The following is a 115343-nucleotide window of genomic DNA, read 5'->3' as shown; positions in this document are numbered from 1 at the left end:
TCGAGGAGTGCGGTCATCGGTCGGTCTCCTTGCGGGGCGCGGCGTCGGCCTGTGCTTCGGCCGCTTCGACCTCCGCGACTTCGGCTTGGCCGGGTGCGTCTTCGTAGGGTTCGCCGAGGTAGGCAGCGACGACGCGTTCGTCTCCCTGGACGGTGGCGCTGTCGCCTTCGACGAGTTTTTCGCCTTGGACGAGGACGGCGACGCGGTCGCAGAGGTTGAAGATGAAGCGCATGTCGTGCTCGATGACGAGTACGGCGATGCCCATGTCGCGGATGGCGAAAACGAGTTCTTCGGTGGCGCGGGTTTCCTGGGGGTTCATTCCGGCGGTGGGCTCGTCGAGGAGCAGGAGGCCGGGTTCGCTGGCGAGTGCGCGGGCGATTTCGAGCTTGCGCTGTTCGCCGTAGGGGAGGTTTCTGGCGAGGTGGTCGCGTTTGGCGGCGAGGCCGATGAACTCCAGGAGTTCCATGGCGCGTTCTTCGGAGGCTTTTTCGGCTTTCTTGAAGCCGGGGCCGCGCAGGAGGGCGGACCAGAGGCCTTCTTTGGTGCGGGTGTGGCGGCCGACGAGGACGTTTTCCAGGACGGTCATATTGGCGAAGAGCCGGATGTTCTGGAAGGTGCGGGCGACGCCGGCGGCGGTGACTTTGAAGGATTGTGAGGGAAGGATTTTGCCTTTGTAGCGGACTTCTCCCTCGGTGGGGAGGTAGAGGCCGGTGAGGCAGTTGAAGAAGGTCGTCTTGCCGGCGCCGTTGGGGCCGATGAGTCCGACGATCTCTCCGCTGTTGACGGTGAGGTCGACGTTTTTCACGGCGGTGAGGCCGCCGAAGCGCATGGTGACGCCGCGTGCGTCGAGGACGGTTTCGCCGGGGGCGTTGGCGCCCGGGGCGGTGTCCTTGGTGGTGGTGTCGGTTGTCATCGTGGTCAGGCCCCTGCCTTGCTGAGGACTGTGGGTGCTTCCGCTTCCTCGTGGAATTCGAGCTGGCGGCGCTTGTTCGGGATGAGGCCTTCCGGTCGGAAGCGCATCAGCAGGACGAGCGCGAGGCCGAAGGCGAGGAGCTGGTAGTCGCCGAGGAACTGGAGCTTGGCGGGGATGATGTAGAGCAGTGCGGCGCCGACGAGGGGGCCGCTGATGGTGCCCATGCCGCCGAGGACGACCGCTGCGAGGAGGAAGGCCGAGTTGGGCGGGACGACGTGGGCGAACTGGTACTGCTCGGGTGTCACGGTGTAGGTGACGTGGGCCTGGACGGATCCGGCGAGGCCTGCGAGGGCGGCGCCGAGTGCGAAGGCGATGAGTTTGACGCGGAAGCCGTTGATGCCCATGGCGAGTGCGGCTGTCTCGTCCTCGCGGATGGCGACCCAGGCGCGGCCGATGCGGGAGTCTCCGCTGCGGCGGAAGACGACCACGACGATCAGCGTGATGAGGAGCATCAGGAAGAAGTAGTTGGCGAATCGCGCGATGGTGAAGCCGGCGATGCTGTGTTCCTGGCCGAAGTCGAATCCGAGGATGTTGAGGTTCGGGATCGACGAGATGCCGTTGGAGCCGTTGGTGATGTCGGGTCCGCTGGTGCCGTCCATGTTGAGGACGCCGATGCGGAAGATCTCGCCGAAGCCGAGGGTCACGATGGCGAGGTAGTCGCCGCGCAGCCGCAGGGTGGGGGCGCCGATGAGGACGCCGAAGACCATGGCGACGGCCGCGCCGAGGAGGGCGGCGGCCCAGAACGGCAGGTGGATGTCGAAGGGTGAGGAGGGGGAGCCGGAGACCATGGCCGCGGTGTAGGCGCCGACGCCGAGGAAGGCGACGTATCCGAGGTCGAGGAGTCCGGCGAGGCCGACGACGATGTTGAGGCCGAGGGCGACGGTGGCGAAGATGAGGATGTAGACGCCGATGGTCGCGTACTGGTCGTCGGACTGGGTGAAGGGGAATGCGGCGGCTGCTACGAACGCGCCGAGCATGGTGACGTTGCGGTGCTTGCCGGTGAGTGCGGAGATCCGGTTGACCAGTCCGGCTTTGGCCGCGGCGGCGAAGCCGAAGCCGGCGGTGATGAGGAAGCCGATGAACTGCTGGTCGTACTCGGTGCCGATGCCGTAGGTGAAGACGATCAGGCCGAGGCTGAGTGCGGCGATGATGATGAGGATCTCGGCGTACGCGGGGAGTGCGCGGGCCGGGGCCTTGGTGGTGCCGGAGGCGAAGGCGGCCTTGACGACGGTGCGGTTGTGCCGCGCGTTGTGGCGGAACTGCTCCCAGGCGGTGTCTTCGGGGTCGAAGGGGTCGGGCGCCGGCCGTTCGAAGGGCAGGGAGAGTGCGCCGAGGAGGGCCGCGAGGGTGGCTGCGGCCGCGACCCAGGCGCCGGGTTCGAGGTTGGCGAGGCCGCCGAGTTCGGCGCTGATCGCGAGGATCGTGTACCAGGCGGTGGTGAACGCGGCGAGTGCGGCGAGTTTGATGGCGCTGTCGGCGCCGGCGGGTGTCAGCCAGCGCAGGCCCTTGATGCCGTAGGAGGCGAGGGCGAAGAGCGTGGTGAGGATGCCGCCGATGAGGACGAGGACCTGCAGGCCGCCGGGGTAGCCGTAGACGGTCAGGTCGCCGGGGAAGGCGTCGGTCCAGGTCCAGGCGAGGAAGGTGGAGATGATGGTGAGGACGCCGCCGCCGGTGGCGAGGGCGCGTCCGATGTGGGGCGGGATGCCGATGAGTCCGGTGTTCGGGCCGGGGGGCGCTGTGGCGGGCGTCTGGGGCGTGTTGGTCTCTGTGGTCATCGGTGTCACGCCCTGTCCGCGACGCGCTCGCCGAGCAGGCCCTGTGGCCTGAAGAGGAGCACGAGGATGAGGAGTACGAAGGCCCAGACGTTGGCCCAGGACTGGCCGCCGAGCTGTTCCATGCCGGGGACGTCGGCGATGTAGGCGGTGGCCATGGTTTCGGCGAGGCCGAGGACGAGGCCGCCGATCATGGCTCCGTAGATGTTGCCGATGCCGCCGAGGACGGCTGCGGTGAAGGCCTTCAGGCCGAGGATGAAGCCCATGCGGAACTGGACCTGGCCGTACTTGAGGCCGTAGGCGACGGCTCCGACGGCGGCGAAGACCGCGCCGAGGGCGAACGCGACCACGATGATGCGGTCGGTGTTGATGCCCATGAGTTTGGCGGTGTCCGGGTCCTGCGCGGTGGCCTGCATGCCGCGGCCGGTGCGGGTCTTCATCACGAAGAAGGCGAGGATCGCCATGCTGATGGGGGCGGCGATGAGGAGGAAGACGTCACCGGTCTGGATGGTGACGTCACCGATCTTGAAGGGGCCGCCCTCGATCTCGGGGAAGTTGATGGACTGCTTCGCGTCCGGGTACCACGCCCACACGGCCTGCTGGAGGGCGAGGGAGAGGCCGATGGCGGTGATGAGGGGGGCGAGGCGTGGTGCGGTGCGCAGCGGCCGGTAGGCGAACCGTTCCGCTCCCACGGCGACGGTGGTCGCGGTGATGACGGCTCCGAGGAGCATCAGGGGCAGTGCGACCCACATGGTGGTGCCGTCGGGCAGTACGTACAGGTAGACCGTGAGTGCGCCGAAGCCTCCGATCATGAAGATCTCGCCGTGGGCGAAGTTGATGAGCTGGACGATGCCATAGACCATCGTGTAGCCGATGGCGACCAGCCCGTACATGGATCCCAGTAGCAGGCCGTTGACCAGCTGCTGCGGCAGTTCGTTCACCGCATGTCCTCCGAGACGTTCGGATAGTCGAGGGATGTGACCGGATGTGAGTCCGCGCGGGGCGCTTGTCCTGCAGCGCCCCGCGCGGCTCAAGTGGTGGTGCGGGTGTGGGTCAGCCGGTGTAGGTGCCGGACTTGATGGCCTTCCAGGCGCCGCCCTCGACCGAGTAGACGGTGAGCTGCTTGTTGGTGGTGTCGCCGTATTCGTCGAAGGAGACCTTGCCGGTCACGCCGTCGAAGGAGACGTTCTGCACGGCTTCCGTGATCTTGGCACGGGCGTCGTCAGGGAGCTTGCCGTCGTTGTCCTCGACGACCTTCTTCACGGCCTCGATGATCGCCCAGCCGGAGTCGTACGAGTAGCCGCCGTAGGCCTCGTAGGCCTCCTTGTAGCCGGCCGCCTTGTAGTTGGCGACGAACTCCTTGGCGGAGGGCAGGTCCTCGACGGGCGCGCCGACGGAGGTGGCGAGGTCGCCCTTGCCGCTGGCGCCGGCCAGCTTGATGAAGTCGGCGCTGTAGATGCCGTCACCGCCGACGAGCGGGACCTTGACGCCTGCGGCCTTGATCTGCTTGCTGAGCGGGCCGGCCTGCGGGTACTCGCCGCCGTAGTAGACGACGTCGGCGCCGGAGCTCTTCACCTGGGTGACGACGGCGGAGAAGTCCTTGGTTTCGGGGTCGATGTGCTGGGTTCCGGCGATCTTGCCGCCGAGCTTCTTGAACTCGTCGGTGAAGGTGGCGGCCAGGCCGGCGCCGTAGGTCTTCTTGTCGTCGATGACGAAGACCTTCTTCTTCTTGGCGTCGTTGTAGACGTACTGCGCGGCGAACGGGCCCTGGATGGCGTCCGTGGTCGCGGTGCGGAAGTACGACTTGTACGTGCGGACCTTCTTGGTCTGCCAGTCCGTGCCCTGGGTGAGGGTCGGGCCCGTGTTGGCGGGGGAGATCTCGACGAGCTTGGCGTCGTCGAAGACCTTCTGCATGGACTCGGCGACCGAGGAGTTCAGCGGTCCGACGACGCCGACGACGTCCTTGTCGGCGACGAACTTGGTGGCGTTCTGCTGGCCCGCGGAGGGCTGCGCCTGGTCGTCGAGGGCTTCGACCTTGAAGGTGATGCCTTCGACGGTGTTTTCCTTGTTGGCCGTCTTGGCGGCGAGGTCCACGGAGTTCTTGATTCCGAGGCCCAGCGCGGAGAGGTCGCCGGTGAGTGGGGCGTCGACGCCGATGACGACAGTGGTGCCGCCGTCGCCGGAGTCCGAGCCGCCGTCTTCGTCGCGCGAGCCACAGGCGGTGAGGGTGAGTGCTCCCGCCGCCAGCGCGGCGGTGATGGCGATGAGCGAACGTTGACGCACGATCAGCAGTCCTTTCCCTGGCACGGCCGTTCCTCGTGGAACGAGCCGAGTCGAGCGCTGGGCCGAAAATTTATCGAATCCGGTGGCGCGGTGACTGGCCGTGACTCTAAGGGGGTGGGGGGAACGGGGAGGAGAGTCTGACGAAGGCTGTGACGCTCTTGTTATGACACGAGGTAATGCAGAGCGGTACTCAGTGGGTGGATGGGGGGAATTACAGCCGATTCGTCCGGTCCACATTGTGAGAACCCGCAGATCGTGCGGCGGTGTTTTCAGCAGCGTTCTGACGTTTCGCTCGTGACGGTGGGTCGTTGCTGCAGGCTACTTGCAGGGCTTCGGACAGGTCGTGCGCATATCGCTCGCCCAGGATGTAACTGTGGTCTTCTATTGCGCGCGTATTACGCAGAGTTACGTCCAGGAAAGGAAGTCCGGCGTTCCTCGGTGTATTAGCGCATTCCGTGACATTCATAGTGACAATGATCTTGTGGCCGAAACCCGTCCTTGTCCGGAATGGTGTCCGGGGGGCCGAGGTCAGATGGAGCCCGGCGTAGGGCTGGGAGATCTCCACGATGGTGATGGTGGGGCCGGACAGCGCGGTGACCCGCACCGCGAAGGTGAAACTGCCCTTCGGCGCGTTCCTGGGCGAGCCCTCCGCGCCCAGGTAGGTGACGTCGACGACCTGGGACGGGAACGGTCCGACGGCGGGCACCGGTGCCTGTGGCCGGGTCGCGTACAGGTAGCCGCCGCCCGCGAGGAGGACGCCGGCCGCCGCGGACGCGAGGACGGCGCGGCGGTGCCGGGCGTAGTAGAGAGCCGCCGGGTGTCCCTGGTGCTGCTCGTGGCCGGTCGGCGGGGGAGGTTCGAGGTCGTCCCACGCGCGTGTTCCCTCGCCGGGTTCGACCGGGCCGACGCCACTCAATTCCAGGGCCCTCCAGTCGCCTTGCCGTTGCGGTACCGCTCCTCGCAGCGCTCGCGCGCGGTGCGGTCGATCAGTTCTCCTGCCGCCTGTCCGCCCTCGCGCCTCTTCTCGGCCCGGGCGGCGTCCACGATGTCCAGCAGGATCTCGTACTGCCTGTTGGACAGGCCCATCGACTGGTAGTCCCCGTAGGTGTCGTCGTCCAGGACCTTGCGCGACCAGTGCGCCACGAGGTGCGCGCACAGGTCCTCGGGCGGGGTCGCCGGGGGTGACGGCCGTGTGCCGTGTGCCGTGCGTGTGACCTCCGGCGCGCCGGTCGTGCCGCTCCGTGTGCCGGACTCGCCGCACCCGGTCGCGCCTGCGGTCAGGGCGCCGGTCAGGAGCGCCAGTGCGAGCATCTGCCCCCGCCGGGGGGCCCCGCCCGTTCTCATGCCTTGACGCTAGGCCGCCGGGTGCCCGGGATCAACGCCCCGGCCGGACAACGGTTTCCGGACGGGCCGGCGGGCGGCTCAGCCGGTGGCGCCGACCCGTTCCGCGTCGCTCGGCCGCACATCGCGCAGCAGGCAGGTCAGCCGGGCGCTGCACACCCGCCTGCCGTCCTCGTCGCTGATCACGATCTCGTACGTGGCTGTCGAGCGACCGCGGTGCAGGGGGGTGGCCACGGCGGTCACGAGGCCGGAGCTGACGCCCCGGTGGTGGGTGCAGTTGAGGTCGACGCCGACGGCGATCTTGGAGCTGCCGCCGTGCAGCATGGCGCCGACCGAGCCGAGGGTCTCGGCGAGTACGGCGGAGGCGCCGCCGTGCAGGAGTCCGTAGGGCTGGGTGTTGCCCTCGACCGGCATGGTGCCCACGACGCGGTCCGCGGAGGCCTCGGTGATCTCGACGCCCATGCGGGTGCCGAGGTGTCCGGCGGAGAACATGGCGGCCAGGTCCACGCCGAGTGCCTCGTACTCGTCGATGACCTCTTGCGGGAACTTCACGTGGTGCTGCTCGCCCATGGGTCCGTTTCCTTACGTCGTCGGTCATGTGTCCGGAGCGGGTGTCCGGAGCGGGTGTCGGGAACACGCTTCTAAGCGAACGCTCAGTTGGTTGTCGATTGTTCCAGACGCACGACGACGGACTTGCTGGCGGGCGTGTTGCTGGTGTCGGCGGTGGCGTCCAGCGGCACCAGGACGTTCGTCTCCGGGTAGTAGGCGGCCGCGCAGCCGCGGGCCGTCGGGTAGTGCACGACGCGGAAACCGGCGGCGCGGCGCTCCACACCGTCCCTCCACTCGCTGACCAGATCGGTGTACGAGCCGTCGGCGAGGCCCAGCTCGCGGGCGTCCTCGGGGTTCACCATGACGACCCGGCGGCCGTTCCTGATGCCCCGGTAGCGGTCGTCGAGGCCGTAGATCGTGGTGTTGTACTGGTCGTGCGAGCGCAGGGTCTGCAGGAGCAGACGGCCCTCGGGGAGCTTCGGGTACTCGACGGGCGCGGCCGTGAAGTTGGCCTTGCCGGTGGCGGTCGGGAAGCGGCGCTCGTCGCGCGGGGCGTGCGGCAGGGCGAAGCCCGCCGGGTCGGCCACGCGCGCGTTGAAGTCGTCGAAGCCGGAGACGACGCGCGCTATTCGGTCGCGGACGGTCGCGTAGTCCTTCTCGAACTCCTCCCAGGGCGTGCGGGAGCCCTCGCCGAGGACCCGGCGCGCGAGGCGGCACACGATGGCCGGCTCGGACAGCAGGTGGCCGCCGGCGGGCTCCAGGCGGCCGCGGGAGGCGTGCACCATGCCCATGGAGTCCTCGACGGTCACGAACTGTTCGCCGCCGCCCTGGAGATCGCGCTCGGTGCGCCCGAGGGTGGGCAGGATCAGGGCCCGCGCGCCGGTGACGGCGTGCGAGCGGTTGAGCTTCGTCGACACGTGCACGGTGAGGCGGGCGCGGCGCATGGCCGCCTCGGTGACCTCGGTGTCGGGGGAGGCCGACACGAAGTTGCCGCCCATCGCGAAGAAGACCTTGGCCTTGTCGTCGCGCATGGCGCGTATCGCCCGGACGACGTCGTAGCCGTGGCCGCGCGGCGGGGCGAAGCCGAACTCCTTCTCCAGGGCGTCCAGGAAGGCGGGCGCGGGGCGCTCGAAGATGCCCATGGTGCGGTCGCCCTGCACGTTCGAATGGCCGCGCACCGGGCACACGCCCGCGCCCGGCCGGCCGATGTTGCCGCGCAGCAGAAGGAAGTTGACGACCTCGCGGATCGTCGGCACGGAGTGCTTGTGCTGGGTCAGGCCCATCGCCCAGCAGACGATGGTGCGCTCGGAGGCGAGGACCATGCCGAGCGCTTCGTCGATCTGCGCGCGCTCAAGGCCCGTCGCGGTGAGCGTCTCGTCCCAGTCGGCGGCGCGGGCGGCCTCGGCGAACTCCTCGTAGCCATGGGTGTGTTCGCCGACGAAGGCCTCGTCGACGGCTCCCTCCGTCTCCAGGACGAGCTTGTTCAGGAGACGGAAGAGTGCCTGGTCGCCGCCGATGCGGATCTGCAGGAAGAGGTCGGTGAGGGCTGCGCCCTTGAACATGCCCCGGGGGGTCTGCGGGTTCTTGAAGCGCTCCATGCCCGCCTCGGGCAGCGGGTTCACCGTGATGATCCGCGCGCCGTTCGACTTCGCCTTCTCCAGGGCGGAGAGCATGCGCGGGTGGTTGGTGCCGGGGTTCTGCCCGGCCACGATGATCAGATCCGCCTGGTAGAGGTCGTCCAGCAGGACGCTGCCCTTGCCGATGCCGATCGTCTCGTTCAGTGCGGAGCCGGACGACTCGTGGCACATGTTCGAGCAGTCGGGGAGGTTGTTCGTGCCGAACTCGCGGGCGAACAGCTGGTAGAGGAACGCGGCCTCGTTGCTGGTGCGGCCCGAGGTGTAGAACAGCGCCTCGTCCGGGGAGGCGAGGCCGGTGAGCTCTTCGGCGATGATGTCGAAGGCGCGCTCCCACGGCACCGCCTCGTAGCGGTCGGCGCCCTCCGCGAGGTACATGGGGTGCGTGAGGCGGCCCTGCTGGCCCAGCCAGTAGCCGCTGCGGGTCGCGAGGTCGGCGACCGGGTGCGCGGCGAAGAAGTCCGGGGTCACGCGGCGCAGGGTGGCCTCCTCCGCGACCGCCTTCGCGCCGTTCTCGCAGAACTCCGCCGTGTGCCGGTGCTCCGGCTCGGGCCAGGCGCAGCCCGGGCAGTCGAAGCCGTCCTTCTGATTGACCCGCAGCAGCGTCAGCGCCGTGCGCTTCATGCCCATCTGCTGCTGGGCCATGCGCAGGGAGTGCCCGACGGCGGGCAGCCCGGCCGCAGCATGCTTCGGCTCCGCGACCTGCGGCGCGTCCTGAACCGGATCGTTCTGGGGCGGCTTGCCGGCCATCTGGGACTCCTCTTCGAGCACATGTGTGAGGTACGTCTCCGATCCTCGCACGTGGTACTGACACGGATCGTGGCCCGGTCCGGGGAACGGGGGAGAACCGGCACGCGGACACCGTCGTGGGCGGCGGGGCGGGGCCGACTGTCAGTGGGGCGTGGCAGGATCGGGGGTGTGGCAGAGACAGGATCGAAGAAGACCGAGAAGACCTCCGGCCAGGCCCGCCCGCGGCTGATGCTCATGGACGGGCACTCGCTGGCGTACCGGGCGTTCTTCGCGCTGCCCGCGGAGAACTTCACGACGGCGACGGGCCAGCCGACGAACGCGATCTACGGCTTCGCGTCGATGCTCGCCAACACGCTGCGCGACGAGTCGCCCACGCATTTCGCGGTGGCGTTCGACGTGTCGCGCAAGACGTGGCGCTCCGAGGAGTTCACGGAGTACAAGGCGAACAGGTCGAAGACGCCCGACGAGTTCAAGGGCCAGGTCGAGCTGATCGGCGAGGTCCTGGACGCGATGAACGCCGAGCGGTTCGCCGTCGACGGCTTCGAGGCGGACGACATCATCGCCACGCTCGCCACGCAGGCCGAGGCCGAGGGCTTCGACGTGCTGATCGTCACCGGCGACCGTGACTCCTTCCAGCTGGTCTCCGAGCACACCACCGTGCTCTATCCGACCAAGGGCGTCTCCGAGCTGACCCGGTTCACTCCGGAGAAGGTCTTCGAGAAGTACGGGCTGACGCCCGCCCAGTACCCCGACTTCGCGGCCCTTCGCGGCGACCCGTCCGACAACCTGCCCGGCATCCCCGGTGTCGGCGAGAAGACCGCCGCGAAGTGGATCAACCAGTTCGGTTCGTTCGCGGAGCTGGTCGAGCGCGCCGAGGAGGTCAAGGGCAAGGCCGGGCAGAACTTCCGCGACCACCTGGAGTCGGTCAAGCTCAACCGCCGCCTCACCGAGATGGTGCGTGACGTCGAGCTGCCGAAGGCGGTGCCCGACCTGGAGCGCGCTCCGTACGACCGCACGGCCCTCGCGATGGTCCTGGACACCCTGGAGATCCGTAACCCGTCGCTGCGTGAGCGGCTGCTGGCCGTCGACCCCGGGGCGGAGCAGGCCGAGGACGCGGCCCCGGTCGCCGCGGGCGTGGCCGTGGACGGCACGGTCATCGACGCGGGCGATCTTGCCCCCTGGCTCACCGAGCACGGCACGGCGGTCCTGGGCGTCGCCACGGTCGACACCTGGGCGCTCGGTACGGGATCGGTCGCCGAGGTCGCGCTCGCCGCGGCCGACGGAGCGGCGGCGTGGTTCGACCCGTCGCAGCTCGACGCGAGCGACGAGAACGCGTTCGCGCGCTGGCTCGCCGACGCCGGCAGCCCCAAGGTGCTGCACAACGCCAAGGCTGTCATGCGGGTCTTCGCCGAGCACGGCTGGAGCGTCGCGGGCATCTCCATGGACACCGCTCTCGCCGCCTACCTCGTCAAGCCGGGTCGGCGCTCCTTCGACCTGGACGCGCTGTCCCTGGAGTACCTCGGCCGGGAGCTGGCGCCCGCCGCGACCGCCGACGGGCAACTCGCCTTCGGCGCCGACGAAGGCGCCGAGGCCGACGCGCTCATGGTGCAGGCCCGCGCCATCCTCGACCTCGGGGAGGCCTTCGGGGAGCGACTGGGGGAGGTCGGCGCGGCCGACCTGCTCCAGGACATGGAGCTGCCCACCTCCGAGCTGCTCGCCCGCCTGGAGCGGCACGGCATCGCGGCGGACAGGGCTCACCTGGAGGCCATGGAGCAGATGTTCGCGGGCGCGGTCCAGCAGGCCGTGAAGGAGGCGCACGCGGCGGTCGGGCACGAGTTCAACCTCGGCTCGCCCAAGCAGCTCCAGGAAGTCCTCTTCGGTGAACTGGGCCTGCCCAAGACGAAGAAGACGAAGACCGGCTACACGACGGACGCCGACGCGCTCGCCTGGCTGGCCGCCCAGACCGACCACGAACTGCCGGTCATCATGCTCCGCCACCGCGAGCAGGCGAAGCTGCGGGTGACGGTCGAGGGCCTGATCAAGACGATCGCCGCGGACGGCCGCATCCACACCACCTTCCACCAGACGGTGGCCGCGACGGGCCGCCTCTCCTCGCAGGACCCGAACCTGCAGAACATCCCGGTCCGCACCGAGGAGGGCCGCGCGATCCGCCGCGGCTTCGTGGTCGGCGAGGGCTTCGAGTCCCTCATGACCGCCGACTACAGCCAGATCGAACTGCGCGTGATGGCCCACCTGTCGGAGGACGAGGGCCTCCTGGCGGCCTTCACCTCCGGCGAGGACCTGCACACCACCGTCGCCTCCCAGGTGTTCTCCGTGGAGCGCGACGCCGTCGACGCGGAGATGCGCCGCAAGATCAAGGCCATGTCGTACGGGCTCGCGTACGGGCTGTCCGCGTTCGGCCTCTCCCAGCAGCTCAACATCGACGCGGGCGAGGCGCGCGGGCTGATGGACACGTACTTCGAGCGCTTCGGAGGGGTGCGGGACTATCTGCGCCGGGCGGTGGACGAGGCGCGGGCGACGGGCTACACGGCGACGCTCTTCGGGCGCCGCCGCTACCTCCCCGACCTCAACAGCGACAACCGTCAGCGGCGGGAGGCGGCCGAGCGGATGGCGCTGAACGCGCCGATCCAGGGCACGGCGGCGGACATCGTCAAGATCGCCATGCTGCATGTGGACCGGGCGCTGCGCGAGGCCGGGCTGTCGTCCCGGATGCTCCTCCAGGTCCACGACGAAATCGTCCTGGAGATCGCTCCCGGGGAGCGTGCGAAGGCGGAGGAGCTGGTCCGCCGGGAGATGGCTGCGGCGGTGCGGCTCCGGGCACCGCTGGACGTCTCGGTGGGCTCGGGCCCCGACTGGGAGTCGGCAGCGCACTAGCTCCGCTGGGGGTGGGTGCTTCGTCTGCGGCCCCGGTGGGGGCTGGTGGCGCAGTTCCCCGCGCCCCTGGGTTGGCTTGGGTGTGGGGCGGGGGTGCGGTGCGGGCCGGCTGCGGCTGGTGAACCGGGCCCGGCACCCACTCACCCAGGGGCGCGGGGAACGGCGCCGTCTTTTGTCTTTCAGGGGCGCGGGGAACTGCGCAGTCCTTTGTTTTCAGCGGCGCGGGGAACCGCGCGGCCGGCCACGACGCGCCCGCAGACGAAACACCGCCCCCGCAGGACCCGTCACCCGCCTGGACCCCGACCAGGCGCCCCACGGTGAGCACACCGCCAGGATGCGGGCATGGGTCCCCATATACGGCACATGCGGCACATACGGAACGCGCGGCACACGCGGCACACGCGGTACGTGCCGTACGTACGACACCGCCGCACCGCACTGGTCGCAGCCCTCACTTCGGCACTCCTCGCCCCGGTCTCCGCCCTCTCGGCCACCGCCGCCAGCCCCAGATTCCCGGCGGGCGCAATCGACGGGCCCGGCTGGGCCGACGCCACCAGCCACCGGTTCCTGCCAGACGACCCCGGCGATTCCGACGGCCTCACCGACCCCGTCACCGACCCCGCCACCTGCCAAGCCCTCCACGCCCCCGGTCTCGCCGCCCGCCTGTCGCACGGCATCCACGCCGCGCTGCCGTCCAGGCGCGGCACGGTCTCCCTGGTCGTGCGCGACGACCTGGGCCTGGTCTGCGAGCCGGCCGGTGAGCGCCAGTACGACTCCGCGCGCGTCGCCAAGGTGCTGATCATGGAAGGGCTGCTGCGGCGGGCCGAGAAACTGGGCCGGTCACTCACCCGCTGGGAGACCGCGAACGTGCGACCCATGATCGTCAGCTCGGACGACGCCTCCGCCCGGCGCCTGTGGACCGCTCAGAGCCGCAGCCACCTGAAGGGTTTCCTCGCCCGGGTCCGTACCCGCGCCACCGTCCTGGGCCGTGACGGCTACTGGGGCCTCACCCGCACCACGGCCACCGACCAGATGCGCCTGGGGCAGGGCCACGGCCCCGGCCGCGCGCTCATCCCGCAGACGCCGCAGACGCCGCAGGCACCGGAGACGCCGCAGGCACCGGAGGCACCGGAGGCACCGGAGACGCCGCAGGCACCGGAGGCACCGGAGACGCCGTCGGTGCCGGTCGGCCATGAACCGGTCAGCGAGGAACCGGTCAGCGAGGAACCGGATGGTTCGGCTCCGTACGAGCCGCTGCCGGGCTGGGAGGAACCGGAGCCGGGCGCCACACCCTGACCGCCACGGCGTACGCGGCGAACCCGACGGCCAGCCCGGCCCCCGCCCCGAAGCACACGGTGGGGATCAGCTCCCAGGGCTTGGCCCGCGACCCCCAGTAGTCCCACCACCGCGTCGCCCGCTGTGCGGCCGCCACCGCCGCGCAGCCGCCGATCAGAGCCCCCGCGAGCCAGCGGTCACGCACCGAGAGCAGGGGCACTCCCACCGGCTCGGCGTCGGGCTGCCGCCGCAGGGCCACCACCAGGAACACCGCGATCACCACGGCCGCGAGCGCCGAACCGCCGTACTGCAGATACCAGTACAGCGGCGAGCCGGCGATCTCCCGCCCCAGGACGGGCAGGACCCGCATGCCCCACCGGTCGAGATGCGTGAACGCGTCCCACACGACATGGGTGAGCGCCCCGGACACCGCGGACACGTACCACCACAGGGCGAGGGAGGGGCGCGGACGGGCGCGCGGCGCACCGCAGCGCAGGACGGCGCCGATCCGCCCCTGCCGGGACCGCGGCAGCAGTGCCACCAGCGGCTCCCGCAGCACCAGCCAGGCGCCCACGAGCGCCCAGGCGACCAGGACGTCGAAGGTGAACACTCCGGTGAAGGAGTGCGTGAATTCGCCGAACTCCATTGCCTCCGGCAGCACACTCGCCGCGTAGTAGGTCATGTCGGGCGCGAACGAACCGGCCACGAGTACGGCCGGGACCAGTCGGCCCCGTCCGGACCCGTCGGCGCGCACCGCCGGCAGGACGGCCGCGGCATGGCTGAGAGTGAACGGCAACTGGGCTCCAAGCGAACGATATTGACCCGACCCGGGGGCGTAGGGGACGTCGAACCGCTACGTCCTGGTCGTCCAGGGATGGACAGTCCCGGCCGTCCTTGATCGGTGACGTCCAGTATGCGGAAACGGTTCCCGCCTTCCCCGGCATGGCGGGGAGCCGCCGGGGAAGGACAAACTGGATATGGCCAACCGGTGAAGACCGGGTCCGAACAGGTGTCTGCGCGGCACAAGTTGTCGTAGGGTCGCCTGGGTTGCCGTATGGGGGGCATACGGCCGCACGACCGGACAGCAGGGGAACGCGCGCACGGACAGAAGTCCACGGGAGGGGTTCACGCAATGGCGGCGCAATTCGGCAGGCGAGTCGTCAAGGGGGCGGCGACCACCGCCGTGGCCGCACTCGCGGTCGCGGCTCTGTCCGCATCCCAGGCCCCGGGTGTCACGGACACCTCCCAGGGCAGGCAGAGTGCCAACTCCCAGCCCTCGCCCGATGCGAACGCCGACGACAGCGCGACCGGCAACTCGCCCTATTACACGGACCTCCCGCCGCTCAACAGCCCGACACCGTCCCCCAGTGCGAGCAGTGACACCCCCGGGGCCGCGGGTGACGCCGAAGCGGGCATACCCGCGACCGTCCTCGACGCCTACAAGAAGGCCGAGACGTCGCTGGCCGGGTCCAAGCCCGGGTGCAACCTCCCCTGGCAACTCCTCGCGGCCATCGGCAAGGTCGAGTCCGGCCAGGCCCGCGGCGGCAAGGTGGACGCCAACGGCACCACGATCACACCGATCCTCGGCCCCGTACTGAACGGCATCGGCTTCGCGAGGATCACCGACACCGACGGCGGCGCGTACGACGGGGACACCACGCACGACCGCGCGGTGGGCCCCATGCAGTTCATCCCCTCCACCTGGGAATGGTCGGGCCGCGACGGCAACGGCGACGGCAAGAAGGACCCCAACAACATCTACGACGCGGCCCTCGCGGCCGGCCACTACCTGTGCCGGTTCGACTGGGACCTGTCCGACCGTGCCGACCTCAGGCGCGCCATCCTCAGCTACAACAACTCGACGGACTATCTGAACACCGTCCTGACGTGGCTGGAGTACTACCGCAAGGGCACCCACGAGGTCCCGGACGGCACGGGTTCGCTGCCCTCCAACCGCAGCGACAACGACACCGGCAGCGGCACCGGCGGTGCGAGCCCCGGCCTGACGCCTCCGGCCTCCACCCCGCCCAGCACCCATGACCCGGACGACGGCACCACGAGCCCGAAGCCGAAGCCGCCCACCACGACCCCGCCCACGACGACCCCGCCTGCCACCACCCCGCCCGCCACGACGCCTCCGCCCCAGACACCCACCGAGACGGTGGACCACCTGGAGGACGCGGGCACCGGAAAGCTCACCGCGACCGCGGGCGACACCTTCGCCGAGAAGATCAGTGCCCGTACGGAGACCAAGGCAGGCAAGGCCGTCGCCAAGGTCCGGGTCCGGTTCACGATCACCGGCGACACCGACACGACCTTCACCGGCGGCGAGAGCGTCGCGACCGTCGTCACCAACGCCTCCGGTGTGGCGACCGCGCCCGCGCTCAAGGCGGGCGAGAAGACCGGCGGCTTCAAGGTGCGCGCCGCCGTCGTCGGCCGCACCGTCTCGGGCCTCGACTACGCGGCGACGGTCACCGCCCGCCAGGCCGACGCCCTCGCCCGCACCGCCGACACCGCGCTGACCTGTGTCCCGGGCGCCGAGTTCGCGGACCTGGTCGAGGTGAAGGCCACGTACAAGGGTGCCGTCGCGGACGGTGTCGCCGCGACCGCCACGCTCATCAAGGCGGCGGACGACGCGGCCGAGAACGACAAGGGCCCGTACTTCAGGGACGCGGACGGCAAGACGGTACGCACCCTCGCGGGCCTCAAGACGAGCAAGGACGGCCTGTTGAAGCTGCCGACGCTGCACGCGGACGACACGGCGGGCACGTACCTGCTGCGGATCACCACGACCGGCGGCGCGACCCTGACCGTCGAGCTGAAGGTGGCGGCGGCCGCCTCGTAGCCCCGAAGACGCGCAAGCGGCGCCCCCTCACCCAGCGGTGAGGGGGCGCCGCTGTTGTGTGCGCGACGTGTTCTCATCTGGCCCGCCCGTTGCTACGGTGCCCGACCTGACGATGTATCAGTTCATGGGGTCGGTTCCGCTCCATGAACTCGGTTCCGCCTGTGCCGGGAGGCCCGCATGCGCGCCCTGCTCGCCGCCGCGACCGGTCTGGCCCTCGCGTTCGCACTGGTGCTCCTCATCACGGCCATGGGTTCGCCCGCGGGCGAGACCTCACCGAAACCGCTGCTCACCACCGTCCCGAGCCACCCGTAGCGCACACCCGTAGCGCACACTCACCACGCACAGGGAGGGCCGCCGAGATGCGCCGCAAGGCCAGTCTGATCCTGCTCGCCCTCGCCGTGTTCTTCGCGGCGCTGTCCCCGCTGCTGCGCTGGTACGCCTTCCCGCGCGTGGCCAAGGTCCCCGCGGACCAGTACCAGGACATGGTTCTGGAGGCGAAGGACGCCACCCTCCTCGACTACGGCTCGATGACCGCCAAGAAGGTCGACAAAGTCACGGTCGTCCAGACCCTCAAGGGCAATGTCGAGGCCTCCGAGAGGATCGAGAGGACCGCCAACCGCGATGTCGTCGTCTGGGACGGCCTCTCCTACGTCCAGGGCCCCGACGGCGAGATGGTCTCCAGGATCCCCGAGCGGTACATCTTCGACGCGCACACCCAGGAACCCGTCCACGCCACCGGCGAGAGCGTCGACGGCGACCCCGTCAGACGCGAGGGCATCGAGTTCAAGTGGCCCTTCCGCACGGAGAAGAGGGACTACGAGTACTTCGACGCGCAGGCCCGGATCACCGAACCCATCCACTACAAGGGCACACAGAACTTCCGGGGCGTCGACGTCTACTACTTCGAGCAGACCATCCCCTGGACCAAGGTGCCCTTCCCCAGGACCATGCCCGTCAAAGGCATCACCGCGGAGTCGGTCGCCAGGACGGGCACGACCCGCTGGTACACCACGGTCCGCAGGTTCTGGGTCGAACCCGTCACCGGGGCACCCGTCTACGGGGAGGAGATCCACCGGGAGGAACTGCGCGGCGGCACCCTCCTGGGCGACCGCGACAAGGTGACCGCCTTCGCCGGACACGTGAAGATGCGTGAGGACTACATCCGCTCGACCGTCGACCTGGTCAAGTCCCAGCGGCTCGTCGTCGCACTGCTGTCCTCGTACCTGCCCTGGGGCTTCCTCGTCCTGGGCGTCGGACTCCTGGCGCTCTCCCTCTACCTGGAGGCCCGAGGCCGCCGCCCGGGCGACCCCTCACAGACGCGGGCCCGGGAGGCCGAGCCGCTGAGCGCCTGAGGTGGGTTCAGCCCCTGCTGAGGCGGGCGTTCGTGTGCCGGGTCGGCCGCGCGCCCGCCGGGTCCTCGGGCCAGGGGTGCTTGGGATACCGCCCGCGCAACTCCGCCCGTACGCTGCGGTAGCCGTCCTTCCAGAAGGACGCGAGGTCCGAGGTGACGGCGGCCGGGCGCCCCGCGGGCGACAGCAGATGCACCTGTACGGGCACCCCCGCGACCGTGGGCGACTCCTGCGCCCCGAACATCTCCTGCAGCTTCACCGCGAGCACCGGCCGCTCGGGATCCGCGTAGTCGATCCGGATCCTGGACCCGCTCGGCACCTCGAACCGCTCCGGCGCCAGCTCGTCGAACCGGGCCGCCGCCCCGGACGCCCACGGCAGCAGCCGGCCCAGCGCCTGCCCCGCCTGGACGCGTTCCAGATCGGCCCGCCGCCGCGCGCGGCCCAGCTCCGGTTCCAGCCACTCGTCCACGCGCGCGTGGAGCGCGTCGTCCGACACGTCCGGCCAAGGAGCGCCGACCTGCCGGTACAGGAACCCGAGCCGCTGCCGCAGCACCTCGGCGTCCCGCGACCACCGCAACAACCCGAACCCCTCCGCCGCCAGCCCTTCGAGCAACGCCTCCCGTACGAGTCCGGGGTCGGCGTCGCGCAACGGCCGTACCGCCAGCTCCACGGCTCCCAGCCGTCGGACCCGCCGTGCCACGACGTCCCCGCCGTCCCAGCGCACCTCGTCACCCTCCGCGTACAGGGCTCCCGCCGCCTCGCGCGCCACCTCCTCGTCGACCACGGCCCCGAGCCGCACGCGCGCGTGCCCCGCGTTCAGCGGCCGGTCGGCGACCGCGACGGCGATCCAGGAGGCATCCCGGAGCCCACTGCCCTCCCCGACCTCGGCCCGAGTCCCGGCCACCATGAGGAAGGACCCCCCTTGCCGTCGGGCAACCCGCTCAGGAAAGGCAAGCGCGGCGACAAGTCCCACCGCCTGGTCGTCAGTTCCACCGGCTCGGGGCGCCCCGGCGGGCGTGCGGGGAACCGCGCGACCGGCCACGACGGACCCGCGGCCGTCGGTCGACCCTCCCGCCGCGCCGGACGCAGTCCGAGACGGGGCCGCGGCGCGCAGCCGCCGGACCTCGGCCCGCCACCGCCCGGCATAGGCGTCCCCGCCACGCCGAGCGGCCCGCAGACAGGCGGCGAGGTCGTCGCCGTACTCCCGCGGCGGCTCCTCGCTGAGCAGAGCGACCACCTCGGCCGCCGGCTCGGCACCGACGGACGCCCCGGCGTCCAGCAGCGCGCGCCCGAGCCGCGGATGCAGCCCGAGCCGGGACATCCGTACCCCCCGCTCCGTGGGCCGCCCGTCGGATTCGACCGCGCGGACGGCCGCCAGAACGCCCCGCGCCGCCGCCATGGCGCCCGCCGGCGGCGGATCCAGGAGAGACAGCCCCGAGGCGTCGGGATCGCCCCAGCAGGCCGCCTGGAGGGAGAACGCCGTCAGGTCGGCCACCTTGATCTCCGGCGCCGGGAAACGTGGCAGACGCCCGTCCTCGGCCTCCGCCCAGCACCGGTACACCGCCCCCGGAGCCTCGCGCCCCGCCCGCCCGGCCCGCTGCCTCCCGGCGGCCTGCGAGGCCCGTACGGTCGTCAGCGCGCTCAGGCCGCGCGCGTGGTCCACCCTCGGCTCGCGCGCCAGTCCGGAGTCCACGACCACGCGCACACCCGGAACGGTCAGCGACGACTCGGCCACCGACGTGGCGAGGACGACCCGGCGCCGGCTACCGCCGGACAGCACCGCGTCCTGCACGGCTGTCGGCGCCCGCCCGTGCACCTGCAGTACCTCGACATCGCCGAGTCCGCCGAGCTGCCCGGCGACCCGCGCGATCTCCCCGACCCCGGGGAGGAAGCACAGGACATCGCCGTCCCGCTCGGTAAGCGCCCGGCGCACCATCGACGCCACATGGGTCAGCAACACCGGATCCACCCGCATCCCGTGGGGTGGCCGCACAGGGCGCACGGACGGCGCCCACACCACCTCGACCGGATGGGAGACGCCCGCCGCCTCGACCACCGGCACACCGCCGAACAACCGGGCCCAGCCCTCGGCGTCGGTCGTCGCCGAAGCGGCCACCAGTCGCAGCTCGGGGCGCAGTGTGGCCCGGACGTCCAGCAGGAACGCCGCCGCCGTGTCCGCGTCCAGATGGCGTTCGTGGCACTCGTCGAGCACGACCACGTCGACGCCCGCCAGTTCCGGGTCCCGCTGCAGCCGTTGCAGCAGCACCCCGGTCGTGACGACCTCCACGCGCGCGCGTGGCCCGACCACTCGCTCCCCGCGGACGGTGAAACCGATACTCTCCCCGACCTTCTCGCCGAGCAGCCACGCCATCCGCCGCGCGGCGGCCCGCGCCGCGATCCGCCGCGGCTCGGCCACCACGACCCGCCGCGCCGGCTCCTCGCCGACGAGGCCGGCGAGCACCAGCGGTACGAGGGTCGTCTTGCCCGTGCCGGGCGGCGCGACGAGCACCGCGGCGCCACGGTCCCGAAGGGCGTCCCTCAGGCCGGGCAGCGCGCCGCGTACGGGCAGCACGTCCAGGGCGTCATGACGGATCACACGATCACATGCTCGGTACGGGTCACCCGCTCAGTCTCTCCCCCCGCCTCCGGCCGGGGGTGCCCCCATCTCGCTTCGCTCGCACACGAAGATCGCCGTGCCCGGGATCAGGTTTCCCCGGAGGGGCGACCAGCCGCCCCACTCCTGGGTGTTCCAGGCGGGCCACTCGGGCTCGACCAGGTCGACCAGCCGGAAACCGCCCGCCACCACGTCCCGGACGCGGTCGCCGACCGTCCTGTGGTGCTCGACGTACACCGCGTTCCCGTCCTCGTCCTGCTCGACGTAGGGCGTGCGGTCGAAGTACGAGGAGGCCACGCTCAGCCCCTCGGGTCCCGGCTCGTCGGGGAAGGCCCAGCGGACCGGATGCGTGACGGAGAAGACGAACCGGCCGCCCGGCCGCAGCACCCGGCGCACCTCCCGGAGAACTCTCACGGGCTCGGCGACGAAGGGCAGCGCCCCGTACGCGGAGCAGGCGAGGTCGAAGGAGCCGTCCGCGAAGGGCAGCGCCGTGGCGTCCGCCTCGACGAGCCGGACGCTGTCGGCGCCGATCCGCAGGGCGTGCTGGAGCTGCCGGTGCGAGAGGTCCAGGGCGACCGGACGGGCGCCCTGGGCGGCCAGCCAGCGCGAGCACTGGGCGGCCCCCGCGCCGATCTCCAGGACGTCCTTCCCCTTCAGGTCCTCCATCGGGCCCAGCAGCTCGGCCTCGATCTCGTCGAGGCCCTCGGGGCACCACACGAAACGGTCGTCACCGAGGAACGTGCCGTGCTCGACCTGGTAGTCGTCCGCGTTCCGGTCCCACCAGCCGCGATTGGCACGGGAGCTCTCGGAGCCCCCCGCCGTGCGTCGGGTCGCCTCGGGTTCGGACGCTTCGAACCCGGACGCCTCGGGTGAGGACGCTTCGGACCGGGACGGTTCGGGCTCTTGGATGATCGGCTCCCTCGTATTAATCTGCGGTCACTTCCGTGCGGTCCGTCATGGCGGCGGTCACGAAAGTGGCACCACAGAATCCGCGTGACCCTGTGGCGTTGCCTGATATGCGGCTGCCGCCGCGTGGGTCTTGTGCCGGGTATGCGGCGATCCGCCCCGGGTGTGCGCCTTCGCGCATTGACCCTGTCCGGCTGCCCCCGTATGCTACAAGTTGCGCTGCGGGCCTGCGCTCCTCAGACGTAGCAGGCTGCGCTCGCATCTGTCGTATGTCCCCTCGGTTTTCGAGGCGCCACCGGCGAGTGTTCTCATCGAACACGGCCCGGATCCGGCGCTTCCTTGGCTGTCCGGCCGTCTTCAGAGCGAAACGGGCTCCCGGCGTAAGCAGTACCTACGACTCACTGTCCGTACCGGAGCCCTTTCCCACATGACGAGCAGCACCGAGACCACCTCTACCACGCCGCAGGTAGCGGTCAACGACATCGGCAACGAGGAAGCTTTCCTCGCCGCGATCGACGAGACGATCAAGTACTTCAACGACGGCGACATCGTCGACGGCGTCATCGTGAAGGTCGACCGGGACGAGGTCCTGCTCGACATCGGTTACAAGACCGAAGGCGTCATCCCGAGCCGCGAGCTCTCGATCAAGCACGACGTCGACCCGAACGAGGTCGTCAAGGTCGGCGACGAGATCGAAGCCCTTGTTCTCCAGAAGGAGGACAAGGAAGGCCGCCTGATCCTCTCGAAGAAGCGCGCCCAGTACGAGCGCGCCTGGGGCACCATCGAGAAGATCAAGGAAGAGGACGGCATCGTCACCGGCACCGTCATCGAGGTCGTCAAGGGTGGACTCATCCTCGACATCGGCCTCCGTGGCTTCCTGCCGGCTTCTCTCGTCGAGATGCGCCGTGTCCGCGACCTCCAGCCCTACGTGGGCAAGGAGCTCGAAGCCAAGATCATCGAGCTGGACAAGAACCGCAACAACGTGGTTCTGTCCCGCCGTGCCTGGCTTGAGCAGACCCAGTCCGAGGTCCGCCAGACGTTCCTCACCACCCTGCAGAAGGGTCAGGTCCGCTCCGGCGTCGTCTCCTCGATCGTCAACTTCGGTGCCTTCGTGGACCTGGGTGGCGTCGACGGCCTGGTGCACGTCTCGGAGCTCTCCTGGAAGCACATCGACCACCCCTCCGAGGTTGTCGAGGTCGGCCAGGAAGTCACCGTCGAGGTGCTCGACGTCGACATGGACCGCGAGCGTGTCTCCCTGTCGCTGAAGGCGACGCAGGAAGACCCGTGGCAGCAGTTCGCCCGCACCCACCAGATCGGCCAGGTCGTGCCCGGAAAGGTCACGAAGCTGGTTCCGTTCGGTGCGTTCGTCCGCGTGGACGAGGGCATCGAGGGTCTGGTGCACATCTCCGAGCTGGCCGAGCGCCACGTGGAGATCCCGGAGCAGGTCGTCCAGGTCAACGACGAGATCTTCGTCAAGGTCATCGACATCGACCTCGAACGCCGTCGCATCAGCCTCTCGCTGAAGCAGGCCAACGAGGCCTTCGGTGCCGACCCGGCCACGGTCGACTTCGACCCGACGCTGTACGGCATGGCCGCGTCGTACGACGACCAGGGCAACTACATCTACCCCGAGGGCTTCGACCCGGAGACCAACGACTGGCTCGAAGGCTTCGAGTCCCAGCGTGAGGTGTGGGAGACGCAGTACGCCGAGGCGCAGACGCGCTTCGAGCAGCACCAGGCCCAGGTCATCAAGTCCCGCGAGGCGGACGCCCAGGCCGAGGCCGAGGGTGTCACCACCCCGGGTGCGGCTCCGGCCGCCTCCAGTGGCAGTGGCAGCGGTGGCGGCGGTGGCGGCGGTTCGTACTCCTCGGAGTCGGACGACAACTCCGGCGCCCTGGCGTCGGACGAGGCCCTGGCGGCTCTGCGCGAGAAGCTCGCCGGCGGCCAGAGCTGAAAGCTCACCGCCAGCGGTAGCTAGCTGGTAACCGCGGGCCCGCACCCACTTGGGTGCGGGCCCGCGGTGCGTGGTCCCACACCCGTACTCGCACCCGCGCATGTACCCGCACTCGCACCCGCGCGCGTGTCCGTCGTGGGCATGAGGAGCCGGTAAGAGGCGGCAGCGAAGCGGTGTGAACCGGGAATGCCCCTGTCCCAACCCGTGTTGTCGCATACGAACACGAGGAGGAGCGGTCACAGTGCTTGATCCGCAGGGTTTGTACGCATGGGAGCCGAAGGGCCTGGCCGTGGTCGACGTGGCACTCGCCCAGGAGTCGGCCGGTCTTGTCATGCTCTACCACTTCGACGGATACATCGACGCGGGCGAGACCGGCGACCAGATCGTCGACCGGGTGCTCGACTCGCTGCCTCACCAGGTCGTCGCGCGTTTCGACCACGACCGGCTCGTGGACTACCGCGCCCGCCGTCCGCTGCTGACGTTCAAGCGCGACCGCTGGGCCGACTACGAGGAGCCCACACTGGACGTGCGGCTCGTCCAGGACGCCACCGGCGCGCCCTTCCTGCTGCTCTCCGGGCCCGAACCGGACGTGGAGTGGGAGCGCTTCGCCGCGGCCGTCCAGCAGATCGTGGAGCGCCTCGGCGTCCGCCTGTCCGTGAACTTCCACGGCATCCCCATGGGCGTCCCGCACACCCGCCCCGTGGGCCTCACCCCGCACGGCAACCGCACGGACCTCGTCCCCGGCCACCGCAGCCCCTTCGACGAGGCCCAGGTGCCGGGCAGTGCCGAGTCCCTGGTCGAGTACCGCCTCATGGAGGCCGGGCACGACGTCCTCGGCATCGCCGCGCACGTGCCCCACTACATCGCCCGCTCCCCGTACCCGGACGCCGCGCTGACGGTCATGGAGTCGATCACGGCCGCGACCGGCCTGGTGCTGCCGGGCATCGCGCACGGGCTGCGCACCGAGGCGCACCGTACGCAGACGGAGATCGACCGGCAGATCCAGGAGGGCGACGAGGAACTCGTCGCCCTGGTCCAGGGGCTTGAGCACCAGTACGACGCCGCCGCCGGCGCCGAGACGCGGGGCAACATGCTTGCCGAGCCGGTGGACATCCCGTCCGCGGACGAGATCGGGATGGAATTCGAGAAGTTCCTGGCGGAGCGGGAGGGCGATGCGTAGCCCGCTCTTTTCGAGCGCGGCCGCGTGTTCCCGCTTCGCGGGGAGGGCCGGGTGCCGGCCGCGGGTGCGTCGTGGCCGGGCGCGCGGTTCCCCGCGCCCCTGACGGGGCCCGGTCCGGCCCCGGGCTTATGCTCCTTGGCATGTTGAAGGTGGGGCTGACCGGTGGGATCGGGGCCGGCAAGAGTGAGGTGTCACGGCTGCTCGTAAAGCACGGGGCCGTGCTGATCGACGCCGACAGGATCGCGCGGGAGGTCGTCGCGCCGGGAACACCCGGGCTGGCGGCCGTGGTCGACGCCTTCGGTGAGGAAGTGCTCGCCGCGGACGGCACGCTCGACCGGCCGAAGCTCGGCTCCATCGTCTTCGCGGACCCGGACAGGCTCGCCGTGCTGAACTCGGTCGTGCACCCCTTGGTGGGCGCCCGCTCCCGCGAGCTGGAAGAGGCCGCTTCGGCGGACTCCGTGGTCGTGCACGACGTGCCCCTGCTCGCGGAGAACGGCCTCGCGAAGCTGTACGACCTCGTGATCGTGGTCGACGCCAGTACGGAGACACAGCTCGACCGGCTCGTCCGGCTGCGCGGCATGACCGAGGAGGACGCCCGCGCCCGTATGGCGGCCCAGGCCACCCGCGAGAGGCGCCGGGAGATCGCGGACGTCGTCATCGACAACGACGTGCCCCTGGAAACGCTGCGGCGGCGTGTGCGGGATGTGTGGGCGGACCTTGGGCGGCGGGCCAGGGCGGTCGGGGAGTAGCCGGCGTCCTCGGAACCGGGGAGTAGCGGGCGTCCTCGGAATAGTGGGTGTCCGCCAGGCGTTGAGTCCCCGCAGCGAGGGAAGGAATGTGCCGTGCCCGAGACCAGCGGATTCGCCGGACGTACTCCGGAGACGCATGTCATCGACTTCCGTGCCGCGGAGCAGTTGCTCGCCGCGCGGGATCCCAGGGGCGCGGTGAAGCTGCTCGACAACGTCATCGCCGCGTACCCGGAGAACACGGCCGCACGGCTGCTGCGCGCGCGGGCCTTCTTCGCCGCGGCGCAGCTTCGGCCCGCCGAGCTGGAGTTCACCATCGTGCTGGAGCGCGAACCGGACAACGCCTTCGCGCACTTCGCACTCGCCCGGACCTATGAGCGCTCCGGGCAGCCGGCGCAGGCCATGCGCCACTTCCGGCTCGCGGCGGCGCTTGACCCGCAGCCGGAGTACCTGGCCGCGGCACGGTTCGACTCCTGAGCCGGGCCCGCCCATGGGCCTGGTTCCGGGTTTCGTTCCGGTCCTGGTCCGAGCCACTTGGTTCAGCGCGGGTGGCGGGCTGGGCCGGGTCTAGACGCGGCGGTCCGGTGGTGGGTACGGCGGGATGCCGGGGCCCGGCTGGTAGTGCGGCACCTGGCGGAGATGTCTGAGGATCATCGCCAGATCGACGGTGACGATCAGCCACAACACACCGCACGCGACCGCCCAGCCCGTCCGCCCGACGAGAGCGAACAGGGCCGTCCCCACGATCGCCCAGACAAACCCCCACACACTCAGCCACAGCCGCGCTCGCAGCGCACTGCGCGCGGTTGCCGGTTCACTGCCCGTACGCATAGGGATCACTACTCCTACCAGGAAAACGTACTCTTCGTAGGGCACATTGCACCTGGGGCGGGCGAGTAGGCGGACGGGGAGCGGCTGTGCTGGTGGAGGAGCTGCGGGCGGACGAGAAGCTCGCCGGATGGCTGAGGGACCTGGAGAGCGAGGGCGCGCCGCGCACGGAGGCGGTCCTTCCTGACGCGGTCGAGCTGCCGGACGTACTGCTCGACCTGGCGGTACCGCACGAGTGCGTCAACGAACTGGTCGCACTGCGCGCCCGGCTGGCGGCGGACCCGGAGGCGGTGAAGCTGCTCGGGCTGTGCGTCGACCGGTTCGTACGTGACATGGGGAAGATCGGCGGGGGATGGGAACCGCCGGCGTTCCCGGAGTCCACCGGGGTGCTGGGCCGCACCTTCCAGGTGTTCGTCTTCATCGCCGCGCTGCCGTATGTGCGTGCCTACCACCGACAGCGGGACATCCCGGCGGACGTGTCCCGGCGCACCCTCGCCGACCTGGGCCGGAACCTGGCCGTGCACCGGAGGCGGACCGGCACGACGGGGCTGCTGGTGCCGTGGTGGATCGGGCTGCACTTCCACGGGGAGCTGTACCAGCTGGGGCGGCTGCAGTTCCAGCGTGCCCGGCTGGGCGGGCGCACCGGGCAGGCGGCGGCGGGCGCGGGGCTCGGCACAGGGCCCGGTGAGCCCTGTCTGAGTCTGCACATCGCCGACTTCCGGGGACCGCTGTCACCGGAGGCCTGCGACCGGTCGATCGACCGGGCCCGGGATTTCTTCGCGCGCCACTACCCGGACGAGCACTACGCGGTGGCGGTCTGCCACTCCTGGCTGCTCGACCGGCAGTTGCCGCGGTACCTGCCCGCCGACTCCAACATCGTGCGCTTCCAGGAGCGGTTCCGGATCGCCCGCGAGGAGACGAAGGCGGACGACAAGGCTCCTGTCGCGTTCGTCTTCGGCGACCCCGAGTTGCCTGTGGCGGACCTTCCCCGGCGGACCGGCGTGGAGCGGGCGGTGGGGGACCATCTGCGGGCGGGCGGTCACTGGTACGGCGGCCACGGGTGGTTCGCGCTCTGACCGGTACGTCGGCGGCTCCAGCTCCGTGGCCTGAACACGTCTCACTCGAAGGGGTGAGACGGGCGGAGATGGGAACGACAGTGCGGGCGTGGGCCGTTGGGCCGGTATGACGATCGAGATGCGTGAGGGGTACGAAGGGACGGGGCCCGGTGCCATCACACCGGACGGCTGCGCGGTGGAGCTGTACGCGCGGCTGTCCGTGGGGGACGAGCCGGACATCATCGCCTCGGCCGTGTCGGCGGGGGCGCACATCCTTGAACTGGGCAGTGGCGTGGGGCGTATGACCCACCCGCTCCTGGAGCGGGGCTTCACGGTGACGGCCGTGGACGAGTCCGCCGAGATGCTGGAGCGGGTGCGCGGAGCGCGCACGATACGCGGTGCCATCGAGACGCTCGACCTGGGCGAGACGTTCGACGTGGTGCTGCTCGCGTCGTTCCTCGTGCACGCCGGAGACGTCGAGGTCCGGCGCGGAATGCTGGACGTGTGCCGGAGCCACGTCGCGGACGGCGGCTGTGTGTTGATCCAGCGCGAGGGCGAGAACTACCACACCGACCTGCCGCGAGAGCGACGCGATCCGAGCGGGTTCACGATCCGGATGCTGTCCGCGGAGCCGGTCGGGGACGGGGTCGACTCGGTGCGGGCGGAGTATGTGTTCCCGGACGCCGTGTGGACGCAGACGTTCCTCGCCCGGCCGCTCAGCAGGGAGGAGTTCGAGGGGGCACTGGGAGAGGCGGGGCTGCGGGTCGACCGGTATCTGACGGAGGACCGGGTGTGGGTGCGGGCGGTGCCGGTGGAGTGACCTTTCCGGCCCCCGGGACGAGCCGGAAGCCGCGGAGTTCTCATGAGCCGAGGAGTTGCCGGGGGCGATGAGTTCTGGCAGGCAGGTCGGTCTACCTCTTTGACCGCAACGGGAGCCGTTGCACCCGGAGAACCCAGGAGAACGCCATGTCCGAGACCACCGCGCCCGCCACCTCCACCTCGGCTGCCCCGACGGGCACCGTCGTCGCCGAGTCGGCGACCGCCCGTGGGCGCCGTGCCCGCCTCGCCCTGAAGGGGCTGCAGATACTGCTCGCGCTCTTTTACGTGATCGCGAGCGCGCTGCCCAAGCTCGTCGCCCACTCCTTGGCGGTCGAGTCGTTCGACGAGATCGGCTGGGGCAGTGCCGGGATGTACACCATCGGACTTCTCGAACTGGCCGGCGGCATCGCGCTGTTGATACCCGTGCTGGCCTCCGTGGCAGCCGTGTCGCTGAGCGCGTTGATGGTGGGCGCGTTCATCACCCAGGTCACCGTGTTCGACGGGGAGTACGCGGCGACCCCGCTCATCCTCATAGTGCCCCTCGCACTGATCGCCTGGGCACGACGGGGGCGGACCGTGGAACTGGTGAGGCTCCTGCGGCGCCGCTCCTGAGGCCTCAGGCCTGGGGCGAGTGGGCGGTGTCGCCCGCCTACTCGGGCGGGCCGAGACCTCGCAGGCGTTCCAGCTCCCGGCGGTCGCGCTTGGTGGGGCGGCCCGTGCCCCGGTCGCGGATGCCCGCGGGGGCGACGGCCTCGCGGGGCGGGGGCGGGGGACTCTTGTCGACGTAGCACTCGGCGGCGACCGGAGGTCCGACCCGCTTGCGGATCACGCGCTTCACGATGACGATCCGCTCCCGGTCCGCGTGGCGGAGACGGACCTCGTCACCGACGCGGACGGCGTACGCGGGCTTGACCCGTTCGCCGTTCACCCGGACGTGGCCGCCACGGCAGGCGGTGGCGCCCATGGAGCGGGTCTTCACCAGGCGTACGGACCAGATCCAGCTGTCGACGCGCACGGTCTCGCCGCTCGCGGGCGCGGCCGCCTTCGCGACGGCCACGGCGTCGGTCGCGTCGCGGGGCGCGTCGCCTGTCGCGGAGGCGGCTGTGGTGCCGGCTGTGGTGGCATCGGCGACACCGGTGCCGTCGGCAGTCGTTGAGGCGCCGGCGCTCGGCCCTGGGTCCCCGCGCCGCCCCGCCTCGTTCCTCTGCGTCCCTGAAGCCATGGTCCGACCTTAGTCCCCGGCGGGCGTGGGGCCGGAATCGTTTTCCGTCGCATGGAGCCGGGTTCTCGCCGGGCATACCGTGGTGGCATGAAGCGGGAGCGCAGCCTGGCGGAACTGGACCAGCGGATCGCCGGGTGCCGGGCCTGCCCGCGGCTTGTCGAGTGGCGGGAGGAAGTGGCCCGGACGAAACGGGCCGCCTTCGCGGACTGGACGTACTGGGGCCGCCCGGTGCCGGGATTCGGCCCGCCGGACGCCTCGCTCCTCGTGGTCGGGCTCGCGCCCGCGGCGCACGGCGGGAACCGGACCGGCCGGATGTTCACGGGAGACCGGTCCGGGGACGTGCTGTACGCGGCGCTGCACGACGTGGGTCTCGCCTCGCAGCCCGCGTCCGAGAGCGCCGGCGACGGGCTGGCCCTGTACGGGGTCCGCGTCACGTCGCCCGTGCACTGCGCGCCGCCCGCCAACAAACCGACGCCCGAGGAACGGAACACCTGCCGCCCCTGGCTGGTGAACGAGCTGAGACTGCTCGCACCCACCCTTCGCGCGGTCGTCGTGCTCGGCGGGTTCGGCTGGCAGGCCGCGCTGCCGGCGTTCACCGAGGCGGGCTGGCAGGTGCCCCGGCCCCGGCCGGCCTTCGCGCACGGAGCACGGGTCGAACTGGAGGGCCCGGAAAGCCGACCGCTGCACCTCTTCGGCTGCTACCACGTCAGCCAGCGCAACACCTTCACCGGCCGGCTGACCCCGGACATGCTCCGGGACACACTGCGCACGGCAGCCTGGTCGGCGGGGCTGCCGACTGCGCCGGCGGGGCTGCCCACGGCTCCGCCTGGCCAGTAACCTCGCACTGTTCCGTAGCCTCGCACGGTCCGTAGCCGCACACTGCCCGTGGCAGCCGGAGCTCCGTACCCGCGCTGTGCTCCGTACCGCACTAGGGTCGCGGGATGGGTCTGTATCCGGAGATCGAACCGTACGACCGGGGCATGCTCGATGTAGGTGACGGCAATCGGGTGTTCTGGGAGGCGTGCGGGAACCCGCGGGGCAAGCCCGCGGTCGTGCTGCACGGTGGGCCGGGCTCCGGCTGCACCCCTGGCTTCCGGCGTTACTTCGACCCGGCCGTGTATCGCGTCGTCCTGCTCGATCAGCGCGGCTGCGGACGGTCGACGCCGCACGCGAGCGCTTACGACACCGACATGAGCGTCAACACGACGGCGCGCCTGATCGGCGATCTGGAACTGCTGCGGCGGGAGCTGGGCATCGGGCGGTGGCTCGTGTGGGGTGTGTCGTGGGGTTCCGTGCTCGGGTTGCGGTACGCGCAGACGCACCCGGAATCCGTGTCGGAACTGGTGCTCGCCGGCGTCGCCACCGCGTCCAGCGCCGAAGTGGAACTCCTGACCAGGGGACTTGGACAGATTTTCCCCGAAGCCTTCGAACGGTTCCTCGCCGAGTTGCCCGCGGACGATCGTGACGGGAACCTCGCGGCCGCGTACAACCGGTTGATCGAGTCCTCCGACCCGGCGGTGCGGGCCAGGGCCGCGCGCGCCTGGACCGACTGGGAGACGGCGATCGTCCCGGCACCGCCGCGGTCGGTGAAGCGTTACGAGGACCCGGTGTTCCGCCTGGCCTTCGCCCGCACGGTCACCCACTACTTCGGCAACGACCATTTCCTCGGACTCCCCGAAGACGGACTCCCGGAGGGCCAGGGCGAGGGCCAGGGCCAGGCCGTAGTGCTGCGTGACGCCCCGCTTCTCAAAGGCGTCCCCGGCACCCTCGTCCAGGGCAGCCTCGACCTCGGGAACCTTCTGGGCGTCGTGTGGCGGCTCCACCATGCCTGGCCGGGCAGCGAGTTGGTCATGGTGGACGACGTGGGGCACAACGCCGGAGCGCCCGGTGTCGTGGACGAACTGGTCGCGGCCACCGACAGGTACGCGCCACGGGAGGAAGCGCCCTTCTGAGGGGCGCGGGGAACCGCGCGCCCAGCCGCGGACGGCCCGCGGCTTGTGCCCGCTTCGCGCGGCGCGCCTACCGGCGCGCCCGGTCCCGTTCGCCCGCCGACTGGACGAACTGCAGTGCGAGGGTGGTCGGGGGAGCGGTGATGCCGGGGCCGCCCGATTCCGCCCAGCGGAGTATCTCGTCGGTGCAGTCGTCGCCCATCGACCAGCCGATCCAGACGGCCCGGCCGCCTCGCCTGCGGCCCTCGCCCGACGGCTGTACGACGATGATGTTGGCCTGGTCGCAGGGGCCGAGGCAGTCCGCCGTACGGATCGCCAGGCGGCCACCGGAGGCGTCGGCGGCGGCGCGCAGGCGGTCCAGTTGCCAGTCGTGGTCGTAGCCGGGGTACTTGCGCGCGTCGCCGCAGCAGCAGCCGCGGCAGACGACGAGTGTGCAGGGCCGGGTCCTCGCGGCACCGATCGACGTACGGGCAGTCACGCTTCTCCTTCGCATCTGGCGAATCCTTCGGGATCAGTACCGGTGGGGATGGGGGAGTCCGGGTCGCCGAAGAGGTGGCGCACCGTCGAGCGGTAGTTGGCCCGGACGTGTGCCAGGGCGTGCGCGCGGGCCCGTTCGCGGTCGCCGGAGGCGATGGCCGCGTACAGCTCCCGGTGTTCGGCCAGGAGTTGCGGCCACTCCTCGTTCTGGCGGGTGAGCCAGCGCAGGCGTCCGTCGACCGGTTCCATCACGGAGATCAGCAGGCTGTTTCCGGCCATCGCCAGGATGCGGTCGTGGAAGCGGGTGTTGATGTCCGTGATCGCCTCCGCGTCGTCGGCGTCGGTCGCGTCCGCCGCGCGGTCGAGGAGTTCGTCGAGCTCGGCCAGGTCGGCCCGGGTGGCACGCTGGGCGGCCAGCCCGGTGGCGTACACCTCAAGGGCCTCGCGGAGTTCGAAGAGTTCCACGACGTCCGTGCGGGTCAGCCGGCGGACGACCGTGCGGCGCGGGGTCTCGAAGAGGACGAAGCCCTCGGTGACCAGTGCCCGGATCGCCTCGCGGACCGGCACCCGGGAGACCCCGAACCGCTCGGCCAGCTCACGCTCGACCAACCGGTCGCCGGGCAGCAGCCGCCCGGCGATGATCTCCTGCCGCAGCGAGCTGAGTACCCGCTCGCGCACCGCCCCCAGCGGTTCCACCGTCGTCATGCGTCCATCCTCGCCGACCCCGGGACTGTTTTACCGAGCTGTTACCGCCCGGACATGGCCAGATGTCGTCGGGAGCGGGACCATGACCTCAGTTTGGTATACCAAAAAAGCCCGCCGCTGCCCCAGTCACCCCACTCCTCCCGTTCCCCACTCCTCCCGTTCCCCAGCCCCCGTTCCCCAGCCGTCCGTTCGCCCAGCCCTCCCGACGTCCCCGACCACGCTCATGGAGGCCCTGTGTCCCTCGCCGATCCCGCCGCAGCCACCGGCACGCCACCGTTCGTCCCCGATCCCAGGCTCACCAACGAAGACCTCGCGCCCGCGGGCAAGCGCAACTGGAAGGTCTTCGACCTCTTCGCCATGTGGATGTCCGACGTCCACAACCTCGGCAACTACACCTTCGCGGCCGGGCTGCTGGTGCTCGGCATGAACGTCTGGCAGATCTTCACGTCCCTGCTCGTCGGCTTCGTGCTCATCTACGTCGGCATGAACTGGATGGGGCGGATCGGGCAGAGCCACGGAGTGCCCTTCCCGGTCATCAGCCGCATCAGCTTCGGGGTCTGGGGCGCCAACATCCCGGCGCTGATCAGGGCCGTCATCGCCATCATGTGGTACGGCATCCAGACCTATCTGGCCTCCGTCGCCGTCAACATCATGCTGCTCGCGGCCTGGCCGGGGCTGGAGTCCTGGACACACAACTCGTTCCTCGGCCTCGACGCGCTCGGCTGGGTGTCCTTCGTCTCGCTGTGGCTGGTCCAGGCGCTGATCATCAGCCAGGGCATGGAATCCGTACGGAAGTTCCAGGACTTCTGCGGCCCGGCGATCTGGCTCGTGATGATCGTCCTCGCCGTCTGGATCCTGGCGAAGGCCGGCTGGACCATCTCGCTCACCTCGACCCCGAACCCGGTCTCCGTGGGTGAGCAGTGGCGGCAGTGGTTCGGCGCGATCGGGCTGATCCTCGCCACGTACGGCACGCTGATGCTCAACTTCTGCGACTTCTCGCGCTTCGCGCCCAGCTACCGGACCGTCAAGCGCGGCAACTTCTGGGGTCTGCCGATCAACTCGACCGCCTTCGTGATCGTGTCGGTCATCGTGACGGCCGGTTCCATCGAGGTGTTCGGCAAGGCCATCACCGACCCCGCCCACCTCGTCGCCGAGATCGGCAACAAGTGGGTGCTGATCCTGGGTGCGCTGACCTTCGCCATCGCCACCATGGGCGTCAACATCGTCGCCAACTTCGTCTCGCCCGCGTACGACCTCGCCAATGTCTGGCCGCAGAAGATCACCTTCAGGATCGGCGGCATGATCAGCACGGTCGCCGCGCTGGTCGTGACCCCGTGGAACCTCTTCTCCAACCCCACCGTCGTCAACTACTTCCTGGGCGGCCTCGGCGCCTTCCTCGGCCCGCTGTTCGGTGTGATCATGCTCGACTACTTCTGGGTCAAGCGCGGCCGCATCGACGTGAACGAGCTGTTCGACGCCCGGCCCGGCTCGCGCTACTACTACCGCAAGGGCGTCAACCCCAAGGCCCTGTGGGCGTTCCTGCCCGCGGCGGCGGTCTCGGCGGTCCTCGCGCTGGTGAAGACCTTCAGCGACGTGGCCCCGTACTCCTGGTTCATCGGTACGGCGCTCGCCGCCGGGCTGTACGCGCTGCTGTGCCGCTCCGAGCGCGCCGCCGCCGTGGAACCGGCTCCCGCTTCGGCTCCGGCCCCGACTCCCGCTTCAACCAGCGCTCCGCAGGAGGGCTGAGCGTGCGGATCGTCGTCACCAACTGCAACACGACGCAGGGGATGACCGAGGAGATCGTGCGAGGTGCCCGGGCCGCCGCAGCCCCGGGCACCACCGTGCTCGGACTCACCCCCGCCTGGGGGCCCGAGTCCGCGGAGGGCTGGCTCGACAGCTACCTGTCGGCCGCCGCCGTCCTCGACACCCTGCGGAGGTACGAGGGCCCGTACGACGCCGTCGTCATGGCCGGTTTCGGAGAACACGGGCGCGAGGGCGTACGGGAACTCGTGGACGTACCCGTCGTCGACATCACCGAGGCCGCGGCCCACCTCGCGTGCCTGCTCGGACGGCGGTACGCAGTCGTCACCACGCTGGAGCGCTCGGCCGGGCAGATCGAGGACAGCCTGTGCACGGCGGGGGTCGCCCGGAACTGCGCGGCGGTCGTGGGTACGGGGCTCGGGGTGCTCGACCTCGGCGACCAGGAACGTACGGAAGCGGCCTTCGTCGCCGCGGCCGAACGGGCCAGGGACGCCGGCGCCGAGGTCCTGGTCCTCGGGTGCGCGGGGATGACCGGCCTGCAGCGGGCCGTGGGGGAGAAGCTGGGGCTGCCGGTCGTCGACGGGGTGGGCGCGGCGGTGAAGCTGGCCGAGTCGCTCGTGTCGCTGGGACTCACGACGAGCCGCGCGGGCGGTTACGCGAAGCCGCTGCCGAAGCGGCGGATCTGGGCGCCGCCGTCGGAGTGACGGCGGAGACGGGCGCGCCGTCATCGCAGTAACGGCGGATTCGTGGGCCGCCATCGCAGTGACGGCGGGTCCGTGGGCCGCCGCCGTCGGAGTGATTCCGGCTGCGGCGGAGGCGGCGGGCACGGTGGTGGATCGCGGGGGACCGCAGACTCCGGGAGAGAGCCGCCGGCACCCGACCGGCCGCTCGCGGACGAGCCGCCGTCGGTGTCGGTGCCGGTGCCGGTGCCGCGAAGGCGGGAACGGAGTCGGTCGTGCCCCCAGCTGTCGGTCCCCGTTTCCGCCTCCGACCTCCTCTTCGGGGCGGGGGCCCGGTCCGGATGTTCGCTGTCGGGCTGGTCGCTCTGGGCATGGCCGCGTCGGCCGGTTCGGGGGACGGCGAGGTTTCGGGCGCCGACGCCGAGGTCGCCCTCTGGGTGAACCCCGAGTCCAGCGCCGCCCGGCAGGCAGCCGAATGGCGCCGTACGGGACGGACCGCGGACGCCCTGCTGATGGAACGCGTCTCCACCCGACCGCAGGCCGAGTGGCTGGTCGGCTCGGCGCCCCGGGCCGTCGTGGAGGCCCGCACCACCGCCGCCGCACGGGAAGGGCGCACGGCGGTACTCGTCGCCTACTACATCCCGTACCGCGACTGCGGCTCCTACTCGGGCGGCGGAGCCCGGAACGCGGCGGAATACCGGAAGTGGGCGGACGAGTTCGCGGCGGGGCTGGGCGACCGGGGCGCGTACGTGATCGTCGAACCGGACGCGGTGGCGCACAGTGTGGACGGCTGCGGCCGGCTGGTACCGGCGGAGCGGTACGCACTGCTGGCGTACGCCGTCGACCGGTTCAAGCGGCAGGCGAACACCCGCGTGTATCTCGACGCGGGCAACCCCGCCTGGCACCCGGACACGTCGAGGCTGATCGCGCCCCTCGAACAGTCGGGCGTCGCCCGCGCCGACGGCTTCGCGCTGAACGTCTCCAACTTCGAGACCGACGCCGACAGTTCGGCGTACGGCGACAAGCTGTCCGCGGCCCTCGACGGCAAGCACTTCGTGATCGACAGCAGCCGCAACGGCAACGGACCCTGGGCCGGCACGGATTCCTGGTGCAACCCGCCGGGCCGGGCCCTGGGCGTGGCACCCACCACCGTCACGGGCGCACCGCTGCTCGACGCCTATCTGTGGGTCAAGCGGCCCGGCGAGTCGGACGGCACCTGCCAAGGCGGCCCGGCAGCCGGCCAGTGGTGGCCGTCGTACGCGCTGGAGCTCGCGCGGAACGCACGGGGTGAGCCGCGCCGGGATCTCAGTAGGCCGAGGGGCCGTCCTCGATGACGAGGTCGTCGAGGTGGGCGCCGAAATGGTCGGTCTGCCGGGCCATGATGTCCCGCATGGAGGTGCCGCGGGGGACGCCGTAGACCGTGCCCGGGAAGTCTAGTTCCCTTTGCACCTGCCACAGTTCGTCGTGCTGGTCGGGTGCGAAGAGCCGCGCCTGCGGGGCCCCGGCCGCGATCCATCCGATGGGGACGACCGTGCCGGGCGGCAGCACCGAGTTCGCGTGCAGCACGCTGTTGATCCGCAGTTCCGAACCGGCGCCCACGACGGATCCGGGGAACGCGGAGGCGCCGGTGGCCACGAAGGCCTCGTCCTCGACGCGGGCGCCGTTGACGTGGGCGTGCGGGCCGATGAGTACGGCGTTCCCGATGATCGCGGGGTGCCGGCGACGGCCCCGTACGAGGGCGTTCTCCATGATGACGACGTCCGCGCCGGTCCGTACCTCTCCGTCCTCCGCCGTGAGGACGGCTCCGTGCAGGACGCGGGCGCGCTCGCCGAGGATGACGGCGCCGCAGAGGACGGCCGACGGGGCGACATAGGCGGAGGCCGGGACGACGGGGCGCTGCCCACGATGCTCGATCAACATGGGACGACTCTAGGCGCGTTCGCCGTCGGCGCCCGGGTTTCGGCCGGGGCCGGGGATCACCGCCGTCGCCGTGATCTCCACGAGCTGGCCCGGGTAGCCGAGGCAGGCGACGCCGAGAAGGGTGGAGGCGTGCGGGCCGACGCTGAGCCGGGAGGCCTCCACGACGTCCCAGACCTCGGAGAGCACGGCGGGGTCGGCGCTCACCACGTAGACGTCGGTGTACGCGACATGCTCGAAGTCGCTGTCGACCGCCCGGAGCTGCTCACCCAGGTTCGCGATCACCTGCTCGGCCTGCCGTACGGGGTCGCCGGGGCCGACGAGTTCGCCGTCCGCGTTGAGAGGCACGGACCCGGCGAGCAGGGCGAGGCGCGTGCCGGCCTCGACCACGGAGGCGTGGGAGTAGGCGGGCGGCGCGAAGAGGCTGGGGACGGTGACGCGCTTCAGCACGGTGGTGGCCTTTCGGGGCGGGGCGGTGTACGACCCGTCGATGATGCGGTCCCGGCTCACGGAGCGGCATCCGAATATTCGCCGAGTCGGAGCCTTACGATCCTTTGCGACTTTGCACCTTCACATATGGCTGCGGTGGGACCCCGTGCCTCACATACGCCTCCGCGGCAGTCAGGAACGACCGGTAACACCTAAGGAACCCCCATGACTCTTCCCCCCACCAGTGCTACTCCCTCCCCCGCTCCGGCTTCCTCCACTCCTCCCGCCTCCCACCGCGCCGGGTCACGCCTCACGCGGCGCGGGCTGATCGGTGCCGCGGGAGCGGTCGCGGCGGGTGCCGTGCTCACACCGGCGCTCGCTCCCGTCGTGATGGCCGACACCGGCTCGGACATCAGCGACGCGGACGACACCGGCCCGGAGCCCGACACGACCTCCAGGAAGTTCCCCGCGACCCGCGCCGTGGCGGCCGTCGGTGAAGCACCCGCCGAGGCCGCGTTCCCCATCGGCTATGTGGGTGTGCGCTGGACCGGCACCCGCGAGGCGACCGGCGGCCGCATCCGGCTGATCGACGCCGACGGTGACAAGGGAGCCTGGAAGCCCCTGAGCGACGACGGCTGCTCGGACAGCGACGGCGGCGCACTGCTCATCCCCGTGGACCGGGCCTCGGGATACGAGTTGAGGGCCCCGGACGGTGCCACGGATCTGCGGTCGCTGGCCGTCGACACCACGAGCGGCCCGATGCGCGAGGTCGCCGTACCGCGGGACACGACACGGGTGCGCGGTGTCGCGTACCTGACGCGCGCGGCCTGGGGCGCGGACGAGAAACTCCGCTTCGGGTCGGACGGCAGAGAGATCTCACCGCAGACGTACCACCCGTTCCAGACCCTCACGGTCCACCACACCGCCACGGCCAACGGCGACGCGGACCCGGCAGCCACGGTGCGCGCGCTCTACCACGTGCACGCGATCACCAACGACTGGGGCGACATCGGCTACCACTTCCTCATCGACGAGGCAGGAAAGATCTACGAGGGCCGGTACTCGGGCGAGACCGCCACCCCGGCCCACGACGAGGACAACAAACTCGTGACCGCGTTCCACGTGCTCAGCCACAATCCGGGCAACCTTGGCATCGCCCTCATCGGCAACCTGGTGAGCCAGGGCCCGACCGCCGCCGCCCGTGACGCCCTCACCACCCTGCTCCGCTCCATGGTCCGTATGCACGGGGTCGACCCGGAGGCCAAGGTCACCTACACCAGCCCGACCACCGGCAGGACGAGGGAGGTCTACGAGATCAGCGGCCACCGCGACTGGATGGCGACGGAGTGCCCGGGCGGGGTGATGCACGGAGAGCTGGCTGCCTTGCGGAAGGCGGTGGCGGCCGGCAACTGAGCCCGGGGAGGGCGCGTCCTCGGCGGGCGCGCCCCCCGGGTACGGGGCTGCCGCCCTCCCGGTACGGAACTGCCGTCCGTCCGGTACGGGGTTGCCGTCCGTGCCGGTCCCACTACCGTAGGTCCCCGGACACGCGACAGATTCCCGGACACGCGACGAAGGGGGCCCGATGGAAGCGGAGTTGGCGGCGCTGGCGGCGGCGGGGGCAACGGCTCTCGTACAGCAGATGGTGACCGACGGATGGGGGAACGTACGGGACCGGGTCGTCGCCTTCTTCTCGCGGGGGAGGGACGAGGAGGTGGTCCAGGGGGAGTTGGAGGCGTCCCGCGCCGATCTGGTCGCGGCGCGGGACGCCGACGACGAGGACGCCGCGGACGATGTCCGGGCTTCCTGGCGCGTCAGGCTGCGGCGGACGCTGCGCGACGATCCGGAAGCGGCGGCCGAACTCCGCGCACTCCTTGACGAGTTGAGTCCGCCGTCCACGGCCCCCACGACACTCACTGTCCACAACAGTGTCAGCGGCGGGGTGTCCCACGGTGTCGTGGTGCAGGGAGGCACGTTCAACGGGGGTCAGACAGTCGGAGAGCCCTGGCGCCGCACATGACGCGGCTCGTCGAATGATTCTTCGATAAGCTCCCGTTGGCACTGCTACCGTCACCGACGTGGCGAAACTCAATCAGATCATCGCAGTGGAGAAGGGCGTCAAGTCCAAGTCGCATCAGGACCTGACGGCCGCGCATCACGGGCTGCAGAAGCCAGCCCTGCTGGCCGGAATCTCGCGTACGTATCAGCCCAAGGACGAAGAGGGCGAGCAGTTGCCGCCCGAGTCGACCCGGGTGCAGGTGCAGGCCGAGACCGTGCTGCGGGACACCGCGGCCACGCTGACCCGGCTGTTCGACGTGACCGCCACCAAGGACTGGGCCAACTGCACGGCCCGCGCGGACGTGAAGGTCGACGGGCGGGTGCTCGTCGGCGACGTTCCGGTGTCGTACCTGCTCTTCCTTGAGAAGCAGCTCACCGATCTCAACACCTTCGTACGGAAGCTGCCGGTGCTCGACGCCTCCGAGTCGTGGGTCCAGGACCCGTCGACCGACGCGTGGAAGACCGAGCCGGTGCGGACGCTCCGTACGAAGAAGGTCCCGCGGAACCACGTCAAGGCCGAGGCAACCGACAAGCACCCCGCCCAGGTCGAGGTGTACTACGAGGACATTCCCGTCGGGTACTGGACGACCGTGAAGTTCTCCGGAGCCCTGCCCGCGCGGCGCGTCAACGAGCTGCTCGACCGGGTCGAGAAGCTGCAGCAGGCCGTCAAGTTCGCCCGGGAAGAGGCGAACGGCGCGGAGGTCACCGACGAGCGTGTCGGAGATGCCGTGTTCGGCTACCTGTTCGGGTAGCCTCATGAACTCCCCGGCCATCACTCATGACGGCCGGGGTGCGCGAGGAGCGCAAGCTGAACCTGAAGCTTGTCGTGACCGCGCGGTTCCAGTGGAGGTTCAAGTCCTCCCCGCGGCACCCTTCGCGCCGCGGTAGCCCAATTGGCAGAGGCAGACCGCGCTCAATCTCAGACTATTGCTCCAGTCTCAGCATTCGCCACCGATCGCCGGATCGACCGGACCCAGGCTCCGGGCGTCGAAATGCCGGTTCAAGTCCGGCCCGCACAGCTCGATGTGCGGTGGTCCAAAGGCAGGACGCGGCGACATGAAACTGACCTGGGTCCTCAAGCGTGCCGGCGTGCCGCATGGGTGGCATCACAGGGCTCGGGGGCCGGCTACGCCCCCGGGCCCGCTCCCATTTCCCATTTCCGTTCCAGCGCGTTCGCGCTCGCGCTTGCGATTGCGTTCATAAAGAACCCGGCTCTCGCCGAAATCGTCACACCGTGGAAACGCTCTTGTCCGGTTTCGCCGCCGCACGCGATCTACCGTGGACAATCACCTACCGTGGACAATCACCCACCGTGGAGAACCATCCACGGTAGAGAACCGATCCACCGTGCAGAACCAATCCACCGTAGAGAAACAAGGACCGCACACACCGCCCGGCCGACGTCGCCCGAAGGCATGCCACCCGCAACCGCCCTCGTCCCGACAGGAGCCCCGTGCCCGTGCCGCGACCGTTCCGCGCAGTCCTCCCCACAGTCCTGCCGAAAGCCCTCCCGCCCTGGCTCACGCACGCGCTGCGGGCGCAGCGGGGGCCCGTGCCGTGGAACGCCGTGGTGCGTGGGGTGCTCGCCGCCGGACCCCTGCTCGTCGTGGCCGTTCTCGCGGGTCAGGAACCCCTCGGTGTCATGGCCGCCCTGGGAGCCATGTTCGCCGGGATCAACGACCGGCCGGGGAGCCGGCGCACCGCCGTGCCCCGGATCGGCGTGCCCGGGCTGGCCGGAGCCGCGGGCATCGCCGTCGGCACGTACGCCGGGGAGGGCCTCGGCGCCGCCCCGCTGACCTTGACGCTCACCGCGCTCGGGCTGCTCGCCGGGGCCGTCAGCGCGGTGGGGCCCGTGGCGTCCGGGGCCGGAACGCAACTGCTCGTCGCCGCGGCCATCGGGGCGGGGATGCCGTTGCCCGAACCCGGCTGGCAGCGGGCCCTGTTCTTCCTCGCCGGTACCGGCTGGCTGATCGTGCTGCGGCTCGCGCTGCCCACCCCCGGGGCCCTGGCCGACGACTTCCGCTTCGACGGGGAGCGTGCCGGGGTCGCCGACGTGTACGACGCGATCGCCGAACTGCTCGCCGCTGTGGGCGGGGAGCAGGCCGGTCGCCGACGCGCCGCGCTGACCGCCGCGCTCGATCACGCACAGGACGCGCTCGCGGGGCCACGGCTGCGGCGGTACGCCAGTTCCGCGGCCGAGCGGCGGCTGCGGGCGCAGTACGCCGCCGCGCTGCCGCTCGCCGAGGCGGCGACCGCGCTGGCCTGGGCCGGTGAGGCACTGCCCGCCCGCACGGCTCAGGGGCCGCGGCGGCTCGCCGTCGCCGTGCGGACCGGGGAGCCATGCGGGCCGCTGCCCGCGCCCGCCCGGACCGTCCCCGGACTGCGGGCCCTCGACGACGCCCTGCTGCACGCCGCCGAGACCTTCGACCGCGGTGGCCCGCGCCCCCGGAAGGCGAGCGGCAGTCATCCCCTCGGGCTCGGCGCCGAGCGGACCGCCCGCAGGGGCCTGCATCTGCGGCCCCTGCGTGCCAAGGCGTTCCTGCGCACTGTCGTGGGTACCGGAGGGCGGGAGTACGGACTCCGCGTGGCCCTCTGCTACGGCGTCGGCGTCGCCGTAGCGCAGGCACTGCACCACGTCCACTGGTACTGGCTTCCCGCGACCGCCGTGTTTCTCGTGAAGCCGGATCTCGGTCCGCTCGTCTCGCGTGTACTGAACCGGGCGGCCGGTACCGTCCTGGGCGCCCTCGTCTTCGCGGGGTTCGCGGCCGTGCTGCCCCGGCCCGAAGGGCTCGTCGCGCTCGTGGCGATCAGCGGGGCCCTCATCCCCGTCGCCACCCGGCACTTCGCCGCGCAGACGGCCGTCGTCACCGTCCTGGTGCTCGCCCTCGTCATGGTCGGCGGTGAGCCGGAGGCGTCCTGGAGCCGGATCGGCGAGACGCTGCTGGCCTGCGCGATCGTGCTGGTCGTCGGGCATCTCCCGGCACCGGGGCAGCGCGGCGGGAACGTACGGGTCCGGCTGGCGTCCGCCACCGACGCAGCGCACGCCTACCTCACGCACGTCCTGAGTGGCACCGGTGGCACCGGTGGCACCGGTGGCACCGGTGGCGGCATCGAAGGGAGCGCCGTCAGTGGCATCGGCGGTGGCATCGGCGGTGGTGTCGACGCCGGCGCCGACGACCGGGCCACCCGCTGGGCGCTGCGCCGCGAGGCCTACCGGACGCTGGCGGAGGCCCGCGCGGCGATCGACCGTTCCGCCGCCGAACTCCCCACCCTGGCTCGTCACACGGCAGGCACCGACGAGGTGGCGGCCACCCTCGAACGCCTGGTGGACACCACCACAGCCTGCGCAGTGCACCTCGACGACACGGGACGGCTCACCCCGCGGCACACCGAGCGCCTCGCCACCCTCCTCGACGAACTCGTGGACCGACGGGAGTGCGCGGGGCTCGCCGCCTCGCCTGCCGGACTGCGCAGCGCCTGAGGCCTGAGGCGTCAGCGTCTGCGGAACGGTGGGGGGAGTGATGTCGCAGAGTCGTGCTGTGCCGTGCTGTGCCGTGCCGTGCCGCCGTGTCGGGCCGGTCGAAGCCGCGAGCCTCGCCCGCCACGGCCGTACACCGATCGAGGTCCTGGCCGGGGCCGGTCTCCTCGACACCGATCTGCTCATCGCGCACGGCACCGGCATCGTGCAGCGCGACCTGCCCGTCCTCGCCCGGGCGACCGGCCGGATCGGTGTGGCCAGTGCGCCCCGCGGTTACCTCAAGTTCGCCTGGCCCACGACCACTCCGGTACGCGCCCTGCGTGAACTCGGCATCCCCGTGGGGCTCGCCACCGACGGCGCCGCCTCCAACAACTCCCTGGACGTATGGGAGTCCATGGCACTCACCGCGCTGGCGCAGAAGTGCACCGAGGCCGACCCGCGTTGGCTCACGTCGCGTCAGGCCCTGCACCACGCGACGCTGCAGAGCGCCCGGGCGGTCGGGCTCGGCGAGCGCATCGGCAGCCTCGCACCGGGGCGCAGGGCCGACATCATCCTGGTGGACCTGAGCGGCCCGCACACCCAGCCGGTGCACGATCTCGCGGCCACCCTCGTGCACAGCGCCCGCTCCGGTGACGTACGCACGACGATCGTCGACGGGCGGGTCCTCATGCGCGACCGCGAACTCCTGACCCTCGATGTCCCGGCGGTCGTGCGGGAGATGAACGAACGCATGCCCACCCTGATCGACCGCGGCCACGGCAAGCGGATCCAGGAGTACGAGACCTGAGACGGGGACTTCGGCCCTCCGCCAGTACATCCAGTACATCCAGTACAGTCAGCGCATCCAGCGCATCCAGCGCATCCAGCGCATCCAGCGCATCCAGCACTCCGGCATACCGGAAATATCCGGTGCACCCGGAAAGAACTTCCCGGCTCACCGATGAGTTCCGGCGCTCCCCTCGGTCCACCCCTGACAAGGCACCGCACCGAAGGAGTAGCGATGACGCTTCCGAGGATCGTGTCGCGCGAGGAATGGCCTGCCGCGCGTGAGGAACTGCTGGTCAGGGAGAAGGCCGCGACCCGGGCCCGGGACGCGCTCAACGCCGACCGGCGACGGCTGCCCATGGTCGAGATCGACAAGGAGTACGTCTTCGAGGGCGGCGACGGCAAGGCGACGCTGCCGGACCTCTTCGAAGGGCGGCCACAACTCGTCGTATACCACTTCATGTTCGCGCCCGAGTGGGACGCGGGCTGCCGCAGCTGCTCTGCGTTCGTCGACCAGATCGGGCATCTGGCGCATCTGCGCGCGCGGGGTACCGAGTTCGCGGTGATCTCCAGGGCGCCGTACACGAGGATCCTGCCCTTCAAGGCGCGGATGGGGTGGACGGTGCCCTGGTACTCGTCGTACGACAACGACTTCAACTACGACTTCCTGGCCTCGTTCGGGACGGGCGCGGGCGACGAGGGCCAGGAGCCCTATGAGCGGCCGGGGGTGAGCTGTTTCCTGCGGGAGCGGGAACGGATCTTCCACACGTACTCGACGTACGAGCGCGGACTCGACGGACTGGGCTCCACCACGAGCCTCCTGGACCTCACGGCGCTCGGCCGGCAGGAGGAGTGGGAGAAACCGGAGGGGCGCGCGTCGGCACTGGGGGCGCCCGCGGGCAGCGAGCGCATCCGCTACCACGACGAGTACGAGGACTGAGCGCGGTGGCCCGGATGTTCCCCCAACCGTTGTGACCGTGTGTCGACTACGTCTCAGTAACGTCACTTCGCGAGACCTTCACCCCATGATGAGCGTTTAACTCTTCAAGGGCTCTCACAAGAGCAGCGCCACATGGAGGTACAGGATGTTGAACGGTCGAACGGTGCTGGAACGCTTTCCGGCCGGTGGGCCGCGTGGTTCCTGGCCCGCGGAGGAGTTCGCTCAGGCACGCCGCCTTGAGGGGCAGCACGTGGACGTCGTGATGGACCTGTCGACGGACACGTTCCTGGTCGTCCTGCGGGAACTCGTCGACTAGGCCGAGCGAGGTCGGGCCATGGAGTCGGCCGCCGGGGATCTCACCCCGCCTTGGGCGCCGGCACCTGCACCGAGAACTGCCCGGCCTGCAGTCCGTACAGCTCGGCGTAGACGCCACCCGTGGACAGGAGCTCGTCCGGAGTGCCGGATTCCACGAGACGGCCCTGGTCGAGGACATGCACCAGATCGGCGTGGCGCACCGACGCCAGCCGGTGCGTGATGAGAATGACCGTCTGACCGGTACCCGCCAGGGCCCGGATCTTCTCGAAGACCTCCAGCTCGGCGCGCGCGTCGAGGGCCGCCGTCGGCTCGTCCACGACCAGGATCGCGCCCCGCCGGTACGCCGCCCGTGCGATCCCGAGCCGCTGCCACTGGCCGCCCGACAGTTCGTGCCCGCCGCTGAACATCCGGGCCAGCAGCGTGTCGAGGCCCCGGGGCAGGTCCGCCACCACGTCCTCGGCGCCGGCCTCTGCGACGGACGCGGCCAGCCGCTCGTCGGTGAGCGGTGCCGAGGTCCGGCCGATCGCGACGTTCACCCGGGCCGTGAACGGCCACCGCTTGAAGTCCTGGGCCACCATCGCGATCCGCTCCGCGAGCTGATGCCGGTCGGCGGTCGCCGCGTCCACGTCGTCCCACAGGATCCGGCCGCGCTGGGGGGCGTACAGGCCGGACAGCAGTTTGACCAGGGTGGTCTTCCCGGAACCGTTCTCGCCGACGAGTGCCACGATCTTGCCGAGCGGCACGCTGAGCGTCAGCTCCGACAGCGCGGGCCGGGCCGCGCTGCCCGGATAGGTGAACGTGACGTTCTCGAAGCGGATCTCGCGCGGCTCTTCGGGCAGTACCGCGCCGCCGACCGGGATCGTGCGCTCGGCCGCTTCCACGTACAGGCGTTGCAGATCCCCGACGAACAGGGACTCCTCGTGGAGGGTGTTGACCTCCAGGACGAGCGTGTCGAGGTTCGAGGAACCGGTACGGATCGCGATGACCGCCGTGCCCGCCACCGACAGTGCCATCGCGCCGGCCAGCAGCAGCCCGCCGAGTGTCGCGTACGTCGCCACAGTGGCGAGCCCCGTCCAGGCGGCCGCGATCAGGCCGGTCCGTGCCTCCAGACGGGCGAGCCGGGCCTGTTCGGTCTCGGCGGCCTCCGACATCGCGCGGAAGTGCCGCAGCAGGAACGGGCCGACGCCGTGGACGCGGATCTCCGGCGCGGCGGCGGGCTCGGTGAGCAGGTTGCCGATCAGCCGGCCTGCCCGGGCGTGCTGCACCCAGGCGTGCCACGACGCGTAGCGGCGCCGGGCGATGGTCAGCGCGCTCCAGGCGCTCGGCAGCGTCATCGTCATCAGCAGGGGCAGCAGCGCCGGGTGCAGCACGGTGAGGACGCCGGCCGCCGCGATCAGCGAGATCATCGCGTTCACCACGCGCGTGGCGATCCCGATCATGCGCCGGGCGGACGAGGCGCCGTACTGCGCGGTGTCCAGCAGCTTGTGGAACGCCTCGTCCTCGATCGCCGACAGCTCGACCGTCGCGGCCCGTTCCAGGTACATCTCCGTCGCGACCCGCTCCACCTTCGGTTCGAGGCGGCCGGTCGCGTACGTGGAGGCGCCCCGCAGCAGTGCGGCGAGCAGTGTCACCACGGCGACCGTGACGAGGGCGGGAGCCGCGTCCCGCAGCCGGTCCGCGACCGGGCCGCTCGCCATCAGCCGGCCAAGGACGCTGTTGACCGCCAGCAGACTCACCGCCTGGGCCAGACCGCGGCCCACCTCCGCGCCCAGGACGGTCCGCGCGGCACGGCGGTCCGCCTGTCGGGCCAGCCGGAAACTGGACGCGAGGAGTGCGGGCAGCCGCGTCACCATGGCACGGAAGTTCAGCTCCATGAACGCGTCGGAGTGCTGCGACCAGCCCATGTCGTAGCGGAGCGGGCCGCCGAACAGAAGCCGCTCGGACTCGGAGGGCTCGGGCCCGTCCGCGCCGGGTTTCTTGCTGTCGCAGGTGATCCTTTTCGACGATCCCGTCGACTCGGCAGATCCCACCGTGACCTCCCCGATCGTGGGCGAACGGCCACTATCGCGGTGCCGGGCGCTCTCGGGCAGGGCGCGCGCCCGCTCCGGTACGGCGTATCCGGAGCACGCCCGGCGCTTGTGGCCGCGCGATGTGCCATGCCCTGGAACGCGTGCTTCCACGCACCGGGGGGCGGGGGGAATGGTCGGGGGCATGACCGCGGCGAACGGTACGGTTCGGGCGCGGGTCGGCCGGCGAAAGTATCGACCGGAGTACATACCGGGACACCGGTTGATATGTCGGCCTGGCTGGATCCGCGCCGATCAGCCCGTACGTATCAGGCGCTGATCGGCCGGGACCAGGCCGGCGGCGTCCCTGTCACCCGGCACAGTGCCAGGTAGAGGGGGATCGGCGGGGTGTACGGCAGTGTGCCGTCCGGCGTGTGGATCAGCCCGGGGAAGGTGGGCGAGGCGGGAACGAGCGCTCCCGTGGCGTAGTGCGCGGGTGAGGGCCACTGCAGGGCAACATCGGAGTCGGAGGGCACGAGCCACCACCAGTGCGTGCTGTCGGCGTACACACAGCCGACGCGTGGCAGCCGGGGCATCAGCAGCGGGCCGAGTCTCGCGGGCATCGCCACCGCGTCACAGCCCAGCGGGGCCTGCATGCCCTCCGGCACGGCCAGCGGCCGTGCCGCGCCCGGGCCCGACGCCGTCCGGCCGCGCTCCATGCGGACCAGCGTGTTCAGGTTCAGCGCCCTTGGCGTACCGGCCGAGGTAGCCCTCACACCCATTCAGCCCCCGCTCGTGTTCCCAATGTCTTCGGTCCCGTTCGGTCGGTCGCGTTCGGTCGGTCCCGTTCGGTTGGTCCTGGCTCTTCCGTGTCGCGACGCCCGCACTACCTGCCGATGCCGATGCCGTCGGCGTTGCTGTTGCCGGTGCTGACGTCGATGTCCGGCCGGCTGGAACGATTCAGGTCAGAACCATTCGTTGCCGGCCGGGGGTATGTGTACCCCCGTCGGCGAGGAGCCGGCTGGGGCCGGCCGGCTCCTCGCACTCCAACCCAGGTCCGACCGCGGCTCGACGCCGTTGTTCGCCGTCCGCGGCAGTTCCGCCCAGACCAGCAGTCCGGGACCGGTTTCCTGGGCGCCCCAGGCAGTGCACATCGCCGCAACGAGAAGCAGTCCCCTCCCATGCTCCTCGTCAGGACGCTGTGGCGACGGGTGGGGCTCACCCGGCGCACATCCTTCGTCACGGACGGCTATCCGGACCAGGTCCTCGCCGTCGTGCAGCTCGCACACCACATGGCGGCTCGCCGTGTGCACGATGGCGTTGGTGACCAGTTCGGAGACGACGAGCTCTGCCGTGTCGCAGGTGTCCTCGCAGACCGCCCAGCCCGAGAGTCGGGCTCGCGTCAGGTGCCGGGCCTGTGCTGCGGAGCCCGGATGTGCGGCCAGCTCGAAGCGGAACCGGCGCTCGGCCGCCGCGTCGGGGCGTACCCCGGCAGTGGCAGTAAGACGGTCTCGGTTCACGGCTGCGGCTGTTCCTAACGGCGCGGACGGAATCACGTTTGCCACTATCTCCCCGTCGTGAACACTTGGCAAGTGTCACTCTGAAAATTGCAGAGTGCAGTGTTCTGAGCGGTATGGCCATGGCACACTGCTCGCAACAGCACGTGGCGCGGCGTCAGTTGGGTACCCGTACAGGGCCCGAACGGGCGCCGCCCCGGCTGTCTGGACAAAAGTGGAGGTGGACGTGAGCGAGCCGCGGTCCGCGCCGACGGTCGGGCAGGTCGTCCTCGGACGGCGCCTGCTGGACCTGCGGGAACGCGCGGGGCTCAAGCGTGAGGAGGCGGCGCGCATTCTGCGTGTCACCGCCGCCACCGTCCGCCGTATGGAGATGGCCGAGGTAACGCTCAAGATTCCGTACCTCCAGCTCCTGCTGAAGTCGTACGGAGTCTCCGACGGTGAGGCCGACGCCTTCGTCATGCTCGCCGAGGAGGCGAACCAGCCGGGCTGGTGGCAGCGGTTCCACGACATCCTGCCGGGTTGGTTCTCGATGTACGTGAGCCTGGAGGGCGCGGCCGCCCTCATCCGCTCGTACGAACCCCACTTCGTGCCCGGAGTGCTCCAGACCGAGGAGTACGCGCGTGCCGTCATGCACTCCGGCGCCGTCGGCCAGACCAGACCCGAGGACATCGAGCGGCATGTGGCACTGCGCATGCAACGCCAGGAACTGCTGACGCGCGAGGGCGCGCCCCGGTTCTGGGCCGTGATGGACGAGACCGCCCTGCGCCGCCCGGTCGGCGGCCCCGAAGTCATGCGCGGCCAGATCGACAGACTGCTGGAAGCCACGACACTGCCCAACGTGACGCTGCAGATCGCCCCCTTCTCCTCGGGGCCGCACGCGGGCACGTACGGGCCGTTCGTGCTGTTCCGCTTTGCCATGCCCGAACTGCCGGACATGGTCTACAGCGAGTACCTGACCGGCGCCGTCTACCTGGACGCGCGTACCGAGGTGGCAACCCACCTTGAGGTCATGGACCGCATGGCGGCTCAGGCCGCCACGGCACATCGCACGAAGGAGATCCTGCTGGATCTCCGCAAGGAGCTGTGAATGGATCGCATCAAGTCCCGGATACGCCTCGCGCGGATCTACAACGGCATGCCCGCCAGGGAACTGGGCAGCGAGGGCTGGCACAAGCCGTGGAGCGGTGGCAACGGCGGCAACTGCCTGGAGGCGATGAAGCTCGCCGACGGCCGGATCGCGGTCCGTCAGTCGGCCGACCCGGACGGTCCCGCTCTCATCTACACCACCGGGGAGATGACCGCGTTCATTCAGGGTGCCAAGGCTGGGGAGGCGGACTTCCTGCTCTCCTGACGTCGCCGACGAATCCGCCGACCGGTTGTTGCAGAACCGATTCTCCTTAGCTTGGTGCGGTGCGGTGCGGTGGGGGCGGGGTGGGGCGATCATCGGTAAAGCCGCAGCCAGCATGTCGCAGCCAGAATGCCGCAGACGTCCAGAACGTCGCCGCAAGAACGCTCCCGCCGCGTAACGCCGCCGCAAGAACGTCGCTGCCGCGGGAACGCCGCCGCAGAGAAACTGAAACCGCTTCAGAACCAGGACCACATGCGGCACGGTGCGTCCATGAGCCGGCTGACCGCCGCCACCGCCACCGCCACCACTGGCACCACTGGCACCACCGGCAACGGCGGCTGTTTAGCCCGGCTTGGCCCGGCTCGGCTCGGCTCGGGACGAGGCTCAACGGGTAACAGGTCTGCTCGATGGACGGCGGTCCGACCGCGAGGTTGCGGCGGACCGCACCCGGCGGGTATTTCTGCCCGGCCCGCACGAGGCAGGCCGCGGCCATCGTCCCCTTACGGCTCACCCCTGCCCCGCAGTGCACGAACGCCGGCCCCGGGCCGCACCCACGACGCCCGGTCAGCGCCGTACCTGGTGCGGCGTCGGGGCCTGTCCGTCCCGCACGGGCAGCCGTACGACGTCCAGGCCCGCCCTGCGGCCCGGTGAGCCGCTCGGTGGACAGGTCCTCGGTGCGCAGGTTGCCGCTCGGTGGACAGTGCCTTGGCGCGCGGGTCGACCACGGTGGTGAGGCCGGGCCTGGCCGGTTCCCGGTGGCCCTCGGGCAGTGCCGCGGTCAGCCGGCCCACCCGCCACGCGGCGGCCGGCCTGCGGACGCCCGGCGCCGGATTGAGCAGCGTCGGCCACCGAGTGCCGTGGCGGAGCGATGATCCCACCGCGTGGTGTAGCGCACGCCGGTACAGGAGGGCACCTTCCGGCCACCTGCCCCAGGCATCCGTACGGAGGCGGTCCCCTCCGAAGGCCGGCTTGGGGAGGGGCGCGGCTTACGCAGGCGGCAGCGCGGCGCACAGCGCGTCCAGCGCGGCTCCGTAGGCGTGCTCCGGGGGCGTGGCATAGCCCACGACCAAGCCGTCGGGTGCGGCCATGGCCGCCTCCGGGTGCCGGAACTCCGCGAGCCCGTCCAGCGAGAGCCCTTGCCACACGGCGGCCTTCACCGCGGATCGCTCACTGCCGGGCGGCAACCGCAGCACCGCGTGGAGCCCGGCCGCGATCCCGGTGACCTCGACATGCGGCGCCTGCGCGGCGAGTGCCTCGACCAGCCGGTCCCGCCGTCTCCGGTACCGCTGCCGCATCCGCCGTACATGACGGTCGTACGAGCCCGACTCGACGAAGTCCGCGAGCGTCAACTGGTCCGGAACGCTCGCCCACGCCTCCCGCTCGCCCTTGACCGCCAGCACGTCGTCGACGTACCGCTCGGGAAGGACCATCCAGCCCAGCCGCAGCGCGGGCGACAGGCTCTTGCTGACGGAACCGATGTGGACGACCCGCTCCGGGTCCAGGCCCTGCAGGGCTCCGACGGGCTTGCGGTCGTAACGGAACGCCCCGTCGTAGTCGTCCTCCAGAATCACCCCTCCACGCGCGCGTGCCCAGTCGATGACGGCGGCACGCCGTGCGGGATGCAACGGCCCGCCGGTCGGGAACTGGTGCGCGGGCGTGAGCAGCACCGCCCTCTCGCTGCCGAGGCCACCGACCCGGGCACCGTCCTCGTCGAGGGCCAGCGGGACGGTTCGTACTCCTGCCGCCGCCAGCAACTCCCGGTGGAAAGGAAGCCCGTACGACTCGACGGCAAGCGAACCCCGCAGAACCGCGGGGAAGAGCAGCCGCAGCGCGTGCGCGAACCCCGAACAGATCACGATCCGTCCCGGCTCGGTACGGACCCCACGCGCGCGTGCCAGGTACTCCGTGAGCGCCTCCCGCAGCTCGGGCCGTCCCGCGGGATCGCCGGGCCCGAACGCCTCCGCGGGGGCCCGCTGCAGAGCCCGCCGGTACGAGGTGAGCCACGCGGTGCGCGGGAACGCCGACGGGTCCGGGGTGCCCTGCCGCAGGTCGTGCCGCGGCCCACGCGCGCGTGGAGGAGCTTTCTTGGGTACGCGCACCCGGGGCGCCAGCGGTTCGGCGCGCTCGGCGACCCGGGTGCCCGAGCCCTGGCGCGCCGTGAGCCAGCCCTCAGCGACCAGTTCGGCGTACGCGTCGGCCACCGTGTTGCGCGCGACTCCGAGGTCGGCGGCGAGCGAACGGTACGGGGGAAGGCGGGTGCCCGGAGCGAGCCGTCCGCTGCGGATCGCCTCGCGCAGCGCACGGATCAGGGCGGCACGACGGCCACCCGGACCGGACAGTTCCAGATGCAGGTCGGCGCCGATGCGCTCCGCGGAATTGACCCATGAATCCGCCATGGAAATGCACCCTACCGGGGGTCACTGACGCCCATAGATTCATCGGCATGACGACGAACACGAACACGAACACGGCAAACGACACGAACACGGCGAACGGCACGCGCACGATGAATGTGAGTACCGCTGAGGTGTCTGAGGTGTCTGAGGTGTCTGAGGCGGCTGGGTCGACTGGGACACTCGCGACCTCTGGGGTGGCCGAAAATATTCGCCTCGACTTCGGGAAGTCCGCTCCCAAGGTCTTCCGCGCCCTCATCGGCTTCGACGCCGCGGCCCGGGAAGAGCTGGACCCGGCCCTCGTCGAACTGATCCAGATACGCGCCTCGCATCTCAACCACTGCGCGTACTGCCTCCACATGCACACCAACGACGCCCGCAAGGCAGGCGAGAGTGAGGACCGGCTGCACATGGTCGCGGTGTGGCGCGAGGCCCCGCACTTCTTCTCCGAACGGGAGCGGGCGGCCCTCGCACTGACCGAGGCGGTCACCCTGGTCGCGGCCGGTGGCGTACCCGACGACGTCTACGCCGAGGCCGCCGCGCAGTTCGACGACCGGGAACTGGCCCGGATACTGGCCCTGATCTTCGCGATCAACATGTGGAACCGCGTCGCCCTGTCGACGGCGAAAAGGGCCGGCACGGACCAGCGCTGAGTGCTGCCGGGGGATCGGCCAGCCGGGTCGGGGGACGGAGGCGGCCCGCGCGAACGTCGGCTAGTCCGCGGCTAGGCCGTCATGGGCCGGTCGTGCGGCCCGATCGGTGCGGGCAGCCGCGAGTCGCCCGTCAGCCGGCGGTCCACCGCTGCCGCCACCGCCCGGCCCTCGGCGATGGCCCACACGATGAGCGACTGGCCACGCGACGCGTCCCCGGCGGCGTACACCCCCGGCACGTTGGTCGCGAAGTCCGCGTCCCGGGTGATCGTGCCGCGCGGGCCGAGGTCGAGACCGAGCTGGTCGACGAGGCCGTCGGAGCGGTCGGGGCCCGAGAACCCGAGGGCCAGCAGCACGAGGTCGGCGGGGAGCGCGCGCTCGCTGCCGGGACGCGGGCGGCGTTCGGCGTCGACCTCGACGAGGTGCAGCGAACACACCCGGCCGGAGGTGTCTCCCATGAAGCGGAGCGTGGACGCCGCGAAGAGCCGCGCGTCCGCGTCGGCCGCGGGCGAGGTCTCCAGGGCTCCGGCCTCCTCGTGCGCGGCCGACAACCGGTAGATCTTCGGGTACACCGGCCACGGCTCGGAGTCCTCGTCGCGCTCCGCACCGGGCTGTGCGTAGATGTCCAGCTGGGTCACGGACTTCGCGCCCTCGCGCACCGCCGTGCCCAGACAGTCGGCCCCGGTGTCGCCACCGCCGACGATCACGACGTCCTTGCCCGCCGCGGACAACGGAGACGCCTCCAGGTCCCCCTCGCACACCCGATTGGCCAGCGGCAGATACTCCATCGCCTGATGGATACCGCTCAACTCCCTCCCCTCCACCAACAGTTCACGCCGTGCCGTGGCGCCCACGGCGAGGACGACCGCGTCGTGGCGCGCTCGCAGCTCGGCCGCCCCGATGTCCCGGCCGACGGCGGTCGACGTACGGAACTTCGTACCCTCCGCCCGCATCTGCGTGATCCGCCGCTCCAGATGCCGCTTCTCCATCTTGAACTCGGGGATGCCGTACCGCATCAGCCCCCCGATCCGGTCGTCGCGCTCGTAGACGACGACGGTGTGCCCGGCCCGGGTCAGCTGCTGCGCCGCCGCCAACCCGGTGGGACCCGAGCCGACCACCGCGACGGTCCTCCCCGACAACCGGTCCGGCGGCTGCGGCGGCGCGAACCCGTCCGCCCAGGCCCGGTCGGCGATGGCGACCTCGACGTTCTTGATGGTGACCGCGGGCTGGTTGATCGCCAGCACACAGCCCGCCTCGCAGGGAGCGGGACACAACCGCCCGGTGAACTCGGGAAAATTGTTCGTCGCGTGCAACCGGTCGCTCGCCCCGCGCCAGTCGTCGCGCGCGACCAGGTCGTTCCACTCGGGGATCAGGTTGCCCAGCGGGCAGGCGTCGTGACAGAAGGGGATGCCGCAGTCCATGCACCGGTCGGCCTGTGTCCGGACGATCGGCAGCAGTGCCCCGGGGACGTACACCTCGTCCCAGTCACGGACCCGGTCCTCGACGGGCCGACGCGGCCATTCCTCGCGGGAGGAGTTCAGAAAACCCTTGGGATCGGCCATGGCCGTCTCCCTCACGTCTCACGTACACGCACGGGGCCCGTACGGCGCTCGCCACCGTCTACGACTCCACCGTGTCCGACGCCGTCGTCGGGGCGGTGGGCCGCGAGGCCTGTTGGCAGACTCTTCCCGCCACGATACGACGCGGCGGCCGTGTCCGCCCCAGGAGGACGCCGCCACCGTGCCCTCAGGTCAGAGCCAGCACGTACAGGACCGCTCCGGCGGCCGAGGCCACCATCCGTATGTGGTTCCACATCGACCACTCGCTCACATACCTGGGCCAGTACGCGATGGCCTCCGGTGTGCCGGGGCCCATCTCGGCCAGCTTGTTGTTGCGCGGGACGTTCGCCGCGATCGTGACCCCGAAGCAGCCGAACAGATACAGCGCGCTGCCCAGCAGCAACTCCACCGTGCCCTCGTCGGGCCACAGTACGAAGGTGACCACCGCGATCACGGCGCACAGCACTGCCGACCCGATGAACACGAGCATGAAAGCCGGCGTCAGCGCGGTCACGTTGATCGCTTGCATCGCCGCGACACCCTGCGCCGGCGGCAGCGAGGCCAGTCCCTTCATCACGAACGTCGAGAACGCGCAGAACACCCCGGCCACCAGCCCGGTGCCGAGCACGCCCACCCCGGTGAGCACGAAGTACGGTCCCTCGATCATGGCAACTCCCGCGTAAGCAGAACCTCTGGTCAACAACCCGCGCACCGTTCCCGAAACCGTGAGGGCCGGACCACCCCGAACCTCAGGATCCTGCCCGGCACCCCCTGTCATCACAAGTGAAATGCCGGACGGCGAGGGTGACCACGGCCGAGGGACTCGACGCCATATCCGGGCGTCTCGGCCCACCGCCGTCAAGCCCACCGCCGTCAGGCTCACCGCCGTCAAGCACGCCAATCTCCAAGCTCGCCGACCTCTAAGCACACCACCTCCGGGACGCCGTCTCGGGCCCGCGCTTCACGGACGGCCTCGCTCCGCATCAGGGTCGTCGTCCTTCCGGCCCCCGGGTCGGCCCGCCCACGCGCCAGTCCGCCAGCGTCGCCTCGACCGCGGAGGCGATCCGACGGCGGGCCTCGTGGCGCGCGACACCGCTCATCAACAACTGGTCGTACGGAGTCTCCGTGTGCCGGACCGCCGCGCGCACGGCCGAGACCACCGCGGCTTCGGACAGCGCCCGCCCGGCGGCGCTGCGTCCCACCCGCCCGCTGCCCCGCACCGAGGCGTGTGCGGCGATCGCGTGCGCCAAGGCGGCCGGGCAGCCGGGAAACAGCCGCCGGATGTTCCGCGCGAACGCGTCCGTGAACCGCACGTCCTCAACGGCCCGCCGCCGCGCGTCCCGCAGCCTGCGCCGCCGTCTCGCCTCCGCGTCCGCCAGGCACCGCTCCTCCGCCCGCGCGAGCGCCGCCTCCTCGACCAGCACTCCCTGCCGTTCGTACCGGCTCCGCCGCCGGTCGAACCGCACCACGACCGCCGACAACCCGCTCTCCTCCCGCGACCTCCGCGTCAACGCCGTGTCACCCCGGGGCAGGAACACCAGATGCCCGAGGTCGGCGCAGTCGAGGCATCTCGGCGCCCCCTCCTCCAGTACCAGCAGCGGGAGCGCCCCACCCCCGCACTCGCCACAGTGCCGCCTCTTCAACGGCTGGACGACAAGAGGCCCGGTGCGGGACGGGGGAGTCGCCATGGTCGCCATGGTCGGTTCCTTCCCGAACGACACCCGCCCGTACGCCGACTCGCCCACCCCTTCTCCTCTCGCCGCCGCACCGCTCGTCACGCCCGCCCGATGCTGTCGAACAGCCCCGCGCGGGCACGCAGTCGCCGTACAGGTGTGCCCGCGCGGCATCATGGGCCCAGTGCGACTCGAAGCGATCACCTGGGACCGGCTCGGCGACCTCATCGCCGAGCGCCTGCTCGAACTGAAGCCGGCCGACGGCAGCCCCTGGCCGCGTATCGCCTTCGACGGGGCCCCGGCGGCCCGCCCCGGTGACCTCGCCGAGCGCGTAGCCGAGGCCCTTCGCCCACGCGGACGCTCCGCCCTGGTCGTCGGCACGGAAGACTATCTGCGGCCGGCCTCGCTCCGGTTCGAGTACGGCCGCCAGGACGTGGAGACCTACTACGACGGCTGGTTCGACACCGGCGCCCTGTGGCGAGAGGTCTTCGGCCCCCTGGAACCCGGTGGTGACGGGCGTGTCCTGCCCGACCTCCTGGACCCGGCCACCGACCGCGCCACCCGCACCCCGTACGTACAACTTCCGCCCGGTGCCCTGCTGTTGCTGCACGGACCGCTGCTCCTGCACCATTGGTTCCCCTTCGACCTCACTGTCCATGTACGCCTCTCACCGGCCGCCCTGCGCCGCCGAACCCCGGAGACCGATCACTGGACGCTCCCCGCGTACGAGCGGTACGAGACCGAGGCGGCTCCGGGCGACACGGCCGATGTCCTGGTGCGGGCGGACGACCCGCGCCATCCGGCGTGGAACGGCTGACGGGACGGCTGTCCCCGGTGCGGGTGCCTCGCCGATCTCTCCGGTCGGGATTCCCGCGTCAGCCTCTCGGTCTTCGACCTCGCCGGCCCCTACACGTCGGTGGAGATCCGCGGCAGCGCCGAGATCCTCCCCGACGAGGCCAGACACCTCCCGTACGAGCTCTCCCACAAGTCCCTGGGCATCGGCCCTCCGGCGGAGAAGGGCGACGAGGTCCGCGTGATCATCCGCGTACTGCCCGAGCGGATCGTCGGCTTCTCGGTGTGAGCGGAGGGGGTGACGCGAGTGGAGGATTGTGGCGTGGGATGAGGGGCGGGACGGGGCCGTCGAGCCGAAGCCTGAGAGGGACGTCAGGCCGAAGCCGCGGTCGTCCGGGTGCGTATCTCCTCGTACCCGACGAGAATGTAGGGCGCCGGGACTAGCGGTGCGTCTCCGCGCCGCGCCGGCCGTCCGGCACCGGGAGGTACTACATGACCACCGCCGGAGACATCATGCACCGCGGCGCCCAGTGGATCCCCGCTCACGAGACCCTGGACCGGGCCGCTCAGCTCATGCGCGAACTCAAGGTGGGCGCCCTGCCCATCAGTGACGAGAACGAACGGCTCTGCGGCATCCTCACGGACCGCGACATCGTGATCGGCTGTGTGGCCATGGGCCACGACCCGGCCCGAGTCACCGCGGGCGAGATGGCCAAGGGCACCCCGCGCTGGATCGACGCGAGCGCCGACGTCAGTGACGTACTCGGCGACATGCAGGAACATCAGATCCGTCGCCTCCCTGTGATCGAGAACAAGCGCCTGGTCGGAATGATCAGCGAGGCCGATCTGGCCGCGCACCTGACGGACGAACAACTCGCGAACTGGGTCGAGAGCGTCTACGCGAAGAGCGACTCGCGCTGAGGTATCGGGCGCTCCGACGACGGACACCGGTGCCTCCGTGGGTGTTCTACGGACACACCGTGAACTCACGGTCGTCCGGCAAGCCGTGTCGGACGAGCGCCGTCACAGCCAGCCGTTCCGCTTGAATCCCCGGTAGAGGGTGAAGCACGCGACGGCGATCACGCCGACCGCCAGGGGATACCCGAACTTCCAGTGCAGCTCCGGCATGTGCTCGAAGTTCATGCCGTAGACGCCGCAGACCATCGTCGGCACGGCGATCAGCGCGGCCCACGCAGTGATCTTCCGCATGTCCTCGTTCTGCGCCACGCTCACCTGCGCGAGGTGCGCCTGCAGAATCGAGTTGAGCAGTTCGTCGAACGCGGCTATCTGCTCGGCGGCCCGCAGCTGGTGGTCGGAGACGTCCCGGAAATAGGCCTGTATCTCCGGGTCGATCACCCGTATCGGCCGCGTGGCGAGATCCATGATGGGCCGGCCCAGCGGGACCACCGCCCGCTTCAGCTCCAGGAGTTCACGCTTGAGCTGGTAGATGTGCCCTGGGTCGGCCCGCGCGCCGTCCGCCGCGAACACGGCCGTCTCGACCTCGTCGATGTCCTCCTGCACGGAGGCCGTGACATGCAGGTAGTCGTCCACCACGTGGTCCGCGATCGCATGCAGTACGGCGGCCGGCCCCTTGGTGAGCTGCTGGGGGTCGGCCTCCAGCTCTTCGCGCAGCGGCCCCAGCGAACCGTGCCGGCCGTGCCGGACCGTCACCACGAAGTCCTGGCCGACGAACACCATGATCTCGCCGGTGTTCACCACCTCGCTGGTCGCGGTCAGTTCGCTGTGTTCGACGTAGCAGACCGTCTTGAACACCGCGAACAGTGTGTCGCCGTACCGCTCCAGCTTCGGGCGCTGGTGGGCGTCCACCGCGTCCTCGACCGCCAGCGGGTGCAGGTCGAAGAGCTCGGCGATGCCCGCGAACTCCACCTCGGTCGGCTCGTGCAGCCCGAGCCAGACGAAACCGCCCTCGGCCTTGCGGACCCGCTCCACCGTCTCCACCAGATCGCGGCCGGCGGGGACCCTGGCCCCTTCCTCGTACGCCACGCAGTTCACCACCGCGGTGCCCAGTGGTGACCGGGCGGGGTGGCTCAGGTCGACACGGGCACGCCGTCGCGTCAGCCGTGCCACCCTGCGGAGGCCGCCGACCTTGCTCAGGCTCGTGACCTTCCGCAGATTGCCTGCCATGGACATCTGGATCTCCTTGCGTGGATCTCCTCGCGCCGCCCTCTGCGCCTTGCCGCGGCCAGTCTGCCAGGATGTTTCGACGGCTGGTTCGGCCTGTGGGAACGGAATACTCCGCTCCGGAAGCTGCTCCCAATTTGCCGTCCGACGGAGCGCCGACGGAGCTCAGGCGGAGCGAGAAGGTGACCTCGGCGTCACGGGTCCTTCGCGTGCGACGCGTTCGCGTCGGGAGCGTCGACCTTCAGGAGAAACGCTTACAAATGGGATGATCGGTGCATGATGCGAACCGACGGACATCTCCTCGAAAACCGCCAGCCCGGGGCAGGGCAGCGATTCGACGCCCTCGCCGCTGTCTTCGACCCCACGACGTTCCGGCACATGGAACGGTTCGGCATCGGATCCGGCTGGCGTTGCTGGGAGGTGGGCGCGGGCGGCATGTCGGTGGTGTCCTGGCTCGCCAAGAGGGTCGGACCCACCGGCCGGGTCTTCGCGACCGACCTCGACACCTCCTGGGCACCCTTGGCCGTGCGGCCGCCGATTCAGCTGCGCGTCCACGACGTGGGCGTCGACGAGCCGCCGGCAGAGGGTTTCGACCTCGTGCACGCCCGGCTCGTCCTCGCTCATGTGCCGGACCGGGAGCGGGCATTGCGCACGATGATCAGGGCGCTGCGACCGGGCGGTCGGCTCCTGGTCGAGGACGCCGATCCCACATTGCAGCCGCTGGCCTGCCCGGACGAGCAGGGCCCCGAGCAGCAGCTGGCCAACCGGCTACGCCATGCGATGCGCGATGTGCTTGCCGAGCGGGGCGCCGAACTCTCGTACGGGCGTCGGCTTCCCCGGCTGCTCCGCGAGGCCGGACTGCGGCAGGTCGAGGCGGACGCGTACTTCCCGCTCACCTCGACCGCCTGCGGGGAGCTGGAGGCCGCGACGGTCGGCCAGGTCCGTGATCAGCTCGTCACGGCGGGCCTCGCCACCGACCAGGACATCGACCGTCACCTGGCCAATATGGCCGCGGGCGGCATGGACCTGACCACGGCACCGCTGATCTCGGCATGGGGGCGCAAGGTGTAGTGCTGTGTGACGGGATGTCGTGTGGCGGGATGTCGTGTGGCGGCGGTCGGGCTACGCCTTCACGTCCGGTGTGCCCGGAGCCGCTGCGACAGGTGTGTGCGGCCTGCCGCCCACCCGCTCCACCGCACGGGCCCCGGCCCGGCATCCCTCGGCGGCCGCCTCCTCCGGCCCTTCGCCCGCGAGCAGGGCGGCCAGGAAGGCTCCGGTGAAGGCGTCGCCGGCGCCCGTGGTGTCGACAGGAGTCGCCGCTTTCGCCGGAACCCGGGCCCGGACCGCCCCCGATCGGGCGACAAGGGCTCCGGCCTCGCCCTGCTTGACCACCACCAGCGGAAAGTGACGGCTCAACGTGGCCGCCGCGTCCGCCGTACCGGGCAGGCCTGTCAGCAGACGGGCCTCGTCCCGGCTCGGCAGCAGGACGTCGACCCCCTCGGCGAGCGAGAGGAAACGGTCCACGCCCAGTTCGGCGAGGAACCCCGTTGACGCGGGATCCACGCTCACCGGTACTCCGCGCGCGCGTGCCGACTCCACCGCCACCGACACCAGAGCCCGGCACGGTTCGGAGAAGAAAAGATAGCCCGACAGGTGCAGCCGTGTGACACCGTCGAGCAGCGCGGGCGACCAGTCGTCGGTGTCCAGCCGCAGGGACGCACCGCTGTCCGTGAGGAAGGTGCGTTCTGCCGAGGCCCCCGCGTCCACCAGGCAGATCACCGTCCCCGTCGGCGCCCGCGGATCGACAACCAGGAGGGGACGCACCCCGGCGGCCATCAGCTGTCGCTCGTGCCACGCGGCCGTGTCGGTGCCCACCCGGCCGAGGAACCGCACCTCCGTACCGGCTCGAAGGGCCGCCCAGCACGCGACGTTGGCGCCCGCACCGCCCGGCACGGTCCGAACGGCCGCGGCCGTGTCGGTGCCCGGAGCGAGCGGCCCGTGATGCCGGGCGACGACGTCGGTGATGACGTCACCGACGACAAGGAGAGCCCCGCCGGCCCCGTCGGCTCCCGTCACCCCTGTGCCCAGGCCGCCGCGATGCGCCCCGCGAGCCGTACGTTGCCGCGTACCGCCGCCAGGTTGGCCTCAAGTGACGCCCCGTCGGTGTGGCGCACCAGGTGGTCGAGCAGGAACGGCGTGACCGCCTGACCGCTCACACCCTCCGCCTCGCACGAGTGCAGCGCGTCGGCGAGCACGCGCGCGTGCAGCGCGGGATCCAGCTGCTGCGCCTCGGGCACGGGATTGGCGACGATCAGTGCCGTTGCGGGCCCGTCCAGCGTGTCCTGCGCACGCATGACGGCCGCGACCTCGCCCGGCGACTCCAGCGTCCAGTCCACCGGGTGTCCCGAGTCCGACAGGTAGAAGCCGGGAAAGCGGTCCGTGCCGTATCCGGCGACCGCGACGCCCAGCGTCTCCAGGCGCTGCAGGGTCGCAGGCACGTCCAGGATCGACTTCACTCCCGCGCACACCACGGTGATCCGGGTACGCGCGAGAAGCCCCAGGTCGGCGGACTCGTCCTGCGTCAGCGTCCACTCCCGGTGTACGCCCCCGAGGCCACCCGTGGCGAACACCCGTACCCCGGCCTGCGCGGCCAGCAGAGCCGTCGCCGACACCGTGGTCGCCCCGCTGGCCCCGGCGGCGATCGACAGTGGCAGATCGCGATGTCCCAGCTTGCGGATGCCGTCCTCGTTGGCGATCCGCTCCACCTGCTCCTTGTCGAGGCCCACATGGGGCTGCCCGTCGAGCACGGCGATCGTCGCCGGGACGGCTCCCTCCTGGCGTACGGCGTCCTCCAGCTCCAGCGCCACCTGGAGATTGCGCGGACGCGGCAGCCCGTGCGCGATGATCGTGGACTCCAGTGCCACCACGGGCCGACCCGTGGCGAGCGCCTCCCGAACCTCTTCGGACACCATCAGCACGCGTGTGCCTCCTGTCTGTCGGTTCTCCTCTCATCCCTGGCGGGCGGCGCGCCCGGCCAAACCCGTGCGGACATCCGAGGTGCGAAAAGGGGTGTCCACGCGCGCGTGGACACCCCTTTTCGCCTTCCGGCAGCGCTCAGACGGGCCGTATCCCGGCCAGCGCGCCATGCGGATCGAGGACGTACTTACGGCCGGCGCCCTGGTCGAACTCGGCGTAGCCGCGCGGCGCGTCCTCCAGGCCGATCACCGTCGCGTTGACGGCTTTGGCGATGTGCACCCGCTCGTGGAGGATCGCCTTCATCAGCCCTCGGTGGTACTGCATCACCGGACACTGCCCTGTGGTGAAGCGGTGGCTCTTCGCCCACCCCAGGCCGAGCCGCACCTTGAGCGTGCCGGTCCGCGCGTCCTGGTCGACCCCACCGGGATCGTCCGTGACGTACAGGCCCGGGATGCCCAGCGAGCCGCCCGCGCGCGTGAGGCCCATCAGCGAGTTGAGAACCGTGGCGGGCGCCTCCGGGGCGTCGGGGCCATGGGCCCGTGCCTCGAAGCCGACCGCGTCGACGGCCACGTCCACCTCCGGCTCGCCCAGGATCTGGTCGATCTGCTCGCCCACGTCGCCCTGGCTGACGTCGACCGTCTCGCAGCCGAAGCTCCTCGCCTGCGCGAGCCGTTCGGCATTGAGGTCGCCGACGATGACGACGGCGGCGCCGAGCAGTTGCGCCGATGCCGCGGCGGCGAGACCGACCGGCCCGGCGCCGGCCACGTACACCGTCGAGCCGACCCCGGCGCCCGCGCTCACCGCGCCGTGGAAGCCCGTCGGGAAGATGTCCGACAGCATGGTCAGGTCGAGCAGCTTCTCGCGTGCCTGGTCCCGGTCCGGGAACCGCAGCAGATTGAAGTCCGCGTACGGGATCATCGCGTACTGCGCCTGGCCGCCGACCCAGCCGCCCATGTCGACGTAGCCGTAGGCCGCCCCGGGACGGGCCGGGTTGACGTTCAGACAGATGCCGGTCTTGCGCTCCTTGCAGTTGCGGCACCGCCCGCAGGCGATGTTGAAGGGCACCGAGACGATGTCTCCGACGTCGAGGAACTCGACGTCCGGGCCCCGCTCGATGACCTCTCCGGTCATCTCGTGCCCGAGGACGAGCCCTTCGGGCGCGGTCGTACGGCCGCGCACCATGTGCTGGTCGCTGCCGCAGATGTTGCTGGCGAGTACTTTCAGGATGACTCCGTGCCGGCACTCGCGGCCGATGTTCGCGGAGGCCACCCCCGGTCCGTCCCGCAGTTCGAGCGTCGGGTAGTCGATGGTCCTGACTTCCACCGCGCCCGGCTTGAGGTACGCGACTGCCCTGTTCCCGCTCATACGTGATCGCCGTCCCTTCGGCCCCCGTGCCTTCGGATGCCAGTGGCTGTGCGCACGGCGGAGTCTGCTACCGGCGAACCGTTCCTGCCAGCCTTCGCGCAAGCCCCGTCGGGCACCTCACGGGCCGTGCCTTCGGGTGCGGGTGAACAGCGCCAGCGCGCCGAGCGGCAGAAGAAGGCAGGCGGCGACGGCGTTCAGCCAGCCGTAGCCCGCCTGGGCGACGACGAGGCCCGCGGCAGCCCCGCCGAGTCCCGCCGAGGCGTTCATGCTCAGGTCGGAGAGCCCCTGAGCGGCGGCGCGCGCGGGCTGGGGCACGGAGTCGGTCAGCAGCGCGGAACCGGAGACGAGACCGGCGGACCAGCCGAGGCCCAGCAGGAACAGGCCGGCGGCGGTCTGCCGGTGGTCGGCGCCCGCGGTGCCCGCGAGAAGGGCCGCGCAGGCCAGCAGGGCCACGGCCAGGCCTATCCCCGAGAGCCGGCCGAACCGGTCGGACAGCCGCCCCATGAGGGGCGAGAAGGCGTACATCCCCGCGATGTGGACGCTGATCACCAGCCCGATCAGATCGATGCCCGCCCCGTGGTGGCCGAGGTCCAGCGGTGTCATCGACATGACCGACACCATCGCCGTGTGCGACACGGCCACCGTCACCAGTGCCAGCCGCGCACGCGGGGACGCCCGGACGGCGGCCGCCCCCGCCCTGATGGACCGCGCCGCGGGGGACTGCTCCTCGATCGGCGCCAGCGCGCGGGCGGTGAGCAGCGGATCGGGTCGCAGCAGCACCGCGACCAGCAGCGCGGACAGGAGGAACACTCCGGCCGCCCATACGAACGGGCCCGCTGCCTCCGGTATGCCGAGCCCGGAGACGCTGCGGCCCGCGGGCGCGGCGATGTTGGGGCCGAGGACCGCGCCGATCGTCGTGGCCCACACGACGTTCGAGATGGCTCGTGCCCGCCGCTTCGGCTCGGCCAGATCGGCGGCCGCGAACCGCGCCTGCAGATTCGCCGACGAGGCCGCGCCGAAGCCCGCCATCCCGGCCAGCAGCAGCGGGAAGCTGCCCATGACCGCACCTGCCACCACGATCCCGGCCCCCAACGCGCCGATGAGGTAGGCCAGCACGAGCCCAGGCCGCCGACCACGCGCGGTCATCAGGGCGGCCAGCGGCACCGAGAGCACCGCCGTCCCCGTGACGGTCGCGGTGGGCGCGAGCCCGGCGAGCGCTTCGGTACCGGCGACTTCCTGGGCCAGGACCACGGCGAGCGCGATGCCCGCGGCCACACCGAGCCCGCCGAGGATCTGACTGGCGATGAGTACGGCGGAGGTCCGGCGTCGCAGCGCGGGCAGTCCGGACGCGTCGAAGGGCACGGAGACCGGCCGCTCGACGGCGGTCACCGCGAACACGCCCGAGCGAGCGGAACGAGGGCGCGCACGCGGACCGGTTCCGCGAATCGCACCGGGTCGGGCGCGTACACACGAGTGAAGTCGGGCGTGGTCACCGGCGCAGTCTCCCCCTTCGTCCTGAGCCCAGGACACCCCCACGACAACAGCGGCGGCTGGAAGCCGAGCTCTTCGAGGTGCCCCGGCCCCTAGAACAACGGCTCCGGCAGCACCCCTTCCAGTGCCAGCAGCTTCCGCTTGGTCTCCACGCCGCCTCCGAACCCGCCGATGCCGCCGTCCCTCTCCACGACCCGGTGGCAGGGCACGACGACCGGCAGCGGATTGGCTCCCATGGCCATTCCCACCGCCTGGGCCGCCCCCGGCTGGCCGACGCGCCGCGCCAGGTCGCCGTAGCCCACCACCGCCCCGTACGGAACACCGGACGCCAGCTCGCGCAGCACCTGGCGATGGAAGCCGGAGATCAGGGACCAGTCCAAGGGCAGCTCGAAGTCGCGGCGCTCACCCGCGAAGTACGCCGCGAACTGACGTATCGCCTCGGCCAGCAACGGGGATCCCGGCGCTTCGACGGGCTCGGTGGCGAACCGCGATCCGAGCCGCTCCAAAGTCTTGTCGCGCACCTCGTCCGTGGCGTGGAAGACAACACTGACCAGGCCTTCCCCGGTCGCCGCCAGCAGCAGCGGGCCGATGCCGCTGGCGACGACGGCCCACACCACCCGCTGCTCGTTCCGCCCATGGCTGTTCATGCGCTCCACGGTACGGCGCACCACTGACAACGCCGGTGGCGCGGACGCGCACGGGCGTCCACGCCACCGGCCAGGGGCTGGTGGCCAGGGGCAGGTGGTCAGGGAGTTCAGCCCTCGCGAAGAGCCTTCCGCACCACGTCGGGCTTGTTCGTGATGATGCCGTTCACACCGAGACCCGCGACACGCCGCGTGTCCGCAGCGGTGTCGACGGTCCAGGTGAAGATTTCCAGCGGCTTGCCGTGGGGCCCTTCGAACGCGTGGATCGCCGCGACGTACCCGCGGGAGATCGTCGTGTGCGACGAGTTGATCTGGTCGGCGAACCGCGCGTACGCGGGCAGCTCCGCGACCGACGGGGTGCCGAGGAACCCCGTCTTGATGTCGGGCCGCAGGGCGTGCACCTTACGCACACTGTCCGCGCTGAAGCTCTGGATCACCAGCTTGGTCCGTACGTGGGCCGGGCCCAGCCAGCCCTCGTTGCTGAGGGTCTTGAGGGTCTCCCGCTCGATGCCCGGATACAGCTGCGGGTTCTTGATCTCCAGGACGAGCTTCTGGTGGTTGCGCGAGACCCGGTTCATGTACTGCTTCAGCGTCGGAACGCGAGCACCCTTGTAGCGGGGGCTGAACCAGCTGCCCGCGTCGAGGCGGGCGATCTCCGCGGCGGTGAAGTCCTGCACCTTCCAGGGGGCCCTCCCGGGGAAGACCTTCTCCACATCGGTCGTGCGGGCCAGGCTCTCGTCGTGGATCACGACGAGCTTGCCGTCCTTGGTGCGCTGGACGTCGTTCTCGACCCAGGTGAACCCGAGACGGGCCGCCCGGTCGATGGCGGCGAGGGTGTTCTCGGGGGCTTGGGCCGAGGCTCCGCGATGTGCGATGACCAGGGGATGGTCGGTGCTCACGGCTGCGTGAGCGGTGGGGGAGGGGAGAACAATGGCGGCTCCCAGGAGCGCGGTGGTCGTGGCGGCGGCAGCGCGCGCGTGCATGCGTACTCCTAGCGTCTGCGATCACGGTCGGTCCCAGGGTGACAGCAGGGGGTCAACTACAGGGGTGTACAGGATGGCCATAAATTGAATGGAGTTGCCCGAGCCCGATCACGCGTGCCGCACAACTGGGGCAAGGTCGTGATTTTTTGCCGGAAAATCGTTCGACCGTTCAGGTGCGAGTCATACTCTCTGCGACAACCCTGGTCGCTGCGGCGCGCCTGGGGCGGGGGCGTTTCACGGAATTCCGGGATGTAACAGGGCGGAAAGGCAACCGCGCATGCAGGGCACGATCGACGGATTCAGCTACGGACTCGTCACGCCGCTCGTGGCGTACCTGATGGCGTGCCTCGGCGGAGCGCTCGGTCTGCGCTGCACCACGAGGTCGATGCTCGTCACCCGTTCCTGGCGGCCGGGCTGGCTCGTCCTCGGGTCCGCGGCGATCGGCTCCGGCATCTGGACCATGCACTTCATCGCGATGATGGGGTTCTCCGTCCGGGAGAGCCCGGTGAAGTACGACATGCTGATGACCTTCGCGAGTCTCGGCGTCGCGATCGTCATGGTCGGCGTCGGGATCTTCATCGTCGGATACCGGGGAGCCTCCGGAACCGCCCTGTTCACCGGGGGCACCATCACCGGACTCGGCGTCGCCTCCATGCACTACCTGGGCATGGCCGGAATGCGCCTCAACGGGAAGCTTGAGTACAACACCCTCACCGTCGCCGCCTCGGTCGTCATAGCCGTCGCCGCCGCGATCGCGGCCCTGTGGGCGGCGGGCCAGGTCCGCGGCTTCCTGTGGAGTGTGGGCGCGAGCCTCGTCATGGGTCTCGCCGTCAGCGGTATGCACTACACGGGGATGGCCGCCCTCAGCGTCCATCTGCACGGCGCCACCAGCGCTCCTGCCGGGGACTCGCCCGCCTCTCTGCTGGCACCCCTGATGATCGGCCCGCTGGCCTTCCTGCTGCTCGCCGGCGTCGTCGTGATGTTCGACCCGCTGATGGTCATGGGCAAGCCCGACTGGAGCGCCGCCGAGCAGAAGCCCGGCATCCCGGCCCACACGGTCCACCCCACCGGTCGCGGGCGCGTACCGGGCCCGCGCTCCCGCCACCACGACGATGCGCGGACCCCGCAGAACTGGTGAGAGGACCCCGTTGTCAGTGCGGGGTCGTACGGTTGATTCCATGCGGCCCGTATCCAAGATCGAACGCACGGTGGCGCCTTTCGAGGTCGTCAGTCCCTACCAGCCCAGCGGCGACCAGCCCGCTGCCATCGCTGACCTTGAGCGGCGTGTCCTCGCAGGTGAGAAGGATGTCGTCCTCCTCGGTGCCACCGGCACCGGAAAGTCCGCGACCACCGCGTGGATGATCGAGAAGCTGCAGCGCCCCACCCTCGTGATGGCGCCGAACAAGACGCTGGCCGCCCAGCTCGCCAACGAGTTCCGCGAGCTCCTGCCGAACAACGCGGTCGAATACTTCGTCTCGTACTACGACTACTACCAGCCCGAGGCCTACGTCCCGCAGTCGGACACCTACATCGAGAAGGACTCCTCGGTCAACGAGGAAGTGGAGCGACTGCGTCACTCCGCCACCAACTCGCTGCTCACCCGACGCGACGTCGTCGTGGTCGCCTCCGTCTCCTGCATCTACGGCCTGGGTACGCCGCAGGAGTACGTGGACCGCATGGTCAACCTCAAGGTCGGCGACGAGATCGACCGCGACGACCTGCTCCGCCGCTTCGTGGACATCCAGTACACGCGCAACGACCTGGCCTTCACCCGCGGCACCTTCCGCGTCCGCGGCGACACCATCGAGATCTTCCCGGTCTACGAGGAGCTGGCCGTCCGCATCGAGATGTTCGGTGACGAGATCGAGGCACTCTCCACGCTGCACCCGCTCACCGGCGAGATCATCAGCGACGACCAGCAGCAGTACGTCTTCCCGGCCACGCACTACGTCGCGGGGCCCGAGCGCCTGGAGCGCGCGGCGAACGACATCGAGAAGGAGCTGGGCGAGCGCCTGACCGAGCTGGAGAAGCAGGGCAAGCTCCTGGAGGCCCAGCGACTGCGCATGCGCACGACGTACGACCTGGAGATGCTCCGCCAGATCGGCTCCTGCTCCGGCGTCGAGAACTACTCGATGCACTTCGACGGCCGCGAGGTCGGCTCCCCGCCGAACACACTGCTCGACTACTTCCCGGACGACTTCCTGCTCGTCATCGACGAGTCGCACGTCACGGTCCCCCAGATCGGCGCGATGTACGAGGGCGACGCCTCCCGCAAGCGCACCCTCGTCGACCACGGCTTCCGGCTGCCCTCCGCCCTGGACAACCGTCCCCTGAAGTGGGAGGAGTTCCAGCAGCGCGTCGGACAGGCCGTCTACCTGTCGGCGACGCCCGGCAAGTACGAGCTCTCGCGCGGGGACGGCTTCGTCGAACAGATCATCCGTCCCACCGGCCTCATCGACCCCGAGGTCGTGGTCAAGCCCACCGAGGGCCAGATCGACGACCTGGTGCACGAGATCCGCAAGCGCACCGAGAAGGACGAGCGCGTCCTCGTCACCACGCTGACCAAGAAGATGGCCGAGGACCTCACCGACTACTTCCTCGAAATGGGCATCCAGGTCCGGTACCTGCACAGTGACGTCGACACCCTGCGCCGGATCGAGCTGCTGCGTGAGCTGCGCGCCGGTGAGTACGACGTTCTCGTCGGCATCAACCTCCTCAGGGAGGGCCTCGACCTGCCCGAGGTCTCCCTGGTGTCGATCCTCGACGCCGACAAGGAGGGCTTCCTGCGCTCCGGCACCTCGCTGATCCAGACCATCGGCCGCGCGGCACGCAACGTGTCCGGCCAGGTCCACATGTACGCCGACAGGATCACCCCGGCGATGGAGAAGGCCATCGACGAGACCAACCGCCGCCGGGAGAAGCAGGTCGCGTACAACACGGAGCGGGGCATCGACCCTCAGCCCCTCCGCAAGAAGATCAGCGACATCGTGGCGCAGATCGCCCGCGAGGACGTCGACACGGAGCAGTTGCTCGGCTCGGGCTACCGCAGGTCGACGGACGGAAAGGGTGCCAAGACCCCTGTGCCCGCCCTGGGGTCGAAGGCGGCCAAGGGAGCCAAGTCCGCCAAGGACAAGGCAACCGTGCCGACCGATCGCCCCGCGGAGGAACTTGCCGAGCAGATCAAGGAGATGACGGAGCGGATGCGCGCGGCCGCAGCCAACCTGCAGTTCGAGATCGCCGCGCGGCTGCGTGACGAGGTCTCGGAGATGAAGAAGGAGTTGCGGCAGATGAAGGAGGCAGGTATCGCCTGACGCCCGGACACCGCGCAGTGTTGCAAGACCGACACAAAGTGTGCACCGGGCTTCGGGGCTGTCAGTGGCTCTGCGTAGGGTTGCTGGTCAACCGCAGGATTCTGCGGCAACAGGGGAGACAGTCCGAGAAGGGAACAGCGCGTGACGGTCAACATGACCAAGGGTCAGGCCATCAGTCTGCAGAAGAACGACGGAGGCACGCTGACCGCGGTGCGCATGGGGCTCGGCTGGCAGGCAGCCCCGCGACGTGGCCTGTTCGGTTCCCGCACCCGCGAGATCGACCTCGACGCGTCCGCCGTGCTGTTCGCGGACAAGCAGCCGGTCGACGTGGTGTTCTTCCGTCACCTCGTCAGCGACGACGGCTCCGTGCGGCACACCGGTGACAACCTCGTCGGCGGTGTGGGCCAGGGCGGCGACGACGAGGCGATCCTCGTCGACCTCGCGCGCATCCCGGTCCACATCGACCAGATCGTCTTCACCGTGAACTCGTTCACGGGCCAGACGTTCCAGGAGGTGCAGGACGCGTTCTGCCGTCTGGTCGACGAGACCAACGGCCAGGAGTTGGCCCGCTACACCCTGGCGGGCGGCGGGCAGTACACCGCGCAGATCATGGCGAAGGTCCACCGCGCGGGCACGGGCTGGCAGATGACGGCCCTCGGTACGCCTGCCAATGGCCGTACCTTCCAGGACCTGATGCCGGCGATCCTGCCGCACCTGTAGTCAAGCCCGGCCAGTCGGCCCGGCGCCGGCACGCGAGTACACAGGGGGAACGAAGGCGATGACGGCTGAGCTGGTCCGGGGGCAGAACCACCCGCTCTCCCAGGCCCGACTTGAAATCCGGGTGTCGGCCGGCAAGCCGATCGTGGCCGGGGCCACGCTCAGCGACGAGCGGGGCAAGGTGCACGGAGTCGAGTGGGTGGCCCATCCGGGCTCACCCACTCTGCCGGGCATAGAGGTGTCCAAGCAGGCGGCGGCCGATCACCGGCTCGCGTGCGACCTGGACGCCCTGCCGGAGACCGTGCACCGGGTCAGTGTGCTCCTGGCCCTGCCGTCCGGAGTGGGCGGTCCGGTCCGGTTCGGAGCCGTCGCCGCCCCCTTCGTCGCGGTCACCGGACTCGACGGCTCCGAGGTCGCCAGCTACACGGTCACCGGTCTCGACGCCGAGTCGGCCGTTGTCGCACTGGAGCTCTACCGCAGGCAGGGAGCCTGGAAGGTGCGCGCCGTGGGTCAGGGATACGCGGGCGGCCTCGCCGAGCTCCTCACCGACCAGGGCCTCCCCCAGGCCCTGCAACTCGCGGGCAGCATCAACGAAGCGGTCGTCCAGGGCCTCGCGCGCTCGGTGGCCGCGCCACCGCCACATGCGGCCCACGGCGACCGCTCCCGGCACGCCGCGACGCCCGCGCTGGGGCAGGACGAGGGCGGATCGGCGTCCCCCGGCACGCCCGGCCAGATGTCGCCGCAGCACGGACACTCCGGCGGCCAGGGATCCACCGCGCCCGGCGCCGGGGCACAGCAGCCCGCTTACCCCACGGCTTCCGCACCGGCGGACCCGTCCGCCGTCACACAGCCCGCCGGGCCCGGAGCCGGCGGCCCCGTCAACTACAGCCACCCCGGCCGGCAGGCCGCCGCACCGCCTCCGCCCCCGCCGACCGCGCCCCCGGCTCAGCCGGGGCAGCCCGCCCGGCCGGTGGCGGGCGACGCGACCGGCTGGTCCATGGAGGAGCGCCTGTACAACCAGGTGTGGGGCATGTTCGAGGACCTGGCTCGTTCCACCGCCGCGTACCGCAGCGCGGTCGACTTCGCCGAGTCCCGCATGGAGCAGGAGCTCGACAAGGTCCTGTCCGACCCGCGTGCCCGGATCGGCGGGCAGGGCGATGCCGCCCGCGAGGCGGCCCGCGCCAAGCAGGCCGAGCTGGTCGACCGGGCCAGGGAGGCGCTCGACCGCGACCTCGCCCAGCTCACCGCGGAGGCCGAGGTCGTCGAACCGGCACTGCCACCCGCGTTCGCCCGGTGGGACAACCCCGCCTGGCACGGTTACCGCGTCCCGATGGAGATCCCCATGGCTGTGCGCCTGGGAGATCTGCACCTGCCCGAGAGCGCCGGCCTCAGCATTCCGATGCTGGTGCGGCTGCCGCTGGAGCGCGGACTGTGGATCGACAGCGGGCGTACGGGGTCCTTCGAGGGTTCGATCGCGGACTCCGACGACCTGCGCCGCCTCGCCATGGACACGGCCGTGGCGCACACGGCCCGGCTGCTCGCCGTCTATCCGGCGGGCGAATACACCGTGCACGTCATCGATGCGGCGGGCTCGGCGGCCTCGTCCCTCGCGCCGCTCGTGAGCACCGGGGTCCTCGGTGCGCCGCCCGCCGTGGGCGCCGCGGGAGTGAACGACGTACTGGCCCGGCTGACCCAGCGGGTCGACCTGGTGCAGATGGCCATCCGGGGCGGGGCGGCCGACTCACTGCCGTCCGATCTCGACCCGGCCGAGCAACTGCTGATCGTCAACGACTTCCCGCACGGCTTCGACGACCGTGCCGTGACCCAGCTGCGCTATCTCGCTGACGAGGGACCGGCTGTCGGGGTGCACCTCATGCTGGTCGCCGACCGGGAGGACGCCGCCGCCTACGGGCCGCTGCTCGACCCGTTGTGGCGGTCTTTGCTCCGGCTCACGCCAGTGCCCGACGATCACCTCGCCGACCCGTGGGTCGGGCACACCTGGACCTATGAGCCCTCGCGTGTTCCGCCGGACAGCCAGGTGCTCCAGCACGTCCTCACCCAGGTCGCGACCGCCCGTCGCTCCTGGAACCGCTGAGGTCCGCCGGGGTTCACCCGCTGAGCCGTATCAAGCCCTCCCACGCTTCCCCAAGGGTTAGTCAAATCCTCTGACCAGCGAACTTGGCCTGTCTTTTACTAATCTCTTTACCTTTCCTTGGGGATTGAGGTACTGTCGTGAGTGCGGAGGGGAGTACTCCCTACCTACTGCGACGTACCCGTCAATACGGATCCGGCCGGATCCCGGGGCGTCGGCCCGGATAACCCCGGGCGCATCACGCGCTCCGGACACATCGGGTGGAAGAGACCTCCAGCAGCGACGACGCTGACATTTGCCGTTACGAACTGCCGGAGGCGCAGTGGATGTTTCCGTGACCCTTTGGGTCCTGACGATCGCGGGCCTCGCAGCCCTCATCGCGGTCGATTTCTTCATCGGCCGCAAGCCGCACGACGTATCCATCAAGGAAGCAGGGATCTGGACGGTCGTCTGGATCGTCCTGGCCGCGCTGTTCGGACTCGGACTGCTGCTCTTCTCCGGCGGCCAGCCCGCCGGTGAGTTCTTCGCCGGCTTCATCACCGAGAAGTCGCTGAGCGTCGACAACCTCTTCGTCTTCGTTCTCATCATGGCGAAGTTCGCGGTGCCCACGCAGTACCAGCAGCGCGTGCTGCTGATCGGTGTACTCATAGCCCTGGTCCTGCGCGCGATCTTCATCGCCGCGGGTGCCGCGATCCTGGCGAGCTTCGCGTGGGTCTTCTACATCTTCGGCGCGTTCCTCATCTACACCGCGTGGAAGCTGATCCAGGAAGCCCGCGCCGACGACGAGGACGAGGAGTTCGAGGAGAACCGGCTGCTCAAGGCGGTCGAGCGCCGCTTCGGTGTCGCCGACCGCTACCACGGCACCAAGCTGTGGATCCAGCAGAACGGCAAGCGGGTCATGACGCCGATGCTGGTCGTGATGCTCGCGATCGGCACCACCGACGTGCTCTTCGCGCTCGACTCGATCCCTGCGATCTTCGGCCTGACACAGGACCCGTACATCGTGTTCACGGCCAACGCGTTCGCGCTCATGGGCCTGCGACAGTTGTACTTCCTCATCGGCGGACTGCTCAGGAAGCTGGTCCACCTCAGTTACGGCCTGTCGGTCATCCTCGGCTTCATCGGCATCAAGCTGGTGCTGCACGCGCTGCACGAGTCCGGCGTCCATGTCCCGGAGATCTCCATCCCGGTCTCCCTCGGCGTGATCTGCGGTGTTCTGGTGATCACCACGATCACCAGCCTCATGGCCTCCAAGAAGCAGGCGGCCCAAGAGGCGCAGAAGGCTGAAGGAACCCAGAAGGGCGAAGGGCCCCAGAAGGACAGCATCGACGTCTGACCGCATCGGACGCAGTAACAAGCAGCACCGGGAGCGAGGCTCGGCGAATTGCCGACGACCGCTCCCGGTGTTTGTTTGTGGCTGAGCGGTCCCCGGTCGGGGGGCGCCCGGCCGGGTGGAGGTACCCATGAAGTTCGCACAGATCATCGACTTCGAGACCGAGCGCATCGACGAGATGCGGGAGCTGGTCCGCGAGGCCGAAAAGGACTCGGCCGGGCGCAGCGGCGGCCCCACGCACCGCATGGTCCTGCAGGACCGGAGGACACCGAACCGCTACCTCGTGGTCATCGGGTTCGAGTCGTTCGACGAGGCGATGCGCAACAGCGAAGACCCCAGAACGACCAGGATGGCGGAGCGCATGGCGGCGCTGTGCAGCCGTCCGCCGGAGTTCACCGACTGCGACGTACGCGAGTCGTCCGGGCTGAAGTAGCACAGGCGCCCGCGGCGGCGATGGGCGAGGGCACGGACCCGCCGCCCAGCCGCAGCCGCAGGTACGGACGCGGCCGCAGCCCGTGCCGTGTGCCGCCGGGGTGCGGGGCCCGCGTGTGACTGCGACGATCGCTGCATGATCGTTCGGCTTCGGTCACTCGTGACGCGGTGGACGGCCGTCGTGCCCGTGCTCGCGATCGTCCTGCTGGCCCTCACCTGGGGACGTGACCTGCCCGGCGCGGTCGTCGCCCTGGTGACGCTGGTGCTGGCCGGCGCCGTGCTGGCCGCGGTCCACCACGCCGAGGTGGTCGCCCACCGAGTCGGGGAGCCGTTCGGTTCGCTGGTCCTCGCCGTCGCCGTCACGATCATCGAGGTGGCGCTGATCGTCACTCTCATGGCGGACGGCGGGGACAAGAGCTCCACACTGGCCCGTGACACCGTTTTCGCGGCCGTGATGATCACCTGCAACGGCATCTTCGGCCTCAGCCTGCTCGTTGCCTCTCTGCGGCACGGTCTGGCCGTCTTCAACGCGGAGGGCACCGGCGCCGCCCTCGCGACCGTGGCGACCCTGGCGACGCTCAGCCTGGTACTGCCGACCTTTACCACCAGCAAGCCGGGACCGGAGTTCTCCACGGCCCAGCTCACCTTCGCCGCCCTCTCCTCGCTCATCCTGTACGGCATGTTCGTGGCCACCCAGACGGTGCGGCACCGCGACTACTTCCTGCCGATCACCCGGCAGGGAGAGGTGATCGACTCGGACGACCACGCCGACGCCCCGGCCTCCAGGACCGCCCTGGTCAGTCTGGGCTTCCTCGGCCTGGCTCTCGTCGGGGTGGTCGGCCTCGCCAAGGGTGTCTCACCCACCATCGAGTCCGGGGTCGAGGCGGCCGGGATGCCGCACTCCGTGGTCGGCGTGATCATCGCTCTGCTCGTGCTGCTCCCCGAGACGATCGCCGCGCTGCGTTCCGCCCGCCGCGACCGGGTGCAGACCAGCCTGAACCTCGCCCTCGGCTCGGCGATGGCGAGCATCGGCCTGACCATCCCGGCGGTGGCGGTCGCGTCCATCTGGCTCTCAGGACCACTCGTTCTCGGCCTGGGCTCGACCCATATGGTGCTGCTCGCGCTGACCGTGGTGGTCAGCTCGCTCACGGTGGTCCCCGGCCGGGCGACCCCGCTTCAGGGCGGAGTGCATCTGGTGCTGTTCGCGGCGTATCTGGAGCTCGCGATCAATCCGTAGGGAGCCGGAAGCCGGCCCGCGTAAACGCTTGCGCAAGCGTTTACGCGCGCGTGTGGACGTCACCTCCCGTCGTCGCCGGTTCCACCGCCGCCACCTTCACGAACCGTGTCTCCGGGAGCAGCGCGAAGCAGCCGAGGCTGAGCAACGCGATGCCCGTCAGATAGGCGGCCACGCCCCAGGGGACCCGGCCACTCTGGTCGGCGATCGCCGTCGCCACGATCGGGGTGAGCGCGCCCCCGAGCACCCCGCCCAGGTTGTAGCCCACCGCCGCGCCCGTGCAGCGCACCCGTGGCTCGTACAGCTCCGGCAGATACGCGGCGATCACGGCGAACATCGTCACGAACGCGATCAGTGCCACCAGGAAGCCGAGGAACATCAGCAGCGGTTCGCCGGTCGCCAGCAGCGCGATCATCGGGAACATCCACACGGCGGCACCCGCGCAGCCCGCCAGACACAGGGGCCGCCGCCCGTACCGGTCACTCAGTACGGCCACCAGGGGAGTGAGCACACCCTTCACCACGACAGCAGCCATGATGATGGCCAGCATGACGGTACGGCTCACCCCGAGCCGTTCGGTCGCGTAGGCGAGGGACCAGGTCGTCACCGTGTAGAACAGCGCGTATCCGACGGAGAGCGCCCCGGCCGTCAGCAGTACGAGGCGCCAGTGGCCGCGGACCACCTCGACGAGCGGCACGCGCGCGTGCTCCCGCATTTCGAGGAACCTCGGGCTCTCGGCGAGCGAGGAGCGCAGCCACAGCCCGGCCGCCGCGAGCACGCCCGCCGCCCAGAACGGCACCCGCCAGCCCCAGGACGCGAACTGCGCGTCGGAGAGCGCCGCCGACAGGCCCAGCATCACACCGTTGGCGAGGACGAACCCCAGTGCCGGCCCGATCTGGGGAAAGCTCGACCACAGCCCGCGACGGTCGGCGGGCGCGTGCTCGGCGGTCAGCAGCACCGCCCCGCCCCACTCCCCGCCGAGCCCGAGGCCCTGCAGAAAACGCAGCACAAGGAGCAGCACGGGAGCGGCCGTGCCGATGGAGGCGTACGTCGGTACGCAGCCCACCGCGACGGTCGAGGCGCCGGTCAGCAGCAGGGAGGCGACGAGTACGGGTCGTCGTCCGTGCCGGTCCCCGATGTGTCCGAACAGGACCGAGCCGAGGGGCCGCGCCACAAACCCGACACCGAAGGTCCCGAAGGCCGCCAGGGTCCCGGCCAGCGGCGAGAACGTGGGGAAGAACAGCGGGCCGAGGACGAGCGCCGCCGCCGTCCCGTAGATGAAGAAGTCGTAGAACTCGATGGCCGTCCCGGCGAGTGCCGCGGCCGCGAGCCGCAGCATGGAAGGGGGCCTTACTGTGTGTGCACGGTGCATGCCGCGTCAACTACCTACGGTCACCATGGGTTACGGGGCGGGCGGGGCCCGGCCCACATCAGTACGCCACCGTCACGCGCCGGGCTCTACGGGGGCACGTTCCGGTGTCCGAGCACCGTGATAGACCGGGTCCGAGCAGCGGTCCTGAACGGGCCGACCCATCCGAACGGACCGGAGGAACCGTGCCCCGCACCCTCGCCAACGCCCCCATCATGATTCTCAACGGCCCCAACCTGAACCTGCTGGGCCAGCGGCAGCCGGAGATCTACGGTTCCGACACCCTCGCCGACGTCGAGGCGTTGTGCGCCAAGGCGGCTGCCACGCACGGCGGGACGGTCGACTTCCGGCAGTCCAACCACGAGGGTGAACTGGTCGACTGGATCCACGAGGCACGCCTCGGCCACTGCGGCATCGTGATCAACCCGGGCGCCTACTCGCACACCTCCGTGGCGATCCTGGACGCGCTCAACACCTGTGACGGCCTGCCGGTGTTGGAGGTCCACATCTCCAACATCCACCAGCGCGAGGAGTTCCGGCACCACTCGTACGTCTCCCTCCGAGCCGACGGTGTCATCGCGGGCTGCGGCGTGCAGGGGTACGTGTTCGGCGTGGAGCGGGTCGCGGCGCTGGCGGGGACGGGGCGGGCGGAGGCCTGACAGCCACGGGGACCGGGCACCGGGTACCGGCCATCGGAAGCCGCGGTGGACGGCGGACGGCGGATGTCGGTCGGTGGTCGGTGGTCGGCGGTCGATGTCAGTGGCGGGTGCCACCATCGACACATGACCGCTCAGAGCCGTCCCGCCTCCACGATCCGGCGCAGAAAGCGCCGCGTGCGCTCTTCCCGCGGCTCGCCGAACACCTCCTCGGTCGTGCCGCGTTCCAGCACGACCCCGCTGTCGAGGAAGCAGACCTGGTCCGCGACATCGCGGGCGAAGCCATCTCGTGCGTGGCCGGCACCAGGGGCATGCCGTCCTCCTTCAAGTCCCGGACGACGTCCAGGACTTCACCCACCAGTTCCGGGTCGAGGGCGGCGGTGACCTCGTCGAGGAGCAGCAACCGAGGGCGTACCGCCAGGGCGCGGACGATCGCCGCCCGTTGCTGCTGGAAGCCGCCGGCGGGACGCGGCGCCCGGGGCGGTGGCCGCCGGACGTCGGCCACCGCTGCCGGGCGGGGCCGCCGGCCGAGGGCGGGGAGCGAAGGGCCGGCGACCCGTCCGGCGCAGGAGCCGTGATCCTGTGCGGGACGTCTACCAGTGGACAGCGCTCGCACAAGCGCGGGGAGCGCACGCGGGGCACCGGTGTGAGCGCTCTGTTCACACGGGGCACGCGAGTCGCGGGCGCGTGCCCCACTGTCCGGCCTTCGGTCGCGTGGTGAGCCGACCGTGGATCCGGGTTGCCTACCAGCCCCGGGCGCGCCACTCCGGCAGGTGGGGTCGCTCGGCGCCCAGTGACGTGTCGCTGCCGTGGCCCGGGTACACCCAGGTCTCGTCCGGCAGCGTGCCGAAGATCTTCGTCTCGACATCGTGGATCAGACTGGCGAAGGCCTTCGGATCCTTACGTGTGTTGCCCACACCGCCCGGGAAGAGGCAGTCCCCCGTGAACACATGAGGGTGTCCGTGCGGGTCGTCGTAGACCAGCGCGATCGACCCGGGTGTGTGGCCCACCAGGTGGCGGGCGGTCAGTGCCACATGTCCGACGCGGATCGTGTCGCCGTCCGCCACCGGTACGTCCGTCGGGACGGGGATGCCGTCGACGTCGTCCCGTCCCGCGTACGTACGCGCGCCCGTGGCCTCCACGACCTCGGCGAGAGCCTGCCAGTGGTCGCCGTGCTGATGCGTGGTCACGACGGAGGCGATTCCGTCGGCGCCGATCAGGGTGAGCAGGGTGCCGGCGTCGTTCGCCGCGTCGATCAGCAGCTGCTCGTCCGTGGCCCGACAGCGCAGCACGTAGGCGTTGTTGTCCATCGGGCCGACCGCGACCTTGGAGATCATCAGGTCCCGCAGCTCGTGCACATCCGCAGGGCCGCCGACCCTCACCGCTCCGCTGTACGTCATGCCGCTCAGCCTATAGCGGGGGCAGTACGGGCAGCGGTCCGCCCTCGACGTGCAGTGACGCCCCGTCCCGGCGTCCGGCGAGCCAACCGAGCAGGGCGGGGGCGGGACCGGTCACGGTGACGCCCGGGGCGTTCCCGGCGTCTGCGGAGTCGCGCCCCGTGCTCCACGCGCGCGTGCCGTCCGTGACACGCGTGGAAGGGACCTCGGGGTGCCCGGCGAAGCGGTCCGCGAGGAAGGCGACCTCACGCTCCACGAATTCCTCCGGCAGGTCCTCCAGCTCGTAGCCGATCCCCAGGTCCACCCGATGCAGCTCGACCTCGATCCAGCGCCGGAACGGCACCCGGGACGCCGAGTCGGTGACCCCGTTGCGCAGCTCCACGGTCCGGGACCAGTCGGCGGGCGCGGCCCCGGTCTGCTGGAAGCGGGCCGAACTGTCGCGCAGGTCGACGAGCTGTGTCTTCAGGGGGCGGGGGGCGTCCCGCTCGATCTCGGCGTCCCGGGCGTGCCCGGAGGAGTACATCGGCCGGCCCTCAAGAACGTTCACCAGGGCGTCCGCGTTGCGGGCCAGATGGGCCAGGACATGTCCGCGGCTCCAGCCGGGCAGTCGTGACGGTTCGGTCACATCGGCGTTGTCGAGAGCGGTGACTGCGGTGAGCAGCCGTTCGGTCGCGTCACGTACAGACGCCAGGTCGCGCACATGATCGTTCATGTGTCCGACCATAGCTCCGCCACACGTTCGGGTGAAGGTGGCGGACGACGTCCGCAAATCGAATGTGCGTGCTATAAGGTCGGGGACGGCGCCAGGCATTCTTGGAAGCCCGGGATTGTTCTCATCGAGGCGAACCGAACCGGCGTTGTCAGTGGCTCCCCCTAGTCTGAGAAAAGACGTGGGGCCTCGGCCCTGTCACTATCTCTAGAAAGGTGCGGACCCGGCGTGGCCGACCGTCTCATCGTCCGTGGAGCGCGCGAGCACAACCTGAAGAATGTCTCGCTCGACCTTCCGCGCGACTCGCTCATCGTCTTCACGGGCCTGTCGGGGTCGGGCAAGTCCTCGCTGGCCTTCGACACGATCTTCGCCGAGGGACAGCGGCGCTACGTGGAGTCCCTGTCCTCGTACGCCCGGCAGTTCCTCGGCCAGATGGACAAGCCGGACGTCGACTTCATCGAAGGTCTCTCCCCGGCCGTCTCCATCGACCAGAAGTCGACCTCGCGCAACCCGCGCTCGACGGTCGGCACCATCACCGAGGTCTACGACTACCTGCGTCTGCTCTTCGCGCGCATCGGCAAGCCGCACTGCCCCGAGTGCGGCCGTCCCATCTCGCGCCAGTCGCCGCAGGCCATCGTCGACAAGGTCCTGGAGCTTCCGCAGGGCAGCCGTTTCCAGGTGCTCTCGCCGCTGGTGCGCGAGCGCAAGGGAGAGTTCGTCGACCTCTTCGCGGACCTCCAGACCAAGGGATACAGCAGGGCCCGGGTCGACGGCGAGACGATCCAGCTCACCGAGCCGCCCACGCTGAAGAAGCAGGAGAAGCACACCATCGAGGTGGTCGTCGACCGCCTCACGGTCAAGGAGGGCGCCAAGCGCCGCCTGACCGACTCCGTGGAGACCGCGCTCGGCCTCTCCGGCGGCATGGTCGTGCTCGACTTCGTCGACCTCCCGGCCGACGACCCCGAGCGCGAGCGCATGTACTCGGAGCACCTGTACTGCGCGTACGACGACCTGTCCTTCGAGGAGATGGAGCCCCGCTCCTTCTCCTTCAACTCGCCCTTCGGCGCCTGCCCGGAGTGCTCGGGCATCGGCACGCGCATGGAGGTCGACGCCGAGCTGATCGTCCCGGACGAGGACAAGTCGCTCGACGAGGGCGCCATCCACCCCTGGTCGCACGGACATACCAAGGACTACTTCGCGCGCCTGATCGGAGCCCTCGCGGACGCGCTGGGATTCCGGACCGACATCCCCTTCGCCGGTCTCCCGCAGCGCGCCAAGAAGGCCCTCCTCCACGGGCACAAGACGCAGATCGAGGTCCGCTACCGCAACCGGTACGGCAGGGAGCGGGTGTACACCACGCCGTTCGAGGGCGCCGTTCCCTTCGTGAAGCGCCGGCACAGCGAGGCCGAGAGCGACACGAGCCGGGAGCGCTTCGAGGGCTACATGCGCGAGGTGCCCTGTCCCACCTGCGAGGGCACGCGTCTGAAGCCGGTCGTCCTCGCGGTCACGGTCATGGAGAAGTCCATCGCCGAGGTGGCCGCCATGTCCATCAGTGACTGCGCGGACTTCCTGGGCGAGCTGAAGCTCGACGACCGTGACAAGAAGATCGCCGAGCGCGTGCTGAAGGAGGTCAACGAGCGGCTGCGGTTCCTGGTCGACGTCGGCCTCGACTACCTGTCGCTGAACCGCGCGGCGGGCACCCTATCCGGCGGCGAGGCCCAGCGCATCCGGCTGGCCACCCAGATCGGCTCCGGCCTCGTGGGCGTCCTGTACGTCCTCGACGAGCCCTCGATCGGTCTGCACCAGCGGGACAACCACCGCCTCATCGAGACCCTGGTCCGGCTGCGCGACATGGGCAACACGCTCATCGTCGTGGAGCACGACGAGGACACCATCAAGGTCGCCGACTGGATCGTCGACATCGGTCCCGGCGCGGGCGAGCACGGCGGCCATGTCGTGCACAGCGGCTCCCTGAAGGAGCTCCTCGCCAACGAGGAGTCCCAGACCGGTCAGTACCTGTCCGGCAAGAAGGCCATCCCGCTGCCCGACGTCCGGCGCCCGCGCGACCCCTCCCGGCAGCTCACGGTGCGCGGAGCCCGCGAGAACAACCTCCGGGACATCGACGTGTCGTTCCCGCTGGGCATTCTCACGGCCGTCACGGGCGTCTCAGGCTCCGGCAAGTCGACGCTGGTCAACGACATCCTGTACACGCACCTGGCCCGCGAGCTGAACGGCGCGAGGAGCGTCCCCGGCCGCCACACGCGTGTGGAGGGCGACGACCTCGTCGACAAGGTCGTGCACGTCGACCAGTCGCCCATCGGCCGCACCCCCCGGTCGAACCCGGCGACGTACACCGGTGTCTTCGACCACGTCCGCAAGCTGTTCGCCGAGACCACCGAGGCGAAGGTCCGCGGTTATCTGCCCGGTCGCTTCTCCTTCAACGTCAAGGGCGGCCGCTGTGAGAACTGCTCGGGCGACGGCACGATCAAGATCGAGATGAACTTCCTCCCGGACGTGTACGTCCCGTGCGAGGTCTGCCACGGTGCCCGCTACAACCGGGAGACCCTGGACGTCCACTTCAAGGGCAAGTCCATCGCCGACGTCCTGAACATGCCGATCGAGGAAGCCATGAACTTCTTCGACGCCGTCCCGGGAATCTCCCGTCACCTCAGGACCCTGAACGACGTCGGCCTCGGCTATGTCCGGCTCGGCCAGTCCGCGACGACCCTGTCCGGCGGCGAGGCCCAGCGCGTGAAGCTCGCCAGCGAGCTCCAGAAGAGGTCCACCGGACGCACGGTGTACGTCCTCGACGAGCCGACCACCGGCCTGCACTTCGAGGACATCAGCAAGCTGCTCGTCGTGCTGTCCGGCCTGGTCGAGAAGGGCAACACGGTCATCGTCATCGAGCACAACCTCGACGTGATCAAGACCGCCGACTGGGTCGTCGACATGGGTCCCGAGGGTGGCGCGGGCGGCGGCATCGTCGTCGCCGAGGGCACGCCCGAGGCGGTGGCCGGGGTGTCGACCAGCCACACGGGCAAGTTCCTGCAGGAGGTCCTGGGCGCCGAGCGTGTCACCGACGCCGCACAGGCGAAGCCCGTGCGCAAGGCCGCCGCCAAGAAGGCCGTGGCGGCCACGGCCACGACGAGGAAGACGGCGACGGCCAGGACCACGACGGCGAAGTCCGCGGCGGCCCGGACCACCGTGGCCAAGACCACCGTGGCCAAGACCACCGCGGCCAAGGGCGCCAACGGCACGGCCACGAAGAAGACGGCCGCGGTCACGAAGAAGGCGATTCCGGCCAAGAAGACGACTCGGGCCCGCAAGGCCTGAACCGGTTCCGGGGCCGTGTGGTCCTGTACGTCGTCACCGCAACGCGCCGCGCCCCACGGGAATCCCCGTGGGGCGCGGCGCGTTGCGGAACCGTGCCGGGGGTGGTTCCGCCCAGGGGATGCCGGGTCAGGCCGTCGTGTGCCTGCGGGCCCGTCGTCCGTCGTGGCCGGTCGCGCAGTTCCCCACGCCCCTTGACGGCCCCACCCGGTTGAGATCGAGGTCGCTCTCAGAAGGCGTCCAGTTCATGCGCGTACGGCGGTTCCGCGCCCGCGCGGGAGCAGGTGATCGCCGCCGCCCGTGCGGCGAACCGCAGCAACTCGCCCCAGCCGTCGGCCCCCAGGTCGGCCGGTCCCGCCGCGGACAGCGCGCCGCGGGCGGCGAGGCCGTGCAGCAGCGCCGCGTTCACCGTGTCGCCCGCGCCGATCGTGTCCACCACGTCGACCGGTTCGCCCGGCACGGAGTACTCGCCGCCGTCGCGGGTGAAGACGGTCAGCCCGTCGCCGCCCCGCGTGATCACGACGGCCGAAGGGCCGGAGGCCAGCCACTCGCGCGGCGTGCCGCCCAGCCAGCGGGCGTCCTCCTCGGACAGCTTGAGCAGTGACACCGAGGGCAACCAGCTCTGGAACCGGGCCCGATAGGCGCCAGGGTCGGGAATGAGTCCCGCCCGGATGTTCGGATCCAGCGTGGTGAACACCCCTTGGACGGACGCGCTCCGCATCAGCTCCTCGTACGCGGTCGCACCCGGTTCCAGGACGAGCGAACAGGTACCGAAGGACACCGCCCGCGTCCCTTCGGGAAGTCGGGCGGGGGTCGAGAACAACCGGTCCGCGGTGCCCTCGACATAGAAGGAGTACCCGGCCGAGCCGTCCGCGGCGATGGACGCGACGGCGAGGGTCGTGGGTTCGGTGCCCCGTTGCACGGACGACACGTCGACGCCCGCTTCGCGCAGCCCGCCGACCAGGGCCGCACCGAAGGCGTCGGTCGAGATCCGGGAGCAGAAGGCCGTGCGGGAGCCGAGCCGGCCCAGCGCGACCGCCGTGTTGTACGGGCCGCCGCCGCGGCGGGGGGCGAGTGCGGCGAGCGCGCCCGACTCACTGGGCACCAGGTCGATCAGGGCCTCACCGGCGACGACGATCACGAGTCGGTTCCTTTCTCGGGGCAACCGCACGAGGTGCGGTGTACGAAGGCGGAGGGCAGCCGGACCGTACGGGCGGGCCGGCCGGGGGAGTCCAGCCGTTCCAGCAGCAGCCGCACGGCCTGGGCCCCGATCTCCTTGCTGGGCTGGGAGATCGCGGTGAGCCGGGGCGAGAAGAGGTCCGCCCAGGAGAAGTCGTCGAAGCAGCACAGGGCCAGATCGCCGGGTACGGACAGACCCCGCGCGCGGACGGCCCGCAGCGCACCGATGGTCATCGCGTTGTTGGCGGTGACGAGCGCCGTCGGCGGCGCCGGGAGGGACAGCAGGGTCGCCGTCGCCCGCTCGGCGCCCCCCGCCTCCGAGTTGCCGGGGATCACGAGCCGCTCCTCGTAGGCGAGTCCCGCGTACGCCAGGCCGAGCCGGTAACCCGTGATCCGCTCGCTCGTCGTGCTGAGGCCCGCGAGGCCCGCGACCAGGCCGATCCTGCGGTGGCCCAGTTCGGCGAGATGGGTGACCAGGTGCGTGACCGGCTCGGTGTTCTCCGCGGACACCTGGTCGAACGTGAGACCGGGCGCCGGGACGTCGTCGACCAGCCGGTCCAGGAACACCGTCGGTACGCCGTGCCGCCCGAGGTAGCCGATCAGATCCTGCGGGTCCGCTGAGGGCGCGACGATCATGCCGTCCACGCGCCGCTCGTGCAGAAGCTGGACCACCTTGCGCTCGTGAACCGGGTCGTCGTGCGGATCCGCGATCAACAGGCTGTAGCCGTGCTCCAGGGCGCTCGCCTCCACACCCTGGAGGATCTCCGTGAAGTAGGGGTTGCTGATCGCCGACACCGCGAGCCCGATGGACCGGGTGCGCGCGGTGACCAGGGATCTGGCCAGGCCGTTCGGGGTGTAGCCGAGCGCCTCGATGGCGTCGAGGACGGCTTGGCGCGTGTGCGGGAGCACCGGGCGCGTGTCGTTGAGCACGTGCGAGACCGTCGCGACGGATACGCCCGCATGCCGGGCCACATCGACCATCGTCGCCATGCTGTACTCCCCGCTGCGTTCACAACCGGCTGTCGCCCGCGAAATTACCCCATCCGAAGGGGCACGTAAACGTTTGCGCAAGCGTTTACGTGCGACCCAGGGCCAGGCCCAGGCCCCGCCCCCGACCCAACCCCCGCCTCCGCCCCCGGCCTCAGCTGATCACTCCCAGTCCCAGCCGATTCCCACGAGTCCCGACCGCACCCGCTGCTCCACCATGTGGACCGAGCGGTGGTGGCCGCTGAGGGCCAGTTCCTTACGGCCGCTGCGGGGCGCCGCCGCCGAATGCTGGGCGAACCGGTGGCAGCGCACGGGCAGCGTCCCCTCCGCGAACCGCACCTCAAGGGCGTACTGCCCGCCGGAGAAGCCGAACCCGCGGACGTACTCGCCGGACGCGCCGGCTGTGCCGTCCTCGACGCCGTAGCGGAACAGGAAGGTGTCGCCCGCCCGCAGCAGCGTGTCGAAGAGGAGCTCGGCCACGAGCACGCCGGTCTCGTGGTGCCGGAGCACACGCCCGGTGCGGCAGTTCTCCAGGGCGTGCACGGTCATGCGCTCCGGCGCGCAGCCGGGATCGCCGTGGTGGACGGCCACATAGCGGTCGACGCCGTCCTTGTGGGCGCGCACGATGTGCTGGGAGTCGCGTCCCACCAGCTCACGGCGGGCGCCGATCCGTACCCGTTCGTGCTGGCCGATGGCGAGCAGCCCGCCGTCGAGCGGTGAGTCGAGCTCGGCCAGCAGCTTCTCCAGGGCTCCGGAGGCCTCGACCAGTGAGCGGTACGAGCGGGCCGAAGGGCGTTCCGCTGCGGCGTGCTCGTCGGCCGCCGCGAGCAGGCGGATCAGCGACTCGTCCGGCAACTGGAGTATCTCCTCCAGAGCGCGCACGGCCCGCAGGGACTCGGCCCGCTGGGGACGCCGGGCGCCCTGCTGCCAGTAGCTCAGGCTCGTCACACCGACCTTGACCCCGTACCGCGTCAGATGGTGCTGTACGCGCTGCAGCGGCAGTCCACGAGCGGTGATCGCGGCGCGCAGCGCGACATGGAAGGGGCCGGTCCGCAGAGCCGTGTCCAGTTCCGCCGCGACGACGTCCACGTCCGCGTGCTGTGTGCCGTGCCGCATGCAGGGGCCCTTCTTCTGAAGCTCGTCTTGCGAAGCTCACAACGGCTGGTCGGGCAGTTCGCACTGCTCGAAGGGGCCGCCCCGGTCGGCGTACGGGGGACGGTCACATGTGTACGCCGTGGTTCCCGGCCCAAGTAATCCCGCATTGAAGCCTGTTGACCAGGCCCGGACAACACCTGATACGCAACTTCGCTGTCACCGGCGTTGCCACCGGCGTTCTCACCGGCGCTTTCGGGCGCGGACGTGCGGGCGCGGACACGCGGCGAACGGGTGGAGGCCGGGCGGACGTCGGGCCGAGCGGTGGCTCAAGGCCGGCGGTGATGCCGAGGGGCCATCAGGAGATGGCCCGGAGGTCCTGCCCGCACCATGCGGCGGCCCGGAGCACGGGCGGTGAGGGTCCGACGCGTATGCGTCCTGGACCTGATGACACGCGTGTGCTCCGGGCCGTCCTCGTGCTTCGTGACGGCGGGGTGGCCGTCGGGCTCAGGGGCGGGGGCCTCCGCCGGGCTGCGTCGACCGCAGGCGCTTGGCGCGCACGATGTCGGGGTCGCGGGGATCGAGGCCGGACAGCAGGCTGTCGCCGAACTGCTCCTCGTCCTGGTACGGGCGGACCCGGACCGACCGCCGTGATTTCTCGATCCGTGTCTGTCGCATCTTCCGCAGCCCTTCGGTCATCGACCCGACGCCCTTGTCCGGGGCGGTGGATCCACCTGCATCTGCACTGCTACGAGCATTGCCCCGAATTGTCCTCGTGTCGTCACGGCCGGCCACCGAAACAGGTTCCGGTCCACCTCAATTGCCCACCTCCCGCCAGCCGTAACCGTCCACGCCCCCGGGGGTGTTGGGTGCGGGCCGCGGCGGCGTGCACTCGGGCGGCTGCGGCATCGGCCGGTCGAGGGGGCGGGAAGGGGTGCCGACGGGCCGGCTGTGACGCGTTGACCGGGGCATGCCGGGCGGCGACCTCCGGGGCCGGACCTGGCCGGATCGGGGCCCTGAGCGGTCCGGATCGGGCCCGGCCGGGGACGGCGGGCCGTCGCGCTGTCACACCCCGCCAGTAGGGTGTGAGACATGGCCGACCCCTCCAGCTACCGCCCCAAGCCGGGACAGATCCCCGACTCGCCAGGGGTCTACAGATTCCGCGACGAGCACCGCCGGGTGATCTACGTCGGGAAGGCGAAGAGCCTGCGCCAGCGCCTGGCCAGCTACTTCCAGGACCTCTCCAACCTGCACCCGCGTACGCGCACGATGGTCACCACGGCCGCGTCGGTGGAGTGGACCGTGGTGTCCACGGAGGTCGAGGCGCTCCAGCTGGAGTACTCCTGGATCAAGGAGTACGACCCCCGGTTCAACGTGAAGTACCGCGACGACAAGAGTTACCCCTACCTCGCGGTCACCATGAACGAGCGGTTTCCGCGTGTGCAGGTGATGCGCGGCCAGAAGAAGAAGGGCGTGCGCTACTTCGGTCCCTACGGGCACGCGTGGGCGATCCGCGACACCGTGGACCTGCTGCTGCGCGTCTTCCCCGTCCGGACGTGCTCCGCGGGCGTGTTCAGGAACGCCGAGCGGACGGGCCGCCCCTGTCTGCTCGGTTACATCGGCAAGTGCTCAGCCCCCTGCGTCGGACGGGTCTCGCCCGAGGAGCACCGCGAACTCGCCGACGAGTTCAGCGACTTCATGACCGGCCGCACGGGCACGTACATCCGCCGTCTGGAGCGGCAGATGGCGGACGCCGCCGAGGACATGGAGTACGAGCGGGCAGGCCGCCTGCGCGACGACATCGGGGCCCTCAAGAAGGCCATGGAGAAGAGCGCCGTCGTGCTCGCCGACGCGACCGACGCCGACCTGATCGCCCTGGCCGAGGACGAGCTGGAAGCCGCCGTGCAGATCTTCCACGTACGCGGCGGCCGGGTGCGCGGCCAGCGCGGCTGGGTCACCGACAAGGTCGAGGCGGTCACCACGGGCGACCTGGTCGAGCACGCGCTGCAGCAGCTGTACGGGGAGGAGACCGGTGACTCCGTACCGAAGGAGGTACTTGTCCCGGCGCTGCCCGACCCCGTGGAGCCCGTCCAGGAGTGGCTCACCGAGCGGCGGGGGTCGAACGTCTCGCTGCGGATCCCGCAGCGCGGCGACAAGAAGGCCCTCATGGAGACGGTTCAGCGCAACGCCCTCCATTCGCTCGCTCTCCACAAGACCAAGCGTGCCTCCGACCTGACGACCCGCTCACGCGCGCTGGAGGAGATCGCCGAGGCCCTCGGTCTGGACAGCGTGCCCCTGCGGGTCGAGTGCTACGACATCTCGCACCTCCAGGGCGACGACGTCGTGGCGTCGATGGTCGTCTTCGAGGACGGGCTGAGCCGCAAGAGCGAGTACCGCCGCTTCCAGATCAAGGGCTTCGAGGGCCAGGACGACGTCCGCTCCATGCACGAGGTGATCACCCGCCGCTTCAGGCGGTACCTCGGAGAGAAGGAGAAGACCGGCGAGTGGGCGGACGGCGAGGCCACTCTCACCGAGGAGGACGGGCGGCCCAAGCGTTTCGCGTACCCGCCGCAGCTGGTCGTCGTCGACGGCGGCAAGCCGCAGGTCGCGGCTGCCCAGCGGGCCCTGGACGAGCTGGGCATCGACGACATCGCCGTCTGCGGCCTGGCCAAGCGCCTCGAAGAGGTCTGGCTGCCCGGCGACGACGACCCGGTGGTACTGCCACGTACCAGCGAAGGGCTCTATCTTCTTCAGCGTGTGCGCGACGAGGCGCACCGCTTCGCGATCACCTACCAGCGCGCCAAGCGGGCGCGGCGCTTCAGGGCGAGCCCGCTCGACGACGTGCCGGGCCTGGGTGAGACGCGCAAGCAGGCATTGATCAAGCATTTCGGTTCGGTGAAAAAGCTGCGATCCGCGACAATCGACCAGATCTGCGAGGTTCCCGGCATAGGCCGTAAGACGGCCGAGTCGATCGCCGTGGCCTTCGCTCAGGCGGCCCCGGCGGCTCCCGCCGTGAACACCGCGACTGGAGAGATCATGGAAGACGAGGATCACGTGGAGGACGCGGCACCCGAAACGACGGCGGGTGTCGCAGAGGAGCCCGTGTCCGCGGGCGCCTCGGACGAGCGACGGGGGCAGGAAAGATGACCGAGAACGAGCAGGAAGAACCGGTGGCGCCGCGCACGACGGACGCCGGAACAGACGTATCGCACACAGCTGAGACCGAGGCATCGCACAAGGAAGCACGCGAAAATCGGCTGCAGCGGACGGCGGCGGCCGACACGGCCGGTGAAGCCGACGGAGCAGAGCAGAAAGACGGAGCGGAACAGAAAGCCGGAGCAGAACAGAAAGACGGAGCGGAAGTGGACACGGGCACGACCATCGAGAAGGCAGGCGTCCCCGAGGCGGCCATCCCGGAGCTGGTGATCATCTCGGGGATGTCGGGTGCGGGCCGGTCCACCGCCGCCAAGTGTCTGGAGGACCTGGGCTGGTTCGTCGTCGACAACCTGCCGCCCGCGCTGATCCCCACCATGGTGGAGCTCGGCGCCCGCTCGCAGGGGAACGTGGCGAGGATCGCGGTCGTCGTCGACGTCCGCGGCCGCCGCTTCTTCGACAACCTGCGCGAGTCCCTCGCCGACCTGGAGACCAAGCACGTCACCCGGCGGATCGTCTTCCTGGAGTCCTCGGACGACGCCCTGGTGCGCCGCTTCGAGGGAGTGCGCCGGCCGCACCCGCTCCAGGGCGACGGCCGCATCGTCGACGGCATCGCCGCCGAGCGCGAACTGCTGCGCGAGCTGCGCGGCGACGCCGACCTGGTGATCGACACCTCCAGCCTGAACGTGCACGAGTTGCGCGCCAAGATGGACGCCCAGTTCGCCGGGGAGGAGGAGCCCGAGCTGCGGGCCACCGTCATGTCCTTCGGCTTCAAGTACGGCCTGCCGGTCGACGCCGACCTGGTCGTGGACATGCGGTTCCTGCCCAACCCGCACTGGGTCCCGGAGCTGCGCCAGTACACCGGCCTCAACGAGGAGGTGGCGGCGTACGTCTTCAACCAGCCCGGCGCCAAGGAGTTCCTGGACCGGTACGCCGAACTGCTGCGCCTCATCCAGACCGGCTACCGCCGTGAGGGCAAGCGCTATGTGACCATCGCGGTCGGCTGCACCGGCGGCAAGCACCGCTCCGTCGCCATGTCGGAGAAGCTCGCGGCCCGCCTGGTGTCCGAGGGAGTGGAGACGGTCGTCGTCCACCGGGACATGGGCCGCGAATGACACGACGTTCTCTGCGGCTGGAGCGGCTGCGGCGGGGCGGTATCGACGGGCGCGGTATCGACGGGCCCGGCGGCAGGCCCGTCGACGCCCGCGGTGCCAAGCCCGCCAAGCCCGCCGAGGCCCGCGGCGCCAAGCCGCGCCGCCGCGGTGCCCAGCCCAAGGTCGTCGCGCTGGGCGGGGGCATGGGCCTGTCCGCCTCGCTCGCCGCCCTGCGCCGCATCACCGGCGACCTCACCGCCGTCGTCACGGTCGCGGACGACGGCGGCTCCAGCGGCCGTCTCCGTGACGAGCTGGGCGTACTTCCGCCCGGTGACCTGCGCAAGGCGCTGGCCGCGCTGTGCGGCGACGACGAATGGGGCCAGACGTGGGCCCGGGTCATCCAGCACCGCTTCCAGTCCCAGGGCGAACTGCACGAGCACGCGGTCGGCAATCTGCTGATCGTCGCCCTGTGGGAGCAGCTCGGCGACCACGTCCAGGCGCTCGACCTGGTCGGCAGGCTGCTCGGCGCGCACGGCAGGGTGCTGCCCATGTCCGCCGTACCCCTGGAGCTCCAGGCGCTGGTCAAGGGCCACGACCCGGACCGGCCCGAGGACGTCGACACCGTACGGGGGCAGGCGACCGTGGCGCTCACCCCCGGTGAGGTGCAGTCCGTGCACCTCGTGCCGCGCGACCCGCCGGCGGTCCCGGAGGCCGTCGCCGCGGTCCTCGACGCGGACTGGGTGGTCCTCGGTCCCGGCTCCTGGTTCTCCTCCGTGATCCCGCATCTGCTCGTGCCCGAGCTGCTCGACGCCCTCACCGAGACGAAGGCGCGCCGGGTCCTCCCGCTGAACCTCGCTCCGCAACCGGGAGAAACTGCCGGCTTCTCCCCGCAGCGTCATTTGGAGGTTTTGGGACGACACGCCCCTAAACTCGCCCTGGACGTGGTGTTGGCCGACGAGGCCGCCGTGCCCGACCGCGAGATACTCGCCGACGCCGCCAAGCGGTTCGGCGCGGCGGTCGAGCTGGCGCCGGTGGCCAGGACCGACGGGACTCCGAGGCACGATCCGGAGCTGTTGGCCGCCGCGTACGACCGTATTTTTCGGATGCATGGAAGGATCGGCCCATGGCGATGACGGCAGCGGTGAAGGACGAGATCTCCCGGCTTCCCGTCACCCGGACCTGCTGCAGAAAGGCGGAGGTCTCCGCCATCCTGCGGTTCGCGGGCGGCCTTCACCTGGTGAGTGGCCGGATCGTGATCGAGGCGGAGCTGGACACCGCGATGGCGGCGCGACGGCTGAAGCGGGACATTCTTGAGATCTTCGGACACAGTTCCGAGCTGATCGTGATGGCGCCGGGCGGGTTGCGCCGCGGCTCCCGTTACGTCGTCCGGGTGGTCGCGGGCGGTGATCAGCTGGCCCGCCAGACGGGGCTCGTGGACGGCCGTGGGCGCCCGATCCGGGGGCTGCCGCCGCAGGTGGTCTCGGGGGCCACCTGCGACGCCGAGGCGGCCTGGCGCGGGGCCTTCCTGGCGCACGGCTCGCTCACCGAGCCCGGGCGCTCGTCCTCGCTGGAGGTGACCTGCCCGGGGCCGGAGGCGGCGCTCGCGCTGGTCGGGGCGGCCCGGCGGCTGTCGATCGCGGCGAAGGCCCGTGAGGTGCGGGGTGTGGACCGGGTCGTCGTGCGTGACGGGGACGCCATCGGGGCGCTGCTGACCCGGCTCGGGGCGCACGATTCGGTGCTGGCGTGGGAGGAGCGGCGGATGCGGCGTGAGGTTCGTGCCACGGCGAATCGTCTCGCCAACTTCGACGACGCGAATCTTCGGCGGTCGGCTCGGGCCGCGGTTGCCGCGGGGGCGCGGGTGCAGCGGGCTCTGGAGATTCTCGCGGACGAGGTTCCTGAGCATCTCGCGGCTGCTGGGCGGTTGAGGATGGAGCACAAGCAGGCCTCGCTGGAGGAGTTGGGGGCGCTTGCGGAGCCGCCGCTGACGAAGGATGCCGTGGCGGGGCGTATTCGGCGGCTTCTCGCGATGGCGGACAAGCGGGCGCAGGATCTCGGTGTTCCGGGTACGGAGTCCACCCTCAGCGAGGAGATGGCCGACAACCTGGTGGGGTGACGACCTGGTGGGGTGACGACCCGGTCGGCCCTCGGGGGGAGGGGGTGCCTCGGCTGGTTGCGCCGTTCCCCGCGCCCCTGGGGTGCCGGGGGTTCGGGTTTGTGTTCGGCCGTCGGTTGTTCCGGGCTGAGCGCGCAGTTCCCCGCGCCCCTGGGGTGGGTGAGGGCTCGGGTACGTTGTCGGGTTTCGGTCGCTCTGTGCTGGTTGCGCCGTTCCCCGCGCCCCTGGGTGGGTCGGGGGCCGAGGCGGTCATCATGGCTCGCTCACCCGGCAGGCGACCGTAAGCCCCACTCACCCAGGGGCGCGGGGAACGGCGCGGGCAATCCCTGTGGCCCGCATCCGACACTCTGCGCGAGCCCTCACTCACCCAGGGGCGCGGAGAACGGCGCGGGCAACCGCCCCCTGTGGTCCGCGCTCGACAGCCCGCCCATGCCAACCCCCTCCGCCGGGAGGGCGCCCCCAACTACCCCCGCGCAGCCCTGTTTGGGCTAATCGTGTCGTCGTGTCGTGGGCGTGGCGTGCTCTTGACTTGACCATGGACTGTCATAAGCCTGGCATCTGTTCGCCGCACCGGCGGACTACTGCAAGGGGGGCTCATGAGACGAAGAGCGAGATCGATCCTCGCTGCCGGCGCACTCCTGCTCAGCGGAGTGGCCGTCGCACCCATGGCGCAGGCGGAACCCGGCGCCGCGGCCGACCCGGGCGCGGACGAGGTCAAGGTGTTCCGCGCGGACGTCACGAAGGAGCAGGTACCCCTGCTTCTCGCGGCAGGCCAGGACGGCCACGAGCTGAGTGAACGCGTACCGCAGAAGGGCACGGCCAACGTCGAGGTCTACCTCACCGACAAGCAGGCCGACCAGTTGGAGGACAAGGGCGTCGACCTCGCCGAGCACAAGCTCTCGGCCAAGGCACGCGCGCGTGTGGCCGCCGCGGGGGACGGCGTCTTCCGGCCGTACAGCGGCGCCGGCAACCTCAAGGAGGAGATCGTCAGGACGGGACAGCAGAACCCGAACCTGACGAAGGTCGTCTCCATCGGCAAGACCCTCCAGGGGCAGGACATCCTGGCCGTCAAGCTCTCCAAGGGCGCCAAGAAGACCAAGGACGGCGCCAAGCCCTCCGTGCTGTACATGTCCAACCAGCACGCCCGTGAGTGGATCACGCCCGAGATGACCCGGCGCCTGCTCCACCACTACCTGGACAACTACGGCAAGGACCAGCGCGTCACCAAGCTCGTGGACTCCACCGAGCTGTGGTTCGTGCTGTCCGCCAACCCGGACGGCTACGACTGGACGTTCGAGGCCGAGGGCGACCGTCAGTGGCGTAAGAACCTTCGGGACGTCAACGGCGACGGCGCCCTGACCGTCGGTGACGGCGTCGACCTCAACCGCAACTTCGCCTACAAGTGGGGATACGACGACGAGGGGTCCTCGCCGTATCCGACCAGCCAGACCTACCGCGGCGCGAGCCCTGGTTCCGAGCCCGAGACCAAGGCGATCGACGCCTTCGAGAAGCGCATCGGCTTCGAGTACGGCATCAACTACCACTCCGCTGCCGAACTGCTCCTCTACGGAGTCGGCTGGCAGGTGGCGACGCCGAGCCCCGACGACGTGCTCTACAAGTCCCTCGCCGGGACCCCCGAGAACTCGGCGATCCCCGGCTACCGCCCGCAGGTCTCCTCCGAGCTCTACACGACCAACGGCGAGGCCGACGGACACGCGTCCAACGTCAACGGCACGGCGATGTACACCCCTGAGATGTCGACCTGCCAGACCGTGTCGAACCTCTACCCGGACGACGCCTGGAACGCGGCGGACTGCGCGTCGGTCTTCACCTTCCCGGACGACGAGAAGCTGATCCAGGAAGAGTTCGTCAAGAACATTCCGTTCGCGCTCTCCGTCGCCGAGGCGGCGGCCAGGCCCGACCGGCCGAAGTCCTCGGTCGGCATCGACGCCCCCGACTTCACCCCGGCCCCCTTCGCCACCTCGTACTCCCGCGGCGCCGACCAGGAGATCTCGGTCGTCGCGCGCAAGTCCGTACGCGACAAGGAACTGAAGTACCGCGTCAACAACGGCCGTACGAAGGACCAGGACCTCAGGGCCTGGAAGGGCGGCGAGACCTACGGCGGCGAGGACAACCTCTACTTCGACGAGTACCGCGCGAAGGTCCGGGACGGGGCTCCGGGCGACAAGGTCGAGGTCTGGTTCACGGGTAGGACACGGAGTGGAAAGCCCACCTCCGGCACGCACTTCACGTACACCGTCGCCGCACGGCCCCGCGCCGACACGCTGGTGATCGCCGAAGAGGGGGCAGCCGCTACCAAGGCCCAGCTCTACGTCGACGCCCTGAAGGCCAACGGCCGCAAGGCCGTCGTCTGGGACGTCACCACCCAGGGCGCGCCCGACGCGCTCGGGGTGCTGAGCCACTTCGGGACCGTCGTCCACCACACCGGTGCCGACCGCCCCGGGTACACCACCCAGCTGCAGCTGCGCGCCTACCTCAACGAGGGCGGCAAGCTGATCGAGGCGGGCGAGCAGGCGGGCGGCCAGGTCGCGCTGCCGGGCGCCCTGACGAACGACTTCAGCCAGTACTACCTGGGCGCCTACTCCCGTACGACGACTCCGGACGCCGGCGCCTTCACCGGCTCGGGGAAGCTCGCGGGCGCCGGGGGACCGCTCGGCGACACGCCCGGCAACCCGCTGAACGCGGCGGGCGCCTACAGCGTCACCTCGGACACCCTGCCGGTCGCGCGCTTCCCGCAGTTCGCCAGCGCGGGCGCCGGGACGTACCCCGGCACGGTCAACCCGTACGGTCCGTACGAGGGCGCTTCCATGGCGGCCGTCACGCACACCGACTACGCCTGGAACCGGCTCACCCGCACCATCGACCTCACCGGGGTGAGCGCGGCCGACGCGCCCGCCCTGCGCACCCGGCTCCTGTGGGACACCGAGGAGGGGTACGACCACGCGGTGCTTGAGGCGCACACGGCCGGGGCCGACGACTGGACCACACTCCCCGACAAGGGCGGCGCCACCGGCACGGCCGTTCCCGCCGAGTGCGAGGCCGGGTTCTTCATGCAAGGTCACCCCGCCCTCGCGCGTTATCTGACCCGGGGCGCGACCGCGTGCGCCCCGACCGGTACGAGCGGCTCCTGGAACAGCTTCACCGGGGCCTCCGCGGGCTGGCAGCAGGTCGAGTTCGACCTGTCCGCGTACGCCGGGAAGACCGTGGAGGTGTCGGTCAGCTACATCACCGACCCGGGTTCAGGCGGGCACGGAGTGCTCGCCGACAACGCCTCCGTCGTGATCGGCGGCACGGCCGGCGCGACCGACGGTTTCGAGACGTCCCTCGGCGCCTGGAAGGTCGCCGGGCCGCCCGCGGGCAGTCCCGCGGTCGTCCAGGACTGGGGCCTGTCCGGCGAGCTCTTCAAGACGTACGGCGCGGTCACCACCCGTGACACCGTGCTGTTCGGTTTCGGCCTGGAGCACGTCACCTCGGCGGCCGACCGCACGGCCCTGCTGGGCAAGGCACTGGCCGCCCTGCGCGGCTGACCCGGCCCGAAGGGGGCATCGATCCCCGGGGCGGTCCGTACCCCTACTGGTGGGTACGGGCCGCCCTGCCGTGTATGGGGCATCTCGATGTCACCCCGGGAGCCTCAGGGAGGTAGGGTCGTAGGCGGTCGGGGACATCCCATACAACTCGCCGGCGTCAACAACCGGCGTACCTAACGAGGAGATCGGTTCGTGACGATCCGCGTAGGCATCAACGGCTTTGGCCGCATCGGTCGTAACTACTTCCGCGCGCTGCTGGAGCAGGGTGCAGACATCGAGATCGTGGCTGTCAACGACCTTGGTGACACCGCGACCACCGCACATCTGCTCAAGTACGACACCATTCTGGGCCGTCTCAAGGCCGAGGTGTCGCACACCGCCGACACGATCACCGTCGACGGGCGCACCATCAAGGTGCTGTCGGAGCGCAACCCCGCCGACATCCCGTGGGGCGACCTCGGCGTCGACATCGTCATCGAGTCGACCGGCATCTTCACCAAGAAGGCCGACGCCGAGAAGCACATCGCGGGCGGCGCCAAGAAGGTCCTCATCTCGGCTCCGGCCAAGGACGAGGACATCACCATCGTGATGGGCGTCAACCAGGACAAGTACGACGCGGCCAACCACCACGTCATCTCCAACGCCTCCTGCACCACCAACTGTGTGGCGCCGATGGCCAAGGTCCTCGACGAGAACTTCGGCATCGTCAAGGGTCTGATGACGACGGTCCACGCGTACACGAACGACCAGCGGATCCTGGACTTCCCGCACTCGGACCTGCGCCGCGCCCGCGCCGCCGCCGAGAACATCATCCCGACCACCACGGGTGCCGCCAAGGCCACCGCGCTGGTCCTCCCGCAGCTCAAGGGCAAGCTCGACGGCATCGCGATGCGCGTCCCGGTCCCGACCGGCTCCGCGACCGACCTGGTCGTCACCCTGCAGCGAGAGGTCACCAAGGACGAGGTCAACGCCGCGTTCAAGAAGGCCTCCGACGACGGTGACCTCAAGGGCTACCTGACCTACACCGAGGACCCGATCGTCTCCTCCGACATCGTCGGCGACCCGGCCTCCTGCACCTTCGACTCCTCCCTGACCATGGTCCAGGACGGCACGTCGGTGAAGATCCTCGGCTGGTACGACAACGAGTGGGGCTACTCCAACCGCCTCGTCGACCTCACGGTCTTCGTCGGCGAACAGCTCTAGGTCCAAGAAGCAAGGCACCTCGTGTGAGCACAGGGCCCGGGCAGCGCAGAGCCGCGCACCCCGGGCCCTGTCGCACGTGCTGAGCGGCCGGCCCGCTCGGAGTGATCAGCCCTCTCTCGGACAAAAGAGCCCTCCCTAGGAGTCCACTTATGAAGACGATCGACGAACTTCTCTCCGAAGGGGTCGACGGCAAGCGGGTCTTCGTGCGCGCCGACCTGAACGTGCCGCTGGCCGACGGCCTCATCACCGACGACGGCCGCATCCGCGCCGTCCTGCCGACCGTCAAGGCCCTCGCCGAGGCCGGTGCCAAGGTGATCGTCGCCTCGCACCTGGGCCGCCCCAAGGGCACCCCGGACCCCGCCTTCTCGCTGCTGCCCGCCGCCGAGCGACTCGGTGAGCTCCTCGGCGCGCCCGTCGCGTTCGCGCAGGACACCGTCGGACCGGCCGCCCACGACGCCGTGAACGGGCTGCAGCCCGGCCAGGTGGCGGTCGTCGAGAACCTGCGCTTCAACGCCGGCGAGACGTCCAAGGACGACACCGAGCGCGGCGAGTTCGCCGATCGGTTGGCGGCCCTGGCCGATGTCTACGTAGGCGACGGTTTCGGTGCCGTGCACCGCAAGCACGCCTCGGTCTTCGACCTCCCGGCCCGGCTGCCGCACTACGCCGGACACCTCATCGCCACCGAGGTCGGCGTCCTGAAGAAGCTCACCGAGGACGTCCGGCGCCCCTACGTGGTCGCCCTCGGCGGCTCCAAGGTCTCCGACAAGCTCGCCGTCATCGACGAGCTGCTCGGCAAGGCCGACCGGCTGCTCATCGGCGGCGGCATGGCCTTCACCTTCCTCAAGGCCAAGGGCTACGAGATCGGCGCCTCCCTGGTCCAGGACGACCAGCTGCCCACCGTCAAGGAGTACGTCGAGCGCGCCGAGAAGAACGGCGTCGAGCTGGTCGTCCCCGTCGACGTGGTGGTCGCGGCCGGCTTCCCCGACCTGAAGACGAAGGCGCCGTCCGACCCTGCCACCGTCGCCGCGGACGCCATCCCGGCGGACCGGATGGGCCTGGACATCGGTCCCGAGACCGGCGCCCTGTACGCCTCGAAGCTCGCCGACGCGGCCACCGTGTTCTGGAACGGTCCGATGGGCGTCTTCGAGCACCCCGACTACGCCGAGGGCACCAAGGCGGTCGCCCAGGCCCTGCTCGACTCCCAGGCCTTCACGGTCGTCGGCGGCGGCGACTCCGCCGCGGCCGTCCGCATCCTGGGCTTCGACGAGAACGCGTTCGGCCACATCTCCACCGGTGGCGGCGCCTCCCTCGAATACCTTGAGGGCAAGACGCTCCCCGGTCTCGCCGCACTGGAGGACTGACCCCGTATGACCACTCGCACGCCGCTGATGGCGGGCAACTGGAAGATGAACCTCAACCACCTTGAGGCCATCGCCCATGTCCAGAAGCTTGCCTTCGCCCTGGCCGACAAGGACTACGACGCCTGTGAGGTCGCGGTCCTGCCGCCCTTCACGGACCTGCGCTCGGTACAGACCCTGGTCGACGGCGACAAGCTCAAGATCAAGTACGGCGCCCAGGACATCTCGGCGCACGACTCCGGCGCCTATACCGGCGAGATCGCCGGCTCGATGCTGGCCAAGCTCAAGTGCACGTACGTGGCGATCGGCCACTCCGAGCGCCGCCAGTACCACGCCGAGACCGACGAGATCGTCAACGCCAAGGTGAAGGCCGCGTACAAGCACGGTCTCACCCCGATCCTGTGCGTCGGTGAGGAGCTGGACGTCCGCGAGGCGGGCAACCACGTCACGCACACGCTCAGCCAGGTCGAGGGCGGTCTCCAGGACCTCCCCGCCGAGCAGGCCGAGTCGATCGTCATCGCGTACGAGCCCGTCTGGGCCATCGGCACCGGCAAGGTCTGCGGCGCCGACGACGCCCAGGAGGTCTGCGCGGCGATCCGCGGCAAGGTCGCCGAGCTGTACTCGCAGGAAGTGGCCGACGCCGTCCGGATCCAGTACGGCGGCTCGGTGAAGTCCGGCAACGTCGCGGAGATCATGGCGAAGCCCGACATCGACGGCGCGCTGGTCGGTGGCGCGGCACTGGACGCCGAGGACTTCGTCAAGATCGTCCGGTTCCGCGACCAGTAGACCGCGCTCCGGATGTGAAGCGCCGAGCTGCGAGTATGCCGTAGCGGCGTTACGTCGTACCCTTGCGGGGGCCGGGCGGCTTCGTACCCGAAGCACCGGCCCCCGTCGTCCGTCCAAGAGTCGTCCGTCCAAGTCCGAGGAAGTTGGTCCAGCCGTGGTTATGGGGTTCTCGATCGCCCTGATCGTCTTCAGCCTGTTGCTGATGCTGCTGGTGCTGATGCACAAGGGGAAGGGCGGCGGTCTGTCCGACATGTTCGGCGGCGGCATGCAGTCGTCCGTCGGCGGTTCCTCGGTCGCCGAGCGCAACCTCGACCGCATCACCTTGGTGGTCGGCCTGCTGTGGTTCGCCTCCATCGTGGTGCTGGGCATCCTGATGAAGGTCAACAACTGACCACCGGCCGACACCGGCACCGCAGCACGAACGCACATTACGCAAGCACTTTCCGCACGTAAGGCCCCATGTCCGGTACGCGCCCGCAGGCGCGGCCTATCATGGGGCCTTGCGTCTGTGCGCGGGGTGTAACTCCTATCACTGGACGCGCGTTGGGCCTTACGTAGACTGAGGCGCCCGCAGCGAAGCGTCACGCCGACTCGCTTCGCGGCACCATCACGCAGGGAGTTACGACCGTGGCAAGTGGCAACGCGATCCGAGGAAGCCGGGTCGGGGCGGGGCCGATGGGCGAGGCCGAGCGCGGCGAGTCCGCGCCCCGGCTGCGCATCTCCTTCTGGTGCTCCAACGGGCACGAGACGCAGCCCAGCTTCGCCAGCGACGCGCAGGTCCCCGACACCTGGGACTGCCCCCGCTGTGGCTTTCCCGCCGGACAGGACCGGGACAATCCGCCGGCGCCGCCGCGCACCGAGCCGTACAAGACGCACCTCGCGTACGTACGGGAGCGGCGCAGCGACGCGGACGGCGAGGCGATCCTCGCCGAGGCGCTCGCCAAACTGCGGGGCGAGATCTAGGAGCGACGCGCATCCCAGGAGCGGCGCGAGATCCAGGAGTTGCGAGCCGGCCGGACACCGAGAGGTGTCCGGCCGGTCGTGTCTCGTGCCGGACGGTCTTTTTTCGCGGCGTATTTTTCGTACGCCCGGGGTTGCTCGGCTTCTCCGTCGCCGTACTGACACCTCTGAGTGAACCGCACGTATCTGTTGTTGGGCCGGACGACGGCGGGACGACAGCCCGCGTCACCCTGATCAATTAGGTTGGGACCGGTAGCGGGGCAAGGTACGCAGCACTGGCAGGAAAGAGGCGGAAGTCCGAGATGAACGCAGAAAGCCGTACCAGGCTCAACAAGACGCCCGAGTGGACCGCTCTGGCGGAGCACCGGGAGGAACTCGCGCAGGCGCACCTGCGCGAGCTGTTCGAGCGGAACCCGGGACGCGGCGCCGCATACACGCTCCAGGTGGGCGATCTGCACGTCGACTACTCCAAGCACCTGGTCACCGACGAGACGCTGCGGCTGCTGCGTGAGCTGGCCGCGGCGACGGACGTGTCCGGTCTGCGCGACGCGATGTTCCGCGGTGAGCGGATCAACGTCACCGAGGACCGGGCGGTCCTGCACACCGCGCTGCGCGCTCCGCGTGACGCGGTCGTGGAGGTCGACGGCGAGAACGTCGTACCGGCCGTGCACGCGGTCCTCGACAAGATGTCCGGCTTCGCCGAGCGCGTCCGCTCGGGCGAGTGGACCGGGCACACCGGCAGGCGCATCAAGAACGTGGTCAACATCGGCATCGGCGGCTCCGACCTGGGCCCGGCGATGGCGTACGACGCGCTGCGCGCCTACACCGACCGGGATCTGACGGTCCGGTTCGTGTCGAACGTCGACGGGGCGGACCTGCACGAGGCCGTACGCGACCTGGACCCGGCCGAGACGCTGTTCATCATCGCCTCGAAGACCTTCACCACCATCGAGACGATCACCAACGCGACCTCGGCGCGCGACTGGCTGCTGACCGAGCTGAAGGCCGGTCAGGAAGCCGTCGCCAAGCACTTCGTGGCGCTGTCGACGAACGCGGAGAAGGTCGCGGACTTCGGCATCGACACGGCCAACATGTTCGAGTTCTGGGACTGGGTCGGCGGGCGGTACTCGTTCGACTCCGCGATCGGACTTTCCCTGATGACCGCGATCGGCCCGGAGCGCTTCCGGGAGCTGCTCGACGGCTTCCACCTGGTCGACGAGCACTTCCGCACGGCGCCCGCCGAGTCCAACGTGCCGTTGCTGCTCGGCCTGTTGGGTGTCTGGTACGGCAACTTCTTCGACGCGCAGTCGCACGCGGTGCTGCCGTACTCGCACTACCTGTCCAAGTTCACTGCGTACCTGCAGCAGTTGGACATGGAGTCCAACGGCAAGTCCGTGGACCGTGACGGGCAGCCGGTGGAGTGGCAGACCGGGCCGGTGGTGTGGGGGACGCCCGGGACCAACGGGCAGCACGCCTACTACCAGTTGATCCACCAGGGCACGAAGGTCATCCCGGCGGACTTCATCGGCTTCGCCGAGCCGGTCGCCGAGCTGAGCGACGGGCTCAAGGCCCAGCACGATCTGCTGATGGCCAACTTCTTCGCGCAGACGCAGGCGCTGGCGTTCGGCAAGACGCCGGAGGAGGTGCGGGCGGAGGGGGTGTCCGAGGAGCTGGTGGCGCACAAGACGTTCGCGGGCAATCACCCGACGACGACGATCCTCGCGCGCGAGTTGACGCCTTCGGTTCTCGGCCAGCTGATCGCGCTGTACGAGCACAAGGTGTTCGTACAGGGGGCGATCTGGCACATCGACTCCTTCGACCAGTGGGGGGTCGAACTCGGCAAGGTCCTCGCCAAGCGGGTCGAGCCGGCGCTCACGGAGGGGGCTGACGTTCCTGGCCTGGACGAGTCCACGAAGGCCCTCGTGAGCCGGTACCGGTCGCTGCGCGGGCGCGGCTAGCACCAGGAGCGGGCCGACCCCTCACCTGCGGTTCGGTGGGGGTTGGCCGCGCAGTTCCTCGCGCCCCTGGGGGGGGCTTGGGCCGGACATGTAGTGCGGGTCGGTGAGGGCTGGCCGCGCAGTTCCCCGCGCCCCTCAAGAGCCGGGGCTGCGCTCCGGCTCCCGCCGGGCCGCTCAGGCCACCGCGCTCAGTGTGTCCGCGAGGCGGCGGTGGGCCGAGCGGGACGCGGGGAGTGCGGCGAGCGCGGCGGCGCCCAGGACGGCGGCTGTGGCGAAGAGGAGCAGGAAGACGGGGGAGGGGCCCTGGGCGATCCCGGCGCCGATGCCGCTCGACCTGCCCTGGGCGTCGATCAGCCAGTGCGCCAGCGGCACCCCCAGCGCCGTACCGACGACGACCGCGGCCAGCGCCGTGCACCCCGTGGCCGTCACCGTGATCGCGGTGATCTGCCGCGGGGTCAGCCCGATCGCCTTCAGCGCCGGCAGATCCCGCTCACCCTCGCGGACCGCCCCGCCGATCGCGGTGAGCAGTTCGATGAGGCCGATCAGGGCCAGCACGGCGATGAGCCCCACGACGACCCCGCGCAACGGCGAGAGCCCGTCCGCCGGGTTCGGCACGGCATGCGCGCTGAGAGCGCCGTGCGCGGCCCCGGTCAGCTCGGCGCCCACCCGGTGCGGGTCGGCGCCGGGACGCAGCTGGAGCTGGTAGAGCGCCGCTTCGAGCCCCGGGTCGTTCTCGCGGAGGGTGTCGAGCGAGGTGGAGATGACCCGGCCGCCGTTCTCCGGCTCGATGCTGCGCCCCACGATGTGCAGGATCTGCGGCTGCGCGCCGACCGTCATCCGCACCCAGTCCCCGACCCGTACGTCCAGCAGGTCGAGCAGCCCCTGGCCGGCCACCGCCTCGTCGGGGCCGCGCGCGGGGCGGCCCTCGGCCAGCGCGAACGGATAGGGGTCCTCGCGGGTGCCGAGCCCGCGCAACGCGATCGTGCCCGTCTGGCCCGGGACCAGCGCGGCCACCTCGACGCCTGGATGGACCGCGGCGACCTGGGGATCGCGGGCCAGCAGGGCCCGTACGTCCTGATCGGTCAGGGACGCGTCGGCCCGTACGGTGAGCGCGGCCGCGAGGCCGATCCGATCCGGTCCGGGCTGTGCTGGAGGCGGTCGATGGTGGTCCAGGCGCTCATGGCCACGACGATCAGCAGCAGCGGCAGCGCCAGCCGGGCCACCGCCACCAGCGAGCGCGGCCGGCCCGTGAACGCCTTGTGCGAGCCCAGGACCAGCGCCGACGGCAGCCGCAGTCCGAGCGCCCCGCGTGACAGACCGGAAAGACCGCCGCCGAGCGGTGCCGCGGCTCGCAGCCCCGGCACCGGAGGCACCTGTCCGGCGCGCCAGGCCGCGAGCCCGGTCGTCGCGGCGATGAACAGCACCGCCGCCAGGGGTACGCCCAGGAGCGCGGGCGTGTGCCCCGGCAGGCCCTGCCACACGCCGACCGCGTCCCCGAGGCGCCCCGGTGTCCGGCTGCCCAGGGCCTGCATGAGGGTCGCGGCGAGCACGGCCCCGAGGAGCGCGAACGCCACATGCTGGAGCAGGAAGATCCGTACCACCTGGGCCGGGGTGAAACCGATCGCCTTCAGGACCGAGATGTCCCGCAGATGACCGCGGATCCGGGTGCCGATCGCCCCGTGCACGGCCAGCGCGGCGGCCAGCAGGGCCGCCAGGCCGAACAGGCCGAGGACCTGGCCGAGCAGCCGGTTGCCGCCCTGCGCCTCGGCCCGGGCCCGCTGCCAGTGGGAGACGTCGGTGACGGCCTTGGCGCCGAGGAGGGTGACGGCGCGCTGGACGGCGTAGTCCGTGTCGTCGGGGTCGGTCAGCCGCAGCCCGGTCACCTGGCCGCCACGCCCGTCGGTGCTCCGCACGACGGCGGGGAGCGCCCAGACGAGGCCCGGCCGCTCGCCGGGGCGGTAGCGGGGCTCGGCACTGTCCGCGATGCCCAGGACGGTGAGGGTCCGAGTGGCGCCGGGCACGGTGAGGGTGTCCCCGGGTTCGGCCCACAGCGCCCGTGCGAGGCCGCTCTCCAGCACCACTCCGTCCGGGACGCCGGAGTCGAGCCAGCGGCCGGAGGTGAGCAGCGGGCGGCCGGGCCTCGGCCGGTCCACGGTGCCGCGCAGCTCTACCGAGGCGCGGGTGCCGCGCGAGGCGAGGGTCGCGGCGGCGGTGGGGTACGGGCCGGCGACGGACGCGACACCGTCCAGCTCGGTGAGCCCGGCCGCGTCGGCGGAGGGGCCGGTGTGGATCCACACGTGCGCGCCCTGCGACTGGGTGAAGACCCGCTGCCAGGGGTTGGTCGCGTAGCCGAACAGTGCCGTGGCCAGCAGCAGCGAGGCGACGATCCCGGCGGTGGCGAGCACGATGAACAGCGCCTCGCCGCGATGCGAGCGCAGATCGGCGTGCGCCCAGCGCAGGGTGGCACGCACGCCGCCTCAGCCCCTCGGCCCGTGGACGCGGCAGGAACAGGAGACGCGGGACACGACGTGGCCGGGAGCCTGCGGCAGAAGCTCGTGCACGCCGCTCAGTCCCTCAGTTCCAGCACGCCGGATATCCCGGTGCCGCGGGCGGGCGCGGTGTCGAGTACCGCGTCGTCGGCGATCCGGCCGTCGAAGAAGCTGATCACCCGGTCCGCGGCGCTCGCGAGCCGTGCGTCATGCGTGACCAGCACGATCGTCTGGCCGCGCTGGTGGAACCGGGACAGCAGCCGGGTCACCTCGCGGGTGCCCTTGCTGTCGAGGCTGCCCGCGGGCTCGTCGGCCAGCAGCAGCCGCGGATGGTTGACCAGCGCGCGGGCCAGCGCGACCCGCTGCTGCTCGCCGCCCGACAGCTCGCCCGGCATGCTGCGCTCCTTGCCCGCGAGGCCCAGCTCGTCGAGGAGCAGCTCACGCTCGGCGCGCGCCTGCCGGGGGGAGAGGCCGGCGAGCAGGGCGGGCAGCTCGACGTTGTCGGCGACCGACAGGTTCGAGACCAGGTTGAAGAACTGGAAGACGATGCCGATACGGCGCCTGCGCTCGACCGCCCAGCGCGCCTCGCTGTAGGCGTCGGTGCACTCGCCGTCCAGCCAGAGGCTGCCGGAACCCGGACGCTGGAGCCCGCCGAGCAGATGCAGCAGCGTCGACTTCCCGGCGCCCGAGGGACCTGTGACGGCCACGAACTCGCCCTGCCGTACGGAGAGGTTCACGCCCCGTACGGCGTGTGCGGGAGCGCCCTCGCCGTAGTGGGTCTTGACCAGGCCCTCGGCCCGCAGGAGCGGGGTGTCCCCAACGTGCGGCGAAGGAGCGGCGGCACGGGGAGCGGTGCGGTTCATTCCAGCTCCTCCTGGCAGCGTTCCAGCCAGTCGAGGTCGGCCTGCAGATGCAGCATGGCGCCCTCGATGAGCAGCTGGGAGATGCGGTTGTCCCGGCTCTCGGCCGCGGCGAGCTTCGACAGATTGCGCATGGTGTTCAGGTACTCGCGCCGTTGTTTGTTGATCAGGGCGATCTGGTCGGCCAGTCCGGTCCGCGGTGCCAGGGCGAGTTTCATGAAGAACTCGTCCCGTACGCGCGGCTCGTCCGCCGTCTCCTCGTACCAGGCGCGCAGTGCTTCACGTCCGGCGTCGGTGAGGTGGTAGATCTTCTTGTTGGGCCGGCTCGACTGCTCGACTTCCTCGCCCTCGATCAGTCCCGACTTCTCAAGGCGGCCGAGGGTCACATAGATCTGGCCGACGTTCGGCTGAGGGTACGCGGAGCCCAGCAGTTGCTCAAGGTCCTGCTTGAGCTCGTAGCCGTGGGCCGGGCCGCGCGCCAGCAGGGCCAGGAGGGGCAGCCGCACTCGTGCTCTCCCCTTCCTCCGCCGTAGGTCCTCGTGAGGTGCCGCGGGCCCGCGCGTCAGGGGGCCGATGTGTCGCGGGCCCTAGTATCGCCCATACCTAACGGGTATACATGGCCTCTGACTCCGGGCGAAGGTGCCCGGCAGCCGGGTGCACCAGGGAGGAACCTATGCGGTGGATACATGCCGCCGGTAGGGGGCTCCTGGTCGTGGTGGTGGTTCTGACCGGTTACGTCGCCTCGGGTGCCCGGGCCGACGGGGCGCGCGGCGAGGGCCGGGGTCCGCTCACACTGGCCACCGCCGGGGATCTCACCGGCTATCTGGGGCCGCTGCTCGACGGCTGGAACCGCGCCCACCCCGGCGAGCGGGTCACCCTGGTCGAACTTCCGGACTCCGCCGACGAGACCCACGCGCAGATGGCCACCGACCTGCGCGGCGGTGGCCGGGGCCGCTTCGACGTCCTGAACATCGATGTCGCCTGGACCTCGGAGTTCGCCGCAGCGGGCTGGATCTCCCCGCTGCCCGCGGGCCGCTTCCCGCTCGACGGCTTCCTGCCACCGGTCGTGGACACCGCGACCTACGACGGACGGCTGTACGCCGTCCCCTACGTCACCAACGCGGGACTGCTCCTCTACCGCAAGGACCTCCTGGACAAGGAGGGCGTCGCTCCGCCGCGCACCTGGGCCGAGCTGGAGAAACAGGCGAGAAGCATCGCTCCGAAGTACGGACTCGACGGCTACGCCGGCCAGTTCCTGCCCTACGAGGGGCTCACGGTGAACGCGGCCGAGGCGGTCTACTCGGCGGGCGGCACCATCCTCGGCGACGAGGGAGAACGTGTCACCGTCAACTCGGCGGCGGCGCGTGAGGGCATCGGGTTCCTGGCCCGCGGCGTACGCGACGGCTGGATCCCGAGGAAGGCGCTGACGTACAAGGAGGAGGAGTCCAAGAAGGCCTTCCAGGACGGCCGCCTCCTCTTCCTGCGCAACTGGCCGTACGCCTATGTCGGTGCCTCCGCCAAGGGCTCGCCGGTCGCCGGGAAGATCGGCGCGGTGCCGCTGCCAGGACCCGACGGACCGGGCGCGAGCGTGCTCGGCGGCTCGAATCTCGCCGTCGGCGCCCACGCCCGGCACCCCGACTCCGCCGCCCGGCTCATCGCCTACCTCACGAGCGAGCGGACCCAGCGTCAGGTGCTCACCGAGGGCGCGCTGCCGCCCGTGCGGGCCGCGCTGTACGAGGACCCGGAGCTGATCCGGCGGTTCCCCTATCTGCCGACGCTCCGCGCGAGCGTCCTCGCGGCGGCGCCGCGCCCGAAGAGTCCGCGCTACGACCAGGTCAGCCTGGCCGTGCAGGCCGTGGCGCACGACGCGATGACCGGGCACCAGACGCCCGAGGCCGCGGTGCGGCGCCTCGCGCGCGAGCTGGCGGACATCTCCCGCCGGGGCTGATCCGACCGCCTCTCCGCGCCGCGTATTTCGGCAGATCATACTTACATGTTAAGTAACGGGGCTGTCTCATCTGCCGCTCGGTGGGCTGAAAAGTATGGATATGCAACCCCAACGTGCGGGACGTACGCGCCTGATCATTGACACTCGTCCGACATCGCTACTTAACATGCATGTATAACCGGAGGCACGCACAGACAGGTCAACGGGTGACGATCGACATGCACCGCTGGTGGCGCGACGCAGTGATCTACCAGGTCTACGTCCGCAGCTTCCTCGACAGCACCGGGAACGGCATCGGCGATCTCGCCGGGGTACGCGCCGGACTGCCGTACCTGAAGAAGCTCGGGGTCGACGGGATCTGGCTGAGCCCCTTCTACCCCTCACCGCAGCAGGACCACGGCTACGACGTGGCCGACCACTGCGACGTCGACCCGCTCTTCGGCGACCTCGGCGAGTTCGACCGGCTGATGACGGACGCCCGGCGGCTCGGCATCAAGGTGCTCCTCGACATAGTCCCCAACCACTGCTCCAGCGAGCACCCCTGGTTCCGGCAGGCACTCACCGAGGCACCGGGCGGCGAGGCCCGCGCCCGCTTCCACTTCGCCGACGGCCTCGGCCCCGGCGGGGCGGAGCCGCCCAACAACTGGCACGCCATGTTCGGCGGCCCCGCCTGGAGCCGGGTCACCGAGCGGGACGGCACGCCCGGCCAGTGGTACCTGCACATGTTCACGCCCGAGCAGCCCGACCTGAACTGGCGCAACCCCGAGGTCGGCGCCCACTTCGACCACGTGCTGCGCTTCTGGCTCGACCGGGGCGTGGACGGCTTCCGCGTCGACGTCGCCGCCGGCCTCTACAAGCACCCCGATCTGCCCGACTCGCCCGACCCCATGGCCGACGCCCGCACCCGGGACTCGGTCAACCCGCTCGCCTGGAACCAGCCCGAGGTGCACGGCGTCTGGCGGCACTGGCGGTCGGTGTGCGAGGAGTACACCGCCCGCGACGGCCGGGAGCGGCTGCTCGTCGGTGAGGTCTCCGTGCCCTCCGCCCGCGAACACGCCCACTACGTACGCCACGACGAGCTGCACCAGGCCTTCTTCTTCGACCTGCTCAGCGCGTCCTGGAACGCCGACGCCTTCCGCAAGGTCATCTCGGAGGCCATGCAGGACATCGCGGGCACCGGCTCGACGGTCACCTGGGTCCTCAACAACCACGACCAGGTCCGCACGGTCACCCGCTACGGCGAACTGGGCGCCGAGGGCAGCGGTCTGGGCGCCGCCCGCGCCCGCGCCGCCGCGCTGCTGATGCTGGCGCTGCCCGGAGCCGCGTACATCTACCAGGGCGAGGAGCTGGGGCTGCCCGAGGTCGTCGATCTGCCGGACGACGTGCTCACCGACCCGATCTACCGCCGTACCGGCAGCCGGGCCCGGGTCCGCGACGGCTGCCGGGTGCCGCTGCCGTGGTCGGGGCACGCCTCACCGTTCGGCTTCACCACCGGAACCGAGAGCGCCAAGCCGTGGCTGCCGCAGCCCGCCTACTTCGCGGAGTACGCCACCGACCGTGCCCTCGCCGACACCCGCTCCTTCTGGCACCTCTACCGCGACGGACTGCAACTGCGCGCCGGGATGCCCCAGTTGGGCGAGGGTCCGCTGCGCTGGCTGGACACCCCGCCCGGCGTCCTCGGATTCGTCCGAGGCGACGGCCTGCTGTGCGCCGTCAACTTCGGTACGACGCCGATGCCCGCGCCGGTCGCCGGCACCCCGCTGCTGTCCAGCGGCCCCTGCGCGCCCGGCGTCCTGCCCGGCTCGACGGCCGCCTGGTGGATCGGCGACTGCCCCGACCCCTGAACCGGCCGCACCGGCCGACAACTCCTCAAGTACCGAATCTCACGCGCTCTCACGAAGGAACATCGACGATGATGCGACGACGTACCACCCTGCTCGCGAGCTGCACCGCCCTCGCCCTGTCCCTCGGTGCCACCGCGTGCGGCGGCGGCGGTCCCGTCTCGGCGGGCGGCGGCGACAAGCCGCTCAGCGGCCAGACGATCAACGTGGCCGGGGTCTGGTCCGGCAGCGAGCAGAAGAACTTCCAGCAGGTCCTGGACGCGTTCACCGAGAAGACCGGCGCCAAGACCCGATTCACCTCCACCGGCGACAACGTCTCCACGGTCGTCGGCAGCAAGATCGAGGGCGGCAACGCCCCCGACGTGGTGATGGTCCCGCAGGTCGGCGTCCTCCAGCAGTTCGCGAAGGAGGGCTGGCTCAAGCCGCTCTCCAGGACCGCCCAGAAGTCCGTCGACGCCGACTACGCGGACGTGTGGAAGGACTACGGCAGCGTCGACGGCACGCTGTACGGCCTCTACTTCAAGGCCGCCCACAAGTCGACCGTCTGGTACAGCCCCGACGCCCTCGACGAGGCGGGCGTCGAGACGCCGACGACGTACGACGAGATGCTGGATGCCGGGCGGACCGTCTCCGAGTCGGGCCTCGCGGCCTTCTCCGTCGCCGGACAGGACGGCTGGACCCTCACCGACTGGTTCGAGAACGTCTATCTCTCGCAGGCGGGTCCCGAGAAGTACGACGCCCTCGCCGCCCACGAGATCAAGTGGACCGACCCGACCGTGGTCGACGCCCTCACCACCCTCGGCAAGCTCTTCAAGGACAAGGAGCTGATAGCCGGCGGCCAGAAGGGCGCCCTGAACACCGACTTCCCCGGCTCCGTCGAGAAGGTCTTCGGACCCGAACCCGCCGCGGGCATGGTCTACGAGGGAGACTTCGTGGCCGGTGTCGCCAAGGACCAGTTCGGCAGGAAGATCGGAGAGGACGCGGACTTCTTCCCCTTCCCCGCGGTCGGCGACGGCAAGGCGCCCGTGGTCAGCGGCGGCGACGCGGCGGTCGTCCTGAAGGACGGCAGGAGCCCGAAGGCCGCCATGGCGTTCCTGGAGTACCTCGCCACCCCCGAGGCGTCCGCGGTCTGGGCCGAGGTCGGCGGTTTCCTCTCCCCGAACAAGGAACTCGACCTCGCCTCCTACGGCGACGACATCACCCGCGAGACCGCCAAGTCCCTGGTGGACGCCGGTGATTCGGTCCGCTTCGACATGTCGGACCAGGCCCCGGCCGCGTTCGGCGGCACCAAGGGCGCGGGCGAGTGGAAAATCCTCCAGGACTTCCTGCGCGACCCGTCCGACCCGAAGGCGACCGGCGCGGCGCTGGAGAAGGCCGCCGCCAAGGCGTACCAGGACTGATCGCCATGACCGCCACTGGTTCGAGAGAGCTGAAGGACCCGACACAGGCGGGTCCACCGCCCGCCGCGCAGGCCGACCGCGACCGCAGACGGCGTGCGCGCCGCCGGGCCCGTATCGTCGCCCTCGCGTTCGTCCTCCCCGCGCTGCTCCTGCTCGGCGCGCTCGTCGTCTATCCCGTGCTGTTCTCCGTGGGCCGCAGCTTCTTCGACGCCTCCGGCGACCGGTTCGTCGGCGGCGACAACTACAGCGAGATGTTCCACGACCCCGCCACCGTCAAGGCCGTCCGGAACACCGCCATCTGGGTCGTCATCGCGCCCACCCTGCTCACCGGACTCGGCCTCGTCCTCGCCGTGCTGGTCGAAAAGGTGCGCTGGGCGACGGCTTTCAAGCTCCTGCTCTTCATGCCGATGGCCGTCTCCTTCCTCGCGGCGGGCATCATCTTCCGCCTCGCCTACGACGAGGACCCCGAGAAGGGCGTCCTGAACGCCGCCGTCGTCTCCGTGCACGACGTGTTCAAGGGCGAGTCGTCCTACCCGACCGCCCGCGCCCGCGAGGGCCAGGGCCTCACGAAGGGCGCCGACGGCTCGTACGGTACGACCGCCGGTGCGTCCCCGGGGGACACCGTCGGGCTCGGGCTGGTCGGCGTGCGCGCCGACGACCTGCCCGGGGACGCGCGGCCCGCGTACCCGGCGGCGGCGCGGAAGGCGGCGGCCGACGAACTGCGCGGTGTCGTCTACCTGGACTTCACCCGCGGCGGGGGAGGGAAGCAGGGCGAGGTCGACACGGCCGAGAGCGGGCTGCCGGGGATGGGCGTCGAGGCGGTCCGCGACGGGAAGACCGTCGCGAGCGCCACCACCGCGGCCGACGGCTCCTTCCGCTTCGAGGGCCTCGACCAGGGCGCGTACACCGTGCGGCTGCCCGGCTCGAACTTCGCCCCGCCGTACGAGGGCATCTCCTGGCTGGGACCCGCGCTCGTCACGCCCGCCATCATCGGCGCGTACCTGTGGATCTGGACCGGCTTCGCCATGGTGCTGATCGGGGCCGGGCTCGCCGCGCTGCCGCGTGACGCGCTGGAGGCGGCCCGGATGGACGGCGCGAACGAGTGGCAGATCTTCCGCCGGATCACCGTGCCGCTGCTCGGGCCCGTCCTCACCGTGGTCTTCGTGACCCTGGTGATCAACGTGATGAAGGTCTTCGACCTCGTCTACATCATCGCGCCGGGGCCCGTGCAGGAGGACGCCACCGTGCTCGCCACCCAGATGTGGCTGGTGTCCTTCGGCGGCGGCAACAACCAGGGCCTCGGCAGTGCGCTCGGGGTGCTGCTCCTGCTCCTTGTGATCCCCGCCATGGTCTTCAACGTCCGCCGCTTCCGAGGGAGTCAACGATGAACGCGCTCAGGCGGGGGCTCGGCAACAGCCTGGTCCAGGCGTTCCTGGTGGTGATCGGCCTGGTCTGGCTCACCCCGCTCGCCGGGCTGTTCCTGTCGTCGCTGCGGTCCGCCCAGGACACCGCGACGGGCGGCTGGTGGACCGTGCTGACGAGTCCCCGTCAGCTGTCCTTCGACAACTACTCGGCGCTGCTGGGCAACTCGGGGATGACGCGGGCGTTCTGGAACACCGTGCTGATCTCGGTGCCGACCACGTTCCTCGTCGTCGTCATCGCCGCGCTCGCGGGGTACGCGTTCGCGTGGCTGGACTTCCCGGGGCGGGACACCGTCTTCCTGGTCGTCGTCGCGCTGTTGGTGGTGCCCGTGCAGATCGGGTTGCTGCCCGTGGCCAAACTCTTCGGGCAGCTGGGTCTTTTCGGCACGATTCCCGGGGTCATCCTTTTCCACGTGTCGTACGGTTTGCCGTTCGCGATCTTCCTTCTTCGGAACTACTTCGCGGAGATGCCGAAGGAGATGCTGGAGGCCGCGCGGATGGACGGTGGTGGGGAGTGGCGGATCTTCACCCGGCTCGTGCTGCCGGTGGGGCGGCCGGCGCTTGCCAGTCTTGCCATCTTCCAGTTCCTCTGGGTCTGGAACGACATGCTGGTCGCGCTGCTCTTCGCGGATAGTTCCGCGCAGCCGTTGACTGTTGAACTGCAGTCACAGATAAGGCAGTTCGGGAGCAATATCGATGTGCTCGCGCCGGGGGCGTTCTTGTCCCTGGTGGTGCCGGTGGTTGTCTTCTTCGCTTTTCAGAGGCACTTCGTGCAGGGGGTCATGGCGGGGTCGGTGAAGTAACGGGCTTTTCTCGCCCCCGCCGCCCCTACCCGTTCCCGTCCACGGATGGGGGCTGCGCCCCCTCGCCCCCGTCTGCGCAGTTCCCCGCGCCCCTGAAAACCCCCTGGGGGCGCGGGGAACTGCGCAAAGGGGGTGCGGGGGCGAAAGAAAGCCCCTGCCGCCCCCTTCCCCATCCGTCAGGGTGAAGCCGGCGGATACAGCGCGCGTGGGAGCTGGGACGCGGCCGCCGCGTCCAGGAGCCACAGCGTGCGGCCGCGGCCCTGCGCGCCCGCCGCCGGCGCCTGGATCTCGCCCGCGCCCGAGAGCGCGATCGCCGCCGCCTCCGCCTTGTCCTCGCCCGCCGCGAGCAGCCACACCTCCCGCGCCGCCCGGATCGCGGGCAGCGTGAGGGTGACACGGACGGGCGGCGGCTTCGGCGCACCGCGCACACCCACGACCGTCCGCTCCCTCTCGCGGACAGCGGGAAGCTCCGGGAACAGCGACGCCACGTGCGTGTCCGGCCCGACGCCGAGCATCAGCACGTCGAAGGACGGGACAGGAGCGTGGTTCTCCGGCCCGGCGGCCGACGCGAGTTCGGACGCGTAGGCCTCCGCCGCCGCGTCCACGTCCGCGCCCCAGGGACCGTCCGACGCGGGCATGGCATGCACGCGCTTCGGGTCCAGTGGTACCGAGTCGAGGAGTGCCTCGCGGGCCTGGGTGACGTTCCGCTCGGGGTCGCCCTCGGGCAGGAACCGCTCGTCGCCCCACCACAGGTCGAGCCGGCTCCAGTCGACGGCGTCCCGGGCGGGCGCCGCCGCGAGCGCGGCCAGCAGGCCGTTGCCGTTGCGGCCACCGGTCAGCACGACCGAGGCGTGACCGCGCGAGGCCTGCGCGTCCACGACCTTCGTGATGAGCCGGGCCGCGGCGGCCTGGGCCATCAGTTCCTTGTCGCGGTGGACGACCAGTTGAGGAGTGCTCACTGCGGGTCCGCCTTCTTGACCGGAGGCATCTGGGCGGGGGTGGGGCGCCCTGACTCTCCCTCGCCCGTTCCTGTCCCGGCCACGGCCCCTGCCGGCTTCGTGGCCGGTTCCGGGGTGTCGTGCACCGGGCGGACCGGGAGTTCCCCCGGGGTCCAGGTGGACGCCTCGGGCCGCTGCGAGGGCGACTGGATGCCGCCCAGCCGGTCCACCCCGAACCGCAGCGCGGACGCGTACGTGTCGTCCGGGTCGAGCCGGCGCAGCTCCTCCGCGAGCAGCTCGGACGTCTCGCGGCGCTTGAGCGCCACCGCGCGGTCCGGCTGGCCGGGCAGGGCCAGGGTGGCCATGGAGCCGTCCGACCGGTGCAGGGTGATGGGGCCACCGGTCGTCTCCAGGCGGACCTGGGTCAGACCGGGGCCCGCGGACACGGCACGGCGCACGTGCACGTGGAGCCGGTCGGCCAGCCACATGGCGAGCAGCTCGACGCTCGGGTTGGCCTCCTCGCCAGCCACCTCGACGGAGACGACCTCGCAGTCGACCTGGTCGAGGGCGGCGGCCAGCATGGAACGCCACGGGGTGATCCGGGCCCATGCCAGGTCGGTGTCGCCCGGCTCGTAGCTCTCGGCGCGGCCCCGCAGCTCCTCGACGGGCTTCTCCGCCGCGTAGCTGTCGGTGACCCGGCGCTGGCCCAGGGCGCCCAGCGGATCGCCCGCCGGATCGCGGGGCGCGTCGACCGACCACCAGACGACGACCGGCGCGTCGGGGAGCAGCAGGGGCAGGACGACGGACTGGGCGTGGTCCGAGACCTCGCCGTACAGCCGCAGGATCACCGTCTCGCCGGTGCCCGCGTCCGCGCCGACCCGCACCTCGGCGTCCAGGCGCGACTTCGTGCGGTCGCGGGGCGAGCGCGAGACACGCTTGATGACGACGAGGGTGCGCGAGGGATGTTCGAGTGAGGCGTCGTTGGCGGCCTTCAGGGCGTCGTAGGCGTTCTCCTCGTCGGTGACGATGACGAGGGTGAGCACCATGCCGACGGCCGGTGTGCCGATGGCCCGGCGGCCCTTCACGAGCGCCTTGTTGATCTTGCTGGCCGTGGTGTCCGTGAGATCGATCTTCATGGCCGACGCCAGCTCCGTCCGTCTCGCTTGAGCATTTCGTCGGCCTCGACGGGCCCCCAGGTGCCCGACTGGTACTGCGCGGGCTTGCCGTGCTTGTCCCAGTACTCCTCGATCGGGTCGAGGATCTTCCAGGACAGCTCGACCTCCTCGGTGCGCGGGAAGAGGTTCGAGTCGCCGAGGAGGACGTCGAGGATCAGCCTCTCGTACGCCTCGGGGCTCGACTCCGTGAACGACTCGCCGTACGCGAAGTCCATCGAGACGTCCCGGATCTCCATGGAGGTGCCGGGCACCTTGGAGCCGAAGCGGACCGTGATGCCCTCGTCGGGCTGGACGCGGATGACGATCGCGTTCTGGCCCAGCTCCTCCGTCGCCGTGTGGTCGAAGGGGGAGTGCGGGGCACGCTGGAAGACGACCGCGATCTCGGTGACACGCCGGCCGAGGCGCTTGCCGGTGCGCAGATAGAAGGGGACGCCCGCCCAGCGGCGGTTGTCGACCT

The 115343-nt window shown here is 70.6% G+C and carries 99 protein-coding genes and 3 pseudogenes (2 of these 102 only partly in view); 56 read left to right on the top strand and 46 right to left on the bottom strand.

What is annotated here, in order from left to right; translation table 11 throughout:
• The 9 genes from ACIOKD_RS08150 to ACIOKD_RS08110 form a co-directional block, all read right to left on the bottom strand.
• Window positions 1–17, bottom strand: partial view of an ABC transporter ATP-binding protein gene (locus ACIOKD_RS08150; RefSeq protein ID WP_402079875.1) — the 5' portion only. The gene continues 700 nt to the left of window position 1, outside the view; 17 of the gene's 717 nt are visible here — the first part of the coding sequence; its start codon is at window positions 15–17; the stop codon falls past the left edge of the window.
• Window positions 14–913, bottom strand: coding sequence for an ABC transporter ATP-binding protein (locus tag ACIOKD_RS08145; RefSeq protein WP_402079872.1), 900 nt, complete (start codon window positions 911–913; stop codon window positions 14–16). Before ACIOKD_RS08145 ends, ACIOKD_RS08150 begins: the two co-directional genes overlap by 4 nt.
• Before the next feature lie 5 nt (window positions 914–918).
• Window positions 919–2748 (bottom strand): branched-chain amino acid ABC transporter permease, encoded by a 1830-nt coding sequence (locus tag ACIOKD_RS08140; protein ID WP_402079869.1) that lies wholly within the window; start codon window positions 2746–2748, stop codon window positions 919–921.
• Between the two features lie 5 nt (window positions 2749–2753).
• The gene (locus ACIOKD_RS08135) at window positions 2754–3686 is read right to left on the bottom strand and encodes a branched-chain amino acid ABC transporter permease (protein ID WP_402079867.1); all 933 of its coding nucleotides are present in this window, start codon (window positions 3684–3686) and stop codon (window positions 2754–2756) included.
• A gap of 112 nt (window positions 3687–3798) precedes the next feature.
• Window positions 3799–5028, bottom strand: a complete 1230-nt coding sequence (locus ACIOKD_RS08130) for a branched-chain amino acid ABC transporter substrate-binding protein (protein ID WP_402079864.1) — start codon at window positions 5026–5028, stop codon at window positions 3799–3801.
• A 211-nt stretch (window positions 5029–5239) separates the two neighbouring features.
• On the bottom strand, window positions 5240–5944 hold the full coding sequence (locus ACIOKD_RS08125; protein ID WP_402079861.1) for a Tat pathway signal sequence domain protein: 705 nt from the start codon (window positions 5942–5944) through the stop codon (window positions 5240–5242).
• Complete coding sequence (locus ACIOKD_RS08120; RefSeq protein ID WP_402079858.1) at window positions 5941–6372, bottom strand: hypothetical protein; 432 nt, start codon at window positions 6370–6372, stop codon at window positions 5941–5943. The genes ACIOKD_RS08125 and ACIOKD_RS08120 overlap by 4 nt, the downstream gene beginning before the upstream one ends.
• Before the next feature lie 78 nt (window positions 6373–6450).
• A complete protein-coding gene (locus tag ACIOKD_RS08115) occupies window positions 6451–6939 on the bottom strand; it encodes a PaaI family thioesterase (protein WP_402079855.1) in 489 nt (162 codons plus the stop codon).
• Between the two features lie 83 nt (window positions 6940–7022).
• Window positions 7023–9302, bottom strand: a complete 2280-nt coding sequence (locus tag ACIOKD_RS08110; RefSeq protein WP_402079852.1) for an FdhF/YdeP family oxidoreductase — start codon at window positions 9300–9302, stop codon at window positions 7023–7025.
• Window positions 9303–9470: 168 nt separating this feature from the next.
• Between ACIOKD_RS08110 and polA the strand changes: the two genes are divergently transcribed.
• Window positions 9471–12197 carry a DNA polymerase I gene (gene polA, locus ACIOKD_RS08105; RefSeq protein ID WP_402079849.1) on the top strand — a complete coding sequence of 909 codons (2727 nt, stop codon included), beginning with the start codon at window positions 9471–9473 and terminating at the stop codon, window positions 12195–12197.
• Between the two features lie 342 nt (window positions 12198–12539).
• Window positions 12540–13493 carry a hypothetical protein gene (locus ACIOKD_RS08100; RefSeq protein WP_402079847.1) on the top strand — a complete coding sequence of 318 codons (954 nt, stop codon included), beginning with the start codon at window positions 12540–12542 and terminating at the stop codon, window positions 13491–13493.
• Here the strand turns inward: ACIOKD_RS08100 and ACIOKD_RS08095 are convergent.
• Window positions 13414–14268, bottom strand: a complete 855-nt coding sequence (locus ACIOKD_RS08095) for a DUF4184 family protein (protein ID WP_402079844.1) — start codon at window positions 14266–14268, stop codon at window positions 13414–13416. The genes ACIOKD_RS08100 and ACIOKD_RS08095 overlap by 80 nt on opposite strands.
• A 336-nt stretch (window positions 14269–14604) precedes the next feature.
• On the opposite strand from ACIOKD_RS08095, the gene ACIOKD_RS08090 reads away from it, so the two are divergent.
• The 3 genes from ACIOKD_RS08090 (at window position 14605) to ACIOKD_RS08080 (ending at window position 17669) form a co-directional block, all read left to right on the top strand.
• Window positions 14605–16317, top strand: a complete 1713-nt coding sequence (locus ACIOKD_RS08090) for a lytic transglycosylase domain-containing protein (RefSeq protein WP_402079841.1) — start codon at window positions 14605–14607, stop codon at window positions 16315–16317.
• A gap of 177 nt (window positions 16318–16494) precedes the next feature.
• Window positions 16495–16629, top strand: a complete 135-nt coding sequence (locus ACIOKD_RS08085; RefSeq protein ID WP_402079838.1) for an SPW_0924 family protein — start codon at window positions 16495–16497, stop codon at window positions 16627–16629.
• A gap of 47 nt (window positions 16630–16676) precedes the next feature.
• Window positions 16677–17669, top strand: coding sequence for a DUF3068 domain-containing protein (locus ACIOKD_RS08080; RefSeq protein WP_402079835.1), 993 nt, complete (start codon window positions 16677–16679; stop codon window positions 17667–17669).
• 7 nt (window positions 17670–17676) lie between these two features.
• On the opposite strand, the gene hrpB is transcribed toward ACIOKD_RS08080, so the two are convergent.
• Both hrpB and ACIOKD_RS08070 read right to left on the bottom strand, forming a co-directional pair.
• Complete coding sequence (hrpB, locus tag ACIOKD_RS08075) at window positions 17677–20262, bottom strand: ATP-dependent helicase HrpB (RefSeq protein ID WP_402079833.1); 2586 nt, start codon at window positions 20260–20262, stop codon at window positions 17677–17679.
• Between the two features lie 30 nt (window positions 20263–20292).
• Entirely contained in the window at window positions 20293–21210 is a 918-nt protein-coding gene (locus ACIOKD_RS08070) for a class I SAM-dependent methyltransferase (protein ID WP_402080677.1), read from the bottom strand.
• Window positions 21211–21613: 403 nt separating this feature from the next.
• Between ACIOKD_RS08070 and rpsA the strand changes: the two genes are divergently transcribed.
• The 4 genes from rpsA (at window position 21614) to ACIOKD_RS08050 (ending at window position 25543) form a co-directional block, all read left to right on the top strand.
• Window positions 21614–23140, top strand: a complete 1527-nt coding sequence (gene rpsA / locus ACIOKD_RS08065; RefSeq protein ID WP_402079830.1) for a 30S ribosomal protein S1 — start codon at window positions 21614–21616, stop codon at window positions 23138–23140.
• Window positions 23141–23381: 241 nt separating this feature from the next.
• Window positions 23382–24320 carry a PAC2 family protein gene (locus tag ACIOKD_RS08060; RefSeq protein ID WP_402079828.1) on the top strand — a complete coding sequence of 313 codons (939 nt, stop codon included), beginning with the start codon at window positions 23382–23384 and terminating at the stop codon, window positions 24318–24320.
• A gap of 140 nt (window positions 24321–24460) precedes the next feature.
• A complete protein-coding gene (coaE, locus tag ACIOKD_RS08055; protein ID WP_402079825.1) occupies window positions 24461–25069 on the top strand; it encodes a dephospho-CoA kinase in 609 nt (202 codons plus the stop codon).
• Window positions 25070–25162: 93 nt separating this feature from the next.
• On the top strand, window positions 25163–25543 hold the full coding sequence (locus ACIOKD_RS08050; protein ID WP_384816022.1) for a tetratricopeptide repeat protein: 381 nt from the start codon (window positions 25163–25165) through the stop codon (window positions 25541–25543).
• A gap of 90 nt (window positions 25544–25633) precedes the next feature.
• Here the strand turns inward: ACIOKD_RS08050 and ACIOKD_RS08045 are convergent, their stop codons facing one another.
• On the bottom strand, window positions 25634–25897 hold the full coding sequence (locus tag ACIOKD_RS08045; RefSeq protein WP_402079821.1) for a DUF6343 family protein: 264 nt from the start codon (window positions 25895–25897) through the stop codon (window positions 25634–25636).
• An 86-nt stretch (window positions 25898–25983) separates the two neighbouring features.
• On the opposite strand from ACIOKD_RS08045, the gene ACIOKD_RS08040 reads away from it, so the two are divergent.
• The 3 genes from ACIOKD_RS08040 (at window position 25984) to ACIOKD_RS08030 (ending at window position 28380) form a co-directional block, all read left to right on the top strand.
• Window positions 25984–26970, top strand: coding sequence for an acyltransferase domain-containing protein (locus ACIOKD_RS08040; RefSeq protein ID WP_402079819.1), 987 nt, complete (start codon window positions 25984–25986; stop codon window positions 26968–26970).
• 118 nt (window positions 26971–27088) lie between these two features.
• Window positions 27089–27769 (top strand): class I SAM-dependent methyltransferase, encoded by a 681-nt coding sequence (locus tag ACIOKD_RS08035; protein ID WP_402080674.1) that lies wholly within the window; start codon window positions 27089–27091, stop codon window positions 27767–27769.
• Between the two features lie 146 nt (window positions 27770–27915).
• Entirely contained in the window at window positions 27916–28380 is a 465-nt protein-coding gene (locus ACIOKD_RS08030; protein ID WP_402079817.1) for a DoxX family protein, read from the top strand.
• A 37-nt stretch (window positions 28381–28417) separates the two neighbouring features.
• On the opposite strand, the gene ACIOKD_RS08025 is transcribed toward ACIOKD_RS08030, so the two are convergent.
• Complete coding sequence (locus tag ACIOKD_RS08025; RefSeq protein WP_402079814.1) at window positions 28418–28990, bottom strand: RNA-binding S4 domain-containing protein; 573 nt, start codon at window positions 28988–28990, stop codon at window positions 28418–28420.
• 87 nt (window positions 28991–29077) lie between these two features.
• Here ACIOKD_RS08025 and ACIOKD_RS08020 point away from each other — a divergent pair, with 87 nt between their 5' ends.
• Together ACIOKD_RS08020 and pip are read left to right on the top strand one after the other, a co-directional pair.
• A complete protein-coding gene (locus tag ACIOKD_RS08020) occupies window positions 29078–29827 on the top strand; it encodes a uracil-DNA glycosylase (protein ID WP_402079812.1) in 750 nt (249 codons plus the stop codon).
• 104 nt (window positions 29828–29931) lie between these two features.
• Window positions 29932–30942, top strand: coding sequence for a prolyl aminopeptidase (gene pip / locus ACIOKD_RS08015; RefSeq protein ID WP_402079810.1), 1011 nt, complete (start codon window positions 29932–29934; stop codon window positions 30940–30942).
• Window positions 30943–31009: 67 nt separating this feature from the next.
• Here the strand turns inward: pip and ACIOKD_RS08010 are convergent, their stop codons facing one another.
• The gene (locus ACIOKD_RS08010; RefSeq protein WP_402079808.1) at window positions 31010–31417 is read right to left on the bottom strand and encodes a (2Fe-2S) ferredoxin domain-containing protein; all 408 of its coding nucleotides are present in this window, start codon (window positions 31415–31417) and stop codon (window positions 31010–31012) included.
• Window positions 31414–32121: a GntR family transcriptional regulator gene (locus ACIOKD_RS08005; RefSeq protein ID WP_402079806.1), complete on the bottom strand. Its 708-nt coding sequence runs from the start codon at window positions 32119–32121 to the stop codon at window positions 31414–31416. The genes ACIOKD_RS08010 and ACIOKD_RS08005 overlap by 4 nt, the downstream gene beginning before the upstream one ends.
• Before the next feature lie 234 nt (window positions 32122–32355).
• Between ACIOKD_RS08005 and ACIOKD_RS08000 the strand changes: the two genes are divergently transcribed.
• The 3 genes from ACIOKD_RS08000 to ACIOKD_RS07990 all read left to right on the top strand — a co-directional run bounded on the left by ACIOKD_RS08000 (window position 32356) and on the right by ACIOKD_RS07990 (window position 35896).
• Window positions 32356–33867: an NCS1 family nucleobase:cation symporter-1 gene (locus ACIOKD_RS08000; RefSeq protein ID WP_402079804.1), complete on the top strand. Its 1512-nt coding sequence runs from the start codon at window positions 32356–32358 to the stop codon at window positions 33865–33867.
• A gap of 2 nt (window positions 33868–33869) precedes the next feature.
• Window positions 33870–34586: an aspartate/glutamate racemase family protein gene (locus ACIOKD_RS07995; RefSeq protein WP_402079802.1), complete on the top strand. Its 717-nt coding sequence runs from the start codon at window positions 33870–33872 to the stop codon at window positions 34584–34586.
• A gap of 317 nt (window positions 34587–34903) precedes the next feature.
• The gene (locus ACIOKD_RS07990) at window positions 34904–35896 is read left to right on the top strand and encodes a glycoside hydrolase family 6 protein (RefSeq protein WP_402079799.1); all 993 of its coding nucleotides are present in this window, start codon (window positions 34904–34906) and stop codon (window positions 35894–35896) included.
• On the opposite strand, the gene ACIOKD_RS07985 is transcribed toward ACIOKD_RS07990, so the two are convergent.
• Together ACIOKD_RS07985 and ACIOKD_RS07980 are read right to left on the bottom strand one after the other, a co-directional pair.
• Complete coding sequence (locus ACIOKD_RS07985) at window positions 35868–36482, bottom strand: gamma carbonic anhydrase family protein (protein ID WP_402079797.1); 615 nt, start codon at window positions 36480–36482, stop codon at window positions 35868–35870. The genes ACIOKD_RS07990 and ACIOKD_RS07985 overlap by 29 nt on opposite strands.
• Window positions 36483–36491: 9 nt before the next feature.
• Window positions 36492–36929 (bottom strand): RidA family protein, encoded by a 438-nt coding sequence (locus ACIOKD_RS07980; RefSeq protein ID WP_402080672.1) that lies wholly within the window; start codon window positions 36927–36929, stop codon window positions 36492–36494.
• A 204-nt stretch (window positions 36930–37133) separates the two neighbouring features.
• Here ACIOKD_RS07980 and ACIOKD_RS07975 point away from each other — a divergent pair, with 204 nt between their 5' ends.
• From ACIOKD_RS07975 to ACIOKD_RS07945, 7 genes and pseudogenes are all read left to right on the top strand, one after another.
• Entirely contained in the window at window positions 37134–38321 is a 1188-nt protein-coding gene (locus ACIOKD_RS07975; protein ID WP_402079795.1) for a peptidoglycan recognition family protein, read from the top strand.
• Between the two features lie 169 nt (window positions 38322–38490).
• Entirely contained in the window at window positions 38491–38925 is a 435-nt protein-coding gene (locus tag ACIOKD_RS07970; RefSeq protein WP_402079792.1) for a hypothetical protein, read from the top strand.
• Window positions 38926–38983: 58 nt separating this feature from the next.
• Window positions 38984–39715, top strand: coding sequence for a hypothetical protein (locus ACIOKD_RS07965; RefSeq protein WP_402079790.1), 732 nt, complete (start codon window positions 38984–38986; stop codon window positions 39713–39715).
• A 707-nt stretch (window positions 39716–40422) separates the two neighbouring features.
• A complete protein-coding gene (locus tag ACIOKD_RS07960; RefSeq protein ID WP_402079788.1) occupies window positions 40423–42444 on the top strand; it encodes an FUSC family protein in 2022 nt (673 codons plus the stop codon).
• Window positions 42445–42553: 109 nt separating this feature from the next.
• Window positions 42554–43228, top strand: a pseudogene (locus ACIOKD_RS07955) (amidohydrolase family protein); the annotation flags it as partial.
• A 213-nt stretch (window positions 43229–43441) separates the two neighbouring features.
• Window positions 43442–44146 (top strand): DUF899 domain-containing protein, encoded by a 705-nt coding sequence (locus ACIOKD_RS07950; RefSeq protein WP_402079785.1) that lies wholly within the window; start codon window positions 43442–43444, stop codon window positions 44144–44146.
• A gap of 145 nt (window positions 44147–44291) precedes the next feature.
• Window positions 44292–44462, top strand: a complete 171-nt coding sequence (locus ACIOKD_RS07945; protein WP_402079783.1) for a hypothetical protein — start codon at window positions 44292–44294, stop codon at window positions 44460–44462.
• Between the two features lie 40 nt (window positions 44463–44502).
• On the opposite strand, the gene ACIOKD_RS07940 is transcribed toward ACIOKD_RS07945, so the two are convergent.
• From ACIOKD_RS07940 to ACIOKD_RS07930, 3 genes are all read right to left on the bottom strand, one after another.
• Window positions 44503–46365 carry an ABC transporter ATP-binding protein gene (locus ACIOKD_RS07940; protein ID WP_402080669.1) on the bottom strand — a complete coding sequence of 621 codons (1863 nt, stop codon included), beginning with the start codon at window positions 46363–46365 and terminating at the stop codon, window positions 44503–44505.
• Between the two features lie 431 nt (window positions 46366–46796).
• On the bottom strand, window positions 46797–47249 hold the full coding sequence (locus ACIOKD_RS07935; protein ID WP_402079781.1) for a hypothetical protein: 453 nt from the start codon (window positions 47247–47249) through the stop codon (window positions 46797–46799).
• Window positions 47250–47432: 183 nt separating this feature from the next.
• Complete coding sequence (locus ACIOKD_RS07930) at window positions 47433–48032, bottom strand: ATP-binding protein (protein WP_402079778.1); 600 nt, start codon at window positions 48030–48032, stop codon at window positions 47433–47435.
• Between the two features lie 178 nt (window positions 48033–48210).
• Between ACIOKD_RS07930 and ACIOKD_RS07925 the strand changes: the two genes are divergently transcribed.
• Together ACIOKD_RS07925 and ACIOKD_RS07920 are read left to right on the top strand one after the other, a co-directional pair.
• On the top strand, window positions 48211–49071 hold the full coding sequence (locus ACIOKD_RS07925; RefSeq protein WP_402079775.1) for a helix-turn-helix transcriptional regulator: 861 nt from the start codon (window positions 48211–48213) through the stop codon (window positions 49069–49071).
• Window positions 49072–49335: a DUF397 domain-containing protein gene (locus tag ACIOKD_RS07920; protein WP_402079773.1), complete on the top strand. Its 264-nt coding sequence runs from the start codon at window positions 49072–49074 to the stop codon at window positions 49333–49335.
• 983 nt (window positions 49336–50318) lie between these two features.
• Here ACIOKD_RS07920 and ACIOKD_RS07915 read toward each other — a convergent pair.
• Window positions 50319–51728 carry a PLP-dependent aminotransferase family protein gene (locus ACIOKD_RS07915; protein ID WP_402079770.1) on the bottom strand — a complete coding sequence of 470 codons (1410 nt, stop codon included), beginning with the start codon at window positions 51726–51728 and terminating at the stop codon, window positions 50319–50321.
• 47 nt (window positions 51729–51775) lie between these two features.
• Here ACIOKD_RS07915 and ACIOKD_RS07910 point away from each other — a divergent pair, with 47 nt between their 5' ends.
• Entirely contained in the window at window positions 51776–52378 is a 603-nt protein-coding gene (locus ACIOKD_RS07910; protein WP_402079767.1) for a carboxymuconolactone decarboxylase family protein, read from the top strand.
• A gap of 71 nt (window positions 52379–52449) precedes the next feature.
• Here ACIOKD_RS07910 and ACIOKD_RS07905 read toward each other — a convergent pair whose 3' ends face one another.
• The 3 genes from ACIOKD_RS07905 to ACIOKD_RS07895 all read right to left on the bottom strand — a co-directional run bounded on the left by ACIOKD_RS07905 (window position 52450) and on the right by ACIOKD_RS07895 (window position 55631).
• Complete coding sequence (locus ACIOKD_RS07905) at window positions 52450–53937, bottom strand: glutamate synthase subunit beta (RefSeq protein WP_402079764.1); 1488 nt, start codon at window positions 53935–53937, stop codon at window positions 52450–52452.
• Between the two features lie 184 nt (window positions 53938–54121).
• Window positions 54122–54601, bottom strand: a complete 480-nt coding sequence (locus tag ACIOKD_RS07900; protein WP_402079762.1) for a DUF1772 domain-containing protein — start codon at window positions 54599–54601, stop codon at window positions 54122–54124.
• A 316-nt stretch (window positions 54602–54917) separates the two neighbouring features.
• Window positions 54918–55631: a DUF2293 domain-containing protein gene (locus ACIOKD_RS07895; RefSeq protein ID WP_402079760.1), complete on the bottom strand. Its 714-nt coding sequence runs from the start codon at window positions 55629–55631 to the stop codon at window positions 54918–54920.
• 151 nt (window positions 55632–55782) lie between these two features.
• Here ACIOKD_RS07895 and ACIOKD_RS07890 point away from each other — a divergent pair, with 151 nt between their 5' ends.
• From ACIOKD_RS07890 to ACIOKD_RS07880, 3 genes are all read left to right on the top strand, one after another.
• A complete protein-coding gene (locus ACIOKD_RS07890) occupies window positions 55783–56424 on the top strand; it encodes a uridine kinase (RefSeq protein ID WP_402080666.1) in 642 nt (213 codons plus the stop codon).
• A 99-nt stretch (window positions 56425–56523) separates the two neighbouring features.
• The gene (locus ACIOKD_RS07885; protein ID WP_402079758.1) at window positions 56524–56688 is read left to right on the top strand and encodes a hypothetical protein; all 165 of its coding nucleotides are present in this window, start codon (window positions 56524–56526) and stop codon (window positions 56686–56688) included.
• Between the two features lie 203 nt (window positions 56689–56891).
• A complete protein-coding gene (locus ACIOKD_RS07880) occupies window positions 56892–57320 on the top strand; it encodes a CBS domain-containing protein (RefSeq protein ID WP_402079755.1) in 429 nt (142 codons plus the stop codon).
• Window positions 57321–57422: 102 nt separating this feature from the next.
• Here ACIOKD_RS07880 and ACIOKD_RS07875 read toward each other — a convergent pair whose 3' ends face one another.
• Entirely contained in the window at window positions 57423–58550 is a 1128-nt protein-coding gene (locus ACIOKD_RS07875) for a magnesium and cobalt transport protein CorA (protein WP_402079752.1), read from the bottom strand.
• 267 nt (window positions 58551–58817) lie between these two features.
• Here ACIOKD_RS07875 and ACIOKD_RS07870 point away from each other — a divergent pair, with 267 nt between their 5' ends.
• Window positions 58818–59612, top strand: coding sequence for a methyltransferase domain-containing protein (locus ACIOKD_RS07870; protein ID WP_402079749.1), 795 nt, complete (start codon window positions 58818–58820; stop codon window positions 59610–59612).
• Between the two features lie 51 nt (window positions 59613–59663).
• On the opposite strand, the gene ACIOKD_RS07865 is transcribed toward ACIOKD_RS07870, so the two are convergent.
• From ACIOKD_RS07865 to ACIOKD_RS07840, 6 genes are all read right to left on the bottom strand, one after another.
• Complete coding sequence (locus ACIOKD_RS07865; protein WP_402079746.1) at window positions 59664–60617, bottom strand: carbohydrate kinase family protein; 954 nt, start codon at window positions 60615–60617, stop codon at window positions 59664–59666.
• Window positions 60614–61513, bottom strand: a complete 900-nt coding sequence (locus ACIOKD_RS07860; RefSeq protein ID WP_402080663.1) for a pseudouridine-5'-phosphate glycosidase — start codon at window positions 61511–61513, stop codon at window positions 60614–60616. Before ACIOKD_RS07860 ends, ACIOKD_RS07865 begins: the two co-directional genes overlap by 4 nt.
• A gap of 142 nt (window positions 61514–61655) precedes the next feature.
• Complete coding sequence (fdhA, locus tag ACIOKD_RS07855) at window positions 61656–62882, bottom strand: formaldehyde dehydrogenase, glutathione-independent (protein WP_402079743.1); 1227 nt, start codon at window positions 62880–62882, stop codon at window positions 61656–61658.
• Window positions 62883–62999: 117 nt separating this feature from the next.
• Window positions 63000–64271: an MFS transporter gene (locus ACIOKD_RS07850; protein ID WP_402080660.1), complete on the bottom strand. Its 1272-nt coding sequence runs from the start codon at window positions 64269–64271 to the stop codon at window positions 63000–63002.
• A gap of 194 nt (window positions 64272–64465) precedes the next feature.
• Window positions 64466–65020, bottom strand: coding sequence for a methylated-DNA--[protein]-cysteine S-methyltransferase (locus ACIOKD_RS07845; protein ID WP_402079740.1), 555 nt, complete (start codon window positions 65018–65020; stop codon window positions 64466–64468).
• Window positions 65021–65127: 107 nt separating this feature from the next.
• Window positions 65128–66000 (bottom strand): glycerophosphodiester phosphodiesterase, encoded by an 873-nt coding sequence (locus ACIOKD_RS07840; RefSeq protein ID WP_402079738.1) that lies wholly within the window; start codon window positions 65998–66000, stop codon window positions 65128–65130.
• 277 nt (window positions 66001–66277) lie between these two features.
• Here ACIOKD_RS07840 and ACIOKD_RS07835 point away from each other — a divergent pair, with 277 nt between their 5' ends.
• The 7 genes from ACIOKD_RS07835 to ACIOKD_RS07805 all read left to right on the top strand — a co-directional run bounded on the left by ACIOKD_RS07835 (window position 66278) and on the right by ACIOKD_RS07805 (window position 75122).
• The gene (locus ACIOKD_RS07835; RefSeq protein WP_402079735.1) at window positions 66278–67138 is read left to right on the top strand and encodes an MHYT domain-containing protein; all 861 of its coding nucleotides are present in this window, start codon (window positions 66278–66280) and stop codon (window positions 67136–67138) included.
• Between the two features lie 40 nt (window positions 67139–67178).
• Window positions 67179–69311, top strand: coding sequence for an excinuclease ABC subunit UvrB (uvrB, locus tag ACIOKD_RS07830; protein ID WP_402079733.1), 2133 nt, complete (start codon window positions 67179–67181; stop codon window positions 69309–69311).
• A gap of 141 nt (window positions 69312–69452) precedes the next feature.
• Window positions 69453–70031 carry a TerD family protein gene (locus tag ACIOKD_RS07825; RefSeq protein ID WP_151478427.1) on the top strand — a complete coding sequence of 193 codons (579 nt, stop codon included), beginning with the start codon at window positions 69453–69455 and terminating at the stop codon, window positions 70029–70031.
• Window positions 70032–70089: 58 nt separating this feature from the next.
• On the top strand, window positions 70090–72123 hold the full coding sequence (locus ACIOKD_RS07820) for a TerD family protein (protein WP_402079729.1): 2034 nt from the start codon (window positions 70090–70092) through the stop codon (window positions 72121–72123).
• 319 nt (window positions 72124–72442) lie between these two features.
• Window positions 72443–73456 carry a TerC family protein gene (locus tag ACIOKD_RS07815; RefSeq protein ID WP_402079726.1) on the top strand — a complete coding sequence of 338 codons (1014 nt, stop codon included), beginning with the start codon at window positions 72443–72445 and terminating at the stop codon, window positions 73454–73456.
• A 127-nt stretch (window positions 73457–73583) separates the two neighbouring features.
• Window positions 73584–73886 (top strand): hypothetical protein, encoded by a 303-nt coding sequence (locus ACIOKD_RS07810; RefSeq protein WP_402079724.1) that lies wholly within the window; start codon window positions 73584–73586, stop codon window positions 73884–73886.
• 135 nt (window positions 73887–74021) lie between these two features.
• Entirely contained in the window at window positions 74022–75122 is a 1101-nt protein-coding gene (locus ACIOKD_RS07805) for a calcium:proton antiporter (protein ID WP_402079721.1), read from the top strand.
• 40 nt (window positions 75123–75162) lie between these two features.
• On the opposite strand, the gene ACIOKD_RS07800 is transcribed toward ACIOKD_RS07805, so the two are convergent.
• On the bottom strand, window positions 75163–76458 hold the full coding sequence (locus tag ACIOKD_RS07800; RefSeq protein WP_402079718.1) for an MFS transporter: 1296 nt from the start codon (window positions 76456–76458) through the stop codon (window positions 75163–75165).
• 215 nt (window positions 76459–76673) lie between these two features.
• Here ACIOKD_RS07800 and aroQ point away from each other — a divergent pair, with 215 nt between their 5' ends.
• A complete protein-coding gene (aroQ, locus tag ACIOKD_RS07795; protein WP_402079715.1) occupies window positions 76674–77147 on the top strand; it encodes a type II 3-dehydroquinate dehydratase in 474 nt (157 codons plus the stop codon).
• 131 nt (window positions 77148–77278) lie between these two features.
• Here the strand turns inward: aroQ and ACIOKD_RS07790 are convergent.
• From ACIOKD_RS07790 to ACIOKD_RS07780, 3 genes and pseudogenes are all read right to left on the bottom strand, one after another.
• Window positions 77279–77601: pseudogene (locus ACIOKD_RS07790) on the bottom strand (peptide ABC transporter ATP-binding protein); the annotation flags it as partial.
• A 286-nt stretch (window positions 77602–77887) separates the two neighbouring features.
• On the bottom strand, window positions 77888–78544 hold the full coding sequence (locus ACIOKD_RS07785) for an MBL fold metallo-hydrolase (RefSeq protein ID WP_402079712.1): 657 nt from the start codon (window positions 78542–78544) through the stop codon (window positions 77888–77890).
• Window positions 78545–78554: 10 nt separating this feature from the next.
• The gene (locus ACIOKD_RS07780) at window positions 78555–79253 is read right to left on the bottom strand and encodes a maleylpyruvate isomerase family mycothiol-dependent enzyme (protein ID WP_402079709.1); all 699 of its coding nucleotides are present in this window, start codon (window positions 79251–79253) and stop codon (window positions 78555–78557) included.
• Between the two features lie 225 nt (window positions 79254–79478).
• Between ACIOKD_RS07780 and uvrA the strand changes: the two genes are divergently transcribed.
• Window positions 79479–82583, top strand: coding sequence for an excinuclease ABC subunit UvrA (gene uvrA, locus ACIOKD_RS07775; RefSeq protein WP_402079706.1), 3105 nt, complete (start codon window positions 79479–79481; stop codon window positions 82581–82583).
• A 226-nt stretch (window positions 82584–82809) separates the two neighbouring features.
• On the opposite strand, the gene ACIOKD_RS07770 is transcribed toward uvrA, so the two are convergent.
• From ACIOKD_RS07770 to ACIOKD_RS07755, 4 genes are all read right to left on the bottom strand, one after another.
• Window positions 82810–83721, bottom strand: coding sequence for a carbohydrate kinase (locus ACIOKD_RS07770; protein WP_402079703.1), 912 nt, complete (start codon window positions 83719–83721; stop codon window positions 82810–82812).
• Window positions 83718–84749: a LacI family DNA-binding transcriptional regulator gene (locus tag ACIOKD_RS07765; protein ID WP_402079701.1), complete on the bottom strand. Its 1032-nt coding sequence runs from the start codon at window positions 84747–84749 to the stop codon at window positions 83718–83720. The genes ACIOKD_RS07770 and ACIOKD_RS07765 overlap by 4 nt, the downstream gene beginning before the upstream one ends.
• A gap of 159 nt (window positions 84750–84908) precedes the next feature.
• Entirely contained in the window at window positions 84909–85862 is a 954-nt protein-coding gene (locus ACIOKD_RS07760) for a hypothetical protein (RefSeq protein WP_402079698.1), read from the bottom strand.
• Between the two features lie 483 nt (window positions 85863–86345).
• Entirely contained in the window at window positions 86346–86516 is a 171-nt protein-coding gene (locus ACIOKD_RS07755; protein WP_402079695.1) for a hypothetical protein, read from the bottom strand.
• A gap of 414 nt (window positions 86517–86930) precedes the next feature.
• Between ACIOKD_RS07755 and uvrC the strand changes: the two genes are divergently transcribed.
• The 11 genes from uvrC (at window position 86931) to pgi (ending at window position 102011) form a co-directional block, all read left to right on the top strand.
• Window positions 86931–88985, top strand: a complete 2055-nt coding sequence (gene uvrC, locus ACIOKD_RS07750; protein WP_402079693.1) for an excinuclease ABC subunit UvrC — start codon at window positions 86931–86933, stop codon at window positions 88983–88985.
• The gene (gene rapZ / locus ACIOKD_RS07745; RefSeq protein ID WP_402079690.1) at window positions 88982–90106 is read left to right on the top strand and encodes an RNase adapter RapZ; all 1125 of its coding nucleotides are present in this window, start codon (window positions 88982–88984) and stop codon (window positions 90104–90106) included. The genes uvrC and rapZ overlap by 4 nt, the downstream gene beginning before the upstream one ends.
• Window positions 90103–91218 carry a uridine diphosphate-N-acetylglucosamine-binding protein YvcK gene (yvcK, locus tag ACIOKD_RS07740; RefSeq protein WP_402079687.1) on the top strand — a complete coding sequence of 372 codons (1116 nt, stop codon included), beginning with the start codon at window positions 90103–90105 and terminating at the stop codon, window positions 91216–91218. Before rapZ ends, yvcK begins: the two co-directional genes overlap by 4 nt.
• Window positions 91209–92198, top strand: a complete 990-nt coding sequence (whiA, locus tag ACIOKD_RS07735) for a DNA-binding protein WhiA (protein ID WP_402079684.1) — start codon at window positions 91209–91211, stop codon at window positions 92196–92198. Before yvcK ends, whiA begins: the two co-directional genes overlap by 10 nt.
• Window positions 92199–92794: 596 nt before the next feature.
• Entirely contained in the window at window positions 92795–95746 is a 2952-nt protein-coding gene (locus ACIOKD_RS07730; protein ID WP_402079681.1) for a M14 family zinc carboxypeptidase, read from the top strand.
• Between the two features lie 192 nt (window positions 95747–95938).
• A complete protein-coding gene (gene gap, locus ACIOKD_RS07725; protein ID WP_402079679.1) occupies window positions 95939–96949 on the top strand; it encodes a type I glyceraldehyde-3-phosphate dehydrogenase in 1011 nt (336 codons plus the stop codon).
• A gap of 149 nt (window positions 96950–97098) precedes the next feature.
• On the top strand, window positions 97099–98310 hold the full coding sequence (locus ACIOKD_RS07720; protein WP_402079676.1) for a phosphoglycerate kinase: 1212 nt from the start codon (window positions 97099–97101) through the stop codon (window positions 98308–98310).
• Window positions 98311–98316: 6 nt separating this feature from the next.
• Window positions 98317–99093 (top strand): triose-phosphate isomerase, encoded by a 777-nt coding sequence (gene tpiA / locus ACIOKD_RS07715; protein ID WP_402079674.1) that lies wholly within the window; start codon window positions 98317–98319, stop codon window positions 99091–99093.
• A 160-nt stretch (window positions 99094–99253) separates the two neighbouring features.
• Window positions 99254–99484 carry a preprotein translocase subunit SecG gene (gene secG, locus ACIOKD_RS07710; RefSeq protein WP_384809574.1) on the top strand — a complete coding sequence of 77 codons (231 nt, stop codon included), beginning with the start codon at window positions 99254–99256 and terminating at the stop codon, window positions 99482–99484.
• A gap of 236 nt (window positions 99485–99720) precedes the next feature.
• Entirely contained in the window at window positions 99721–100056 is a 336-nt protein-coding gene (locus ACIOKD_RS07705; RefSeq protein WP_010352468.1) for an RNA polymerase-binding protein RbpA, read from the top strand.
• 299 nt (window positions 100057–100355) lie between these two features.
• A complete protein-coding gene (gene pgi / locus ACIOKD_RS07700; protein WP_402079671.1) occupies window positions 100356–102011 on the top strand; it encodes a glucose-6-phosphate isomerase in 1656 nt (551 codons plus the stop codon).
• A gap of 174 nt (window positions 102012–102185) precedes the next feature.
• Here the strand turns inward: pgi and ACIOKD_RS07695 are convergent.
• From ACIOKD_RS07695 to ACIOKD_RS07685, 3 genes and pseudogenes are all read right to left on the bottom strand, one after another.
• Window positions 102186–104482, bottom strand: a pseudogene (locus tag ACIOKD_RS07695) (FtsX-like permease family protein).
• A gap of 95 nt (window positions 104483–104577) precedes the next feature.
• On the bottom strand, window positions 104578–105363 hold the full coding sequence (locus ACIOKD_RS07690; protein ID WP_402079668.1) for an ABC transporter ATP-binding protein: 786 nt from the start codon (window positions 105361–105363) through the stop codon (window positions 104578–104580).
• Window positions 105360–105866: a PadR family transcriptional regulator gene (locus ACIOKD_RS07685; RefSeq protein ID WP_402079666.1), complete on the bottom strand. Its 507-nt coding sequence runs from the start codon at window positions 105864–105866 to the stop codon at window positions 105360–105362. Before ACIOKD_RS07685 ends, ACIOKD_RS07690 begins: the two co-directional genes overlap by 4 nt.
• 167 nt (window positions 105867–106033) lie before the next feature.
• On the opposite strand from ACIOKD_RS07685, the gene ACIOKD_RS07680 reads away from it, so the two are divergent.
• The 5 genes from ACIOKD_RS07680 to ACIOKD_RS07660 all read left to right on the top strand — a co-directional run bounded on the left by ACIOKD_RS07680 (window position 106034) and on the right by ACIOKD_RS07660 (window position 112773).
• On the top strand, window positions 106034–107308 hold the full coding sequence (locus tag ACIOKD_RS07680) for an ABC transporter substrate-binding protein (protein WP_402079663.1): 1275 nt from the start codon (window positions 106034–106036) through the stop codon (window positions 107306–107308).
• Window positions 107309–107478: 170 nt separating this feature from the next.
• Complete coding sequence (locus tag ACIOKD_RS07675; RefSeq protein WP_402079660.1) at window positions 107479–109152, top strand: glycoside hydrolase family 13 protein; 1674 nt, start codon at window positions 107479–107481, stop codon at window positions 109150–109152.
• A gap of 68 nt (window positions 109153–109220) precedes the next feature.
• Window positions 109221–110549 (top strand): ABC transporter substrate-binding protein, encoded by a 1329-nt coding sequence (locus ACIOKD_RS07670; protein WP_402079657.1) that lies wholly within the window; start codon window positions 109221–109223, stop codon window positions 110547–110549.
• Between the two features lie 5 nt (window positions 110550–110554).
• On the top strand, window positions 110555–111937 hold the full coding sequence (locus tag ACIOKD_RS07665; RefSeq protein WP_402079654.1) for an ABC transporter permease subunit: 1383 nt from the start codon (window positions 110555–110557) through the stop codon (window positions 111935–111937).
• On the top strand, window positions 111934–112773 hold the full coding sequence (locus tag ACIOKD_RS07660) for a carbohydrate ABC transporter permease (protein WP_402079651.1): 840 nt from the start codon (window positions 111934–111936) through the stop codon (window positions 112771–112773). Before ACIOKD_RS07665 ends, ACIOKD_RS07660 begins: the two co-directional genes overlap by 4 nt.
• 176 nt (window positions 112774–112949) lie before the next feature.
• On the opposite strand, the gene pgl is transcribed toward ACIOKD_RS07660, so the two are convergent.
• The 3 genes in view from pgl to zwf are tightly spaced (each overlapping or abutting the next) and all read right to left on the bottom strand, a layout consistent with a single transcriptional unit that may run on beyond the window.
• Window positions 112950–113732: a 6-phosphogluconolactonase gene (gene pgl, locus ACIOKD_RS07655; protein ID WP_402079648.1), complete on the bottom strand. Its 783-nt coding sequence runs from the start codon at window positions 113730–113732 to the stop codon at window positions 112950–112952.
• A complete protein-coding gene (opcA, locus tag ACIOKD_RS07650; RefSeq protein ID WP_402079646.1) occupies window positions 113729–114847 on the bottom strand; it encodes a glucose-6-phosphate dehydrogenase assembly protein OpcA in 1119 nt (372 codons plus the stop codon). Before opcA ends, pgl begins: the two co-directional genes overlap by 4 nt.
• A protein-coding gene (gene zwf, locus ACIOKD_RS07645; protein WP_402080658.1) for a glucose-6-phosphate dehydrogenase crosses the window boundary here: on the bottom strand, window positions 114844–115343 show its final stretch. It continues 1027 nt past the right edge of the window; the window shows 500 of its 1527 coding nt (coding positions 1028–1527); its start codon lies off the right edge, out of view; the stop codon is at window positions 114844–114846. The genes opcA and zwf overlap by 4 nt, the downstream gene beginning before the upstream one ends.

The organism is Streptomyces sp. NPDC087844, assembly GCF_044742785.1.
GTDB lineage: Bacteria > Actinomycetota > Actinomycetes > Streptomycetales > Streptomycetaceae > Streptomyces.
This window is presented reverse-complemented; position numbering and strand designations above follow the sequence as displayed.

Coding starts and splice junctions, on each gene's coding strand:
- ACIOKD_RS08145 (WP_402079872.1), bottom strand. CDS start 913: ATGACAACCGACACCACCACCAAGGACACCGCCCCGGGCGCCAACGCC.
- ACIOKD_RS08140 (WP_402079869.1), bottom strand. CDS start 2,748: ATGACCACAGAGACCAACACGCCCCAGACGCCCGCCACAGCGCCCCCC.
- ACIOKD_RS08120 (WP_402079858.1), bottom strand. CDS start 6,372: ATGAGAACGGGCGGGGCCCCCCGGCGGGGGCAGATGCTCGCACTGGCG.
- ACIOKD_RS08115 (WP_402079855.1), bottom strand. CDS start 6,939: ATGGGCGAGCAGCACCACGTGAAGTTCCCGCAAGAGGTCATCGACGAG.
- ACIOKD_RS08110 (WP_402079852.1), bottom strand. CDS start 9,302: ATGGCCGGCAAGCCGCCCCAGAACGATCCGGTTCAGGACGCGCCGCAG.
- ACIOKD_RS08100 (WP_402079847.1), top strand. CDS start 12,540: ATGGGTCCCCATATACGGCACATGCGGCACATACGGAACGCGCGGCAC.
- ACIOKD_RS08090 (WP_402079841.1), top strand. CDS start 14,605: ATGGCGGCGCAATTCGGCAGGCGAGTCGTCAAGGGGGCGGCGACCACC.
- ACIOKD_RS08085 (WP_402079838.1), top strand. CDS start 16,495: ATGCGCGCCCTGCTCGCCGCCGCGACCGGTCTGGCCCTCGCGTTCGCA.
- ACIOKD_RS08080 (WP_402079835.1), top strand. CDS start 16,677: ATGCGCCGCAAGGCCAGTCTGATCCTGCTCGCCCTCGCCGTGTTCTTC.
- rpsA (WP_402079830.1), top strand. CDS start 21,614: ATGACGAGCAGCACCGAGACCACCTCTACCACGCCGCAGGTAGCGGTC.
- coaE (WP_402079825.1), top strand. CDS start 24,461: ATGTTGAAGGTGGGGCTGACCGGTGGGATCGGGGCCGGCAAGAGTGAG.
- ACIOKD_RS08045 (WP_402079821.1), bottom strand. CDS start 25,897: ATGCGTACGGGCAGTGAACCGGCAACCGCGCGCAGTGCGCTGCGAGCG.
- ACIOKD_RS08035 (WP_402080674.1), top strand. CDS start 27,089: ATGCGTGAGGGGTACGAAGGGACGGGGCCCGGTGCCATCACACCGGAC.
- ACIOKD_RS08030 (WP_402079817.1), top strand. CDS start 27,916: ATGTCCGAGACCACCGCGCCCGCCACCTCCACCTCGGCTGCCCCGACG.
- ACIOKD_RS08025 (WP_402079814.1), bottom strand. CDS start 28,990: ATGGCTTCAGGGACGCAGAGGAACGAGGCGGGGCGGCGCGGGGACCCA.
- ACIOKD_RS08020 (WP_402079812.1), top strand. CDS start 29,078: ATGAAGCGGGAGCGCAGCCTGGCGGAACTGGACCAGCGGATCGCCGGG.
- pip (WP_402079810.1), top strand. CDS start 29,932: ATGGGTCTGTATCCGGAGATCGAACCGTACGACCGGGGCATGCTCGAT.
- ACIOKD_RS08005 (WP_402079806.1), bottom strand. CDS start 32,121: ATGACGACGGTGGAACCGCTGGGGGCGGTGCGCGAGCGGGTACTCAGC.
- ACIOKD_RS07990 (WP_402079799.1), top strand. CDS start 34,904: ATGTTCGCTGTCGGGCTGGTCGCTCTGGGCATGGCCGCGTCGGCCGGT.
- ACIOKD_RS07985 (WP_402079797.1), bottom strand. CDS start 36,482: ATGTTGATCGAGCATCGTGGGCAGCGCCCCGTCGTCCCGGCCTCCGCC.
- ACIOKD_RS07975 (WP_402079795.1), top strand. CDS start 37,134: ATGACTCTTCCCCCCACCAGTGCTACTCCCTCCCCCGCTCCGGCTTCC.
- ACIOKD_RS07970 (WP_402079792.1), top strand. CDS start 38,491: ATGGAAGCGGAGTTGGCGGCGCTGGCGGCGGCGGGGGCAACGGCTCTC.
- ACIOKD_RS07950 (WP_402079785.1), top strand. CDS start 43,442: ATGACGCTTCCGAGGATCGTGTCGCGCGAGGAATGGCCTGCCGCGCGT.
- ACIOKD_RS07945 (WP_402079783.1), top strand. CDS start 44,292: ATGTTGAACGGTCGAACGGTGCTGGAACGCTTTCCGGCCGGTGGGCCG.
- ACIOKD_RS07940 (WP_402080669.1), bottom strand. CDS start 46,365: ATGGGCTGGTCGCAGCACTCCGACGCGTTCATGGAGCTGAACTTCCGT.
- ACIOKD_RS07935 (WP_402079781.1), bottom strand. CDS start 47,249: ATGGGTGTGAGGGCTACCTCGGCCGGTACGCCAAGGGCGCTGAACCTG.
- ACIOKD_RS07920 (WP_402079773.1), top strand. CDS start 49,072: ATGGATCGCATCAAGTCCCGGATACGCCTCGCGCGGATCTACAACGGC.
- ACIOKD_RS07915 (WP_402079770.1), bottom strand. CDS start 51,728: ATGGCGGATTCATGGGTCAATTCCGCGGAGCGCATCGGCGCCGACCTG.
- ACIOKD_RS07910 (WP_402079767.1), top strand. CDS start 51,776: ATGACGACGAACACGAACACGAACACGGCAAACGACACGAACACGGCG.
- ACIOKD_RS07905 (WP_402079764.1), bottom strand. CDS start 53,937: ATGGCCGATCCCAAGGGTTTTCTGAACTCCTCCCGCGAGGAATGGCCG.
- ACIOKD_RS07900 (WP_402079762.1), bottom strand. CDS start 54,601: ATGATCGAGGGACCGTACTTCGTGCTCACCGGGGTGGGCGTGCTCGGC.
- ACIOKD_RS07895 (WP_402079760.1), bottom strand. CDS start 55,631: ATGGCGACCATGGCGACTCCCCCGTCCCGCACCGGGCCTCTTGTCGTC.
- ACIOKD_RS07890 (WP_402080666.1), top strand. CDS start 55,783: ATGGGCCCAGTGCGACTCGAAGCGATCACCTGGGACCGGCTCGGCGAC.
- ACIOKD_RS07880 (WP_402079755.1), top strand. CDS start 56,892: ATGACCACCGCCGGAGACATCATGCACCGCGGCGCCCAGTGGATCCCC.
- ACIOKD_RS07875 (WP_402079752.1), bottom strand. CDS start 58,550: ATGTCCATGGCAGGCAATCTGCGGAAGGTCACGAGCCTGAGCAAGGTC.
- ACIOKD_RS07870 (WP_402079749.1), top strand. CDS start 58,818: ATGATGCGAACCGACGGACATCTCCTCGAAAACCGCCAGCCCGGGGCA.
- ACIOKD_RS07860 (WP_402080663.1), bottom strand. CDS start 61,513: ATGGTGTCCGAAGAGGTTCGGGAGGCGCTCGCCACGGGTCGGCCCGTG.
- fdhA (WP_402079743.1), bottom strand. CDS start 62,882: ATGAGCGGGAACAGGGCAGTCGCGTACCTCAAGCCGGGCGCGGTGGAA.
- ACIOKD_RS07845 (WP_402079740.1), bottom strand. CDS start 65,020: ATGAACAGCCATGGGCGGAACGAGCAGCGGGTGGTGTGGGCCGTCGTC.
- ACIOKD_RS07840 (WP_402079738.1), bottom strand. CDS start 66,000: ATGCACGCGCGCGCTGCCGCCGCCACGACCACCGCGCTCCTGGGAGCC.
- ACIOKD_RS07835 (WP_402079735.1), top strand. CDS start 66,278: ATGCAGGGCACGATCGACGGATTCAGCTACGGACTCGTCACGCCGCTC.
- uvrB (WP_402079733.1), top strand. CDS start 67,179: ATGCGGCCCGTATCCAAGATCGAACGCACGGTGGCGCCTTTCGAGGTC.
- ACIOKD_RS07820 (WP_402079729.1), top strand. CDS start 70,090: ATGACGGCTGAGCTGGTCCGGGGGCAGAACCACCCGCTCTCCCAGGCC.
- ACIOKD_RS07810 (WP_402079724.1), top strand. CDS start 73,584: ATGAAGTTCGCACAGATCATCGACTTCGAGACCGAGCGCATCGACGAG.
- ACIOKD_RS07805 (WP_402079721.1), top strand. CDS start 74,022: ATGATCGTTCGGCTTCGGTCACTCGTGACGCGGTGGACGGCCGTCGTG.
- ACIOKD_RS07800 (WP_402079718.1), bottom strand. CDS start 76,458: ATGCTGCGGCTCGCGGCCGCGGCACTCGCCGGGACGGCCATCGAGTTC.
- ACIOKD_RS07785 (WP_402079712.1), bottom strand. CDS start 78,544: ATGACGTACAGCGGAGCGGTGAGGGTCGGCGGCCCTGCGGATGTGCAC.
- ACIOKD_RS07780 (WP_402079709.1), bottom strand. CDS start 79,253: ATGAACGATCATGTGCGCGACCTGGCGTCTGTACGTGACGCGACCGAA.
- ACIOKD_RS07765 (WP_402079701.1), bottom strand. CDS start 84,749: ATGGCGACGATGGTCGATGTGGCCCGGCATGCGGGCGTATCCGTCGCG.
- ACIOKD_RS07760 (WP_402079698.1), bottom strand. CDS start 85,862: ATGCGGCACGGCACACAGCACGCGGACGTGGACGTCGTCGCGGCGGAA.
- ACIOKD_RS07755 (WP_402079695.1), bottom strand. CDS start 86,516: ATGCGACAGACACGGATCGAGAAATCACGGCGGTCGGTCCGGGTCCGC.
- uvrC (WP_402079693.1), top strand. CDS start 86,931: ATGGCCGACCCCTCCAGCTACCGCCCCAAGCCGGGACAGATCCCCGAC.
- rapZ (WP_402079690.1), top strand. CDS start 88,982: ATGACCGAGAACGAGCAGGAAGAACCGGTGGCGCCGCGCACGACGGAC.
- yvcK (WP_402079687.1), top strand. CDS start 90,103: ATGACACGACGTTCTCTGCGGCTGGAGCGGCTGCGGCGGGGCGGTATC.
- whiA (WP_402079684.1), top strand. CDS start 91,209: ATGGCGATGACGGCAGCGGTGAAGGACGAGATCTCCCGGCTTCCCGTC.
- ACIOKD_RS07730 (WP_402079681.1), top strand. CDS start 92,795: ATGAGACGAAGAGCGAGATCGATCCTCGCTGCCGGCGCACTCCTGCTC.
- ACIOKD_RS07720 (WP_402079676.1), top strand. CDS start 97,099: ATGAAGACGATCGACGAACTTCTCTCCGAAGGGGTCGACGGCAAGCGG.
- tpiA (WP_402079674.1), top strand. CDS start 98,317: ATGACCACTCGCACGCCGCTGATGGCGGGCAACTGGAAGATGAACCTC.
- secG (WP_384809574.1), top strand. CDS start 99,254: ATGGGGTTCTCGATCGCCCTGATCGTCTTCAGCCTGTTGCTGATGCTG.
- pgi (WP_402079671.1), top strand. CDS start 100,356: ATGAACGCAGAAAGCCGTACCAGGCTCAACAAGACGCCCGAGTGGACC.
- ACIOKD_RS07690 (WP_402079668.1), bottom strand. CDS start 105,363: ATGAACCGCACCGCTCCCCGTGCCGCCGCTCCTTCGCCGCACGTTGGG.
- ACIOKD_RS07680 (WP_402079663.1), top strand. CDS start 106,034: ATGCGGTGGATACATGCCGCCGGTAGGGGGCTCCTGGTCGTGGTGGTG.
- ACIOKD_RS07675 (WP_402079660.1), top strand. CDS start 107,479: ATGTATAACCGGAGGCACGCACAGACAGGTCAACGGGTGACGATCGAC.
- ACIOKD_RS07670 (WP_402079657.1), top strand. CDS start 109,221: ATGATGCGACGACGTACCACCCTGCTCGCGAGCTGCACCGCCCTCGCC.
- ACIOKD_RS07665 (WP_402079654.1), top strand. CDS start 110,555: ATGACCGCCACTGGTTCGAGAGAGCTGAAGGACCCGACACAGGCGGGT.
- ACIOKD_RS07660 (WP_402079651.1), top strand. CDS start 111,934: ATGAACGCGCTCAGGCGGGGGCTCGGCAACAGCCTGGTCCAGGCGTTC.
- opcA (WP_402079646.1), bottom strand. CDS start 114,847: ATGAAGATCGATCTCACGGACACCACGGCCAGCAAGATCAACAAGGCG.